We start from the raw sequence: 86,512 nt of genomic DNA, 5'->3' as shown, positions 1-86,512 counted from the left end.
GGCGAGTGGGGAAAGCGTTGACCCCCTCTCTTTCTTCTCCCCCCCCCTTCCCCCTCCCCCCCCCCCCCCCCCCCCCCCCCCCCGCTCCGAGGGCCGGTGACCGGCCCCCGACGGCCTAGGCCGGGTCCACCTGGCGCGGCCGGGCCCTCAGCCGCAGGTCATGGGGACGCAGCGTGATGCCGACGCGGGTCGTGTCGCTGGACCCGGGCACCGCTTCGAAGCGCCACCGGGACGCCAGGGTCGCGGTGACCAGGGAGAGCAGTGCCATCGAGAAATGGTCGCTCGGGCACTTGCGGTTGCCCACGCTGAAGGGGCGCATCGCGTACTTCGGGATGTCCTTGGAACGTTCCGGAAGCCAGCGGTCGGGATCGAAATCCAGATGCTCCTGGTACGACCGGGGGTCGCGCTGGATCGCGTACGGGCTGTAGACGATGTCGGCACCGGCCGGAATCCGATAGCCGCCCAGCTCTGTTTCGGCCACCGCGCGCCGCGTCAATATCCATACGGCGGGGCGTAAACGCATCGCCTCGACGACGACATTGTTCGTGTGCGACAGCTTCCGGACGTCGGCGAATCCGACGGGCCGGTCTCCTGCGACGGACCGGACCTCTGCGGCCACTTTGTCCGCCTGTTCCGGATGTTCCGTCAACACTTGAAGCAACCACATGATCGTGGATGCGATGGTTTCGCTGCCGGGGGTCAGTATCGCGACGACTTGGTCGTGGATCTCCTGTTCGTCTATGGGGTCGCCGTCGTCGTTCTTCGCTTCCAGCAATGCCGTCAGCAAATCGTCCGGCTTTTGACCAGATGCCCGCCGCTCGTCGATGATCTCGTCGACAAGCGCGTGCAGATCGGCCAATGCGCGGTCGAATGCGCGTATCGAGGGGAGCGGGAGCCGGTAGAGCGGTCCCGCGGGTATCACCATGCGGCGGTACATGCCGCGGAACACGGTGGCGAGCGCGACGCTCAGCCGCTCCGCGCGCTCGTCCATGAACTGCCCGCGCAGCAGACAGCGGGCGGCGACACGGACCGCGACACGGAACGACTCGGAGGTGCAGTCGACCGCCGCTCCGCTCTCCCAGCGCTCCGCGAAGGCCTTCGACTCCTCCTCCATGATCGGGCCGTACTCGGGGATGATGTCGGCCCGGAACGCGGGCTGGATGGTCCGGCGCTGGCGCCGGTGCAGCGCCCCGTTGGCCGTGGCGACGCCCTGCTTGCCCAGCAGCCCTTCGAGCGACTCCCACAGGGGGCCGCCTATCTCGTAGTCGGGGCTGAGCGCCAGCGCGCCGGTGAGCGCGGGGGTGGTGACGGCGTACACCGTCTTGGGTCCCATCCTGAGCCGCACGACGTCACCGTGGTCGCGCAGCCGGGCGAGGAAGCCCAGCGGGTCGCGGGCCAGTTTCCAGCCGTGCCCGAGGACGGGCAGCCCACCACCGGCGAGGGGCGGGACGGACGGCTCCCCCACCTCGGGCGCCTCGGGTCGTACCGCGTCGACGGTCATTTCTCACCTGCCGCTTCATTGTTGACGTACGGGGGTGTGGAGCGGTCGTCCCAGTTGTCGACCATGTACCGGCCCGACTCGTGGTGGAACCAGTACACGGAGCTGAACCAGTTCCGCATGTTTCCGAGGCACGCTCTGACGGCGTTGCTCGTCTCTTTTCCCCGGACCGTGCCGTCGTCGAGTAATGCGGCGAGCCGTGAGACGTCCTTCTCGGCGTCGAGGAATTGTTCCACGCATTCCTCGACCCGTCGCCTCACTTCGATGACGGCTTCTTCGAGTGTCAGCCCCTCATGGTGAATGAGACTGATCCCGAGATTGTGGACCTCGTCGCCCGCTATTTCTTTGGGGAGCGAACACAGATCGTTGTACCAGGCGGCGAATTCCTGGCTGAGCAGTGCCGCCCGCCGGAATGCCGGATGCCGCCGCACCTCGGCGGGGAGTTCACATCCCGCGCTCGGTTCCAGAAGGTCGGTCCAGATGCGGTGTGCGAAAGTGAGCCGGCGGAGTTCCAGGTATTCCGAGACCGTGGGAACGGTGCCGGAGGTCCGGTTCCGGAACTCCCGGTCGTACGCGTCGATCACCGCGTGGAAGTGACGTGCGAACCGTTTGTTCCAGTGCTCGCCGAGGAACGAGTACAGCCGCACCATGCTGTCGGCGAACCCCGCCACCAGGGGATCCTGGTGGTGCAGATGGTCTCTGGGGGTGTCGAGGGCCGCGTGGAGCCTGATCCTGAGCTTCCGCCAGGCGTTCGCGCGGCCGTGGACGACGTCACGGTCGTGCCGGTCGTCCCAGACGAAGAACCACGCGCTGTAGTCCGCTATCGCCTGCAGGACCTCGTCGGGGGCGCCTATGTAGTAGCCCGCCATGAGGTCCGTGTAGCACAGGCCGTCGGCATACTCCTCGACCTTGTCCGCCGGCATCAGCCGTTTTTCGAGCAGCCAGGTCCTGGTGTTCTCCTGGAGCCTCGGCCAATACGGGTGCAGTTGACGGGGAAACCCGGACTCGATCACCGGGAGATAGAGCGCCGGTGGCACCGCTAGCGCTGTCGATGGAGAGCCGTATGAGAAAGCACGCACGAACAAACCCCTCTCAGCCGCCTGTTGACGTCACGCCCCCTCCCGCTGTGCCGGGCGCGCGCGCCGTTGCGTATCCCCGCACTTCCTATTCAGCACCACAACTGACCGTTCTGGGAACGGATTTGGCCCACTGACTACGCGACCATGCCGAGAATCTCCCCTTGTGTGACTGAATCTGGATCACTGAAGGAGCACAAGGGATCGAACATGCGACGTACATGCGAACGGTGCCTGGTCAGGAGGATCACCTGTCCAGGCACCGTTCGAGTGGACCCACGAGAGTCCGCGCGTCACGCCGGTCAATTTATGTCACAGGGGCGCGGGGCGCCCGCCGAGCCGAGGCTCAGTCGTTCGCCACGGTCGCGTAGCGCGGCTCGTTCTCGGCCATCTGCCGCAGCGCGTCCTTGCGGTCGCGCTTGGAGAGGCGGTCGATGTACAGGTAGCCGTACAGGTGGTCCGTCTCGTGCTGGAGGCAGCGCGCGAAGTAGCCCGTACCGCGCACCCGGATCGGGTTGCCCTTCTCGTCCTGCCCGGTGACCTCGGCGTAGTCCGGGCGGGCGAGCGGCGCGTAGGCGGTCGGCACGGACAGGCAGCCCTCGTTGCTCTCGTCGAGCTGGCGCTGGTCGGCCGGCAGGTCGACGAGCTTCGGGTTGCAGACCACGCCGACGTGCCGCACACCCTGGTCGTCCTGGCAGTCGTAGACGAAGACCTTCAGGTCGACGCCGATCTGATTGGCGGCCAGGCCCACGCCCTCGGCGGTGCGCTGGCTCGCGAACATGTCGGCGACCAACTGGTCCAGATCGTCCCCGAACTCGGTGACGTCCTTGCACTCCTTGTGCAGCACCGGGTTCCCGACCACCGTGATCGGACGCGAGGTGCCGCGCTCGCGGTGGGCGGTCTCGCGCTCCTCGGCGTCCTCGGTGTCGATGACGAAGCCGTCGTCGTCCACGGGGAGCACGCCCACGTGCTGCTGATCGGTGTCCTGCTGCGCCATGACGACGTACGCCTTCCTCAGACCTTGGGATTTTCTGCGACTAAGCCTAAAGGTGCGCTCAGCAGACCTCTTCCAGATCCCGCCAGTCGCGGGAGTCCGGACTGTCGGCGACCCAGCCGTCGAGCAGGCCGCGCACCAGCGAGGCCGGTGCCGCGAGACCGCACTCCCGCTCGGGCACCCAGAGCTGGCCGTCGGTGCGATGGCCGAGCGGACCGGGATGCCCCGGCTCGCTGTGGTCGTGCGGGTCGAGGTGTTCCTCGTCGCCCTCGTCGGAGGGCATGCGGGACTCGGAGCACATCCGGCACAGCAGCCGTACGGACGAGGACCAGTCCTCCGCGGCGAAGCCGGCGTCGGCGGCGAGCCGCTCCAGCGCGTCCCGGTCCTCCTCGGTGGCCGCCTCCAGGAGGACGACCCAGGTCGGCACCGGCGAGGGCGCCCACAGCTCGATCTCGTCGAAGACCGGGTAGGCGTGCCCGGCGGCGGTGGTCCGCTCGCCGTGCGGAACGCCGTCGTGCAGCACGACCTCGCCCCAGCGGCGTCCGGAGGACGGCAGCGGGATCGACAGCACCTCGACGCGGGCGGGGTCCAGCCGGCGCCCCCACACCACCTCGGCCTCGCCCTCCGGCGACAGCCGCACGGCCGCGCTGCCGAGGTCCATGCCCATGGGTTCGCCGGAGACGGCCGCGCCGCCGGGCACCCGCAGCCCGTACGCCTGCCAGGAGCGCCGGGCCAGCGGCCAGTCCTGCAGGGCGGTGGCCGCGATCCCCACGTTCCACCAGTCGGGTGCGCCGGTCTCCCGGTCGAGCAGGGCGACGGCCCGCAGGCCCGCCGCCCGCGCCTGCTCCCAGTCGTGCCGGAACTTGTGCAGCAGGGCCAGGTTGAACCAGGACTCGGACAGCCAGGGCTCCAGGTCCGCGGCACGTGTCAGCAGCGCCCCCGCGTCCTCGTACCGGCCGTCGCCGATCAGCGTGAACGCACGGTCGGTGGCCTGCCGCCATGAGGCGGAGGGCCGGTGTCGTCCCTTGCCGAAGATCCTCACGATTCCCGCCTGCCAGTTTCTTGCGTTGCCCGCCTGCCGGTGCCTCGAAGAGTCCCTGGGAGGCAGTGCAGCCCCGGGCCGGCCGGCGCCCCCTGACACCCTCTCCCTCGCATCCAACCACGTACCTTCGGACGGCCGCTCATTACCCATGGGTTACCCAGCCCTGGGCAAGGTCAGACCGGCCCGGGACAGGACCCGGGCCAGTGACTCCACGACCTCGGGCTGGTAGTCGCGCGCGGTGGCCAGCCGCAGTTTCTCCAGCGCGGTCAGCGGCCCTGTGGGCCCTGCTGCCCGGGCCATCTCCTCGTATGCGTTCACCGTCCGTACGATGCGCGCGGTGACCGGCTGGTCCCGGTACGGATCCGCCTGCCGCTCCACGACGACGGCGACCTCGGCCTCCACCCCGGTCTGCCGGACGACGGCGCCGCCGAGCAGCGCGATGCGCCGCTGCTCGTCCGCCGGGAGCACGGCCGTGGCACCCGCCGGTACGGGGTCGACCAGGCTGAGCTGCCCGATGTCGTGCATCAGCGCCGCGTACTCCAGGACGGTCAGGTCGGGCTCGGACAGGCCCAGCTCGCGGCCCACGGCCCGGCTGAGGGCCGCGACCCGGCGGGCGTGCCCGGCCGGGGTGTACCCGGCGATCTCGGTCGCACGCGCGAGGGAGGCGATCGTCTGCCGGTAGGTGACCCGCACGGCCGCGTAGCGCCGGAAGGAGAGCTGGGTGAGCAGCAGCGGCAGGCAGAAGACGGGCAGCGCCCACAGTCCGACCACCGCGACCGCGAGCGCCATCACGGCCCCGGTCGCGCACACGGCCGAACCGATCCCGAGGGTGGCCCGCAACTCCTCGCGCAGCAGCGGCCCGAACGGCCACCGGGTCCGGGCGTGGGCCGTCGCCGCCGCGAGCACGGCGTCCCACAGGGTGGTGAGGACCAGCAGCGCGACGAGCAGCAGGGCCTGGGCCGAGCCGCCCCACTCCAGCAATCTGCCCCGGTCGTAGAGGGGTTGGAAGCAGACGGCGGCGAAGGCGACGGTCAGGACGCGGCGGGCGAGATGGTCGGGCGTCGGCGCGTCCCCCCGCGCCACGTGCGGGACGCAGCCGATCAGCGCCGCCGCCACCACGACGGCGACGACCTGGAGGACGCCGTGGTCGGTGCGGTGCCCGGCGTTCTCGCCGAGCAGCGCGTAGGCGAGGGCTCCGGCGGCCCCGAGGGGCGCGGACTCGCGCTGTTCGGCCCCGCTCCAGCGGGCGAGCTCGCCGACGGCTATGAGCAGGCCGAAGGCGAGTGCCGTGCCGCGTTCGTCGATGCCCTCCCAGAGGGTGACGCCGAGGGCGAGCAGGCTGAGGGCGAGGGCGAGCGCGCGCACCGCGGTGAGCAGGGCGGGGGTTCCGCCCGCCGACGAGGGACGGGGGATGCGGGCGGGGGCCTCCTGCCGGGAGGCGGTGGCGCTCACGGCGCGCTCCTCCCGACGGTGTCGGACGGATGCCCCGGCGGCAGGCCGGGCAGGCCCGCCGGGGCGGTGTCCGCGGTCACCGCGGGATGCCAGCCGTGCCGGTCGAGGGCCCGTACCAGCGCCGCCACCATCCGGGGGTCGAACTGCGTCCCCGCGCACCGCCCCAGTTCGTCGAGCGCCGCCCCGACCGGGCGGGCCCTGCGGTAGGAGCGGGTCGAGGTCATGGCGTCGAACGCGTCGGCGACGGCCACCACCCGGGCGAACTCCGGGATCTGCGGTCCCGCGAGACCGTACGGATATCCGCTTCCGTCCAGCCGCTCGTGGTGGTGCAGGATCGCCGAGCGGGCCTCGCCGAGGAACCCGATCCCGCGGACCATCTCGTGCCCGTACTCGGGGTGCAGTTCGATGACCTGCCGCTCCTCGGGTGTCAGCGGTCCGTCCTTGCGCAGCAGCCGGGTGGGGACGCCGAGTTTTCCGACGTCGTGCAGGATGCCGGCGAACCGCAGCACCTCGACCCGCTCGTCGTGCATGCCCAGCTCACGGGCGATCATCACGGAGGCCCGGCCGACCCGCTCGCTGTGTCCGCGGGTGTAGCCGTCCTTGATGTCGACGGCCTGGACGAGGGCGCGGATGGTGGCCTGGTGGGCGGCCCGCTCGCGGTGGTACTGGGCGAAGACCCAGCAGGAGACGTACATCGGCAGCAGGACGAGGAGCGCGGCGACGGGTCCGTACGGGCTGCGCCAGAGCACCGCCATCATCAGTCCGGCGAGGCCGTGCACGGCGACCGGGGCCAGTGAGCGCGCGAAGAGTCCGTGCCAGGCCCCGCGCACCGGGGCGCGTTCGGCCAGCGCGAGGATCCCGCCGTCGAGCACGGTGAGCGCGGCGCAGAAGGTGAGCACGGCGGCCCCGGCGGGCACGAGCGCGTACGGGAAGTCGGGCGTGTCGAGCGCGTTCCGGCCGCCGAGCGCCCCGTATGTCCGGGACGCGGCCCAGACGGCGAGGGTGAGCTGCGCGGCGCGCCAGATCCGGCGCGGGCCGCGCGGGCGCTGTTCGATCCGGGCGAGCAGGGCCCCGGGCAGCGCGACGAGGGCGGCGGCGGGCGCGGGCAGCAGGAAGGCGCCGGCCAGCAGCACGGGGAGGAAGGTGCCCATTCCCTGCGTGGTGTCGCCGGGGGCGCCGGCTCCGTGCGGCCGGAGCTGCAGGGTGAGGCGCTCGCAGCCCGCGTACAGGACGGCGAGCAGCGCGACGATCTCCCAGGGCACGCTCACCTGCGGCAGGGGAGCCAGGCAGGCGAGTGCCAGGAGGACGACACCGGCCACGTACGCACGGGCCCACGCCGGAACCGAACCCATCCCCGAAACCTCCCCCGTACCTCCCCCGTTGTCAGGGCGGAGCCTAGGGCGGCAGGAAGAGGACGGGGACGGGTATGTACGAATCCGCGGGCTCCAGGCCCGCGGATTAGCACGTTCGGGTGATAAACGGAGGGCCCGGAGACTTTCGCCGCGGCCGGCGCGACCCTCGCGACGGAGGGCCGCCGGAGGTCAGGACTCCTGGGCCGTCGCGGTCACGTCGTGCTCGGGCACGGCCTGTCCGGAGCGGATCAGATCGATGCGTCCCATGACCTTGGCCCGCAGGTCGGTGGGCACGTCGTCATGGCCGCAGCACCGCTTGACCAGCTTCTTGACGGCCTGCTCCAGGCCGTACTTCTCCAGGCACGGAGAGCACTCCTCGAAGTGGACCTCGAACTTGGTGCAGTCCGCGTCCGGCATCTCATGATCGAGGAACTCGTACAGATGATCGAGTACCTCACTGCAATCCGTCTCGTGCGGCTCTCCGCAGCTCATGAGCCCGAGCCTTTCGCTTCGTTCGACTCTCCGGCGCCGGCGGGGACCAGCCCGCGGTCACGGGCGTAGTCCTCCAGCATGCCGCGCAGTTGGCGACGGCCCCGGTGCAGCCGGGACATCACCGTACCGATGGGTGTCCCCATGATGTCCGCGATCTCCTTGTACGCAAAGCCCTCTACGTCCGCGAGATAGACGGCGATGCGGAATTCCTCGGGGATCGCCTGCAGCGCTTCCTTCACGTCGGAGTCGGGCAGGTGGTCCAGCGCCTGCGACTCGGCGGAACGGAGGCCGGTCGACATGTGCGACTCGGCGCGCGCGAGCTGCCAGTCCTCGATCTCCTCGGCCGCGCTGCGCTGGGGTTCGCGCTGCTTCTTGCGGTACGAGTTGATGAAGGTGTTGGTGAGAATGCGGTACAGCCACGCCTTGAGGTTCGTGCCCTCGCGGAACTGGTGGAACGACGCGTACGCCTTGGCGTACGTCTCCTGCACCAGGTCCTCGGCGTCGGCCGGATTGCGTGTCATACGCAGGGCCGCCGAGTACATCTGGTCGAGGAATTCGAGCGCGTCCCGCTCGAAGCGCGCGGTGCGCTCGGCGGAGGTCTCCGCCGTCGCGTCGCTCGTGCCCTGGCCCTCGGGCTGCTCCGCCTGGCCGTTTTCGGTCCCTGCGTCGGTCCCAGTGACCGGACCCACCTCCTCCAGCGACGTAGCGAGACCGAGACCGGTCCCACTGGAATCGGAGGATAGACGAACATCATGCCCGCCCGCCGCCCGAATCGGGGCGTTCTTGCCCGCGTGCAGCACCGTCCAGTCCAGGTCAGCGCGGCTGCTGCGGCTCGGGCAGAAGGTCGAACCCATGCGGCGGACTTCCTCTCGTACGAACGGTGCAGCACGCTGCGTGCTGTCTGATCCGCACAACAGAAGTCCGTCACCCCGCATTCCCGGCCGTCACCCGAGTGACGCGGCCCACCCCACGACACCGTCCGTGATGATCTTCAGGGCCTCCTCCTCGCCGAGCGGAGCCCGCTTCGGGACGGCGAAGCCGTGATCTCCGTAGGGCACTTCGACCAGCTCGTACGAGCCTTGCGGGAACTCCTCCGGGCGGCCGAACGGGTCGTTGCCGCCCTGGACGACGAGGGTGGGCACCCCGGCGCCGAGCAGTTCGGCGGCGCGGGACTTCTCCGGCCGGCCCGGCGGGTGCAGGGGGAAGCTCAGGGCGAGCACGGCGGCGGCGCCCAGCTCCACCGCGGTCCTGCACGCGACCCGGGCACCCGCGCTGCGGCCTCCGGAGATCACGGGCAGCCCCCGCTCCGCCAGCGCGGGCCACACCCCCCGCCATCCCACGTCCAGCGTCTTCGGCGCGGGGGCCACCTTCTTCCCGGCCACCCGCCAGGGCTGTTCGACGAGCGCCACGCTCACCCCATGAACGGGGAGCACCTCCGCGAGGGCCCGCAGGTCCCGGGCCTCGATGCCGCCGCCCGCGCCATGGCTCGCGGCCAGCACGAGCCGCGCCTTCGCCGCCCCGTGCCAGGTGATCCGGGCCGTACCGGCACCGGTCTCGATGGTCTCGCTGGTCCCGCTCACGTCGCTGATCCTCGCCACGTCAGAAGAGTGTGCCCTCCTCGGGCCCTTCGAGCTCCTTCAGCAGCTCCGCGCCGTTGTTGCGGACGTTGCTGACCGCGGTGGACACGGGGTACGCGCGCATCAGCCCGGTGGGCGGCGGCGCGAGCAGGTCACGGAGCTCGTCCGGGTCCGTACGGGCGGGGTCGAGCCAGTGGTCCCAGCGGTCGGGGGTGAGCATCAGGGGCATCCGGGGGTGGATGTCGGCCAGGGCCCGCGGGCCCTCGGCGGGGCCCACCGCGAGCGGTGCCGTCTCCGCCTCGGTCGTGATGACCGAGCAGGTCACCCACCAGGCCAGCGGGTGCTCGTCCGGCAGGGTCCGGTCGCGCCAGAACTCGTACAGTCCCGCCATCGCGAAGACCGAACCGTCCGCCGGCGTCACGAAGTACGGCTGCTTGCGGGGCCGCTTCTTCCTGCCCTCGACCTCCAGCTCGCGCTCCGCCCCGCCGGTGACCCATTCGTAGTAGCCGTCGGCGGGGATGACGCAGCGCCGGGTGCTGAAAGCGCGGCGGTACGAGGGCTTCTCGTGCACCGTCTCGGCGCGCGCGTTGATCATCCGGGCGGCGCCCTCGGGCGTCTTGGACCACGACGGGACCAGTCCCCACTTGAGCCTGCGGAGCTGGCGAACCGGTCTCGGGCTGTCCGCGTCCTTCACAGGGCGGTCGAGGACGACGTAGACCTCCTTGGTCGGAGCCACGTTGTAGTCGGGCGCCAGGGTCTCCTCGGGGTCCCACTTCTCGACCTCAAAGGTTGCTGCGAGATCCTCGGGTCCACGACTGGCTGCATACCGTCCGCACATACGTGCAACACTGCCAGATTCCGCGCCGCGAAAGGGAGCCACCGCCGACAATGGACAGCACCGCATCCACCTCGCTGGCCTCGCTCAGCTCCCTGTGGGACGAGGTGTTCGGCACCCAGCCGGACCCCGACCTGTGGGTCGTGATCGCCACCATGGTCGCGGCCCTCGCGGCGATCCTCCCGCACGCCGTGTGGCGGGTCTCCCGCAACGCCATCACCATCGCCCACGAGGGCGGCCACGGCCTGGTCGCCCTGCTCACCGGGCGCAGCCTCAGCGGTATCCGGCTGCACTCCGACACCAGCGGCCTCACGGTCAGCCGCGGCAAGCCGACCGGCCTCGGCATGATCCTCACCGCGGCCGCGGGCTACACCGCTCCCCCGCTGCTCGGGCTCGGCGGCGCCGCGCTGCTCGGCGCCGGGCACATCACCCTGCTGCTGTGGGTGGCCACGGCCCTGCTCATAGCCATGCTGGTGATGATCCGCAACGCGTACGGCGCGCTCACCGTGATCCTCACCGGCGGCACCTTCCTGCTGGTGTCCTGGCTCGCCGGACCCCAGGTACAGGCAGCGTTCGCGTACGCCGTGGTGTGGTTCCTGCTCCTCGGCGGCGTCCGCCCGGCCTTCGAACTCCAAGCCAAGCGGAGGCGCGGCGGCGCGGGCGACTCCGACGCCGACCAGCTCTCGCGGCTGACCCACGTGCCGGCCGGGCTGTGGCTCTTCCTCTTCCACGCCGTGTCGCTGTGCTCCCTGATGGGCGGCGGACGCTGGCTGCTGGAACTGTGAGCGGCGGGCCGCGGATCCTCCGGGGGCGCGGGGCCGTTCGAAGGGCCCCGGCCCCGGTCGACATGCCCTGAGCTGTGCCGGGAACCGGCGGGGCCGGTCCCGGGACAGGCCCCGCCCGGCTCCCCCGGGCGGGCGTCACCGGCGGTGACGGACCCGCGGCCCCCCGGCGCCCTGCCACTAAAGTGGGGCGCATGACCGTGAACCCCGCCCACACCGCCCTCTGGCCAGCCCCGCACGCAAGCGGAGCCGTCGACGCGACGGTTCACGTGCCGGGGTCCAAGTCGGTCACCAACCGCGCTCTCGTCCTGGCCGCGCTGGCCTCCGAACCGGGCTGGCTGCGCCGCCCGCTGCGTTCCCGCGACACCCTGCTGATGGCCGGCGCGCTGCGCGCGATGGGCGTCGGCATCGAGGAGACCGTCGCCTCCAGCTCGACCGTCGCGGCCGGTCCGGACGCCTCCGGCGAGGCCTGGCGTGTCATCCCCTCGGGCCTGCGCGGCCCGGCCACGGTCGATGTCGGCAACGCCGGCACCGTCATGCGCTTCCTGCCTCCCGTCGCCGCGCTCGCGGACGGTCCCATCCGCTTCGACGGCGACCCGCGGTCGTACGAGCGTCCGCTGCACGGCGTGATCGACGCGCTGCGTCTGCTCGGCGCCCGGATCGACGACGACGCCCGCGGCGCGCTGCCGCTGACGGTGCACGGCGGTGGCGCCCTGGACGGCGGCCCGGTGGAGATCGACGCGTCGTCGTCCTCCCAGTTCGTGTCCGCCCTGCTGCTCTCCGCCCCGCGCTTCAACCAGGGCGTCGAGGTCCGGCACACCGGCTCGACGCTCCCGTCCATGCCGCACATCCGGATGACCGTGGACATGCTGCGCGCCGTCGGCGCGCAGGTGGACACCCCGGAGTCGGGCGGTGAGCCGAACGTGTGGCGGGTGACGCCGGGGGCGCTGCTCGGCCGCGACCTGATCATCGAGCCGGACCTGTCGAACGCCCAGCCGTTCCTGGCGGCGGCGCTGGTGACCGGCGGCACGGTCGTGATCCCCGACTGGCCCGCCCACACCACCCAGCCCGGCGATCGGCTGCGGGAGATCTTCACCGAGATGGGTGGTTCCTGCGAACTGACCGAGGCCGGACTGCAGTTCACCGGTTCGGGTGCCATCCACGGCATCGACGTGGACCTGGGCGAGGTCGGTGAGCTCACCCCGGGCATCGCCGCGGTCGCGGCGCTCGCCGACTCCCCCTCCACCCTGCGGGGCGTGGCCCATCTGCGGCTGCACGAGACGGACCGGCTGGCCGCGCTCACCAAGGAGATCAACGAACTCGGCGGCGATGTCACCGAGACCGCCGACGGCCTGCACATCCGGCCGCGCCGGCTGCACGGCGGCATCTTCCACACGTACGACGACCACCGCATGGCGACGGCCGGAGCGATCATCGGGCTGGCGGTGGAGGGCGTCCAGATCGAGAACGTGGCGACGACCGCGAAGACCCTGCCCGACTTCCCCGACCTGTGGACCGGGATGCTCGGGAACTGACGGGCGGACCTGGATCATGCGCCGTTACGGCAAGCACACCGACGAGGACGACATCCGCCAGCGGCCGAACCGCAAGGGCAACCGTCCGCGTACGAACATCCGCCCCAAGCACGAGGAGGCCGTCGAGGGCATGGTCCTGACGGTCGACCGCGGCCGGCTGACCTGCCTGGTCGAGGGCCGCGCCGTGACGGCGATGAAGGCACGCGAACTGGGCCGCAAGGCCGCGGTGGTCGGCGACCGGGTGGCCATCGTGGGCGACCTGTCCGGGGAGAAGGACACCCTCGCCCGCATCGTCCGCATCGAGCCCCGCACCTCGGTGCTGCGCCGCACGGCCGACGACGACGACCCGTACGAGCGTGTCGTCGTCGCCAACGCCGACCAGCTCGCCATCGTCACCGCCCTCGCCGACCCCGAGCCGCGTCCCCGTCTGATCGACCGCTGCCTGGTGGCGGCCTTCGACGGCGGCCTGACCCCGCTCCTCGTGCTCACGAAGTCGGACCTGGCCCCGCCGGACAAGTTCCTGGAGCTGTACGGCGCGCTGGACATCCCGTACGTGGTGACCAGCCGCGAGGAACTGCGGACCGAGGCCGCCGCCGACCTGGTGCGCGAGCAACTGGACGGCAGGATCACGGCGTTCGTGGGTCACTCGGGCGTCGGCAAGACCACTCTGGTGAACGCGCTGGTGCCGCCCGAGCAGCGCCGGACGACCGGTCACGTCAACGCGGTCACCGGGCGCGGCCGGCACACGACCACCTCGGCGCTGGCCCTGCCGCTCGCGGGCAGCGGCGGCGGCTGGGTGGTGGACACCCCGGGTGTCCGGTCCTTCGGCCTGAACCACGTCGATCCGTCCCGGGTCATCCATGCCTTCCCGGATCTGGAACCCGGCACCGAGGGCTGCCCCCGCGCGTGCAGTCACGACGAGCCGGACTGCGCGCTCGACCAGTGGGTGGCCGACGGCCACGCGGACCCGCAGCGGCTGTACTCGCTGCGCCGGCTGCTGGCCACGCGGGAGCGCCACGAGGGCGACTGACGTCCCCGTGTTTGCGTACGCCCGCCGTCGGTAAGGGCTTCTCCGGGTCGGTGAATGCATAATCGCACCGAGCCGGTCCGGACCAGCCGAAGCAGTCGACGTGCGATGCGGGAGGACAAGAAATGGCGTGGCTGCTGGTCGTTGTGGCGGGACTGCTCGAAACCGGCTTCGCCGTCTGCCTGAAGCTCTCCCACGGCTTCACCAGATTCTGGCCGACCGTCGCCTTCTGCGTCTTCGCCCTGGGCAGCTTCGGTCTGCTGACCCTCTCCCTGAAGAAGCTCGACGTCGGTCCCGCCTACGCGGTGTGGACCGGCATCGGCGCGGCCGGCACCGCCATCTACGGCATGATCTTCCTCGACGACCTGGTCTCGGTCCTCAAGATCGTCTCGATCAGCCTGGTCATCATCGGCGTCATCGGGCTCCAGTTGTCGGGGTCGGCGCACTGAGCTCGCACCCTCCGGGCGCCGTCGAGCCGGCGGGGCCCGTCCGTCCCTGCGCGTCGGCGCGCTTCAGACCCCCAGCCGGTGGGACGGCGCGAGCGCTGTTCTGACCAGTTCCGTGACACCGCCCCGGGCGGGCGGCGCGACGACACACGACAGCGCGAGCCTGGCCACCAGTTCGCAGGCCCGTGCCGCCTCGGGGGTGTCCGCCCGGGACAGGGCGAGCGCGGCGACCGCGCGGTCGCGGACCAGGGTCACGAAGTCGGCGGGTGAGGGCAGCGGCCCGTCGGCCCGCCGCTGCGCCGGAACCACGGACGACGACGGCACCGGGGACAGCGCGGGCGAGGGCAGCCGCTCGCTCCAGCAACCGGTCAGCATCGCCCGTACCAACGCGTTGCTGCGGGCCGTCGACGTGGTCCACTCGGCGGTCGCGGCCAGCCGGTCCCGCGCGTCCGTGTGCGCGGCCAGGGCCCGGTCGACACCGGCGAGATAGGCGTCGGCCTCCCGTCGTACGAGGGCGCGCGCGAGGCCTTCCTTGCTCCCGAACTCGTTGTAGAGCGTCTGGCGTGACACCCCGGCCACCGCGGCCACGTCCACCATCCGCACTGCGGACCACGGCCTGCGCGCGAGTGCCGTATAGGCGGCGTCCAAGAGCGATTCGCGCGCTGCGGGCATCATCGCCTCCTCGGGGCGAGCGGCTCTGGAGCCAGGTTTGACGCGTGCGGGAGCACTGTCAAGGGGTCGCGGCGGTCCCGAGGGGCGCGCGGCCGACGCCACGCGCGGCCGGACCGGGCACGAGCCCCGGGACCGTGCCCCGAGGGGGCGGCCGTCCCCGTGATCGCCCGGCGGTCCTGTGTAGCCCCGTCCCGACGCGGGCAGATACGGTTCACCCATGCCCGACTACCGCGATGACCTGCGCCTCGCCCATGTCCTGGCGGACGCCGCCGACGCCGCGACGATGGACCGCTTCAAGGCACTCGACCTGAAGGTCGAGACGAAGCCGGACATGACGCCGGTGAGCGAGGCCGACAAGGCCGCCGAGGAACTCATCCGCGGCCACCTCCAGCGGGCCAGGCCGCGTGACGCGGTCCTGGGCGAGGAGTACGGCATCGAGGGCACGGGCCCGCGCCGCTGGGTCGTCGACCCGATCGACGGCACCAAGAACTACGTCCGCGGTGTGCCGGTGTGGGCCACGCTGATCTCCCTGATGGAGGCGGGCGAGGGCGGCTACCAGCCGGTCGTCGGCGTCGTCTCGGCCCCCGCGCTGGGCCGTCGCTGGTGGGCGGCGAAGGGGCACGGCGCGTTCACCGGCCGCAGCCTGTCCTCCGCGACCCGGCTGAAGGTGTCCAGCGTCTCGCGGACGGCCGACGCGTCCTTCGCCTACTCCTCGCTGTCCGGCTGGGAGGACCAGGGCCGTCTGGACGGCTTCCTCGATCTCACGAAGGCGGTCTGGCGCACCCGCGGTTACGGCGACTTCTGGCCGTACATGATGGTCGCCGAGGGTTCGGTCGACATCTGCGCCGAACCCGAGCTGTCGCTCTGGGACATGGCGGCGAACGCGATCATCGTGACCGAGGCGGGCGGCATGTTCACCGGCCTCGACGGACGCCCCGGCCCCCACAGCGGCAACGCGGCGGCGTCGAACGGCCTCCTGCACGACGAGATGCTGGGATATCTGAACCAGCGCTACTGACCGGCGGGCGGTGGGCGTGATGTGACGGTGACTCACATCGCGGTCGCGCGATGCGATGCTGCGGACATGCCTGAGGAATCGCTCGCCGAGCGGCCCGCTCCGCTGCCCACCGTGTCGCCGTCGGCCTCCGGATCCGGGCGAGGGCTCCGGTCGCCTGGAGCCCGGGCGGCGGCTTGGCTGGCCGCCGGGATCGTGATCGGGGCGGGTGCCGTCGCGCTGGCCTGGAATCTGTCCGGGCCCGCCGACGAACCGGCGTTCACGCTGGTGGGACAGGTGCAGGTCGCGGGCGATCCCGGAGCCTCGGGGTCGTGCGCCGGCGATCACGAGTACGGCGACCTCGCGAAGGGCGCCCCGGTGACCGTCTTCGACTCGGCGGGCCGGGTCGTCGCGACCGGGTCGCTGGGAAGCGGCGTCTACGACGCCTTCGCGCGGTGCGTGTTCCCGGTGGCCGTACGGGGGGTGCCGGGCGGCTCGGCCTCGTACTCGGTGCGGATCAGCCTGCACGGGAAGACGGAGATCACGAACGAGGTGGCGCGGACGGGGGGCCTGGTCGTGAAGCTCGGGCTCAAGTGAACGGGGGGGGGCCTGGCGGCGCGTCGGGGCAGGGTGAGCCGGACTCCGGGGCGCGTCGGTGGGTGGAGCCGGACTTTGTGGCACGTCGGGCCACGGTGAGCCGGACTCCGTGACGCGTCGGGCCACGGTGAGCCGTGACCGACCGAGTGCGTACCGAGCCCGTACCGAGCCCGACCGGGCGCGCGGCGGGCGATGCGGGCCGGCCCCGGGGCACGGCACGTGGTCACGGCCCGCTGGACAACTCGTCCGGGGGCCGGACAACTGAACCGCCCCCGCCGGTGTCCACGGGGCGTCTGAGCAGCCCTGTCCGAGTGCGGGACTGATGAGCAACCCCGGGCGCCCCCGAACTCGCGGCACGCGCCCCCTTGTTGACCCTCTCTTTAACTGCGACTCTGAGAGCTCCCCCACTTGTGAACTTGTGAACCGCTTCTCTTTGTGCTCCCCGGAGGAGCCGGAGAGCCCGCGGCTCACCGAGGAGGTGGCTCCAGACCATGCTCGTCCGCGACGCCATGAGCACGGTGGTCCTCACCATCGGCCCGACACACACCCTCCGACAGGCGGCCCGTCTGATGTCCGCACGTCACGTCGGCGCGGCGGTGGTCCTCGACGAGGACTCCTCCGGCCTCGGCATCCTCACCGAGCGCGACATCCTCAACTCCCTCGCCCACGGCCAGAACCCGGACTCGGAGACCGCGGGCAGCCACACCACCACCGACGTCGTCTTCGCGGCGCCCACCTGGACCTTGGAGGAGGCCGCGGCCGCGATGTCGCACGGCGGCTTCCGGCATCTGATCGTGCTCGACGGCAGCGGACCGCTGGGCATCGTCTCGGTCCGCGACATCATCCGCTGCTGGGCCCCCGTCCGGCAGCAGGTACCGGCCTGATCCCCCGGCGGGCCTGAACCCCTTCCGGACCGGAGGGGTTCAGGCCCGCCGTCCGCCGCAGGAACACGGCGCTCGTAGCTCGTGACAGCCGTGGACATTGTCCAAGTCAGGGCAAGATCTAAAATCACACCTGTTCGGGATCTGGTTCACCTGCTGTTACGCTGACCTGTATGAGTGACCTGTTGGAACGACTGCGCGGACGCGGATGGCGCCTGACCGCGCAGCGACGTGTCGTGGCCGAGGTCCTCGACGGCGACCACGTCCACCTGACGGCCGACGAGGTGCACGCCCGCGCCGTCGCCAAGCTGCCCGAGATCTCCCGGGCGACCGTCTACAACACGCTGGGTGAGCTGGTCTCGCTCGGCGAGGTGCTGGAAGTCGCCACGGACAAGCGCGCCAAGCGGTACGACCCGAACGCGCACCGTCCGCACCACCACCTGGTGTGCGCGCGATGCGGGGCGATCCGCGACGTCCACCCGATCGGCAACCCGCTCGGCGACCTCCCCGACTCGGAACGTTTCGGCTTCACCGTCTCGGACGTCGAGGTGACGTACCGGGGCGTCTGCCCCGACTGCGCGGCCGTCGCTGCCTAGGGCCTGTCGGCACACCGAGGTCCACACGGCCGGCCCCTCAGGGGAGCCGGCCTCCGCTGTCCCCTGATGCTTCGCTCCGGCGGTTCACTGTCTGCTGCCGCATTGGCTTCCGCGGTTCGCCGCTCGCCGTCGCGTTCGCTGCTCGCCTCCGCGGTTCACTGTTCGCTCCCGCGTTTCCGCACAACTCTGCAAACGAACCGAGGGCCGGAACCCTTTCGGATTCCGGCCCTCGGCCTTCAGTAGCGGGGACAGGATTTGAACCTGCGACCTCTGGGTTATGAGCCCAGCGAGCTACCGAGCTGCTCCACCCCGCGTCGATGAACTGAACAGTACGTCAAGAACGTGGCCCGCGCAAATCCATTAACAGGGGGTCCGGATGGCCACTCCGCAGCCGGTCGACGTCAGGCTCGACCGGCCGCCGAGCGTCCCGTCCTCACGCCGACAGTTCCTCGCGCAAGGCGTCCCGCAGCCGTGCCGCCCGCTCCGCGACCTCCGGCGGGCCCAGCGACACGGCCCGGTCGGCCCAGCGCTGGCCCTCGGCCAGCTCCCCGCGCCGCGCGTACACGAGCGCCAGCCGGAGCGCCGCCCGTCCGTGGCCCGCGTCGGCCGCACGGGTCCACCACAGCGCCGCCTCCGGCTCACTGCCCTCGCGGGCCAGCAGCAGCCCGAGGTTGAAGGCGCCGTTGCGCGACCCGGCCTCGGCGGCCTCGCGGTACCAGCGCGCCGCCTCCACCACGTCGCCCCGCGCCGCGGCCAGCATCCCGACCCGCACCTGCGCACGCCGGTGCCCCTGGGACGCGGCCCGCTCGTACCACTCCTCGCACTCGCTCTTCTCCTGCGCGGGCTCCCCGAGTTCGTGCGCGGGCACCGGGGGCCGCCGGGCGTCGAGCACGGTGGCGAGCCGGTAGGCGGCCTCGGCGCTGCCCCCTCCCGCGGCGCACCGCAGATGCCGCTCGGCGGCGGGCTCGTCGCCCTCCCGCAGCCGTGCGATACCGACCTGGAGAGCCGCCTCCGTGTGACCGGCCGCGGCCGCGCGCTCGTACCACCGCAGGGCCGCGGCGTCGTCGCTCTCGGTGGCGCGCCCGGCGTGCAGGATGCCGAGGTTGAACGCGGCGTCCACGCTGCCGGCCTCCGCGGCCTTGGAGAACCAGGGCTCGGCCCCGGCCGCGTCACCGACCTGGAGCAGCAGGATCGCCAGGGCGTTGGCGGCCTCGCGGTGACCGGCGTACGCGGCCCTGCGGTACCACTGCTCGGCCTGCGCGGTCCGCCCCTGCTCGGCGCAGAGCAGCCCGAGGTTGTACGCGCCGTTCACGTCGCCCGCGTCCATCGCGGCGCGGTACCACCGCTCGGCGGTCTGGGTCTCACCACGCTCGGCGTGCAGCGCGCCCAGCGCGTTGGCGGCGTTCCCGTCCCCGTCCTGGGCGGCCCGCAGCCACCAGACGGCGGCACTGTCGGGGTCGCCCGCGTCGCGCAGCAGGAACCCGAGGGCGCAGGCGGCACGCGCCTCGCCGTCCTTGGCGGAGGTCAGGTACCAGCGCCCGGCCTCCTTGAGGTCGCCGCGCTTCTCCAGGATGGCCCCGAGGTGCAGCGCGGCCCTGCGGTGCCCGCGCGCGGCGGCCTGCCGGTACCACTGCTCGGCGGCCTGTCCCGCGGCGCCGATGACACCGTTGTCGCCCACGGCCTCGCCCGAATCCAGGGCTTTGCGGTCGAGCGTGCGCGCCAGCCGGTACGCGGCCTCGCGGTGCCCGCGCTCGGCGGCGGCCCGCATCCACTGCTCGGCACCCACGTCGCTACGATGCTCCAGCAGATCGGCGAGAGCGTACGCGCCCAGGGCGTGGCCCTGTTCGGCGGACTGGCGCAGCCAGTACTCGGCGGCGGGCTCGTCACCGCGCTCGCGGTGGTGCCGGCCGAGCGCGTGCGCGGCGGCGGCGCTGCCGGCGACGGCGGCGATCCGCCACCATCCGGCGGCCTCGTCGGCGTATCCGCGCTGGTAGAGGAGGACACCCAGATTGTTGGCGGCGGCACGGTCCCCCGCGGCGGTGGCCGCGCGCAACTGCGGTTCGGCCGCGTCGAGATCGCCGCGGCGCAACAGCATGGCCCCGAGGACGCTCTGCGCCTCGACGTCGCCGGCCTCCGCGGCCGACCACTGGCGCGCCTCCTCGGCAGCCTCGCCGGTCTCGTCCCGGTCGGAAGGCTGCGTGAGATCCGCAGGCTGCTCAAAGTCGGCAGGCTGCGCAAACCGCCCTGTATCCAACAGAGTTGCCTTGTCCCCCATAACGTCCATCGTCGCACCACCTGCTACCTGGGTACACCTGGTATACCGCAGCCAGTGAGGTCACTTCAGCGTTTTGTCGACATGCCCACAGAGAGACAAGTCAAACACAGAACGCTCAACTCCCCTCGCATGTCGTAGCACTTGATACGAGTCGGCAGGTCACCGGCGCACCCCGGCGTGGCGTCACACGTCGAAGGCCCGGATCCATGAACTGGATCCGGGCCTTCGACTTGAGTAGCGGGGACAGGATTTGAACCTGCGACCTCTGGGTTATGAGCCCAGCGAGCTACCGAGCTGCTCCACCCCGCGCCGTTGTGACTCAACCGTACCACGGCGCGGGACGGCCTCTGATCAGCCGCTTCCCGGGCTCTTCTCACTGCTCGGGCTGCCGCTCGGACTGGGGCCGGCGCTGGGACTGCCGGCCTTGTCCGTGCTCTTGTCCGTGCTCTTGTCGGCCGACTTGTCGGCACCGGAACCGCCGGCGGTCTTGTCCGCCTTGGTCTGTGCGTCCTCGGCCCGCTTCAGCGCGTCCTCGAGGTCCTTCTGCGCCTCGCCGTACGCCTTCCAGTCGCCCTTCTTGAGGGCTTCCTGGCCCTTGTCGAAGGCCTTCTGGGCGTCGGCGAGCGCGGCCTGGACCGTCGGGTTGCTCGACGTCGGCGGTTTCGTGGTGCTCTCGTCCGGCGGCGAGGTCGAACTCTCCGCCCCGAACACCTTGTTGAGCGCCTGTCCCAGGGTGTCCTCGAAGGCGGTGCTGCCTCCGTAGGTCACCAACACCTTGCGCAGCAGCGGGTACTTGAGGTCGCCACCGCGGACGTAGACCGGTTCCACGTAGAGCAGTCCGCCGTCGAGCGGCACGGTCAGCAGGTTGCCGTACTCGACCTCCGAGTCGCCGCCTCTGAGGAGCCTGATGGACTCGGCGATGGACGGCTCGGAGTTGAACTGGCTCTGCACCCGCTTGGGCCCGTCGACCGTTCTGCCGGTCGGCAGTTTCAGAACGCTGATCTTTCCGTAACCCGGCGTCCCCGCCTCGGCGTTGACCGACACGAACGCGCTGAGGTTGTCCCGGCCGTTCGGTGTCATCGTCGTCGTCAGCGAGAACGCCTGCGACGACTGCCCCGGCAGCTTCATGCTCAGGTAGTACGGAGGCACCGCGCTGCCCGACTTGTTGGTCGGGTCGTCCGGGACCTGCCACACCTCGCTGCCGCTCAGGAACGTCTGGGCGTCCTTCACGTGGTAGCGGGTGAGCAGCTCGCGCTGGACCTTGAACAGGTCCTGCGGATACCGCAGATGGGCCATCAGCTCCGGCGAGATCGACTTCTTCGTCTCCACCGTGTCCGGGAACGCCTTCATCCAGGTCTTCAGGACCGGGTCCTTGGTGTCCCACTGGTAGAGCTTGACCGCTCCGGTGTACGCGTCGACGGTCGCCTTCACCGAGTTGCGGATGTAGTTGACCTGGTTCTGCTGGGCCACCACCGCGCGCTGGTTGTTGGCCGCCGTCAGCGAGTCCGCCGTGGTGTCGCCGAGCGTGGTGCGCGAGGCGTACGGATAGCCGTTGGTGGTGGTGTACGCGTCGACGATCCACTGGATCTTCCCGTCGACGACCGCCGGGTAGGCGTCGCCGTCGATGGTCAGCCAGGGGGCGACCGCCTCGACCCGCTCCTTGGGCGTGCGGTTGTACAGGATCCGCGAACCCTCGCCGATCGCGCCCGAGTACAGGATCTGCGGTTCGCCGAACGCCACCGCGTACGCGGCACGGTTGACCGGGCTGGCGAGGCTGACCCCGCTCTTGCCCTTGTAGCTGGTGGTCTTCTCACCGCTGTCGTCGGAGTAGTCGATCTCCTTCTGGGGACCGCCGACGATCGAGTACTGGCTGGTCTTCTCGCCGTAGTAGATCTGCTGCTTGTACGAGCCGAGGTCGCCCTTGGACGGCAGGTTGTACTCGGTGAAGACCGGGCGCCCCTCGCTGTCGGCCGTGGTGCCCTTGGCCGCGACGACGCCGTATCCGTGTGTATAACGGAAGTGGTCGTTGATCCAGTTGTTCTTCGGGATGCCCGCCAGGTTCAGCTCACGCAGACCGAGGACGGTGTCCTGCTCCTTGCCGTCCTTGCTGTACCGGTCGACGTCCAGGTTCGACGGGAAGCCGTAGTAGTTCCGCACCTGCTGGAGCTGCTGGAACGTCGGCGACACGATGTTCGGGTCCATCAGGCGGATGCTCGCGACGGTGTCGGCGTCGTCACGCAGTTCGGCCTTGTCCTTGGTGTCGCTCGCCCCGGCGTAGTCCTGCACGACCGTGCCGTCGATCCCGTACGCCTCGCGGGTCGCCTTGAGGTTCTTCTCGACGTACGGCGCTTCCTTGGCCTGCTCGTTGGGCTCGACCTGGAACTTCTGGACTATCGCGGGGTACAGACCGCCGATGAGGACGGCCGACAGCACCATGAGGCCGAAGCCGATCACCGGGAGCTGCCAGGTGCGCCGCCACAGCGTCGCGAAGAAGAGCAGCGCGCAGATGACCGCGATGCAGAACAGGATCGTCTTGGCGGGCAGGTACGCGTTCGCGTCGACGTACCGCAGACCCGTCCAGTTGCCGGTCGCCTTGAAGTCGCTGGACTTCACCGCGAGTCCGTACCGGTCGAGCCAGTAGGCGACCGCCTTCAGGGCGACGAAGACACCGAGGAGCACCGAGAGGTGTCCGGTGGCCGCGGCCGTGGCACGCGCTCCGGGGCTGGTGATCCGCAGACCGCCGTACAGGTAGTGCGTGAGCGCCGCGGCGATCAGCGAGAGCACGGCGGCGGCGAAGCCGAAGCCGAGCAGGAAGCGGTACCAGGGCAGGTCGAAGGCGTAGAACGAGACGTCGAGGTGGAACTGGGGGTCCTTCTGGTGGAAGGGGACTCCGTTCACCCACATCAGCCACGTGCGCCACTGGCCCGAGGCGGACGCGCCGGCGATCAGCCCCACCAGGGACGTGATCGCGAGCAGCAGCCAGCGCTTGTAGGGCGCGATGCCCATGCGGTACCGGTCGAGGCTCTGCTGCTCCATCGACATGGCGCTCAGCGGCGGGCGCAGCCGGTGCGCCAGCCAGATGTTGAAGCCCACCGCGGCCGCCATCAGCAGACCGAAGACGAAGAAGAGCCCGATCTTCGTCCACAGGGTGGTCGTGAAGACCGACGAATAGTGGACCGAGCGGTACCAGAGCCAGTCCGTCCAGAACCCCGCGAACATGACGAACGCCATGGCCAGGACGGCCAGCACGCCCAGTGTCATGAGCAGGGTCCGGACACGCCGGGACGGCCGGCCCACTCTGATCCGTGACCCCGTCGGGCCTCCGCCGCGGTCCGGCATCTGGAAAGCCAAGGTGCGCACCTCGAAGTCGCTGTCGTTTCCGTCAGGCCCCCATGTCGGTGGACCGTCAGCAAGGCTCCGTGATCGGGGAGCCTCATCTATGCAACTTACTCACGCTTTACTCGGTTCCCGATTCAGGTCACGAACGAGGCAGGATTGTGACCATGTCCAACACTCCCATGGCAGCGAGCCCCCTGACCCGGGCCGTACTCGAGATCGACGAGTACGCATCCGGCCTCGGCTGGGACCAGCCCGCCCGCCTCTTCGCCCTCGTAGACACCGCACGGCTGCGGTCCCAGGAACCCGGCCTGGCCGCTCAGCTCGGCCTGGAGCACGAACAGGAGACCATCGGTCTCACCCCCGTCGAGCAGGAGGAGATCCCCGCCGGCAAGCCGCTGGACGAGTTCCTCGGCACCATCGCCTGGCCCGACGCCGTCGTCGGCTGCGCGCTCACCGTCGAGCGGCTGATGCTGCCGCCGTCCGCCGAGGGTTCGGTCCCGGAGGGTCTGAGCGGCAAGAAGCTCACCCAGTGGGTCGCCTCGCACCCGGACCGGCAGGAGGTGCGCATGACGGTCGGTGTCCTGCGCGACGGCACCCGCGACTCGGCGCTGCGGCTGCGCGAGAAGGACGCGGCGACCGAGGTACTCACGGGCGCGGGTCTCGTCCCGGGCCTCGCGGAGGCGCTGTCGGCGACGTTCGCGGACTGATCGGCGCACGGACGTGGCCGGGGGCGCCCCGCGTGTCGCGGAGCGCCCCCGGTCACGGACGAGCGGTGTCCTTCGGCCCTCGATCGGCGGCCCTCGGGCCCCGGGCGGTGTTCCTCAGCCCTTGGTGGAGCACTTGGGCAGGTCGGAGGTCCGGCCCGCGCTGATGTCCTTGAGGGCCTTCATCGCGTCGTCGAGGGTGTCGACCTTGACGAGCCTGAGTCCGCCGGGGGTGTCCTTGGCGGCCTCGGCGCAGTTGTCCTTGGGCGTCAGGAAGTACCGGGCGCCCTTGTTGCGCGCGCCGACCGTCTTCATGTCGATGCCGCCGATCGGGCCGACCTTGCCGTTGTCGTCGATCGTGCCGGTGCCGGCCACGAACTTGCCTCCGGTGAGGTTCCCCGGAGTGAGCTTGTCGACGATGCCCAGCGAGAACATCAGACCCGCGCTCGGACCGCCGACGTCGGCGAGCTTGATGTCGATCGTGAACGGGAACGTGTGGTCGGTCCCGGCCGAGATCCCGACGATGGCACGGTCGGTGCCGTCGTCGTCGGACTTGGCCGTGGTGATCGCCACGTCCTTGGTCGCGGTCGCCGTCGTGTGCTCCTTCGTGGCGGCGGCCTGCTCCTTGGCGGGCACGATCGTGAACACGACCTTCTCGCCCGGCTTGTGCTTGGTGACGAGCTTCGCGACGTCGTCGGGCGCCTTCACGACCGTCCCGTCGACGGCCTTGATGACGTCACCGGCGTGCAGCCGTCCCTCGGACGGGGAGTCCTTGACGACGGTGGAGACGATCACCCAGGACTTCACCGGGATGCCCAGCTCCTTCAGGGCGGACACCTTGGCGCTCTCCTGGGACTGGCTGAACTCCTCGGCGTTCTCCTGCGTCGACTGCTGCTCGGTCTTGCCGTCCGGGTACAGCGTGTCGTGCGGCACGATCTTGCTGTCGTGCGCCAGCCATCCGTACACGGCCTCGACGAGGTTCATGTTGTAGTCGGCGCTCGTGACCCGGACCGTGGTCATGTTCAGGTGCCCGGTCGTCGGGTACGTCTTGCGGCCGGAGATCTGCAGCACCGGCTCGCCGTCGTGATCACCCAGTGTGTTCACCGTGGGACCCGGTGACATCTCCGAGTACGGCACTTTGATGAACACTCCCGCGCACAGGAGCGCGATCAGGATCAGAGTGGAGGCGAGCATCGTCGCGGTGCGGCGTGGCATGGAACGACAGTACGGGACGGTGGTGTAAGCGCACCGTCGGGGCCGTCCGTACGTGGTGGCCCCGGAACACGTCCGAACGGCGCGAATGCCGTGTTCCGGGCGTTGCCGTGCCGTGTTCCGCAGGGTTCCCGACCGCCCGGAGCGTGGTCCCGGCGGACCGGGTCCGCGGTACGGCCCCTCGAACGCCTGGACACGTCGTGTCCACGCGCGAGGGACGGACCGTCGACCTCAGACCGCGTCGGAGTGGGACTTCTCCCGTACGTCCGTCCGCTCCATGGCCTCACGGAAGCGCGTGTATCCGGCGAGCTCGACACCGTCTCCCGCGGCCTTGCGATTCCGACCGGCCCAACTGCCCCACAGACCGGCACCGATCGCGGCCACCAGCGGAATCAGCAACCAGGCAAGCGCCGCCATGTCGACCTCCCAACCCCATGAGCGACCGCAACTGACTGATCAGCAGATTAACCATCCGCAGTGTCAACGCTCACGGCAGGGCCCCGGTTACGCAACCGGACGGCGGTATCGGTTCGTCCGGGCCCCCACGGGTTCCGGGGCCCGGGCATTCCGGGCGCGTCTCAGCAGGCGCCGACCCATTCGTCCGTGCCGTCGGAGAACCTCTGGTGCTTCCAGATCGGCACCTCGTGCTTGAGGTCGTCGATGAACATGCGGCAGGCCTCGAAGGCCTCGCCGCGGTGCGGGCACGACACGGCGACGATCACGGCCAGGTCCCCGACCCGCAGGTCGCCCACCCGGTGCACGGCGGCCATGGCCCGCACCGGATAGGCGGCGGCCACCTTCTCCGCGACGCGGCGCATCTCCGCCTCGGCGGTGGGGTGGGACGAGTAGCCGAGCGCGTCGACGTCGGCGCCCCCGTCGTGATTCCGCACGGTTCCCACGAACAACGCGGTGCCCCCGGCGGCCTCGTCCCCCACCGCCTTGAAGACCTCGTCCAGGGAGAGCGGTTCGTCGCGGATCGCGAGCAGCCGGATCGGGTCCTGCGCGGCCCGCTCACCGGGGTGGTCATTGGTAGGTGCCATGCCCCCCATCGTGCCGCACCCCGCCGACCCCGAGGAATACACCTTTCCCCCGGCACACACGCTCCCCACTTGGAGCCTCCTCCAGTAGGCGCGCGCCCGTCCGGACCCCCGGCGGGCGGCTCGATCCGCGCCCCGAGGGGGGCCGGTTCAGACCGGCGCGGCGGAGCGAGGGGGGCGATCCCGCTCGGACCCGGCGGAGCTCGGTTCAGCGCGGCACGGCACGGGACGGCGGCACAGCACGGCCCGCCCCCGGCCCCGTACGCCCCGCCGGGGACCCGCCCCCCGGCGGCTTTCACCCGGTTGCCGCAATGGTGCCGCGCCGGTGTCAGAACCTGCGCCGGGCCTTCCGGGCCCGGCGGACCACCGCGGCGGCGCCGAGCAGGGCCACCGTCGCGCCGGCCGCGCCCGCCGCGGTCGCGTCCTTGCGGCCCAGCCGCCGGCCGGCCACCGTGTGCCGCCCCGCGACCTCCTCCAGCAGCTCCGCCAGGACCTCCTCGTTGGTCCAGCGCGGCCGCCACCCTGCGTCGTGCAGACGGCTCCCGCTCACCACCCAGGGGTACATCGTGTAGGCGAGGTCCCCGGCGGGCGAAGGGGTGAGCCCGATCCGGTGGAGCCGCGCGGCGGCGCCCAGCGCGACCGCGGACGGCAGCTCCATCCGCCGGATCCCGCTCAGCTCCTCCACCTCCTCCTGCTCCAGCCAGCCGTCGCACCCGACGGCCAGCTCGCCCTCGACCTTCTCGACGACCGCGTACTCCAGCGCGGCGCACAGGTCCTCGACGTGACAGAACTGCCAGGCGGGCCTCGACCCCGCCACCACGAGCAGCCGGGGAGACTCGAAGTACCTGGTCAGGGCGGTGTCCGTACCGCCGCCGACGAGGACCGCGGGCCGTACGACGGTCACGTTCAGGCCTGGGTGCGCCCGCGGCGCGCGGCGCGCGAGCCGCTCGATCTCCAGCAGGTCGCCGACACCCGTCGCCTCGGCCGTCGCCCGCAGCTCGGCGTCCTCCGAGAGGGGCAGCTCGTTGTCGGGCAGCGCCCCGTAGACCATCGCGGAGGTGCACAGCACGACCCGGTGGACCCCGGCGGCCGCGGCGGCGGTGAGCACGGTCTGCGTCCCGCGGACGTTGTACGCCGTCCGGGCGGCCGCGTCCGTCTCCAGATCGAGGTCGAGCGCCAGATGGACCACGACGTCCGCCCCGCGCAGTTTCTCGGCGATCGCGGGATCCCGGACGTCCAGGATGTGCCACTCGGCGTCGGCGCACTCGCCGCGCCGCTCGTCGATGGCGACGACCCGCTTGATCTCCTCGCTGGCGGCCAGCCGCTCGGTGAGCAGCGCGCCCACACCGGCCGCCGCGCCGGTGACCGCGACGACGGGGCCGCGCGAGGCTGGGCTGGTTGAGTGGTTTCGCGCTGCGCGAACCTGCGGATCTGGGGAACTCACCGGGCGTCTCCAGCGGTTGTCTTCAGTAATGGACGCGTGTGACGCGTCCCTACCAGGTGGCATCCATCCTGCCGCAGGCGACGAGTCGGCGAAGCACCGAGGCCCGATCGGGTTCAGGTGTCTACGCTGGGTGGTGTTGTGGGCAGCCGCCGTCGGAACGAACCGGCGGCCTTACCAGCCGAGGAATCCCGTGAGTGACACCCCATTCGGATTCGGCCTTCCGCCGGAGGAGCCGGACAACGGCGACGAGGGCAAGAAGAAGGACCAGCAGAGCGGCGGTGGTCAGGGACCGTTCGGTTTCGGGCTGCCCGGAGCCGGCGGCCCCGGAGCCGACAATCCGCTCGCAGCGATGTTCGGCTCGATGAACCCGAACGACCTGGGCGCCGCGTTCCAGCAACTGGGCCAGATGCTCTCGTACGAGGGCGGACCGGTGAACTGGGACATGGCCAAGCAGATCGCCCGGCAGACGGTCGCCCAGGGCACCTCCGACGGCACCAAGGACGCGAGCGTCGGCCCCGCCGAGAAGCTCGCGGTCGAGGAGGCCGTCCGTCTGGCCGATCTGTGGCTGGACGACGCGACGTCCCTGCCGTCCGGCGCGGCCTCCGCGCTGGCCTGGAGCCGGGCGGAGTGGGTCGAGGCGACCCTGCCGGTGTGGAAGGAGCTCGTCGACCCGGTCGCCGAGCGGGTCGGCGCGGCCATGGGCGATGTGCTGCCCGAGGAGATGCAGGCCATGGCGGGCCCGCTGATCGGCATGATGCGCTCGATGGGCGGCGCCATGTTCGGCACGCAGATCGGCCAGGCCGTCGGCGTGCTCGCGGGCGAGGTCGTCGGCTCGACCGACATCGGTCTGCCGCTCGGCCCGGTCGGCAAGGCGGCGCTGCTGCCGCTGAACATCGAGTCGTTCGGCAAGGACCTGAGCGTCCCGCAGGAAGAGGTGCGGCTCTACCTCGCCCTGCGCGAGGCCGCCCACCAGCGCCTCTTCGCGCACGTGCCGTGGCTGCGCTCGCACCTGTTCGGCGCCGTCGAGGGATACGCGCGCGGGATCAAGGTCGACACCGCGAAGCTGGAGGACGTGGTCGGCCAGTTCGACCCGCAGAACCCCGAGGAGCTGCAGCAGGCGCTCCAGCAGGGCATGTTCCAGCCGGAGGACACGCCGGAGCAGAAGGCGGCACTGGCCCGCCTGGAGACGGCGCTCGCGCTGGTCGAGGGCTGGGTCGACGCGGTCGTCCACTCGGCGGCCAAGCCGCGGCTCTCCTCGGCCGACGCGCTGCGCGAGACGCTGCGCCGCCGCCGCGCCACGGGCGGTCCCGCCGAGCAGACGTTCGCCACGCTGATCGGTCTGGAGCTGCGCCCGCGCCGGCTGCGCGACGCCTCGCGGCTGTGGGCCTCGCTCACCGACGCGCGCGGTGTGGACGGCCGGGACGGTCTGTGGGCCCACCCGGACATGCTGCCGACGGCGTCCGACCTGGACGACCCGGACGGCTTCGTGCACCGCGAGCACATGGACTTCTCGGAGCTCGACAAGATGCTCGGCGAGGCCGCGAGCGGCAAGGCCGAGAAGCCTGACCTGACGAAGCACAGCGACTCCGACGACTCGGACGAGGACTCCGGCAAGGGCGACGGCACCGAGTGAGCCTGCACGACGACGCGGTCCTCGTACTGAAGGGCTACGAGGGCCAGGAAGAGCTGCGCGAGGTCTATCTGGACCACCTGTCGGCGCACCCGGACGGGATGTGGAAGTCCTGCCACGCCGGTCACCTCACGGCGAGCGCCCTGGTGATCGATCCCTCGCGCGGCCGTGTCCTGCTGACGCTGCACCGCAAGCTGCGGATGTGGCTGCAGATGGGCGGCCACTGCGAGCCGGGCGATCCGACGCTGGCGGAGGCCGCGCTGCGCGAGGCGGCCGAGGAGTCGGGCATCGAGGGTCTGACCCTGCTGCCGGGCGGCCCCGTGAGGCTCGACCGGCACCCCATCCCGGCGCCGTGCCACTGGCATCTGGACGTCCAGTACGCCGCCCTCGCCCCGGCCGACGCGGTCGCGGCGATCAGCGACGAGTCCCTCGACCTGCGGTGGTTCGCGTACGACGAGGTCGCCGAGGCGGCCGACGATTCGGTCGTACGACTCGTGGAGGCGACCCGCGCCCGGCTGTGACCGGCGCGGGGGCCCTCCGCGTGCAGACGTGTGAGCGGCTCGTCGGCATGTGAGTGGACCAGCGACAGGTAAGGGGCGACCGCCCATGGCGATCGCCCCTTACCTCTGTCCACCCGACCGTCGTCACCCGAAGGGCGGAACGGTCAGCTCCAGACGTTGCCCTGGTTCTGCGCGTGGACGCCCTGCTGCCCCATGCCGTACTGGGCGCGCAGCCCCTGGCCGATCACCGCGTTCTGCGGCGGCAGCAGCTCGCTGGGCTGCACGAGCGCGTAACCGCTGCCCATGAAGCTCAGCTCCCAGCCCTCACCGGTGTTGCCCCGGCGCCGCCACACACCCGAGGAGTGCGTCTGGGCCTGCATCTGCACCCGCAGACCGGTGGACCACGCGACGATCGCGTCGGCGTCACAGTTGACGTACTTGTCCGGGGTGACCTGCATCATCAGCGGCACACCGGAGGTCACCAGCGCGACCTTGCCGCGGCCGGTGATGTTGAGCTGGTACTTGCCGGAGCCGGAGATGCCGTACTGGCTGTCCACGGCGATGACCTCGTGGTGCAGCCCGGAGTCCATCGCCAGCACGTAGCTGCTGTCGACGGTCAGGCCGTCCTGGTCGACGTCCAGGATGTGCACGTGCTGGCCGAGGTTGGCGAGGTAGACCGTGCCCTGCCCGTGGCAGCGCATCAGGTCGAGTCCCTCACCGGTGTACGCACGCGCGCGGTGCTGGCTGCTGTTCTGGTACTCGGCGTCGAACTCGACGAGACCCTGGTACGCGACCATGGTGCCCTTGCGGGCGAGGATGTCGTCGTGACCTTCCAGGACGATGCGCAGCATCTGCGAGTTCTGCAGGCTGTAGCGGTCCTGGGTCTGCTGCTCGTTGTAGCCGAAAAGCGGGCTCTGCATGATGTCCTGCTCCCCCTCAGCCCCGGACTCGGAGGCGGTCGGTGCTGTCCTCGCTGGGCTGGACGACGACGATGCCCTGCCCGGAGAACGCCATCTGGAACGCCTCGCCGCTGCCGCGTCCGATGAGCGACTGTGCCTTGAAGCTGCGCTTGCCCTTCACCTTGAGGTTCGGGGACCAGGCGACGAGCGCGTCCGGGTCGACGTAGGTCTCGTCCTCACCGCCGCCGCAGTCGACGACGATCGGCTTGCCGCGGGAGGTCAGGGCCACCCAGCCCTGGCCGGAGATCTTGGTGTTCCACAGACCCTGTCCGGCGAACTTGGCGAGCCCCTTGACCCGCTCGACGCCCCAGGTGAGGTGGGCGTCGAAGGCGAGCAGATTGGTCGCGTTGACGGAGATCGCGTCACCGTTGAGGTTGATGACGACGACGTTCGCCCCGTAGTCGGCGAGATAGAGCAGCCCGTCGCCGGAGCACTTCATGAGGGGCGCGCCCTCGCCGGTCATCCAGTCGCGGGCGATCTGGCGGACGGCGGGCGGGTTGGGCTCGTACTGGACGAACCCTTCGTAGGCGACCATCGACCCCACGCGCGCGAGGAGGTCGTTTCCGGTCTGCATGGCGACCTTCAGCATGTGATTGCCGTGGTTCTCCATGCGCGCGGTGACGGGTGCAGGGGCGAAGCCCGCGAGTGGCTGGTTCATGACGGGCTCCCTCAGACCTCGTACGGCTGGACGACGACGAAATTGCCGGGCGCGGCACGGAACTGGAGGTTCACGCTCTCCCCGGTGTCACCGGCGTAGGCGTTCCGGCGCATCCTCACCTGGCTGGAGACGATCACCTGCGCGGCGGCGGACCAGGCGACGACGGCGTTGCAGTCGGCGAACGTCGTGGGCGTCACCGGCAGGACGACGGGAGCGCCGTGCGTCTTGACGACGATGGTGCCCGTCCCCTGGAACTGCATCGTGAACAGGGCACCCCCGGGGATGCCGTGGCCCTCGATGCGGCGGACCTCGTACTGGAGGGACTCGTCGAAGGCGAGGACGTTCTCCGCGGAGACGCAGATCGCGTCGCCCTGGAGCTCGATGGGGTGCACGTGGGTGGCGTTCTCGGCGAAGAACACCTGGCCCTGGCCGGTGCAGCGCATGAGCTGCATCTCCTGGCCGGTGGCGTTGCCCACGATGCGGCCGGCGAACCCGGCGCCCTTGTAGCTGAAGTCGACCTTGCCCTGGTACAGCACCATGCTGCCCTGGCGGGCCAGTACGGGCTGACCGCCGATACCGAGGTCGACGCGGATGAGCTTCTTGTTCTGCGGAGTCCACCGCTGGCCGGTGGGCGTCTCCTTGAAGGCGCTCAGCGCGGCGGTCACACCGGCCCCGCCCTGCGGAGCGCCCTGGGGTGCGCCGTAGGGGGACGGGGCGCCGGGCTGACCCGGGTACTGCCCCGGTGCCTGGCCGGGGATCTGGCCGTAGGGCGGCTGCTGACCGTATCCGGGGGGCGCCGTCGGGGGCTGCTGACCGTATCCGGGAGGCGCGGTCGGTGCCTGCTGGCCGTAGCCGGGCGGCATCTGGGCCGTCTGGCCGGGCTGCTGACCGTACCCGGGCGGCGGACCGGGCGGCTGCCCGTAGGGCGCGGGGCCCGGCGGCGGAACGGTGCCGCCCGGCGGGGTGTGCAGCGGCGCCACGATCGTCGGCGCGCCGTGCATCGAGGGCGCGGGGGCGGGCGTGGGAGCGTGCGGTGCACCGCCGGGGGGCGGCGCGAAGCCCTGCGCGGGCGCCGGAGCGGGAGGCGCGGGAGCGGGCGCCGGCGGCGCGCCGAACGCGGGCGGGGCGAAGGACGGAGCGGCGCCGGGCTGCGGCTGCGGGGCGGCGGCCGGCTCCTCCTCGGCGACCTCGCCGCCGAAGTTCTTCAGCAGCGCGTCGAGGCCGCCGTCGAAGCCCTGTCCCACGGCGGCGAAGCGCCAGACGTCCTTGAGGTAGAAGTCGCCCAGCATCACGGCACGTTCGGTGGAGAACTCGGCACCGCTGAACGCGTACCGGGCCACCTCCTCGCCGCCCGCGACGACGCGCAGGTATCCGGGTGCGATCTGCGACATCTGTCCGGCGCCGTCGATCGTCGCCGTGAACGACAGCTTCTGGATCTTCGCCGGGATCCGGTCGAGGGTGACCCGGAAGGACTCCGTGTCGCCCGACTGCGCGCCGAGGAGCTGGATCGACTCCTCGGGGGACTTCGGCTGGTTGAAGAAGACGAAGTACCGGTCGTCCGACAGCCGTTCCTCGGCGTCCAGGCCGAAGCAGCTGATGTCGAAGGTGAGTCCGGGGCCGGTGATCTGCACACCTACGTACAGATCCGTGCCCGCGGTGAGGTCACTGATCTTGGCCTTGTGGCCGCGTTGGAATTCCCTGGCCATGCGTAACGACCGTCCCCCATCCCGAATACGAGTGCGTCGCGTCAGGCTAACGGCAAAGTCCGGAAGTGGACGAAGCCGGTGCAGACCCGGTACACAATCGCACTCCGGGCGGGACGATCGGGCCGCCCCTACTCCTCGCGTGCCGCCGGGAGGTGGGGCAGCCGGTCCGCGGCGACGACGCCCTCGAGGTAGCCGCGGGCGCGCTCGGTGCGCGGATAGGCCTCCAGGAGCCGCCAGAAACGGGGTCCGTGGCCGGGCACGAGCAGATGGGCGAGCTCGTGGAGGAGGACGTAGTCGACGACGTACTCGGGCATGCCCTGCAGCCGGTGCGACAGACGGATGCTGCCCTCGGCGGGGGTGCAGGAGCCCCAGCGGGTGTTCTGGTTGGTGACCCAGCGCACCGACGACGGCCGCGCCCGGCCGTCGAAGTAATGGGCCGACAGCCGCTCGGCGCGTTCGGCCAGCTCGCTGTCGCCGAGCACACGCCTGCTCTCCTGGGCGGCCAGTTTGTCGAGCATGACCGACACCCAGCGTTTCTCCTCCGCCTCGGACATCCGGGCGGGGATGAGCACGACGGTGCGGTCGCCCTCGCGGTACGCGGAGACCGTTCTGCGCCGTCGGGCGCTCCTGCGGACCTCGATCGCGCGCGCCCCCGAACCGCTCGGCGGCGGGCTCGTCGTGCTGCGCTGAGATGTCGCGACGCTGTGCGGTGGGTCGGCGGGCACGGCCCCGACGTTACCTGCTGCACATGGCGAAAGTCCCGCCCCCGGGACGGTTCGATGCCGATCCGCGCCCTGCCCGATTGATTCGTACGACGAACGGTGCCATCTGTGGACAACTTTCGGCGGCGTCCGGCGGGCCCGGGCATGCTGGCACTCGGTCCGCGCCGCGGGAGTGCGCCGCGGACATACGGGGACGTACTACGGGTCTACGGGGGTAGGTCATGCATCCGATCGTGAAGCCCGCTCTGCGGCGCGGCTGGCGGGATCTCAACACCGTGCAGTTCGGGATGACACCGGCGCACGCAATGGTGCTGGGCCCGATGGACACGGCGACCGGCAGCTTCCTGGAACTGCTCGACGGGACACGCGGCATGCCGCTGTTGCGTCGGCAGGGGCGCGGGATGGGGCTGCCCGCCGGCCATGTGGACGGACTGGTGGACCGACTGGCCGAGTCCGGTCTCCTGGACGACGCGTCCGCGGGCGGCCCGGCCACGGACGCGCTACGCGAGAAGAAGGAGGTCATGGACCGGCTGCGGTCGGACCTCGCCTCCCTGTCCCTGGTCGCCCGCGAGCCGGGGGGCGCCGTCGAGCGTCTGGCCGCCCGTCGCCGGCTGCGCGTACGGGTGCTGGGCGCCGGCCGGGTGGGAGTCGTGCTGGCCGCGCTGCTCGCGGGAGCGGGGGTGGGCGAGGTCGACGCGCGTGACCTCGGTCACGTGGAGCCGTGGGACGTGGCGCCCGGCGGGCTGCCCGTCGAGTCCATCGGCGAGCGCCGGGAGGACGCCGCGCGGCGGGCGGTGCGCCGGGCGGCCCCCGACCGACCGCCCCGCGCCGTCGCCAGGAACGGAAGAGGAGAGGAGACACGCGGACTGTCCCTCGTGATCCTCGCCCCCAGGGACGGACTCGCCGTCCACGCGCCGGACCCCGCGCAGACCGAGGGGCTGATCGCCTCGGGGACACCCCATCTCTACGCGGGGGTCGTCGAGGCGACCGGAGTCGTCGGGCCCCTGGTCCTGCCCGGCGACACCGGCTGCGCGGGCTGCCTCGACCGGCGGCGCACCGACCTGGATCCGGCCTGGCCGCGCCTGGTCGCGCAGTGGCGCTCCGGTCGTCAGCGGCGGGTGGCCGCGTGCGATCTCGCCCTGGCCGCCGCGGTCGCCGGACTCGCGGCGAGCCACGCGCTCGCCTTCCTGGACGGCGATCCGCCCGGCTGCGCCGGGGCCCGCTGGGAGGCGTCACTGCCGGGCTGCGCGTGGCGGGCGACACCGGTCCCGGCGCACGCGGACTGTCCGTGCGGCACCGCGAGGAAAACAAATGGAGAGCGAACCCCCGAGGACGGCGAAGCACACGAGAGAATGGCAGGGCTACAGCCGCACGCGGCACAGCTTGCTGGGACCTGGAGGGCGCATGTCTGATCTTCCCCGGAAGGCAGTCACACGGACTGCCAAACTGGCCGCGCTGCCAATCGGCTTCGCCGGGCGGGCGACCTGGGGGCTCGGGAAGCGGATCGGCGGCAAGTCGGCGGAGATCGTGGGCCGCGAGCTCCAGCAGCGCACGGCCGAGCAGCTCTTCAAGGTCCTCGGGGAACTGAAGGGCGGTGCGATGAAGTTCGGGCAGGCACTGTCCGTGTTCGAATCGGCACTGCCCGAGGAGATCGCGGGCCCCTATCGCGCGGCGCTGACGAAACTCCAGGACGCGGCACCTCCCATGCCGACGCGCACGGTCCACTCCGTGCTGGAGGAGCGGCTCGGTGCGGACTGGGCCGACCTGTTCGTGGAGTTCGAGGACAAGCCGTCGGCGGCGGCCTCGATCGGCCAGGTGCACCGGGCGGTGTGGCACGACGGCCGGGACGTCGCCGTCAAGGTGCAGTATCCGGGGGCCGGCGAGGCACTGCTGTCCGATCTGACCCAACTCAGCCGCTTCGCCCGGCTTCTGGGGCCCCTGATCCCCGGCATGGACATCAAGCCGCTCATCGCGGAGCTGCGCGACCGCGTCTCCGAGGAGCTCGACTACGGCCTGGAGGCGCAGGCCCAGGCGGTGCACGCCGCGGAGTTCGCGGACGATCCCGACGTGCTGGTGCCCGCGGTGGTCCACCAGTGCGAGCAGGTGCTGGTGACGGAGTGGATCGACGGGGTGCCGCTGTCGGAGGTGATCAACGACGGCACGCCGGAACAGCGGGACCGTGCCGGGCAGTTGCTGGCCCGTTTCCTCTTCTCGGGCCCCGCCCGCACCGGCCTGCTGCACGCCGATCCGCACCCCGGCAACTTCCGCCTCCTGCCGGACGGGGAGAACGGCTGGCGGCTGGGCGTCCTGGACTTCGGCACGGTGGACCGGCTGCCCGGCGGACTGCCCCAGCCGATCGGCGATTCCCTGCGGATGACCCTGGACGGCGACGCCGAGTCGGTCTACGAACTGCTCTGTGAGGAAGGCTTCGTCAAGGAGTCGATAGACCTCGAACCCGACGCGGTCCTGGACTATCTCCTGCCGATCATCGAACCGGCCGAGGCGGACGAGTTCACCTTCACCCGGAGCTGGATGCGCAACCAGGCCGCCCGGATCGCCGACCCGCGCTCCCCCGCCCACCAGTTGGGCAGGCAGTTGAACCTGCCGCCCTCCTATCTCCTTATACACCGGGTGACCCTCAGCACCATAGGCGTCCTGTGTCAGCTCGGCGCGACGGTCCGGCTGCGCGACGAACTGGAGGAGTGGCTCCCGGGGTTCGTGCCCGAGGAGGAGCTGGAGGACGAGGAGTTGGACGAAGAGGTGTCGGCCGTCGAGGCGTGAGAGCGCGCCCCGGGCCCGGCCGACGGGGCCGGGTACTCGTCGGGCGGGCTACCACCAGGCCGAGTCGAGACGGCCCTCAATCGCTCTGAGATGGCTGCGGGCGCAGGTGTCGCAGAAGTAGAGGCGGGTGCCGTTCTCGACGGAACAGGTCCACGTCGACCGGGGGCCCTCGGCCGTGGTGCCGCACTCGGCGCACACGATCTTCTCGGCCTCGTCCGCGTCGGACTCCGGTGCGGGGCCGGTGGACTCCGGTGCGGGGCCGGTGTTGTCACTGTCTTCGGGAAGACTCGTCACTCGGGCGACGATAGCGCCGTGGCCCGCGGTTCGCGCGGTGCAACGCGACGCACCGCGGGGGCCGGTCCGAACGGACCGGCCCCCGCCACTTCCTGCGTGGATGTGCTGCGACTGCAACGGCTGCTACGACGCTGGGCGTCGATTACTGCATGACCGCCATGGCCAGCGCGCGCCGGGCTCGCATCGAAGCGCGCTCGGCCCGGCGCTGCATGCGGCGAGCGGCCGCCAGGCGCACGGCCTGACGTTCCCGCTCGGCCTGATGCAGTCGCTCGTGCATATGCGCACGAGCCAGGGCTTCTGGGATGAGTTGCATCTCTCGGGTCCTGTTCTGACGCGAGTCGTTCGCGCCGGTGGTGGCGAAGTCTGTGGTCGCGGAGCCTGCGGGCTCGCTCGTGGACGGCTTCATCGGGGCCTGTTTCTTGGGGTCGTGCGTCAGGGGGCGGTCGATCGTTCCTCGGATGTTCATGCCGCGACCGGGTTCTTGCGCGGGCGGCCACGCGGCCGCTTGCGGGCCACGACGACACCCTGGACGAAGAGCTCGCCACCCCAGACGCCCCAGGGCTCACGCCGCTCCTTGGCGCCGGCGAGGCAGGCCTCCATCAGCGGGCAGGTGCGGCAGAGAGACTTGGCGTACTCGACGTCGGCCGGCGACTCGGCGAAGAAGACCTCCGGGTCGTAGGAACGGCAGGGGACGGGTACGCCGAGGTTCTCGATGGCGTCGTCGAGCGCGGTGAGCGCGGTGAGGGGGATCAAGGTGGAGTCCTCCGTGAGGCCGGGCGGGGGGATCGTTTCGGAAGGCGGTACGGACGGGGCGTGCGCTTCGAGTTGCACGGTTCGTCTTCCTCGTCTGGTCGTGCCGGCCGGGGTCGGCCGGTTGGCGGCTGGTACCGGGTTCTTTTCTTGTCCCGAGGCCCCTTCGCTCTGTCGTCCCTGGTCGGGGACAAACAGAAGGGCCGCGGATCCCGGGTGGGGTTCCGCGGCCCTGAAGGCGCCGGCCTGATGGTGAATCAGGCTGGATCACTCCAGGGTTCAGGCCCACGGAAGGCCCACATCGTGTGGTGCTGCTGCGTCTGCTTCAGGGATCCGGCACCGGCTGCCGCAAAGGCATAGGCGTGCGCCTCTGCCACTACTGCCGCTTCCAGTGCCTGCGTCGGTCGCTCATTGCGCTCACGAATGGGAAGACCCACGAGAGACACGGAGGACGCCGGCCGGACGGCGCTGATGCCGGACAGACCGGTGCCCAGGTTCGAGACGCCGAGCGAGCACATGGAGACGACGACCGAGGGATCGGTCATTTTCACGGTGTTGATGGAGCTGGTGTCGATGCTGATCACTGGAATCGCCTCCTCTCGGCGTCTTGGGGGACCGGCGCGAACCGGTCCGACGGTTATTAAGTACAGCACGGAACCAGGGCCTTCGAGAAGGCCGCTGCTGCCGTGGTTAAGAACCTATGGGGATTGCTGGGGCATGCGCAAACTATTTTCTCGACGAGTTTCAATCAGTTGCCCGCACCGTGCCCCGTGACCTCCCGACCTGCACAGATGGCCAGAACGTCGGCTCCGAAGCGGTTGAGTTTGCGGACACCGACCCCGGGGATCCGGGCGAGCTCGCCCTCCTCGTCCGGCGCGGTCTCCGCGATCGCCATCAGCGTCCTGTCGGTGAAGACGCAGAACGCGGGCTGCCCGCTGCGCTCCGCCTGCACCGCGCGCCACTCGCGCAACCGCTCGTAGAGACCCTCGTCCATGTCGGAGGGGCAGTCGTCGCAGCGCATCAGTTTCATCTCGCCGGCGTCGGTGAGGGTGCGGCCGCAGACCCGGCAGCGCGCGGGGCTGCGGCTCGTACGCCGTTCGGCGGTGACGCCGGAGCGCGCGGCGCCGCGCTCGATGCCGCCCGGGCCGCCGCCGGCGCGACCGCCCGCGGTGGCGACGGAGCCGGGGCGCAGCCCGTCCAGGAACCGGCTGGGGCGCCGGCCCGCGCGGCCGCCGGGCGAGCGGGCGAGCGCCCAGGAGACGAACAGGTGCTCTCTGGCGCGGGTGACACCGACGTAGAGCAGGCGGCGCTCCTCCTCGACCTGCTCGTCGGTCTTTGCGTAGGTGATCGGCATCATGCCCTCGGCGACCCCCACCAGGAAGACGACGTCCCACTCCAGTCCCTTGGCGGAGTGGAGAGAGGCGAGGGTGACGCCCTGGACCGTCGGGGCGTGCTGGGCGCTCGCGCGTTCGTCGAGCTCGGCCACCAGGTCGCCGAGCGTCGCGCCGGGCTTGGCGGCCGCGAAGTCGTGCGCCAGATTCACCAGGGCGGCCAGCGACTCCCAGCGCTCCCTGACCGCCCCGGAGCCCGCCGGGGGGTTGGTCGTCCAGCCCTCGCCCGAGAGCACCGCCCGGACCTGCGAGGGCAGGTCGACGGCGTCGTCGAGCAGTGAGTCGTTGCCGCCGAAACGGGCCGCCGCGCGCAGCGCCGCACCGGCCTTGCGCACTTCGGGGCGGTCGAAGAACCGCTCGGCGCCGCGGAGCTGGTAGGGCACACCGGCGTCGGCGAGGGCCTGCTCGTAGGTCTCGGACTGGGAGTTCGTGCGGAACAGAATCGCGATCTCGCCGGCGGGGACGCCCGAGGCGATGAGGTCGCGGATGCGGCGGGCGGCGCCCTCGGCCTCGGCGGGCTCGTCCGTGTACTCGGCGTAGACGGGTTCGGCGCCGGCGGGCCGCTGGGAGATCAGTTCGAGCCGGTGCTCGGCGGCCCGGCCGCGGGCCTGGGAGAGCAGTCCGTTGGCCAGGTGGACGACCTGGGGCGAGGAGCGGTAGTCGCGGACGAGCTTGACGACGGTGGCTCCGGGATGGCGGGTGCGGAAGTCGAGAAGGTGGTCCGGGGTTGCACCGGTGAACGAGTAGATCGTCTGGCTGGCGTCGCCCACCACGCAGAGGTTGTCGCGTTCACCGAGCCACAGCTCCAGGAGGCGCTGCTGGAGGGGGCTGACGTCCTGGTACTCGTCGACCACGAAGTGCTGGTACTGGGAGCGGACCTGCTCGGCGATGTCGTGCCGGTCCTGGAGGATGGCGACCGTGAGCAGCAGGACGTCCTCGAAGTCGATGACCGCGCGGTCGCGCTTGAGGTCCTCGTACGCCGCGTAGATCTTGGCGGTCTCGGCCGGGTCCCGGGGCGCTTCACGGCCGGCCTTGGCGGCGGCAGCGGCGTAGTCGGCGGGGATGGTCTGGGTGACCTTGCACCACTCGATCTCGCCGGTGACGTCCCGCAGCTCTCCCCGGTCGAGGCGGATGCGGCAGGCGGCCGCCGCGTCCGCGACGAGCTGGATCTTGCGGTCCACCAGCCGGGGCAGTGAGCCACCGACGGCTTTCGGCCAGAAGTACTGGAGCTGGCGCAGCGCCGCGGAGTGGAAGGTGCGGGCCTGGACACCTCCCGCGCCGAGCTGCCGCAGCCGTCCGCGCATCTCTCCGGCGGCCCGGTTGGTGAAGGTGACCGCGAGCACGCTGGAGGGCTGGAGGATCCCCGCGCGCACCCCGAAGGCGATGCGGTGGGTGATCGCCCGGGTCTTGCCCGTGCCGGCTCCCGCCAGCACGCACACCGGACCGTGCAGGGCGGTGGCGACCGCGCGCTGCTCGGGGTCGAGCCCGTCGAGCACCGCGTCGGCCGTGTCCGGAACCTGCGGGAAGAGGGGGGAGTGCGTTGCTGCTGTCACACAGCCATGCTGCCAGGTCGGCGGAGACCGGTGAGCCGGTTGTCCACAGGGAGACGGCTGCGGTCGTACGAATGCGGTGAGCGTCACCTCGGCCGTCGGTGCCGAGGTGACGTTTTCGGCCATGTCGCCGGTGTCACGCCCCCGCTCCATCCGGCGCTCCCACCTGCGGTGCGGCACAGGGTGCGGCGAGCGTCACGTCGCGATGGGCGTCCCCGATACCCCCCACGGGAATGGTGACCGGGTGACCTGCGTTCCACTTGCAGCGACCACGCACCCAAGCCGTGAAGGAGCGCATGAGACATGCAGGGCACTGTGACGATGTACAGCACCACGTGGTGCGGCTACTGCCGTCGGCTCAAGAGCCAGATGGACCGTGAGGGCATCGCGTACACCGAGATCAACATCGAGCAGGACCCGCAGTCCGCGGCGTTCGTCGAGAAGGCGAACGGCGGCAACCAGACGGTTCCGACGGTCCGGATCGTCTCCGGCGCCGGTGGCGCCGAGGTCGTCATGACGAACCCGAGTCTCGCCCAGGTGAAGCAGGCCCTCACGGCCTGACCTCCCGCGCGCACGGCAATGCCCCTCCGCCGAGCTCGTCGGAGGGGCACCGTCATGTCCGGGGCACGCTCAGGGGGCGTTGCGGGTCGGTCATACCCGGGCCACGCTCAAGGGGCGTTCCGGGTCGGCAGGGGCTTGCCGTACCAGAGCTCGATCAGGCGCGCGGCGATCGAGATCCCGTAGGGAGGCATGACCTCCCCGGACTCGAAGGCGGCGCGCAGGTCGTCCCGGGAGAACCAGCGGGCCTCCTCGATCTCCTCGCCGTCGACGTCGATCTCCGACGAGGTGGCGCGGGCCCGGAAGCCCAGCATCAGGCTGGAGGGGAACGGCCAGGGCTGGCTGGCGACGTACTCGACCTCGCCGACCGTGACCCCGGCCTCCTCGAAGACCTCGCGGCGCACGGACTGCTCGATCGACTCACCGGGCTCGACGAAGCCGGCGAGGGTGGAGAAGCGGCCTTCGGGCCAGTGCACCTGGCGGCCGAGCAGGATGCGGTCGTCGTCGTCCGTCACGGCCATGATCACGGCCGGGTCGGTGCGCGGGTAGTGCTCGGCGCCGCACGCGGGGCAGCGGCGGATGTGTCCGGCGGCGGCGATGACGGTGCGCTCGCCGCAGCGGGAGCAGAAGCGGTGGGTGCGCTGCCAGTTCTCCAGGCCGACGGCGTGCACCATCAGGCCCGCGTCACGCGGTGACAGCAGAAGGCCCGCCTCACGCAGTCCGGCCGGGCGGGCGGACTGGTCGATCCGGCCGGGAAGCGCGTCCTTCTGGAGCGCGAAGTAGCTCACCCCGTCCTCGTCCGTGCCCAGGAAGTAGCGGTGCGCTTCGGTGAGCGGGGCCTCGAAGGAGGGCGTCATCAGCAGTTCGGTGGTGCCGTCGGCCGTCTCGTCGATGAGCACCTGGCCGCCGGAGACCACGAAGACACGGGTCGTGGGGTGGCTCCAGGCGGCCGCGAGCCAGGCCTCGTCGAGCCGGTGATGGGCCGCCCGGTCGATGCCGCTCGGAGCGGTGAGCGAGATGGGACGGTCGGCGCTGTGGTCGGTCCAGGTGGTCACGGATGCTTCCAACTCCCCCGGTGGAACGGTTGTCTCGACGGGCGGTTCAGCAGGACGGGCGTGCGGTGGTGCGCTGTCGGGGCTGTGGTTCGGCTTGTTCAGTTTGTCTCGCGCCAGTTCTCGGCCAGGTCGCCCCACAGGTAGGCGGTCGTCTCGACGCCCTTCATGAGGAGGTCGAGTTCGACCTTCTCGTTGGGGGCGTGCCAGCCGTCGGAGGGGACGGAGATGCCGAGGAAGAGCACCGGGGCGCCGAGGACCTCCTGGAGGTCCGCCGCCGGTCCCGAGCCGCCCTCGCGGGTGTAGCGGACCGGCTGCTCGAAGGCGCGGCCCATGGCGCGTACGACGGACTGCAGGGCCGGGTGGTCGAGCGGGGTCAGGCAGGGGCGGGTGGACGGGCTGAACGTGATCTCGAGCCGGATGCCGTCGGGCACCTGCCCGGCCGCCCAGGCGCGTACGGCCTTCTCGATGTGGTCCGGGTCCTGCCCGGCGACGAGCCGGAAGGAGAGCTTCACCAGCGCCGAGGACGGGATGATCGTCTTGCTGCCCGCGCCCTGGTAGCCGCCGCCGATGCCGTTGACCTCGGCGGTCGGGCGGGCCCAGACGCGCTCCAGGGTGGTGTGGCCGGCCTCTCCGTGGGTGGCCGTCGACCTGGCGGTGCGCAGCCATCGTTCCTCGTCGAAGGGCAGCTCGGCGAAGAGCTCCCGCTCGCGGTCGGTGAGTTCGGTGACCCCGTCGTAGAAGCCCGGCACGGCCACGCGCGCGTGCTCGTCGTGCAGGGCCGCGACCAGGCGGGCGACCGCGGTGGCGGGGTTGGGCACGGCGCCGCCGAAGGATCCGGAGTGGATGTCCTGCCCGGGTCCGTGGAGGACGATCTCGCACTCGGCGAGGCCCCGCATGCCCGTGCAGACGGTGGGGGTGTCCTCGGACCACATGCCGGTGTCGGAGACGATCACGGCGTCGGCGGCGAGCCGCCGCGCGTGCTTCTCGACGAGCTCGCGGAAGTGCGGGGACCCGGACTCCTCCTCGCCCTCGATCAGCAGCTTGAGGTGCACCGCGGGGGTGGTGCGCCCGGTGGCGGCGAGGTGGGCCCGGACGCCGAGTGTGTGGAAGAACACCTGGCCCTTGTCGTCCGCGGCCCCCCGCGCGTGGAGGCGGTTGCCCACGATCACCGGCTCGAAGGGGTCGGTGTCCCAGCCGTCCTCGCGGGCGGCGGGCTGCACGTCGTGGTGTCCGTAGACGAGGACCGTGGGTGCGTCGGGGTCCTCGGAGGGCCATTCGGCGAAGACGGCCGGGGCGCCCGCGGTCGGCCAGACCTCGCAGGTCGGGAAGCCGGTCTTCCGGAGTTCGGCGGCGAGCCAGTCGGCGCTGCGTGCCACGTCCGCGGCGTGCTCGGGCTGAGCCGAGACCGAGGGGATGCGCAGCCACCGACCGAGGTCGTCGAGGAAGGCGGCGCGGTGCGTCTCGATGTACGTACGGACGGTGCTGACGGCGTTGTCAACGGGCTTGCTCATGTTCCTGAGCCTATCCGCCCACAGCGGCGTGTTCGTCCGGCGGTTCCCCGGGGACCTCGTCGCGCGCGCCCGCCGGGTCCTCGGTGAGCAGCCGCTCCAGCGCGGCACGGTCCGGGAGGCCCTCCGGTCGTACGGCCTCGCCGTCGCGGACGTACAGGAACGTGGCCGTGACGGATTCCAGGGGCACGCCCTGCCGCTCGGCCCAGCCCAGGCGGTACAGCGCGAGCTGGAGCGGGTCGGCCGTGCGGCCGTGGCCGGTCTTCCAGTCGACGATCTCGTACGTCGTCTCCTCGCCCTCGCCTTCCCTGTAGACGGCGTCGATCCGGCCGCGGACGACCCGGCCGGCGATCGCGAGCTGGAAGGGCACCTCGACGCGGTACGGGGTGCGGTGCGCGTAGGGACTGCGTTCGAAGGCGTCTTTCAGGGCTTCCAGGTCGTGCTCGTCGGCGATCTCCGCCTCGCTGCCGGGCAGGTCCTCGGGGTCGAGCATCGGAAGCCGCAGTTCCTCGAAACGGGACTCCACCCAGGCGTGGAAGCGCGTGCCCCGGCGCGCGGCGGGCTGCGGGGGGCGCGGCATGGGGCGGGCGAGCTCCTGGGCGAAGCCGTCCGGGTCGGCGGCCAGACGCACGAGCTGCGAGGCGGTGAGCGAGGCCGGCAGGGGGACGTGGGTGACGGTCGCGCGGGCGCGCAGGAGCTCTCCGGTGAGCGCGTCCAGGTCGCGGTCCCAGGACGCGAGGGTGCGGGCCTCCTCGGGCGTGAGGCGCTCGCTCGCGGTCTCCCGGGGGTGCGGGCGGGCGGCGGGGCCCTGGGCCTGGTGCGGCACCGTGGGGCGTGCGTTCCCGCGGCCGGCCGTGCGGTCTCCCGGCCGTTCGGCCGTCCAGGAGTCCCAGTCCGAGTCGTCGCCCTCGGGCGGAGCGCTCCCGGCGGAACGGCCGTGCGGAAAGCGGTCCTCGGGCGGGGCGCCGTCGGGGAAGTCGTCTTCGGGGAGGCCGTACTCGTCGTACTCGTCGTAGGGCGGGATGTCGTCCTCGGGCGGGGGCGGCCATTCGGGATCGTCGTACGAGCCGGGGTCGTGGGCGGCGGCCGGATACGGGTGTGCGTCGGCGCCCGGGTGGGTCTCGTCGTGGGACGCCACCCGCTCCAGGTGGGCGAGCACGGTCTCCGCCGCCGCGCGCCGGCGGGCGAGGGCCTCGTCGTCGAGCGGGAGCGGCCAGGCGTGGTCGGCCGCCGCCTCGCGCAGGGCCGGATTCTCCTCGTCCTCGGCCGGTTCGTCCGCCCAGACCTCGATCTCGCCGTGTCCGGCGACGCAGTGGTCGTGGAGGGCGTGCAGGAAGTCCGAGGGGCCGCGCGTCCTCTTCTGGGAGGGCCCCCACCAGTGGCCCGAGCCGAGCAGGAGCGAACGGGGCCGGGTGAACGTGACGTAGCCGAGGCGCAGTTCCTCGGTGTGCTGGTGGGCCTTCATGGCCTCGTGGAAGGCCTTGATGCCCTTGGCGTCCCAGGTGTCGACGTCGGGCAGCGTGTCGGCGTCGCCGCGCAGCCGGTGGGGCAGGACCTTGCCCTGGGCGGTCCACTTGTCACGGCCCTGACCGCTGGGGAAGGTGCCGTCGACGAGGCCGGGGACGGCCACCACGTCCCACTCCAGGCCCTTGGACTTGTGCGCGGTGAGCACCTTGACGGTGTTCTCGCCGCCGGGCAGCGCGTTGTCCAGTCCCTTCTCGTACTGCGCGGCGGTGCGCAGGAAGCCGAGGAAGGCCAGCAGGCTCGCCTCGCCGTCGCCGGCCGCGAAGGAGGCGGCGACGTCCAGGAAGTTGGACAGGGTCTCGCGGCGGCGGGCCGCCAGGGCGTGCGGGGACGCGGAGAGCTCGACCTCCAGACCGGTGACGGCGAGCACCCGGTGCAGGACGTCCATGAGCGGATCGGCCAGCGAGCGGCGCAGGTCGCGCAGTTCGGCGGCGAGCCGTGCGAAGCGCACCCGGGCGTCCGGCGAGAAGGGCAGCCCGTCGTCGTCCCCCGCGGCCTCGATCGGTGTCTCCAGGAACGTGTCGAGGGCGTCGGCGAGCGAGATCACCTCGGCCGGGTCGACCCCCTCGACGGCCGCGGCGAGCCTGCGGTCCGGATCGTCGTCGGCGCCCACGCGCGCGTGGGACACGAGCAGACGGGCGCGGCGCCCCAGGAGGGCGAGGTCGCGCGGACCGATGCGCCAGCGCGGACCGGTGAGCAGCCGCACGAGGGAGGCGTTCGCCCCCGGGTCCTGGAGGACTTCGCAGACGGCCACGAGGTCGGCCACCTCGGGAAGGTGCAGCAGACCGGAAAGGCCCACCACCTCGACGGGGATGTCCCGGGCGACGAGCGCGCCCTGGATCTCGGCGAAGTCGGTGGCGGTGCGGCACAGGACGGCGATCTCCGCGGGTGCCTTTCCGGTGCGCACGAGATGGGCGATCGAGTCCGCGAGCCAGCCGATCTCCTCGGCGTGGGTGGGCAGCAGCGCGCAGCGCACGAGGCCGTCCCGCTCGGCTCCCGGGGCGGGCCGCAGGGCCTCCACGCCCGCGTGCATGGCGCGCAGCGGCTCGGCGAGGCCGTTGGCGAGGTCGAGGAGGCGGCCGCCGCTGCGGCGGTTCTCACTGAGCGACTGGCGGGTGGCGGGGCGGCCGTCGGAGCGGGCGAAGTGCTCGGGGAAGTCGTCGAGGTTGGCGACGGAGGCGCCGCGCCAGCCGTAGATCGCCTGACAGGGGTCGCCGACCGCGGTCACGGGGTGCCCGGTGCCGCCGCCGAACAGTCCGGCGAGCAGGACGCGCTGGGCCACCGACGTGTCCTGGTACTCGTCCAGCAGGACGACGCGGAACTCGTCCCGCAGGATCTCGCCGACCTCGGGGCGGGTGCGGGCCAGGGTGGCCGAGAGGGCGATCTGATCACCGAAGTCGAGGAGGTCGCGCTCTCGTTTCGCCGCTCGGTAGCGGCCCACCAGCTCGGCGAGTTCGCGCCGGGCCGCGGCGGTCTCCGGGACCTTGCGCAGATCCGCGTTCGTGAGCCGCGCGCTCTCCAGGGTGCGCAGCAGCTCGGCGTCGTGGGCGCGCAGGTCCTCGGCCGTCACGAGGTGTTCGGCGAGCTCGGAGTCGAGGGTCAGGAGGTCGCCGACCAGGTCGGGGAAGGAGCGGGTCAGCGCCGGGTACGGGCCCGGCGCCTCGCGCAGCACGCGCGCGGCGAGCTGGTAGCGGGTGGCGTCGGCCAGGAGCCGGGAGGTCGGTTCCAGCCCGATCCGCAGGCCGTGGTCGGTCAGCAGCCGACCCGCGAAGGCGTGGTACGTGGAGATGACCGGCTCGCCCGGCGGGTTGTCGGGGTCGATGACGTCCGGGTCGGTGACTCCCGCCTTGACGAGCGCCTTGCGGACCCGCTCGGCGAGTTCGCCCGCCGCCTTGTTGGTGAACGTCAGTCCGAGGACCTGTTCGGGGGCCACCTGACCGGTGCCGACCAGCCACACCACACGGGCCGCCATCACCGTGGTCTTGCCCGAACCGGCTCCGGCCACGATCACCTGGGGGGCCGGCTCCGCGATGATGCAGGCCGTCTGTTCCGGGGTGAACGGAATACCGAGGAGCTCCTTGAGCTGTTCGGGGTCGGTGATACGGGCGGGCATGTCGCAGAGGCTAGCGGCGTCCACTGACAGCGGTGGCCAGATCGGCGCCAGGGACGAAAGAACTGCAGGTCAGCACATGTGGTGCTCTGCGTCACTCGCTGACGCCGCGCCCCTGGAACGGGCCGGACTCCCGGACGGGCGGCCTGTCGGGGACCGGTGCGGGACCCCGGGACCCGCTCACTCGACGACCTGGCGGCCCTCCGGCCGGGCGCTGCACGATGCCCGGAAGGAGCAGTGGGTGCAGTGCTGTCCCGTCGTCGGCGAGAACCGTTCGTCGAGGACCTTGCCGGCGGCGTTCGCCAACAGGTCACCGACCCACTCGCCCTCCAGCGGCTCCTGCGCCTGCACCTTGGGGAGGGTCTCGCCGCCGTTCTTCTTGGCGGCACCCTGGCGGAGCTGGACGAGTTCGGCACCGCCCGCCTCGGGTCGTACGCCGTCGAACACGTCGTCGACCGCGCCCTCTCCGACGGCGAGCTGGTAGACCGCGAGCTGCGGGTGGTGGGTCACCTCGGCGGCGGTCGGCGCCTGCTTGCCGGTCTTGAAGTCGACCACGTAGGCGCGGCCCTCGGTGTCGGCCTCGACGCGGTCCATGGAGCCGCGGATGCGCACTTCGTAGGAGCCCGCTTCGAGCGTCACGTCGAAGTCGTGCTCGCTGGCCACCGGTGTCCGGCCGGTGCGGTCCATGACGTGCCACTTCAGGAAGCGTTCGAGCGCCACGCGCGCGTGCTCCTTCTCCTGCGCGGACTTCCAGGGCGCGTCGAAGGCGAGCGCGTTCCACACGGAGTCGAGGCGCTCCATGAGCACGTCGAGGTCCGCCGGGGTGCGTCCGGAGGCGACCTCGTCGGCCAGGACGTGCACCACGTTGCCGAAGCCCTGGGCTGCCGTCGCGGGCGCGTCGGCCTTCACCTCCCGCCCGAGGAACCACTGCAGGGCACAGGTGTTGGCGAGCTGGTCGAGCGCGCTGCCGGAGAGCACGACCGGCTGGTCGCGGTCGCGCAGCGGCACCTTGCTCTCCGTCGGCTCGTACATGCCCCACCAGCGGTAGGGGTGCGCGGAGGGCACCAGCGGGCGGCCGTCCTCGTCGGCGAGCGCGGCGAGCCGGGCGAGGCGGCGGGCCGCGGCCTGCCGGAGGTTCTCCGAGACACGCGGGTCGACCGTGGTGGCGCGCAGCTCGGCGACCAGCGGGGCCACGGCCAGCGGGCGGCGCGGGCGGCCGGTCACGTCCTTGGGTTCGACGCCGAGTTCGGTCAGGAAGCGGGAGGGCTGGTCGCCGTCGTCGGCCGGTGCCTTCACCGCCGTCACGACGAGCCGTTCACGCGCGCGCGTGGCGGCGACGTAGAACAGCCGGCGCTCCTCGGACAGGAGCGCCCCGGGGGTGAGGGGTTCGGCGAGTCCGTCCCGCCCGATGCGGTCGGCCTCCAGCAGGGAGCCGCGGCGGCGCAGATCCGGCCACAGGCCTTCCTGGACGCCCGCGACCACGACGAGGCGCCACTCCAGGCCCTTGGAGCGGTGCGCGGTCATCAGGCGTACGGCCTCGGGGCGGACGGCCCTGCGGGTGAGCGTGTCGGCCGCGATGTCCTCGGCGTCGATCTCCTCCAGGAAGTTCAGGGCGCCACGGCCTCCGGTGCGCTCCTCCGCGCGCTCGGCGGTCGCGAACAGCGCGCACACGGCGTCGAGGTCCCGGTCGGCGTTGCGTCCGGCCGCGCCGCCGCGCCGGGCGGCCCGCTCCAGGCGCTGCGGCCAGGGCGTGCCGTCCCACAGGTCCCAGAGCGCCTCCTGGGCTGTTCCGCCGCCCGCGAGACGCTCACGCGCCTTGCGCAGCAGCGCGCCCAGGCGCTGGGCCCCTCGGGCGTACGCGGGATCGTGCGCGACGAGCCGCTCCGGCTCGGCCAGCGCGCGGGCGAGCAGGACGTCGGACGGCGGCGGTACGAGATTTCCGCCGGCCCGCTCCTCCTCGCGCAGGGCACGCCCCAGGCGCCGCAGGTCGGCGGCGTCCATGCTCGCGAGGGGCGAGGCGAGGAGCGTGAGCGCGGTCTCGGTGTCGAGCCAGGACGCGACACGGACCCCGGCCGCGTCCTGTCCCGGCTCGGCGCCGGAGACCTCACCCGAACCGGACGTCCCGTCCGCGCCCGGCGCCGCACCCTCACCGGACGACCCGTCCGTGCTCGTCTCCGACTCCGCGCGGGCCACCGCCCGCAGGGCCGTCAGCAGGGGCGCGACCGCGGGTTCGTGCCGCAGGGGGAGATCGTCGCCGTCGATGTCCAGGGGCACGCCGGCGGAGGTGAGCGCCCGCCGGATCGTGGGGATCGTGCGGGAACCGGCGCGCACGAGGACGGCCATCTCTCCCCAGGGGACGCCGTCCTCCAGGTGGGCGCGGCGCAGGATGTCCGCGATGTTGTCGAGTTCCGTGCCGGCCGTCGGGTACGTGTAGACCTCGACCTGTCCCCCGTCCCGCACCGCGGACAGCTCACGGTGGGCGCGCACCTTCTGCGCGGGCAGCCGGGTCAGCGGCATGCGCTGGGTGAGCCGGCGGGTGGCCTCCAGCAGCTCGGCGCCCGAGCGGCGGGAGGTCCCGAGGACCTCGACCGGAGCCGGACGGCCGTCCACGCGCGGGAAGGCCTCGGGGAAGGCGAGGATGCCGTTCACGTCGGCGCCTCGGAAGGCGTAGATCGACTGGTCGGGATCGCCGAAGGCGACGAGGGTGCGCCCGCCGCCCGCGAGGCCGCGCAGCAGCCGCACCTGCGCGGGGTCGGTGTCCTGGTACTCGTCCACGTAGACGGCGTCGTACTGCGCGGCGAGCCGTTCGGCGACCTCGGGGCGGCGCACGAGCAGCACCGCGCGGTGGACGAGCTCCGCGTAGTCGAGCACTCCCTGCATGTCGAGGACGTCGAGGTACTCGGCGAGGAAGGCGGCCGCCGCGCCCCAGTCCGGGCGGCCGATGCGCCGCGCGAAGGCTTCCAGGGCGTCCGGGCCGAGGCCGAGTTCGCGGCTGCGGGCGAGGACCGCGCGGACCTCGTCCGCGAAGCCGCGCGTGGTCAGGCAGGCGCGCAGTTCGTCCGGCCAGCGCCCATGGGCGAGGCCCAGCCGCTCCAGGTCGGGCTGGCCCGCGAGCAACTCGCGCACGGCCACGTCCTGCTCGGGGCCGGACAGCAGTCGCAGGGGCTCCACGAACAGGTCGCTGTCCTGGTGGGCCCGGATCAGGGCGTAGCAGAAGGAGTGGAAGGTGGTGGCCCGGGGCGCGCGGGCGGCTCCTATGCGCAGCGCCATGCGGTCGCGGAGCTCGACGGCGGCCTTGCGGCTGAAGGTGAGCACCAGGATGCGTTCCGGGTCGCCGCCGCGTTCGATCCGGGCGGCCACGGATTCGACGAGCGTGGTCGTCTTGCCCGTACCGGGACCGGCGAGGACGAGCAGCGGCCCGCTCCCGTGGTCAGCCACCGCGCGCTGTCCCGCGTCAAGACGAGGGGGATCCACCCGGGCCGGGGCGGTGCGCACCAGCCGGTACGCACCCCGGGCCCCCTGGCGCACGGAAGGGTGCGTCAGGCGCCTGGTGGAGGAAGTGGAGCTCACGTGGTTCGCCGGTCCTGGTGGTCGTACGGGTGGGCGGACTGCCGCGTGGAGGGCGGTGACCGCGGGGTGGGAGGGACGCGTGCCGAGGACGCTACGCCGGTGCCGTCGGCGGAAGGGGGGCTTCCGATTCTTCCCTCACGCCCCACCCGTCCCGCGCGTCCCGTGCTGCGTCCCGTGCCCTACGAACGTACGGCATGTCACGGATGTGCCTCGTTTCCCTCGTACGGGCCTCAGTGTCCCCTTCGGCCCCGGGAATACCCGAAGCTGTCAGGTGTGACCTTCCGCGCGTTCGCCGCCGTCCCATCGGGCCCGTCTCATGTCGACGCGTGGCAGATGCCCCGCGGAGGCCCGGCTCGCCTCCTTGAGAGGCGTCCCCTCGTCGCGGTAATGGGCCAGCGCGTCCAGTTCGTGGCCGGGCAGCAGCACGCCGTCGGCGCGCATCACGCGCCACCACGGCACCGCTCCGCCGTACAGGGCCAGCACCCGGCCCACCTGGCGCGGGCCACCCTCCTCCAGCCATTCGGCGATGTCGCCGTACGTCATGACGCGGCCGGGCGGGATCTGCTCGGCGACGTCGAGGACCCGCTCCGCGTACTCCGGCAGCGCGTCCGCCGGAAGGCTCTCCTCGCTCATCCGCCCCATCCTGCCCCACCCCACCGACAACGTGGCCCGGCGGCGACTGTGCATATTCCTTCCCGCCGAGTGACGCTTGTAGCAGATTGCGCGCCCCGCATTTGCACCCTGATGCCCCCGTGTGTCGGTCGGGCATGCCACCATCGTGCGGGCGGTGACTGGTGATACGAGATCAAGAAGAGACCATGAGGCAGCAGGGCGTGCATCCCGAAGACGCGGAGGGCACCTCCGCCGCCTCGTCACGCCCTGAGACGGACGGCGTCGACGAGAAGGCCGCGGATCCGTCCGCCGAGGCCGGCGCGGACTCGTCCCGGGAACCCGGGGACGAGAAGCGGCAGGCCGAGCGCGGCACCGCCTGTGCGGAGGAGGTCCACGCCGACGAGGTCGAGGGCGACGAACCGCTGCTTCCCGCGCGCGTGCACCGCCCCTCGGACCTGATGCGGCTCCTGGTCGGTGTGCTCGCGATCGTGGTGCTGCTCGCCATCGCCGCGTTCGCGCACGGCACCACCTCCGGCCTCGAACAGGACATCAACAAGGGCACGGGACAGGCACCCGATCTGCTGATCAAGATCGCGGGGCTGGCGTCCAGCATCGCGATCCTGCTCGTGCCGGTCGCCTTCGCGATCGAACGGCTGATCAAACGGGACGGGCTGCGCATCGCCGACGGCGTCCTCGCCGCGGTCCTCGCGCACGGAGTGACACTCGCCACGGACCTGTGGGTCGCCAAGGGCGCCCCGCACTCCATCCAGGAAGCGCTCACCCAGCCCTCTCCGGGTGACATCCACGCCCTCACCGACCCGGTGCACGGCTATCTCGCGCCGGTCATCGCCTACATGACGGCCGTCGGCATGTCCCGCAGACCGCGCTGGCGCGGGGTGCTCTGGGTCGTCCTGCTCCTCGACGCCTTCTCCATGCTGGTCACGGGCTACACGACGCCGTTCTCGATCATCCTGACGGTGCTGATCGGCTGGACCGTCGCCTACGGAACGCTGTACGCCGTCGGCTCCCCGAACGTACGGCCGACCGGACGGACGCTGATGGCGGGCCTTCGGCACGTCGGCTTCCACCCGGTCAGCGCGGCGCGTGAGGAGATGCCCGAGAGCACGGAGAGCGGCGACCGCGGCCGGCGCTACTTCGTCACCCTGGAGGACGGCCCACCGCTCGACGTCACGGTCGTCGACCGCGAACAGCAGGCGCAGGGCTTCTTCTACCGCGTCTGGCGCCGGCTGACGCTGCGCGGCATCACCACGCGCCGCAGCCTCCAGTCCCTGCGCCAGGCCCTGGAGCAGGAGGCCCTCCTCGCCTACGCGGCCATCGCGGCCGGCGCCAACGCGCCCAAGCTGATCGCGACCTCCGAGCTGGGCCCGGACGCCGTGATGCTCGTCTACGAGCACACCGGCGCGCACACCCTGGACTCCCTGCCCGACGAGGTGATCACCGACGGGCTGCTGCGCGACACCTGGCACCAGGTGCAGGCGCTGCAGTCCCGGCGCATCGCGCACCGCCGGCTCGCGGGCGACGCGATTCTGGTGGATCGTTCCGGCACCGTGATCCTCACGGATCTGCGTGGCGGAGAGATCGCGGCCGGCGATCTGGTGCTGCGCATGGACATCGCCCAGCTCGTGACCACCCTCGCGCTGCGCGTGGGCGCCGAGCGCGCGGTGGCGTCGGCGGTGGGCGTGCTCGGTCCGGACGCGGTCGCGGACTGTCTGCCCATGCTCCAGCCGATCGCGTTGACGCGCTCCACGCGCGCGACGCTGCGCAGACTCGGCCGGGAGCGCGCGCAGCGCGAACGCGAGGCGGTCCTGGAGGCCTCGCGGCAGGCCAAGCTCGCCCGTGCCGCGGAAGCGGCCGAGGGAGGCGGCGAAGCGATCCCGCCCGTGTCGGAGAAGGCCGAGAAGAAGGCCGTACGCGCCGAGCAGCGCGCCGAGAAGCGGGCGATCGACGAGGCACTGGACGAGGCGCGCGAGGAGGATCTGCTCACCCAGATCCGCCATCAGGTACTGCTGATCCGGCCCCAGGCTCCCGTGGAGCCGGCCCGGCTGGAGCGGGTCAAGCCCCGCACGCTGATCAGTGTCATCGCCGGGGCGATCGGCGCGTACTTCCTGCTCACGCAGCTCACCCACATCGAGTTCGGGACTCTCTTCGACAACGCCGAATGGGGCTGGGTCGCGGCGGCCGCGCTGTTCTCCGCCCTCAGCTACTTCGCGGCGGCGATGAGCCTCCTCGGCTTCGTGCCGGAGCGGGTGCCGTTCCTGCGGACGGCGGCGGCCCAGGTCGCCGGCTCGTTCGTGAAGATCGTGGCGCCCGCCGCGGTCGGCGGCGTCGCCCTCAACACGCGTTTCCTCCAGCGGGCCGGGGTGCGGCCGGGGCTCGCGGTGGCGAGTGTCGGCGCCTCGCAGCTCTTCGGGCTCGGCTGCCACATCCTGATGCTGCTGTCCTTCGGCTATCTGACAGGTACGGAGAAGACGCCGTCCCTGTCGCCGTCCCGCACGGTCATCGCGGGCCTGCTGACGGTGGCGGTGTTCATCCTCGTGGTGACGTCGGTTCCGCTGCTGCGCAAGTTCGTCTCCACGCGCGTGAGGTCGCTGTTCGCGGGCGTCGTGCCGCGCATGCTGGACGTGCTGCAGCGACCGCAGAAGCTCGTCACCGGCATCGGCGGCATGCTGCTGCTGACGGCCTGCTTCGTGATGTGCCTGGACGCCTCGATCCGCGCGTTCGGCCACGAGGAGACGACCACGCTCAGCCTCGCCAGCGTCGCCGTCGTCTTCCTCGCCGGCAACGCCCTGGGCTCGGCGGCCCCGACCCCGGGCGGTGTGGGCGCCGTCGAGGCGACCCTCACGGTCGGTCTGATCGCCGTCGGCCTGCCCAAGGAGGTCGCGGCGCCCGCGGTGCTGCTGTACCGGCTGCTGACCCTGTGGCTCCCGGTGCTGCCCGGCTGGCTGTTCTTCAACCACCTGACCCGCAAGGGCGCGCTCTAGGGCTCGCGCCCGGGTCGGCGCTCGCCCGGGTCGGCGCTCGCCCGGGGCAGGCCGAGCCCCGGCCGACGCTCGCCCAGGCCCGGCATGAGGCACGGCCGCCCACTCGCCTTCGCCCGGCCAAAGGCATGGCCGGCGTTCGCCGTCGCCCGGCCGAGGGCACGGCGGACACCCGGCCGTGCCCTCACCCGCACGGCTCGTGCCCCGAGCGCCCCGCCCCGCACGCCCGCAGGATGGGGAGCATGCCGAAGCCGTCCCCGCCACGCGCCGTCGTCGCGGCCGTCGCCGCCGTCCTGCTGACCTCGTGGGTGTCCGGCTGCGGCGACGACTCCAAGGACGAGGACCTGACGGCGCAGAAGCTGGACTGGAAGACGTGCCCGGCACCGTCCGAGGCCCAGGGCGGCGGCAGCGCCCCCTCGCCCCTGCCCGGTGGCGCGGAGTGGCAGTGCGCCACCTTGAAGGTGCCCCTCGACTGGTCCGACCCCAAGGGCGACACGATCGGGATCGCGCTGATCCGGGCGAAGGCGAGCGGCGACCCCGCCCGGCGCATCGGCTCGCTCATCTTCAACTTCGGCGGCCCCGGCGGCTCGGGTGTCGCCACCCTGCCCGCCTTCGGGGAGGACTACGCCGCCCTGCGCACCCGCTACGACCTGGTGAGCTTCGACCCGCGCGGCGTCGGCCGCAGCGCCGGCGTGAAGTGCGAGAACGACCAGCAGCTCGACAAGTTCTTCCAGCAGGACGCCACGCCGGAGGACACCGCCGAGCAGCGGACGCTCCTGCGGAACACGAAGTCGTTCAACGCGGCGTGCGAGAAGAACTCCGGGAAGGTCCTCCCCCATGTGCGCACGACGGACGCCGCTCGCGACATGGATCTGATGCGCCAGGTTCTGGGCGACGACAAACTGCACTACTTCGGCATCTCCTACGGCACCGAGCTGGGCGGCGTCTACGCCCACCTGTTCCCCAAGAACGTGGGCCGGGCCGTCTTCGACGGCGTCGTCGACCCGACCCAGAACGTGGAACAGAGCTCACTCGGCCAGGCCAAGGGCTTCCAGCTCGCGCTGGACAACTTCGCGAAGGACTGCACCTCGAAGGTCGAGGACTGCCCCATCGGCGACACCCCGCAGGACGTCAAGGACCGTATCGCCCGGCTGCTGAAGGATCTCGACACCAAGCCGATTCCCGGTGTCTTCCCGCGCGTGCTCACCCAGACCGCCGCGACCAGCGGCATCGCGCAGTCGCTGTACTCCAAGGACTTCTGGGAGTACCTGACGGAGGGACTCCAGCAGGCCTACGACGGCGACGGCAAGGTGCTGATGCTGCTGTCGGACTCGATGAACGGACGCAGCGAGAACGGCCAGTACAGCAACATCACCCCGGCGAACATCTCCATCAACTGCGCCGACGACAAGCCGCGTTACACCGCGGACTACGTGAACTCCAAGGTTCCGGAGTTCCGGGCCGCCTCGCCGCTGTTCGGCGACTATCTCGCCTGGGGCATGGTCAGTTGCACCGACTGGGCCGTGCCGGGAGCCGCCGAGCACCCGGACGTCAGCGCCCCCGGCGCGGCACCGATCCTCGTGGTGGGCAACACCGGCGACCCCGCGACGCCGTACGAGGGTGCTCGGGCGATGGTGAACGCGCTCGGCAAGGGCGTCGGGGTCGAGCTGACGTACAAGGGCCAGGGGCACGGGGCGTACGACAGCAAGAACAAGTGCGTGCAGGGCGCGGTGAACGGCTATCTGCTGCAGGGCACCGTGCCGCGGGCCGGCACCGTCTGCTCCTAGAAAACAGCAGGTCAGAGCGTTATCCACAGGCCTCGACGGCGAGCGGCGGCCGCCGCCTACTATGGCCTGCATGTGATCCGCGAACTCGTGCGGACCACAGGCGAGGGGGACTCTCATGACACGTTTCGCACGGTGGACGGCCGCTGCCGCCGCCATGTTGCTGCTGGCCGGCTGCGGTGGGGGCTCGTCGGCCGACGGCGAGGGGAAGGGGAAGAACGGCGACACGGCGCCGGCCACCGCACCGCCCTCCGGCGGGTCGCCGGGGCTGCCCGCCTCGCTCATCTCGCAGAAGCTCGACTGGGGCCGCTGCAAAGGCACTTCGGACTCCCCCGCGCCCGGGAGCGGCTGGCAGTGCGCCACGCTCAAGGCTCCGCTGGACTACGCGAAGCCGCGTGGCACGACGATCGGTCTGGCGCTCATCCGCTCCAAGGCGACCGGCGGCCAGAGCAAGCGCATCGGCTCGCTCCTGTTCAACTTCGGCGGCCCCGGCGGCTCCGGCGTCTCCACGATGCCGTGGTACGAGACCGTCGTCGGCCCCCTGCACGAGCGCTACGACCTGGTGAGCTGGGACCCGCGCGGGGTGGCCGCCAGCGAAGGGGTGCGCTGCCGCGGGGACAAGGCGATCCAGGCCTCCGAATCGGTGGACGCGACACCGGACGACGCGGCCGAGGAAGCGGCGTATCTGAAGGACGCCCAGGACTTCGGGAAGGGCTGCGCCAAGGCCGCGGGCAGGCTGCTGTCCCACGTCTCGACGACGGACACGGCCCGCGACATGGACCTGATGCGCCAGGTCCTGGGCGACCGCCGCATGCACTACTTCGGCATCTCGTACGGGACCGAACTGGGCGGCGTGTACGCCCACTTGTTCCCGAAGAACGTGGGACGCCTGGTGCTGGACGCGGTCGTCGACCCGAGCGCCGACACCGTGGGCCACGCCAAGAACCAGACGCTGGGCTTCCAGCGCGCCCTGGACGACTACCTCAAGTCCACCGGGCAGGATCCGAAGCAGGGCTCCCGGAAGATCGCGGACCTGCTGAAGCGGATCGACGCGAACCCCCTGCCCACCTCCGGCGGGCGCAAGCTCGGCCAGACCCTGGCCCTCACCGGCATCGTGCTGCCCCTCTACAGCGAGGCGGGCTGGCCGCGCCTGACGAAGGCCCTGAAGGACGCCGAGGGCGGGGACGGTTCGGCTCTGCTGGCGCTCGCCGACGAGTACAACGACCGTGACTCCTCGGGGCACTACGGCACGACGACCCACTCCCAGCGGGTCATATCGTGCTTGGACGACAAGGAGCGGCCGACTCCCGAGGAGACGAAGAAGCGGCTGCCCGAGTTCGAGAAGATCTCGCCCGTCTTCGGGGACTTCATGGGCTGGGACACGGCGGGCTGGTGCCACGACTGGCCGGTGGCGGGTCAGCACGACAACCCCGAGGTCAGCGCCCCGGGAGCCGCGCCCGTGCTGATCGTCGGCAACACCGGGGACCCCGCGACACCGTACGAGGGCGCGCGCAGGATGGCGGACGAGCTCGGCAAGGGCGTGGGCGTGGAGCTCACCTGGAAGGGCGAGGGCCATGGCGCCTACGGGAGCGGGAGCGACTGTGTCGACTCGACCGTGAACAGCTATCTGCTGAACGGGACGGTGCCGAAGGACGGCAAGGTCTGTTCATGACGACGGCGGGGGTTTCACGGACACCCGGTCCGCGAAACCCCCGCCGCCGAAAGAGCGGGCCGGTCCGCCGGTCAGTACACCGGCTTCTCGGGCTCGATCTGGTTGACCCAGCCGATCACGCCGCCGCCGACGTGCACCGCGTCGGAGAATCCGGCGGACTTCAGGACGGCGAGGACCTCCGCACTGCGGACACCCGTCTTGCAGTGCAGGACGATCTTCTTGTCCTGCGGCAGGGTCTCCAGGGCGGTGCCCATGAGGAACTCGTTCTTCGGGATCAGCTTGGCGCCCGGGATCGAGACGATCTCGTACTCGTTGACCTCACGGACGTCGATGATCTCGATGTTCTCGCCGTCGTCGATCCACTCCTTGAGCTGCTTGGGAGTGATCGTCGAGCCGGCGGCCGCCTCCTGGGCCTCCTCGGACACGACGCCGCAGAAGGCCTCGTAGTCGATGAGCTCGGTGACGGTGGGGTTCTCGGAGCAGACGGCGCAGTTCGGGTCCTTGCGGACCTTGACCTGGCGGTACTGCATCTCCAGGGCGTCGTAGATCATCAGGCGGCCGACCAGCGGCTCACCGATGCCGGCGAGGAGCTTGATCGCCTCGTTGACCTGGATGGAGCCGATGGACGCGCACAGCACGCCGAGGACGCCGCCCTCGGCGCAGGAGGGGACCATGCCCGGCGGCGGGGGCTCCGGGTAGAGGCAGCGGTAGCAGGGACCGTGCTCGGACCAGAAGACGGAGGCCTGGCCGTCGAAGCGGTAGATCGAGCCCCACACGTACGGCTTGTTGAGCAGCACGCAGGCGTCGTTGACGAGATACCGGGTCGCGAAGTTGTCGGTGCCGTCGACGATCAGGTCGTACTGGCTGAAGATGTCCATCACGTTCTCGGCCTCGAGCCGCTCTTCGTGAAGGACCACGTTCACGTACGGGTTGATGCCCAGTACGGAATCGCGCGCGGACGCGGCCTTGGAACGGCCGATGTCCGCCTGGCTGTGGATGATCTGGCGCTGCAGGTTCGACTCGTCGACCTCGTCGAACTCCACGATGCCGAGCGTGCCGACGCCCGCCGCGGCCAGGTACATCAGCGCCGGCGATCCGAGGCCGCCCGCGCCCACACAGAGCACCTTGGCGTTCTTCAGCCGCTTCTGCCCGTCCATGCCCACATCGGGGATGATCAGGTGGCGGGAGTACCTGCGGACCTCGTCTACGGTGAGCTCAGAGGCTGGCTCGACCAGGGGTGGCAGCGACACGGGGACTCCGTTGGTCGGTCTATCACTACGGTTGTTCTCCCCGTAACACTGCCACGCCCTTCTTCATTCCGAGACACCCGTTCCGATCCGCGAGACGATCTCGTCCCAGTAGCCGGGCATCGCCTCCCAGGGGTCGGCCGTCCCGCCGTGGTCGGAGCGGTCGGTGAAGTAGATCGTCGAGGCTCCCTGCCAGCGGGCGATGCGCAGCGCCTCCTCCAGGTGGCCGCGCGGCACGCCGTGGACGAAGTGGCAGAAGCGCTCGGGGGGATAGTCGGCGGTCCACTCGGCGACCTGCGACCAGCGGTAGTCGGTCCAGGGGCCCGAGAAGGTGACGAGCTGGTCGGCGCTCTCGGCATAGCCCGGGTGCGGGTGGGTGCCGTGACCGAACACGATGTGGGCGCCGTCCCTCAGGCGGCGCAGCTCGTCGGCCGTCCGGCGGGTGTCGGGCAGCGCGGCGCGTTCGGTGGGGCAGCGGTCGAGGATGAACCCGTCGGCCTGGTACCAGTCGAGATGGCGGCGCGCGTCGGCGATCAGTTCGCCGAAGGGGCGTACTCCATGGGCGGCGTCGAGGAGTCCCAGTACCCGGACTCCCGCGTTGCGCAGCCGTCCCGTGGCCTCCAGGCAGCGCGGGTCGGGCCGCTCCCCGGGGCCGTCGTCCACGTTCAGGACGACCCAGTGCAAGGGGGTGCCGGGGCGGGTGAGTTCGTCCCATTCCAGGGGAGCGACGAGGGGGTGCGCATATCCGGGGACACCGAAGCCGAGCCCGAGGTCGGTGCTCGCGCTGCCGGTCGCGGTCCTGGTCAGATACGACATGCCGCCTCCATCCAGATGTCGGCCAGGGATTCCTCGAGGTTGATCCGGGGCCGCCAGCCGAGCCGGTCGCGCGCGGTGCGCACGTCGGCCTGCTGCCAGCTTCCGCAGCCGTCGGGGTAGGGGTACGACACCGGGGCCACGTGGTCGGGTTCGGGGCGGGGGTGGCCGATGGACGGCCTCATGGACGGGCCGGGCGGGCCGTCGAGTTCGTGCAGGCTGCCGTTGTAGCCGGCCACGCGCGCGAGGACGGCGGCGGCGTCGCGGAGACGTACGGCGCGGCCGGAGCCGATGTTGATCACGCCCTGCGCGGCCGACAGGGAGGCGGCGTGCACGGCGCGGGCGACGTCTCGGACGTCGATGAAGTCGCGCTGGACACCGAGGCCGCCGAGTTTGAGTTCGCCGTCGCTGGCCTGCATGGCGCGGCGCAGGGCTTCGGCGAGCCGGCCGAGCGGGGATCCGGCGGGCGTGCCCGGTCCTGCGGGGGAGAAGACGCGGAGCACCACGGCGTCCAGGCCGGAGCCGAGGACGAGTTCGGTGGCGGCGAGTTTGCTCACTCCGTACGGACCGCCCGGGCGCGGGACGGCGTCCTCGGCGGTGGAGGAGCCGGGCTGGCTGGGCCCGTACTCGGCGCCGCAGCCGATCTGGACCAGCCGGGCGCCGCAGCCGCTGCGGCGCAGGGCCTCGCAGACGGTGGCGACGGCGACGGTGTTGTGCCGGGTCAGTTCCCGGGCGCCGCCGCGGGTGGCGCCCGCGCAGTTGATGACGACTCCGGGATGGACCGCGTCCAGGAAGCGGGTGAGCGCGCCGGGGCTGCCCGAGGCGAGGTCGAACCGTACGTCGGCGTCGTCGCCCCGGCCCAGCGCGGTGAGCTGCACGGCCGGATCGGCGAGCAGTCTGTCGGCGACGAATCGGCCGAGGTAACCGTTGGCTCCGATCAGCAGGACCCTCATCGGGCGGCTCCCGGGGCGGATTCTCCGGTTCGGGAGGTGATCATCTGGCTGTCTCCTTCAAGGTGATGCCGTAGGTCGGGGAGAGGGCCCGCGGTGTCGGCCCCGCGGGAGTCGAGGGCCCGGATCCGGGCGGCCGCGAGGCTGCCGGGGCTCCGGGGAGGGCTCACGGCGGCGGGAAGGGCCGGGCGTGGGCCGAGGCGCGGGTGAGCGTGCGGGTCGCCTGGACGAGGAGGACGAGAGCGCCCGCCCCGCAGGCCAGGGCCGGCACGGCCCCGGCGCCCGCGGCGTCGACCAGGCCGTCGACGGGGGTGGCCAGGAACGAGCAGCCGGGCAGCCGCGCGGCGAAGACGGTGGCCAGGGCGGTGGCCTCCACCGCGGCCGCGCCGGCGAGCGCGCGGCCCGCGACCTGGGGGAAGCCGCGTGCAGTGAGCAGCCGGGCGAGGAGGAGCAGTGCGCCGAGGGCACCGGCCCCGGCGTAGGCGGGGGGCTCGTCCAGTGCCGTCCCGCAGAGGGCGAGCAGCCCGCACAGTGCGGCCGTGAACAGGGCGAACGCCCCGAGGAGCAGGGGCCGTACGGAGGCGGCGAACTCCTCCAGGCCGCGGCTCGCGCTCAGCCGGCGGCGGGCGCGGGCGGCGAAGAGGTGGGCGCACCAGGCTGCCGGGGCGCAGGCCAGGCAGAGGGCGAGCACGGGTGCGGTGGCCAGGGGCCAGGGTCCGTGCGGGCCGCCGTCCCGGGCGGCGCCGATCAGTCCGTCGCCGACGAGGGCGTACGCGAGGAGCCAGCAGGTCCACGCGCGGGCAGCGCCCGTCGTGCGGTGCGGGGTGCTCAGGGGGCCGCGCCGGAGGGCGATGTGCAGGCCCGCGGCGATGACGAGGGCGCCGAACGCGGCGACGGCCAGCCGTGGTTGCCCCTCGGTGAGCCGCAGTCCGGCGACGACGGCCGCGCCGAGGGCGCCCGGCACCAGGGCGAGCGCCGCCCAGTAGGCGCGCGGGCCGGAAGGGCCGGGTGGGTCGGTGCGGGGGGCCGTCTCCCCGTCGCGGGCCGCGCGGGCGTACATCTCCTCGGCGAGCGAGAAGACGTCCCGGTGCCGCAGCCGGGCGGCGGTCCGGTCGGTGACCCCGTGCGCCTCGAGACCCGCCGCGATCTCCAGCGGGTCCACCGCGCGCTCGCACAGCTCGCGGTGCCGGTGCATGAGCGCCTTCACGGGGTCCACCGCGCCACGGCGCACGGCGGGCCCGCGCGTGCCGTGCAGGCCCTCACGGGCGGAGTCGCCGTCGTTGAGGGGGGCGGTGCCGCGTCCCGCGCTGTCGATGGTCACGTGCCCTCCCCGACGGAGACGGGCACCGGCGGGGGCACGGTGGCGCGGACCGGTGCGCCCTCGGCCCAGCGCGGCCGGCGTTCGGTCGTGAAGCGGGTCTCGGTCCAGCACCCGGGCACGTGGGCCTCGGCGGGGGCGCCGAAGGGCAGCGGCTCCCCCTCTTCGTCCACGACGACCCGGCGCACCGGGGAGTGCGAGACGATCTCCAGGTAAATGCCGTGAAATGCCGTGATGTTCTGCTCGACGGTGAACAGTTCGAGGGCGCGTGCGCGGGCGGCCGCGCCGAGCCGCTCGCCGCGCTCGGGGTCGCGCAGCAGTGCCACGCAGGCCTCCGCGAGCGCCCGCGGATTGCGCGGGGGAACCACGAGACCCGTACCGCCGATGACCTCGACGACCGCGCCCACGTCCGTGGAGACGGTGGCCCGGCCGCAGAGCATGGCCTCGACGAGGCTGACCGGGAAGCCCTCGACGACGCTGGACAGGACGACCACGGCGCCACAGGCGTAGGCGTCGGCGAGGCTCGGGATCTCGGGGCCGCCGATCTCCTCGAAGGAGACGGGGTTGTCGCCGACGGCGTGCACGCCGTCCGCCTCGTCGGGGAAGAGCTGCGCGGCCAGCGCCTTGCAGTGGGTCAGATACGTGGCGGCTTCGGGGTCCTCCGCGGGGGCGCCGACGATCCGCAGCCGGGTGTCCGGCTCGGCCTTGCGGATCTCGGCGAAGGAGTGCAGCAGGGAGATCAGGTCCTTGGCCGGTTCGATGCGGCCGACCCACACCAGTGTGCCGGGGTCCGCGGAGCGGCTGCCCCGCACTCCCTCCCCCACGTCGGCGAAGCGCGCCGCCTCCATGCCGGGGTGGACGGTGCGCAGTTTGGCGCGGTCGGCGCCGCAGCGCTCCTGCCAGCGGCGGGCGTGCGCGTTGCCGGGGGTGATGAGCGCGGCCGCGCGGTAGACCTCGGTGGCCAGGCGGCCGTGGAACGCGGCGAGCAGCGCGCGGACGGCGGGGCCCTCTTCGAGGGTCGAGGCGGCGAGGTAGTGCGCCCGCAGGTGCACGCCGTACTCGGTGACCAGCAGCGGGACGCCGAGGAAGTGCCGGGCCAGCAGGCCGGGCAGGGCCGCCGCCCCACCGGCCGCGGCGTGGCAGAGGTCCGCCGAGCCGAGCGCGTCGTCCTCGTACCAGTCCAGGGAGAGGGGGCGCAGCGCGCGCTCGATGTGGGCGGTGACGGTGAGGAGGTCGGGGACGCGGGCGGTGCGGGCCGTGCGGAGTGCGCCGGGTGCGCGACAGGCGTCCTCGAGGACGCGCACCGCGCTCTCGGAGCGCAGGGCGCCGGCCAGTCCTCCCTCGTCCCGGGCGAGTTCGGCCAGCTCGTACAGCGCGCTGGCGAAACGGTCCGCCTCGACGCCGGCGTGATCCGCCGAACCGCCGGGGGCTTCGGGGCCCGCGGCGCGGGGACCCCCGCACACCGCCGCCACCAGCTCGCCGTACGCCTCGGCGAAGCGGCGCCGGAGCCGGCGTCCGTAGACCACGCCGTCGTCGTGCGCCGTCCACAGCGGTGCCGTGCGGACGCGGCCGACCTGGGGCGGCAGCCGGACCCAGCCCTGGTCCTCCTGGCGCTCGGTGCGGCTGAGCGCGTAGAGGTCGAACTCGTGCTGCCCGAGCCCGCGCACGAGCCGGTCGCACCAGAGTCCGGCGTCACCGCTCACATACGGATAGCCACCCTCCGTAAGCAGTCCGATGCGCACGAGCACACCCCCGATCTCCCGTATGAGGAGCCGCCGTTGACCGGCGGCTCGCAGCGGGACGAAGGTATGCGGACAAGGCGGTGGTGCGACGGACGGTTGTCCATCGCACCACCAAAAGGGGTGAACGGTCGTAACTTTCCCGCGCAGGCCGCGTTTCGTAGCGCTACGCGTTCACGCGGGCACGTGCCCGCGGGCCCCGCGCGTACGGATCACGCCGGGGACAGTTCCGCGCGCTCCGCGCGGCGGCGTGCCGCGACCTCCGGGTCGAGTGCCGGTACGGCGGCCAGCAGTTGCCGGGTGTACGGGTCGCGGGGGCGCTCGTAGACCTCGTCGGCGGGACCGTGCTCGACGATCCGGCCGCGCCGCATCACCGCGACGTGGTCGCTGACCTGGCGTACGACCGCGAGGTCGTGGGCCACGAACACCAGCGCCAGTCCGAGCTCCCGCTGCAGTTCACCGAGCAGGGCGACGACCTGGGCCTGGGTGGTGACGTCGAGCGCGGAGACCGGTTCGTCGCACACGATGACCCGGGGTTCCGCGGCCAGCGCCCGTGCGATGCCCACACGCTGGCGCTGTCCGCCGCTGAACTCGTGCGGGTAGCGGTCGTAGTGCGCCCCGTCGAGCCCCACGCGCTCCAGCAGTTCCCGTACGCGTCCCCGGACGCGCGCCTCGTCCCGGTCGCCGCGCGCCCGCAACGGGTCGGCGATGGACTCGCCCACGCTGCGCCGGGGGTTGAGGGACGACACGGGGTCCTGGAAGACCATCTGCACCGAGGGGCGGACGCCGGACTGTTCGCGCCCCTCGTGGCGGACCACGCCGGCGGTGGGCTCCAGGAGCCCGACCAGCATCCGTCCCAGGGTCGTCTTCCCGCTGCCGCTCTCGCCGACGATGCCGAGGGTCTCGCCCCGGCGGACGCTCAGGGACACGTCGTCCACGGCGGCGAACCGCCGCTTCCCGCGCCCGAACTCCCTGCGGAGCCCGGCCGCTTCGAGGACGACGTCGCCCGGACCGGTGGCGTCGCCCGGTCTTGTGGCATCGCCCGGCCCCTCGACGTCGTCCGGCCCCTCGATGTCGCCCGGCCGCACGAGGCCGCCGGACCGCGGGGTGTCCACGCGCGGGACGGCGCCGAGGAGTTCGCGGGTGTACGGCTCCCGGGGCGCGCCGAGGACCTCACGCACCGGGCCGTGCTCCACCGCGCGTCCGTGCCGCATGACCAGGATGTCGTCGACGCTCTCGGCCGCGACCCCGACGTCATGGGTGACCAGCAGTAGTCCGGTCCCGGTCTCGCGGCGCAGGGTGTGCAGGAGGTCGAGGATCTGCGCCTGGACGGTCACGTCGAGCGCGGTGGTGGGCTCGTCGGCGATCAGGAGCTCGGGTTCGCAGGCCAGCGCCATGGCGATGAGGGCGCGCTGGCGCATACCGCCGCTGAACTCGTGCGGGCGCGAGCGGGACCGGCGGGCCGCGTCGGGGATGCCGACGCGGTCCAGTACCCGCACCGCACGCGCGCGTGCCGCCCGCCGGGACGCCTTGGCGTGCACCCGGTACACCTCGGCGATCTGGTCGCCGATCGCGTAGTACGGGTCGAGGGAGGACAGCGGGTCCTGGAAGACCATGGCGGCCTTCCCGCCGCGCAGCCCGCGCAGTTCGTCGTCGGACGCCCGTTGGACGTCGATGCCGGCCACGCGGACCGTGCCGTCGACGTGCGCTCCGGTGCCCCGGTGCAGCGCCAGCAGGGCCGACGCCACGGTGGACTTGCCCGAGCCGGACTCGCCGACCAGGCCGAGGGCGGCGCCCTTCTCCAGCCGGAAGGAGATCCCGTCGACGGCGCGCAGCCCCCCGAAGTCGACGACGAGGTCACGCACGTCGACCAGCGGGGCGGCGGATACGGCCGGGGCGGAGGTCGCGGAGGGGTCCGTGGAGGTGCCGGGCGAGGAGCCCGCCTCCGCCCGGTCGACCGCGGACAGGGTCGGGGAAGAGTCGCTCATGCCAGCACCACCCGTCGGTCGGCCACCGCGTAGAGCACGTCCGCGACGGCGTTGGCGATGACCACGAAGAAGCCGATGACCAGGACCATGCCGACGACCACGGGAAGGTCGACGACGTTCACCGCGTGCACCAGTTCCTGGCCGATGCCGGGCAGTCCGAACAGGGTCTCGGTGAGCACGGCGCCGCCGACCGCCGACCCGAAGGTGTTGGCGTTCAGCGCGATGATCGAGGCGAGCGCTCCCCGGACGGCGTGCCGCCCGATGATCGACCGCTCCCCCACGCCGTACGCGCGGAAGGTCCTGATGTGGTCCTCGGCCAGCGTCTCCAGCATCGAGGCCCGGGTCAGCCGGGCGAACGCGGCGGCTTCGACGAGGGCGAGCGAGAGCCAGGGGAGCACCAGGTTCCACGCCCACTGTTCGGGGTCGTCGGAGAAGTTCACGTACTGCGGGAAGGGCAGCAGTTCGAGCTGGCCGCAGACGACGATCATCAGGATCAGACCGATGACGAAGACGGGCGTGGCCTGGCCGGCGAGGGTGAGTCCGGTCAGCACCCGCTCGCTGAGCCGGCCGCGCCGCCACGCGGAGAGGACGCCGGTGCCGACTCCGAGCACGAGCCATACGAGCATGGCGCCGAACACCAGCGACAGGCTGACCGGCAGCTTCGCCAGGATCAGCCGGGTGACCTGCTGGTCCGTCTGGTACGACAGCCCGAGGCAGGGCGCCGGGCAGTGCTGGACCGAGGTGCCGGTCGAGTAGTCCTGACCGGCGAGGAGTCCCTGGAGGAAGTGCCAGTAGCGCACGTACAACGGGTCGTCGAGGTGCAACTGCTGGGCGACCTGGTGCACTTGGACGGGCGAGCAGCGCGGGCCGCAGGTGATCTGGGCGACGTTGCCCGGGGTGGCGTAGAAGACGACGTAGACGATCACCGATATGGCGAGAAGGGTGACCGCGGTCGCGATGGTCCGGCGCAGGACGAACCCGGTGAAGCCGTTCATGCCGTGGCCTCCTTCGACCCGTCGGCGGACACCCCGGACGCACCGGGCAGATCCGTGCCGGCCGCACCCGACCCGGGCACGCCCGTGCCGGCCACGTCGGCCACGGTCAGATCCGCGCCGGGGGTGCCCTGGTGGGGCACGGTCGGGTCGCCGTCGCTCCGCGGGTTCCCGCTCGCGTCGGCCCTGGCCTCCGCCTTGCGGCCCGTGCCGACGCGCAGGCGGGAGGCCGCGCGGGGGTCGAGGGCCGTGCGCACGCCGTCGCCGAGGACGGTCAGGGCGAGGACGGTGACGAAGAGCGCGCCCGCGGGCAGCAGCAGGTACTGGGGCGCCGCCTGGTACCAGACGTCGGCGGAGGTCAGCATCTGTCCCCAGGACGGAGTCGGCGGCTTCACGCCGACACCGAGGAAGGACAGCGCGGCCTCGACGCCGATGTTCGCCGGCACGAGGAGCGCGGAGTAGGTGATGAGCGGGGCGGCGAGGCCCGGCAGCAGGTCGCGGCGGGCGATCCGCCAGGTGCCCCAGCCGCTGAGCCGCGCGGCGGCGACGTAGTCGAGCTGCTTGAGCGTGAGCGTCTGCGCGCGCACGATCTTCGCGAGGGTGCCCCAGGCGATCAGACCGATGACGAGGGCGACCAGGACGGGGCGCGGGAAGCTGCCGGGCACGATCGCCAGCAGCGCCAAGGACATGATCATCAGCGGCAGCGCGACGATGATCTCGGTGATCCGGCTCAGCACCTGATCGACCCAGCGGTTCCCGAGGGCCGCCGAGACACCGACGACGACGGCGATGAGGACCTGCACCACGGTCGCGGCGAGCGCGACGCCGAGGGAGACCCTGGCCCCGTAGACGAGGCGGGCGAACAGGTCGCGGCCGGTCTGGGGTTCGACGCCGAGCCAGTGGTCCGCGCCGATGCCGCCGAGCGGGCCGACGGGAACGCCGCCGCGCGCGGAGTCCACCAGCGAGGGGTGGTAGGTGGTGGGGTCCTGGCCCTCGATCGCCGTGAGCAGCGGCGCGGCGAGCGCGATCAGGACGAGCAGCGCGACGACGGCCGCCGCGACGAGGGCGGCGCGCTGCGCACGCAGCCGCCGCCAGAACTGACGGGCCCCCGAGGCCCCCGCGGCGGACGGATCCGCCGCGGGGGCCGGGGAGGCGACAAGTGCCTCGCTCACGGCGCTACTTCACCGCGACCTGGGAGATGTCCAGAACGCCGGTCCAGTCGCTGATCACGATGTTCTTGACGCCCTCGCCGTACAGGCGCTTGTAGACGGGGTGGAACAGCGGCACGGTCAGGGCCTGCTCGCCGATCTTCTTGTCCAGCGCGCCCCAGCGCTTGGCGGCCTCGTCGAGATCGGTCAGCTTGTTGATCGCGTCGATCTCGTCGTTGACCGACTTGTCGTCGAGGAAGCCGGAGTTGAAGTTGGCTCCGTCCTTCACGATCTGCCGGCCGTCGAAGATGGGGGCCAGGAAGGGGCCGCCGGAGGGCCAGTCGGCACCCCAGTGGGCGAGGAAGAGGCCCGGCTCGTCCTTCGCGCTGTGGATCTTGTCGCTGTAGTCGTTCTCCTCCAGACCCTGGAGCTTGACCGTGATGCCGGCCTTCTTGAGCGCGTCCTGGATCGCGGTCGCGATCTCGGGGCTGGTCTCGAAGTCCTTGCTGTTGGAATGCGTGAGCGTGATGCTCAGGCCGTTCTTGTAGCCGGCCTGCGCGAGCAGTTCCTTGGCCTTGGCCGCGTTGCCGGAGGCACCCGCCGGGAACAGGTCGTAGGGCGTGTAGCCGAAGGACTTCTGGTTCGGCAGGTACGTCGTGGCCGGCTCGGCGAGGGACGAGCCGCCCGCCGCGTTGATCACCGAGGTGCGGTCGATGGCGTACGAGATCGCCTGGCGCACCTTCGGGTTGTCGAACGGCTTCACCTTCGGGTTGAAGGCGAGGTAGTTCGTGTAGCCGAAGTGCCCGGTGCCGACGCGCGAGGCCAGCTCCTTGTCCCCGGTCACCTTGGCGAGCTCGGCCGGGCCGAGGTTGGTGTCCGTGGTGACGGCGGCGGCGTCGGCGCCCTGGGAGGAGGACAGCCGCTGGTTGATCACGGAGGAGTCCAGACCGGACCGTACGTCGATCGTGTCCGGGTACGCCTTGCGCTCGGCGTCGGTCGAGGCGGACCAGTGGGTGTTGCGCTCCAGGGTGAGGCGCTCACCGTCGTTCTCGTTCTTGACGACCTTGTACGGGCCCGAGGAGACCGGGTGCTCCTCGTACTTGGTGCCGGTGTCCTTGGCCTTGGGGACGGGCGTGAACTGCGTCTGCGTGGCCAGGTAGGGGAACTCGCCCTCGGGCTTGTTCAGGTGGAAGACGATGGTCAGCGCGTCCGGCGTCTCGATCGAGTCGAGGCCCTTCTTGTCCTTGTAGGGACCCTGGTAGTCGGCGCCGCCGATCAGCCAGTCCCTCAGGTAGGGCGCGCCGCCGGAGAGTTCCGCGGCGAAGGAGCGCTCGATGCCGTACTTGATGTCGGCGGAGGTGATCGGCGTGCCGTCCTCGAACTTGAGTCCTTTCTTCAGGGTGTACGTCCACACGGTCGCGTTCTCGCTCGGGCGGCCGGTGTCCGTGGCGAGGTCGGGGACGACCTGGGCACCCGCGGCCCCGTTCTCACGGTTGCGGGTGGTGAGCGTGCGGAAGACGAGCGAGGGCACGTTGCCGCCGCCGGAGGTGTAGAGCCGCGCGGGGTCGAAGTCCGACTGCGGGTTGGAGTTCAGGACGGTGAGCGTGCCGCCCTTGTGGGGCTGGGAGTCGCCTCCGGAGCTCTTGGCATCGTTGTCCTTCGGCCCGCAGGCGGCGGCGCCCGCTGCCACGATCAGGCTGACGGATGCCGCGGCCACGCGGCGCGCTGTGACGGACGGTTGACGCATCGGAAGACGACCTCTCGGATGACTCGAATACTGAGACGGAATGACACGGAGTGAGACGGCGGAGCGCGGAGCTCGCCCAGGGCGTCAGGCGTCGGAGTCCGACCGGGCCGAAAGGGGCACGGGCGCGCGGAACCGCGGAGGTTCAGGGGCGCACGGGAACAAGACGGGAAGGAAAGCGACGCACTCGCCTGGGGCGGGCGTCAGCAACAGTGGATGTCGGCCACGCAGAGCGCGGTCACGCCGATGAGCGCCAGCTCGATGGCGGCGCGAACGGAGGCGTGACGGGAGGACATGCGGAAAATATGAACGATCTTTTTCCGCATGTCAAAGCGGTGCGCGCGCTTTCCGTCAACTCGTGGGATAGGGCCAGGGGTTGGGCCGGCAGTGGATTCCGTCGTGGTCGAGGAACTTGGTCTGCTGCTGCATGACCGGGGCGAGCTCGCCGTCCTTCTCGCAGCTGACGTGGCCGTATCCGAGCCGGTGGCCGACCTCGTGATTGATCAGCATCTGCCGGTAGGCGTGAATCTCGTCACCGAAGCCGTAGGTCTTGGAGCCCTGGGCCCAGCGGTATGCGTTGATCATGACGCGCTCGGTGGACGCCGAGTCGCACGAGACGTTGTCCTCCGTGGTGTCGAGCCCCGACTTGGCGCACCACTCGGCGGTGGTGCCGGGGCTCGCCAGCGTGATGACGAAGTCCGGTGTGCCGGAGTCGATCCGCTCGAAGGTCCGGGCGCCGCCGTGCGCCCAGCTCCGCTTGTCGTTCAGGGTCTTCTGCACGGCGTCCGCGAAGAGCGCGCCGTCGAGGTCGAGGCCCTGCTCGATGTCGACGCGGTAGGTGTACTTGCGTCCCTTGCCGGGCGCCTTGACGAATCCGGGCACCGCGGCGAACTTCCCCGACGCCTTGAGCTTCTCCCCCAGCGGGTACGTCCTGGCCATCTGCTGGTCGTACGTCAGGGGCGCCGCGGCCACCTGCGGCTGCCCCGACTGGGTCGGCCGGTCGTCGCCCCGCGAGGCGGAGTCCTGGGTCGTCCGGCCGCCGCTGTCCGCGGTCTGCGCCCGCGCGTCGGCGTCGTGCCCTCCCGTGGCGATCTGTCCGGCCACGACGACGGCCAGCACCGTGGTGACGGCTGCCGCGGCGATCCCGGTGAACGCCCACCCCTTACGGGCCTTGGCCTCACCCTGCTCGCCGGTCTCCGGCAGCGGGCGGTCGTCGGTGACGGCGGACCGGGCGTTCCGGCCGGCGGAGTCGTCGAGCCCGGCGGCGCGAGACGCTGCCGTCCGCCCCGCCGTGCCGCCGTCCTGCCCCTCGTCGAGGTCGAACGCGTCGACGTACGCCTGCCGGGGTCCGGCCCCGGCCTGATGACGCTGCCGGGGCACCCGCGCTCCGGCGGGCGCGCCCTGAGAAGCCGCGCCGGCCCCGGACTCCCCCCAGCCGCCGCCCTGCTCACGCTGCTCGGGATGCCCACCGCGCACCTGCGGCATTCCATGGGCGGGGGTCCCGTCGGGAAGACGCGGGGTCCCGTGGGCCGGGGTCCCTTCCGGGAGACGCGGGGATCCATGAGCCGGAGTCCCGTCGCCGTGACGCGGCACCCCACGCGCGGGAGTGCCGTCCGCCACCCGCGGAAAACCGTGCGCCGGAGTCCCGTCGGGAAGACGCGGCCCGCCCTGCGCCGGGGCGCCGGCCTGGAAACGCGGTGCGCCCTGACCCGGGGCTCCGCCCTGGAAGCGGGGAACGCCGTGCGCGGGAGTCCCGTCGGGAAGACGTGGCCCGCCCTGGCCCGGGGCTCCGCCCTGGAAGCGGGGAACGCCGTGCGCCGGGGTCCCGTCCGCGTACCGCGGCACCCCACGCGCGGGAGTGCCGTCCGCCACCCGCGGAAAACCGTGCGCGGGGGTCCCGTCGGGAAGACGTGGCCCGCCCTGCGACGGGGTGCCGCCCTGGAAGCGGGGGACGCCGTGCGCCGGGGTCCCGTCGGGGAAGCGTGGTGCGCCGTGCTGCGGGGTGCCGCTCGCCGGCGGGTAGGGACCCAGGGAGCCCGGCGGACGGGTCGTCGCGCGGCGGGCGCCGTCCGGGCCCGTTGCCGGAGCGGGTGCCGCTTCCTCCGCCGGAACCGCCCGCGTCTGCGCGGTGTCCGTCTTGCCGGCCCGCCCCCGACGACTGTGTCGTCCCACTTCCCGCCTCAGCTCTCCGCGCCGATTGCCACCGAAGAGGTCAACTCCCCCTGGTCCGCCAGGAGTTCACGGAAGGCGGTGGCGACCGTCTCCGGATACTCCATCATGGCGACGTGCCCCGCCTCCGGCAGGGACAGCAGCCGGGAGTCGCGGAAGGCACGGGCCGCGCGCTGCGCCATACGGTAGCCGACAAGTTGGTCCCGGCCGCCGTAGACCAGGAGCGTCGGGGCGAGCACCCGTTCGGCCTGACGCCACAATCCGTGCTGCCCGCCGAGCGTGTAGGCGTTCACGACCCCGCGCGCCGAACGTGCCATGGCGTCCCAGAAATAGGGCAGGGCGAGCCGCCGCTCCATCTCCTCGACCGCGTGACGGAAACCCTCGGGAGTGACGATGCCGGGGTCGCCGTAACAGAGGGCCAGCACACCCCGTACGCGCTGCTCAGCGCTCCATTCCTTGGTGAGTCTCGTGAACAGTCCCGCCACCCCGGGCAGGGCGAGCAGAGCGGTCGGCCAGGCGGTGCGCTGGGCCCGGATCTCGGGCAGCGCGGGAGACACCAGCGTGAGCGTCCGGACGAGGTCGGGCCGCACCGCCGCGACGCGCGTGGTGACGGCTCCACCGAGGGAATTGCCGAAAAGATGTACTGGCCCGCGTCCGGACGCGTCGAGATGGCGGATGACCGCGCGCGCGTGTCCGGTGACCGAGTAGTCGCCGTCGTCCGGCGGCGGCGAGTCCCCGAAGCCCGGCAGATCGAGGGCCTCGCTGTCCACGACCCCGTCGAGCTCGGACATCAGCGCCGACCAGTTCTGCGAGGAGCCGCCCAGACCGTGCACGTACAGCGCGGGCGGAAGTCCCTCGCGGGCCGGCGGTCTCGACCGGATCGTCAGGGTCATGCCGGGCAGCCCGACCGATCGCAGCCGCTCCCCCTCGGCGACCCTGACGGCGCCGACCCGCGGCGTGAGACTCGCGGCCGGCGCGGAAGGAAGTTCGGTCGAAGACATGCCGCAATGTTACGAGACGATCACGCCGGGGCTCATGTGTTCGCCGTCACAGATCGCGGCCGGATCGCATAGCGTCCGGATCGCGTGTCTCCTAGGCTTCGAACGAGGGCACTCGTCCGGCACACAGGAGCGCACTCGTACCGTTCGGGAAGAGGAACCATGACAGTCGACCCGACAGACCCCGGAACGTTCGACGACCAGTTCCGGGAGATCCCCGACGCGGAGGCCCCGGAGGCCGACGCCGCCGAGCAGTCCGCGGAGCTGGACCCCGCGGACGACGTCGACCCGGAACCCCCGGGCGACCGCCTCAACGCCGACGACGGGGATCTGGCCGAGCAGGCCCGGGTCGTCCGTCTGAACGAGGACGACTACAGGTGACCCGGCGGCCACGAAGGCGGCCCGGCATCCACCCGCGAGCCGACGTCCGCGGGTGATCGGACATCGCTGATCAGGGCCGCCACGGCCGCACGATGCCCAGCTCGTCCCCTTCGGCACACTGTGCGCCGTCCCGGTCGGGGTCCGGTCCGTGAAATTCTGCGCTCGCACCGCACACAGCAGGGTTACCGAAAAGTACGATGGCGGCGCGGCGCACACCGCACGTGGACAACATTGGGAGGCGGCGTGACAGCCATCGAGCAGACAGAGGCAGCACGCCCGCGGGGCACTCGCCTGCCGCGCCGTGCCCGGCGCAACCAGCTCCTCGGCGCCGCCCAGGAAGTTTTCGTTGCGCAGGGATATCACTCGGCCGCCATGGACGACATCGCCGAACGCGCGGGAGTCAGCAAGCCGGTTCTCTACCAGCACTTCCCGGGAAAGCTCGATCTGTACCTCGCCCTGCTCGACCAGCACTGCGAGTCCCTGCTTCTGGCCGTACGGGCGGCGCTCGCGTCGACCACGGACAACAAGCTGCGCGTCCGCGCCACGATGGACGCCTACTTCGCGTACGTGGAGGACGACGGCGGCGCGTTCCGGCTGGTCTTCGAGTCCGACCTGACCAACGAGCCGGCGGTGCGCGAGCGCGTCGACAAGGTGACGCACGAATGCGCCGAGGCGATCTGTGACGTCATCGCGGAGGACACGGGTCTCTCGCGCGCGGAGTCGATGCTCCTGGCCTCGGGCCTCGGCGGTCTGGCCCAGGTGGTGGCCCGTTCCTGGCTGCACAGCGACCGCAGCGTCCCGCGCGACCAGGCGGTGCAGCTTCTGACCTCGCTCGCCTGGCGGGGCATCGCGGGATTCCCGCTGCACGGCACCGACCACCACTGATCCGACGGACCGCCGGTCCACCGGACCTCCGGATCTCCGGATCTCCGGATCTCCGGATCTCCGGATCTCCGGAACACCGACGCGGAGGAAGCGGCCGGGGCTCGCCCCCGGCCGCTTCTTTGTTCCCGTCGGCTGTTCGCTCCTGGCGTTCCCGGGCGGAGCGTGCGCGTCCCCTCGCCGGGCTAATGTGTGCTGCGTACGGCGCGTACGAACGCGCACATGACTGACCGTCGGAGGGACAAAGCCGTGGAGGTCAAGATCGGCGTGCAGCACGCGCCCCGCGAGATCGTTCTGGAGAGCGGTCAGACCCCGGAAGAGGTCGAGCGCGCGGTGTCCGAGGCGCTGGCCGGCAAGTCGCAGCTCCTGAGCCTCGTGGACGACCACGGCCGCAAGGTCCTGGTTCCGGCCGACCGGCTGGCGTACGTGGAGCTCGGCGAGCCCACGCAGCGCAAGGTCGGATTCAGCGCCCTGTAAGGCGACTGAACCACGCAGCAGTACGGGAAGGGCCCGGTGACGATGTCACCGGGCCCTTCCCGTGCGCACGCCCGTCTCCGCTCCCTCACCTCCGCAGATGGAGCACATGCCGGGCGGCGGGGAGGGTTGCGTTCCGATCGTCAGGGGTAGGACCGGCTACGACCGATTTGCACCGGCCGTGCGGGAGGGACCCCACCATGTTCTTGGAAGCGTTCGGCTCCGCGCTGATCGGTCTCGCGCTGGCATGGGCGGCCTCGTACCGCCTGCCCCACCGGCTGCCGTCCCGCAGTCTGGTCCTGTCGACCGGCGTGGCGGGAGCCCTGTTCGGTGCCTTCCTGACGCACTCGGCACTGGGCTCCGGCCACTTCCTGGCCATTCTTCTCGGCGCGGTGGCGGTCTCGGCGGCGCTGCTGTCCTTGCTGCTGCGCCCCGAGGAGCGTTTTCGACGCCGCTCGGCGACCGCGTAGACCCCTGCGAAGGCCCCGCGACCGCGAACCGCGCGCCTAGACCTCCGGCCCGGCCAAGGCCTCAGGCGGCCAGGCCCAGCGCGGCCATCCGCTTGGTGTGGGCCTCGGTGATCCGGGAGAACATCCGGCCGACCTCGGCGAGGTCGAATCCGTCCGCCACGCCGCCCACGAGCATCGTCGACAGGGCGTCGCGGTCGGCGACCACGCGCTGCGACTGGGACAGGGCCTCGCCCATCAGCCGGCGCGCCCACAGCGCGAGCCGGCCGCCCACGCGCGGGTCGGCGTCGATCGCGGCGCGCACCTTCTCGATGGCGAAACCGGCGTGCCCGGTGTCGTCGAGGACGCCGAGGACGAGCCCGCGGGTGTCCGAGTCGAGGCGGGCCGCGACCTCACGGTAGAAGTCACTGGCGATCGAGTCGCCGACGTACGCCTTGACGAGCCCCTCCAGCCAGTCCGAGGGGGCCGTCTGCCGGTGGAAGCCGTCGAGCGCGGCGACGAAGGGCTCCATCGCCTGCGTCGGCTCGGCGCCGATCGCGGCGAGCCGGTCCCGCAACTGCTCGAAGTGGTGGAACTCGGCGGACGCCATCTTCGCCAGCTCCGCCTTGTCGCTGAGCGTGGGCGCCAGCTTGGCGTCCTCCGCGAGCCGCTCGAACGCCGCGAGCTCGCCGTACGCGAGCGCTCCGAGCAGGTCCACGACCGCGGCGCGGTACTGGGGCTCGGCCGAGGCCGTCTCCCAGTTCTGCGCGGCGACTCCGGTGGCCGCGGGGGCGGTGTCGGCGGGGGCCTCGGCGGGCTTCTCAGCGGCGTTGTCAGGCGTCGTCATGAAGCGCACAATAGCCCGCTCACAGCACGAGGGAAGTCCCTGGTCAACCTGTGTGACGACGACTACGTGACCAAATCGGCCATCGCATGTGCGCGAATCCGGGGTATGGTGGTAATGCGCCCGGCGAGTATTCGACGGGCCGCACGAATGAGGATGCCCGGTCGGTGGCCCGATCGGCTCCGACCCGACAGCCCTCCACGTCGGTACGGCACATTGCGTACGACATCCGGAGGGAACCCTCAGCGGCACGAGAGCTCGAGCGTCGGCAGTGGTCCCATGCCACCCGGCCCGCCCGTCAAGAGCGGCCGACGTCCCCGGCACGGTCCCGACACGACCCCCGCGTTCGCCTCGCACCGCGTACACAGAAGAGGCAGCACCCTGACTACGACTTTCCGAGAGCTCGGAATCCTTCCTGAGACCGCCGAGGCCCTTGAGGCCGTCGGAATCGTCAACCCCTTCCCCATCCAGGAGATGACCCTCCCGGTCGCCCTCTCCGGCACCGACGTCATCGGCCAGGCCAAGACCGGCACCGGCAAGACGCTGGGCTTCGGCCTCCCCCTGCTGGAGCGCGTCACCGTCCCCGCGGACGTCGAGGCGGGCCGGGCCAAGCCCGAGCAGCTCACCGACGCCCCGCAGGCCCTCGTCGTCGTCCCGACGCGCGAGCTGTGCACCCAGGTGACCAACGACCTGCTGACCGCGGGCAAGGTCCGCAACGTACGCGTCCTGGCCATCTACGGCGGCCGTGCGTACGAGCCCCAGGTGGAGGCCCTGAAGAAGGGCGTCGACGTCATCGTCGGCACCCCGGGCCGACTGCTGGACCTCGCGGGCCAGAAGAAGCTCAACCTCAAGCACATCAAGGCGCTCGTCCTCGACGAGGCCGACGAGATGCTCGACCTGGGCTTCCTGCCCGACGTCGAGAAGATCATGAACATGCTGCCGGCCCGCCGTCAGACGATGCTGTTCTCGGCGACCATGCCGGGCGCGGTCATCGGTCTCGCGCGCCGCTACATGTCGCAGCCCACCCACATCCGCGCCGCCGCGCCGGACGACTCGGGCGCGACGGTCGCGAACACGAAGCAGTTCGTGTACCGCGCCCACAACATGGACAAGCCGGAGATGGTCTCGCGCATACTGCAGGCCGACGGCCGCGGTCTCGCGATGGTCTTCTGCCGCACCAAGCGGACGGCGGCGGACCTCGCCGACCAGCTCCAGCAGCGCGGCTTCGCCTCCGGCGCGGTCCACGGCGACCTCGGCCAGGGTGCCCGCGAGCAGGCGCTGCGCGCCTTCCGCAACGGCAAGGTCGACGTCCTCGTCTGCACCGACGTCGCCGCCCGCGGTATCGACGTCGAGGGTGTCACCCACGTCATCAACTACCAGTCCCCCGAGGACGAGAAGACGTACCTGCACCGCATCGGCCGCACCGGCCGCGCGGGTGCCAAGGGCATCGCGATCACCCTCGTCGACTGGGACGACATCCCGCGCTGGCAGCTCATCAACAAGGCGCTGGACCTCGGTTTCCCGGCCCCGCCGGAGACGTACTCGACCTCTCCTCACTTCTTCGAGGAGCTCAGCATCCCGGCCGGCACCAAGGGTGTCCTGCCGCGTTCCGAGCGCACCCGCGCCGGGCTCGCGGCCGAGGAGGTCGAGGACCTGGGCGAGACCGGTGGCCGTGGCGGCCCGCGTGGCCGCGGTGGCCGTTCGGCCGCGCCGGCGACCACCGAGCGTGAGCGCGCTCCGCGTACGCCCCGCCAGCGCCGTCGTACGCGCAACGGAGCGCCCGCGGAGGAGACGTCCGCGTCCACGGCCGCTCCGGCGTCCTCGGAGTCGCCCGCGTCCGTCGAGAGCAACGAGCCCCGCACGCCGCGCCGCCGTCGGCGCACGCGCGGTGGAGCGGGCGAGGCCGTGGCGGCCGCCGCCCCCGTGACCGAGGCCGCGGAATCCGCCGTGGCGACGGCCGAGGGCGTCACCGACGAGCCGGCCGCGCCGCGCCGTCGCCGGACCCGCAGGAGCGCCGCGACCGCCGTCGAGACGGCGGAGGCCGTGGTGACCGCCGCCGAGGCGGTCGTCGAGAGCGCCGCCGCCGAGATCGTCGCCGAGGCTCCGGCCAAGCCGGCCCGCCGCCGCACCCGCAAGACGGTCGAGACGGCACCCGCCGCCGAGACGGTCACCGAGGCCGTCGAGGTCGTCGAGGCTCCGGCCAAGCCCGCGCGCCGCCGGACCCGCAAGGCCGCGGAGGCCGCCGTCGACACCGTCGAGGCCCCCGCGACCGAGGTCACCGAGACGGTCACCAAGCCTCGGCGCACCCGTGCCAAGGCCGCGACCGCCGAGGTCACCGAGGCCGCCGAGGCGACCGACACCGAGGCCAAGCCCGTGCGCCGACGCACCCGCAAGGCCGTCGCCGACGCCGAGATCCCGGCCCAGGCCGCCGAAGCCGCGGAGGCCAAGCCCGCGCGCCGCCGGACCCGCAAGGCCGCGGAGGCCGCCGTCGACACCGTCGAGGCCCCCGCGACCGAGGTCACCGAGACGGTCACCAAGCCGCGGCGCACCCGCGCCAAGGCCGCGACCACGGACGTCACCGAGGCCGCCGAGGCGACCGACACCGAGGCCAAGCCCGTGCGCCGACGCACCCGCAAGGCCGTCGCCGACGCCGAGATCCCGGCCCAGGCCGCCGAAGCCGCGGAGGCCAAGCCCGCCACGCGCCGCCGCACCCGCAAGGCAGCGGCCACGGAGCCCACGGAGAGCTGATCTCTCGTTCGACGGCCCGGTCCCCCATCCGGTGGGGCCGGGCCGTCGGCGTTTCCCGGCCCCGCCTCCGCCGCCGGACCGCGGCGGACTTCACCGGGGAACGGCCCGGGGGCAACGCACCCGTCGAGCGGCCGTCGCCGACGCCCGATAGCCTCCTCGGCATGAGCAGGCCCTACACGTTCGTTCCGCCCGCCGGTGTCCGCGCGTACCGGTTGTCCACCGCGCGCGGCGAGTTCGCCGTGCTCGACGCCTCGCCACAAGGGCGGCCCAAGGGGACCGCCCTGTTGCTGCCCGGATTCACCGGCAGCAAGGAGGACTTCATCGCGCTGCACGTGCCGTTGGCTGCGGCGGGCTACCGGACGGTGGCCGTGGACGGGCGCGGACAGTTCGAGACCGACGGACCTCGTGACGACGAATCGGCTTACGCGCAGAGCGAGTTGGCGCAGGACGTGCTCGCGCAGGCCGCGGCCGTCGGCACTCCGCTGCACCTCGTGGGGCACTCGCTCGGCGGACAGATAGCCCGTGCCGCGGTGCTGCTCGACGCGTCGCCGTTCGTGTCCCTGACGCTCATGGCCTCCGGCCCCGCGCAGATCTCCTCGACGCAGCAGCAGCGCGTCAAGCTGCTGCGGGACGCGCTGGCCGTGATGAGCATGGCCGAGGTGTGGGAGGCCATCCAGGCGATGGAGTCCCCCGAGGAGACCGACACGGGCGGGCTGGACGCGGGGCTCGACGACCTCGCCGACCTGCGCCGCCGCTGGCTCGGCAACAGTCCCGCCCAGCTCGTCGCCACGGGCCGCCAGCTCTGCCAGGAGCCGGACCGGGTCGCCGAACTGGCCGCCGTCCCGCTCCCGAAGCATGTGCTGTCGGGCGAGCACGACGACACCTGGCCGGTCGCCCTGCTGGATGCGATGGCCGTACGGCTGGACGCGCGCCGCACGGTCGTGGAGGGCGCGGAACACTCCCCCAACGCCGACCAGCCGCTGGAGACCGCCCACGCCCTGGCCGCGTTCTGGGACGGCACACGGCCCACGAGCGCTCCCGACGGCTCGGGCTGACGCGACTCCCGGCTGCCCCGACCGCCACCGCCACGGACGCCGACAGCGGGCCTTCGGCGGCGTCGGCTAGTACTGCCCCTGAAGGTGCTCCCAGAAGCCGTCCCGCAGGGCGCGGCGCAGGTCCGACTGGCCGCGCAGCGAGTACTGGAGCAGGCCCTCCGCCTCGACCAGCAGGTCCTGGTCGACCGAGCCGGGCAGATAGGGGTGCCCCGGCAGCAGCTCGGCCAGGGACTCGCGGCCGCGGGCGGCCAGCCACTTCGCGGCGATCTGGGCGCCCACGAAGCGCACGTCCTCCCGGGTGGGCCGGACCGCCGCCGCCGGATCGTACGACTGGGCGGTCCGCCGGGCCACATACGGCTTGAAGAAGTCGAGGTCGAGCGTGCGCTGGCTGTCGACCTCCCAGAGCAGCGGCTCGGCCTGGTTGCCGCCCTCCGGCGCCTCGATGCCCCAGAGGTGGACCCGGGCGCCGTAGCCCTGCGCCGCCTCGACCGCCGAGACGAGGTCCTCGTCGCCGCCGAGCAGGGCCGCGTCGCTGATGGCGCGGTGCCGGGCGAGGGACTCCAGGTCCGAGCGGATGAGTGAATCGACGCCCTTCTGCTGGTTGTTGGCGTTCAGGTTGCCCAACCGGACCTTCACGTCCGGGAGTTCGGCGATGGACTGCTGTTCCGCCGTGTGGATGCGGCGCCGTGCTCCGTCGTACCAGTAGACGCGCAGCAGCCGGCTGTCGGCGAAGATCGTGCGGGCACGGTCGATGAGTGCCTCGATGAGGCCCTCGGTGTCCAGGTCGAACGAACGGCGGTCCTCCGTGCCGGCGACGAGGCGCCCCGCGGCCGCGTACAGATATCCGGCGTCGACGAAGATCGCGTGGGTGGAGGGGGTCTTCGCGACCTCGGCGAGCATGCGCTGCAGGAGCTCGTTCGTACGGTCTATGCGGGCGGCCAGGGCCGCGTGGTCGTCGTTCATCGCTGCCCATTGTCCCGGCGGTCACGCTGCGAACACAACCGGCGCCGTTCGGTCTCCGCCACCCGGGCTACCCGCGGGTAATTAGGTTCTCGAAAAATTTCCTTAGCGTAGGGAATGTTTGTAACACGCACCCCGTTGACTCCCTGTGTGAGCGAGTGCAGAGATGCCTCGCTCGCCACACACTCAAGTAGTTCTCCTCAGGAGGATGACCAGACGAAGGGAGAAGCCCATGCGCTTCGAAATCATGCGACTCGACGATGTCGACGGCACGCCCGTGGACAGCACTGTCGTGGACGCCGCCTCCGTCAACCGGATCGTTCAGCAGGCCGCCGCCATCGGGCAGCGACTGTGGATCCGCCCGGCCGACACCACCGCCTCGTAACGACGACGACCGTCCGCTCCGCCGTACGAGGACGCGCCGAAAGCGCCTCGTGGACGCGAAGGGCGTAGCGGACAGCAGACGCTTCACAGACTTCGGAGCCCCGCACGGCGACATGCCGTGCGGGGCTCCGTTCGTATACGCGACGTGGACGCCACGCCGGGCCGTCAGCTCCCGTGGATCACCTGGGTGACGCCGTTGATGATCTGCTGCACCGCGATGGCGGAGAGCATCATGCCCGCGAGCCGGGTCACCAGGACCACTCCGCCGTCCTTGATGACGCGGATGATCAGCAGCGAGTACCGCATCACGACCCACAGCACGACGTGGATCGCGAGGATCGCGGTCCACACGGAGACCTGGGTGGCGACCGAGTCGGCCTTCTGCACCGCGAGGATCACGGACACGATCGCGCCGGGCCCGGCCAGCAGCGGCATGCCGAGGGGCACGAGGGCGACGTTGACGTCCTTGGTCTGCTTCGGCTCGTCCGTCTTGCCGGTGAGCAGGTCGAGCGCGATGAGCAGGAGCAGCAGTCCGCCCGCGATCATCAGCGCGGGCACGGAGACGTGCAGGTAGTCCAGGATCTGGTGTCCGAGGAGCCCGAAGACGGTGATGACGCCGCCAGCGACGCAGACCGCCTGGACGGCCATCCGCCGCTGCACCCGGGCGGGGCGGCCGGCGGTGAGCGCCAGGAAGATCGGGGTGATCCCGGGGGGATCCATGATGACGAAGAGCGTGAGGAACAGGGAGCCGAAGACGGCGACGTCGAACATGGTGAGGGAAGCCTTGCGAGGTGGTGGGAGGAGGTGGGCGGGTCTTCCGGCCACCGTTTCGGGCAGTTCGTCCCGCGGCGCGGAACGGGGGGCATAAGCGGTCCCGGGACACGGACCGGCCGGTGCGACCGGTCCCGCGGCACGGAACGAGCCGCACACGACCGGTGCGCCGACACGCAACAGACGGCACGACCGCGGTCCGACGGCACGCACCGGGCGCCACGTCCGATTCCGCGAGGCGGAACGGGCGGCATGACCTTTCGGGGCCGGCGGCCCCGAGAGGACCGGGTCACCGGGAACGTGACCCGGCGGCGCACCAGGACGCACGTGACATCCCGCCGGACCGGACGCGGGCGCGGGAGCGCGCGCGATCCGGAGGAGGCGGCAGAGGGCGTACCAGGAGGGTTACGGCACCGGGCAGGTCCGTACGGGCCTCACGTACCGGTCCCGACGCGTACCGGCCCGCCGGTGCGACCTCGGCAGAAGACGCGCGGCGGTCAGGGGCGGCTCAGCGGGACCCGCGTGGCGCGGAACGTCCGGGGAGTCAGACGGCTCCACCCGCGCCCGGTACCGGGAACGCCCCGGTGGCACGGCGGGTGATCTCCCCGTAGACCTCGGGGTCGGTCGTGAACTCCCCGAGCACACAGGTCTTGCGGCTGCCGTGGTAGTCGGACGAGCCGGTGGTCAGCAGCCCCAGTTCGGAGGCCAGACCGCGCAGCCGTGCCCGGGTGGCCGGCTCGTGGTCCATGTGGTCGACCTCGATGCCGTCGAGACCCGCGCCGGCCAGTTCCGCGACGACCGATTCCGGCACGGTCCGGCCCCGCTTGGCGGCGGCGGGGTGCGCGAAGACGGTGACGCCTCCGGCCCCCTTGACCAGCCGGATCGCCTCGAAGGGGTCGGTCTCGTGCTTGGGGACGTAGGCGCGGCCCCCGTCGGCCAGCCACTGCTCGGTGAAGGCGTCGGAGACGCTGTCGACGACGCCCAGCTCGACCAGCGCGGAGGCGACGTGCGGGCGGCCGACCGAGCCGTCGCCCGCGATGCGCGCCACTTGCTCCCAGGTGATCGGCACGCCGAGTTCCCGGAGTCTGGCGATCATCCCCTGGGCCCGCGGCACCCGGTCGTCCCGGATCAGTTCGCGCTCGGCGAGCAGGGCCGCGTCCTCGGGGTCGAAGAGGTAGGCCAGCATGTGCATGCTGATGCCGTCGATCCGGCAGGAGAGTTCGGCGCCGGTGACGAGGGTGAGCCCCTCGGGCAGTGCGGCGATCGCCTCGGCGTGGCCGCGCGTGGTGTCGTGGTCGGTCAGCGCCACGACGTCCAGACCGGCGGCGGCCGCGTTGCGCACCAGCTCGGCGGGGGTGTCCGTACCGTCGGAAGCGGTGGAGTGGGCGTGCAGGTCGATACGCACTACGCGGACTCCAGGCGGTGACGGGACGGTCGGGACGCTCAAGGATAGCGGGAATCGACCCCCCTCTGTCACACCCGCACCAGGGGAGCACCCCCTACACCACCGCGCCACCCGGACACCCTTGAACCAAATCGAGGGCCCGCGACGCTCCCCGCCTCAGGGCGCACGGCACACGCCGTCCGGGCCCCCGAGGGCCCGGGCTACGGCTCCAGGATGCGCGGCGACAACGCTCCGCACGGCAGCAGGTCGACCTCGGCGCCCGCGTCGCGCAGATCCGTCAGGACCAGTTCGTCGTACATCAGCAGCCCGGTCTGCTCGGGCCACACGACCGCCCACAGCCACAGCCCCCGCGCCTCGCCCGCGAACACGGCGCGGTCGTCGGGTGAGCCGGTGACATGCCAGAGCGGGGTGGGCCGGCCGGCCGCGAGGACCTTCGCCTGAGGCGGTTTCTCGACGCTCATGTACGGGCCGGGGTCGGGGCCGTCCATGCCCGCGTACCGCGCGCCGAGGCCGACGCCCAGCTCCTCGGCGACGAGGATCAGCTCACCCATGCCGCCCAGCGGTCCGGGCCCCGAGCAGGCGATGGCGGTAGCCCTGCCCCCGCTGCGGTCGTCCCCCGCGAACGCCGCTCCGGTGAACAGCCAGCCGACCGGCAGCGGCCACGGCATCCACACCGGTACCCGGGCGCGGTGCACGACCACACCGAGGGCCTCGACGCTGGGCGGGATCACGGGCTGCAGCGGATGCACCGTGCCGTGCACATCGCACTGCCAGGAATCGGCAAAGAGGCCGGGAGCCCTGACCCGGCCACCACACTTCGGGCAACTGGGTTCGCCCCTCATAGGGCTCAACGGTCCTCCCCGTCCTTGCCCGCGTCAAGGACGATCACCCGTCCGGCATGGACCGGCCACGCCAAAAACTACATGCATCTTGCATTTATTAGCTCACCTAACTTATTGTGTGTATAGGCCAACGATCCAGTCGGCGCACAGTGAGGGAGCGGGCATGATCAACAGCACGGAAGGCCCCGCGGAGGGCGACACGTTCGACGCGGGCGCGGGTGGCCTCCTGCGTCAGCCGAGGGCCGTCTGGGCGACCGCCGGAGCGTCCGTCGTCGCCTTCATGGGCATCGGACTCGTCGACCCGATCCTGCCGTCCATCGCCCAGGGACTGGACGCCACCGCCGGCCAGGTGTCCCTGCTCTTCACCTCGTACTTCCTGATCACCGCGTTCGCGATGCTGCTGACCGGCTTCGTCTCCAGCCGGATCGGCGGGCGGCGGACCCTGCTGCTCGGCCTCGCCCTCGTCGTGGTCTTCGCCGGTCTCGCCGGCACCTCGGGGTCGGTCGGCGAGCTCGTCGGCTTCCGGGCCGGCTGGGGACTCGGCAACGCGCTGTTCGTCTCCACCGCCCTCGCCGTCATCGTCGGCGCGGCGGCCGGCGGCAGCGCGGCCGCGATCCTGCTGTACGAGTCCGCGCTGGGCCTCGGCATGGCCTGCGGGCCGCTGCTGGGCGCCCTGCTCGGCAACGCGAGCTGGCGCTACCCGTTCTTCGGCACCGCCTTCCTGATGGCGATCGGCTTCCTGTGCATCACGGCGTTCCTCAAGGAGCAGCCGAAGCCCGCGCGCAGGACCTCGCTGCTCGACCCGCTGCGCGCGCTCGGCCACGGCGGTCTGGCCTCGGCCGCGGCCTCCGCGTTCTTCTACAACTACACGTTCTTCACCGTGCTGGCCTTCACCCCGTTCGTGCTGAACATGACGCCGTACAAATCCGGCGCGGTGTTCTTCTGCTGGGGTCTGCTGCTCGCGGTCTTCTCGGTGATCGTGGCGCCCCGGATGCAGGCGCGGTTCGGCTCGCTGAAGGTGCTGGGCGGCTCCCTGGTCCTGCTCGCCGCCGACGTGCTCGCCCTCGGCTACGGCGACCACACCACCGCGATCGTCTGCACGATCCTGTCCGGCGCCTTCATCGGCGTGAACAACACCGTCTACACGGAACTGGCCCTCGGGGTCTCCGACGCCCCGCGCCCGGTGGCGAGCGCCGGCTACAACTTCGTGCGCTGGTTCGCGGCCGCGGCGGCGCCGTACTTCGCCCCGAAGATCGAGGAGTGGAGCAACATCCGCGTCCCGTTCGTCGTCGCCGCGGTCACCGCGCTGCTGGGCGCGGCCGTGGTCTACGTACGGCGTACGGCGCTCACCGAGAAGGCCGAGGAGCTGGAACCGGTCCACGCCACCGAGGACGGCGTCACGGTCTTCGCCAACTGAGCCGTCGAGAGCGGTACGTGACGGACCGGCACAAGGCTCGACCACCGGAGAGCGGACCTGGGCACCGCCTGACGGAACTCGACGCCGAGGAACGGGACTCGGCGCCGGAGCAAGAGACCTGACGGCTCACCACATACGGCGTCCCGTGACCCGTCAGTCCAGGGAGACGGACCTGCGCAGCGGATCGCGCAGGTCCGTTCCGCCGTTCAGCCAGCGCTCCTGGAGGGCGCCGGCGCCGTGGACGCGCTTCCAGGCGGCCTCGTTGGGCGTCATGGGGAGCAGCGGCAGGAAACGTACGGGGTCGGCGGGAGCGTCCAGCTCCAGGTCCTCCACGAGACCGCCGGCCTCGGCGACCAGGACGGAGGTGAACGGCGCGCCGGGCCAGAGGGGTTCACCCACGTCGAGCGAGGCGCCCGGGGCCACGATCAGACCCTCGACCTGGGGCGAGGCGGCGAGCACGGCCAGCGGGCGCAGCACCTTGTCGGTGTCGGTCCCGGCCGGACGCACCGAGAGGACCAGCTCGGCGCGCGGGCCCTTCACCGGATCCGCGAGCACGGCGGTCGGGTCCGCCATCGGCTGGGCGGACATGCCGAGGGTGGCGTAGC

Annotated in this window: 74 protein-coding genes and 2 tRNA genes (1 of these 76 only partly in view); 25 read left to right on the top strand and 51 right to left on the bottom strand. The window is 71.8% G+C overall.

Annotated features, from left to right (window positions below; translation table 11 throughout):
* Positions 1–115: 115 nt before the first annotated feature.
* The 10 genes from ACZ4TO_RS22670 to ACZ4TO_RS22625 form a co-directional block, all read right to left on the bottom strand.
* On the bottom strand, positions 116–1,501 hold the full coding sequence (locus tag ACZ4TO_RS22670; protein ID WP_382787583.1) for a bifunctional albaflavenone monooxygenase/terpene synthase: 1,386 nt from the start codon (positions 1,499–1,501) through the stop codon (positions 116–118).
* Complete coding sequence (gene cyc1 / locus ACZ4TO_RS22665) at positions 1,498–2,577, bottom strand: epi-isozizaene synthase (RefSeq protein WP_468025068.1); 1,080 nt, start codon at positions 2,575–2,577, stop codon at positions 1,498–1,500. The genes ACZ4TO_RS22670 and cyc1 overlap by 4 nt, the downstream gene beginning before the upstream one ends.
* 343 nt (positions 2,578–2,920) lie before the next feature.
* The gene (gene def, locus ACZ4TO_RS22660) at positions 2,921–3,571 is read right to left on the bottom strand and encodes a peptide deformylase (protein WP_382787587.1); all 651 of its coding nucleotides are present in this window, start codon (positions 3,569–3,571) and stop codon (positions 2,921–2,923) included.
* A 58-nt stretch (positions 3,572–3,629) separates the two neighbouring features.
* Positions 3,630–4,610, bottom strand: a complete 981-nt coding sequence (locus ACZ4TO_RS22655) for a tetratricopeptide repeat protein (RefSeq protein ID WP_382787589.1) — start codon at positions 4,608–4,610, stop codon at positions 3,630–3,632.
* Positions 4,611–4,763: 153 nt separating this feature from the next.
* Positions 4,764–5,975 carry an HD-GYP domain-containing protein gene (locus ACZ4TO_RS22650; RefSeq protein WP_468025067.1) on the bottom strand — a complete coding sequence of 404 codons (1,212 nt, stop codon included), beginning with the start codon at positions 5,973–5,975 and terminating at the stop codon, positions 4,764–4,766.
* An 83-nt stretch (positions 5,976–6,058) separates the two neighbouring features.
* Positions 6,059–7,414, bottom strand: coding sequence for an HD-GYP domain-containing protein (locus ACZ4TO_RS22645; RefSeq protein WP_468025049.1), 1,356 nt, complete (start codon positions 7,412–7,414; stop codon positions 6,059–6,061).
* Between the two features lie 189 nt (positions 7,415–7,603).
* Positions 7,604–7,906, bottom strand: a complete 303-nt coding sequence (rsrA, locus tag ACZ4TO_RS22640; RefSeq protein ID WP_328448430.1) for a mycothiol system anti-sigma-R factor — start codon at positions 7,904–7,906, stop codon at positions 7,604–7,606.
* Positions 7,903–8,595, bottom strand: coding sequence for an RNA polymerase sigma factor SigR (sigR, locus tag ACZ4TO_RS22635; RefSeq protein WP_326790805.1), 693 nt, complete (start codon positions 8,593–8,595; stop codon positions 7,903–7,905). The genes rsrA and sigR overlap by 4 nt, the downstream gene beginning before the upstream one ends.
* 255 nt (positions 8,596–8,850) lie before the next feature.
* Positions 8,851–9,486: an alpha/beta hydrolase family protein gene (locus tag ACZ4TO_RS22630; RefSeq protein WP_468025048.1), complete on the bottom strand. Its 636-nt coding sequence runs from the start codon at positions 9,484–9,486 to the stop codon at positions 8,851–8,853.
* A 19-nt stretch (positions 9,487–9,505) separates the two neighbouring features.
* Positions 9,506–10,321 carry an SOS response-associated peptidase gene (locus tag ACZ4TO_RS22625; RefSeq protein ID WP_382787596.1) on the bottom strand — a complete coding sequence of 272 codons (816 nt, stop codon included), beginning with the start codon at positions 10,319–10,321 and terminating at the stop codon, positions 9,506–9,508.
* 50 nt (positions 10,322–10,371) lie between these two features.
* Here ACZ4TO_RS22625 and ACZ4TO_RS22620 point away from each other — a divergent pair, with 50 nt between their 5' ends.
* The 4 genes from ACZ4TO_RS22620 (at position 10,372) to ACZ4TO_RS22605 (ending at position 14,111) form a co-directional block, all read left to right on the top strand.
* Positions 10,372–11,103: a M50 family metallopeptidase gene (locus ACZ4TO_RS22620; protein WP_382787598.1), complete on the top strand. Its 732-nt coding sequence runs from the start codon at positions 10,372–10,374 to the stop codon at positions 11,101–11,103.
* Positions 11,104–11,294: 191 nt separating this feature from the next.
* Entirely contained in the window at positions 11,295–12,635 is a 1,341-nt protein-coding gene (aroA, locus tag ACZ4TO_RS22615) for a 3-phosphoshikimate 1-carboxyvinyltransferase (protein ID WP_355771410.1), read from the top strand.
* A gap of 16 nt (positions 12,636–12,651) precedes the next feature.
* Positions 12,652–13,665 (top strand): ribosome small subunit-dependent GTPase A, encoded by a 1,014-nt coding sequence (gene rsgA / locus ACZ4TO_RS22610; protein WP_382787602.1) that lies wholly within the window; start codon positions 12,652–12,654, stop codon positions 13,663–13,665.
* Positions 13,666–13,787: 122 nt separating this feature from the next.
* Positions 13,788–14,111: a DMT family transporter gene (locus ACZ4TO_RS22605; protein ID WP_382787604.1), complete on the top strand. Its 324-nt coding sequence runs from the start codon at positions 13,788–13,790 to the stop codon at positions 14,109–14,111.
* A gap of 63 nt (positions 14,112–14,174) precedes the next feature.
* Here the strand turns inward: ACZ4TO_RS22605 and ACZ4TO_RS22600 are convergent, their stop codons facing one another.
* Entirely contained in the window at positions 14,175–14,783 is a 609-nt protein-coding gene (locus ACZ4TO_RS22600; RefSeq protein ID WP_382787605.1) for a TetR/AcrR family transcriptional regulator, read from the bottom strand.
* Between the two features lie 214 nt (positions 14,784–14,997).
* Between ACZ4TO_RS22600 and hisN the strand changes: the two genes are divergently transcribed.
* The 4 genes from hisN to ACZ4TO_RS22580 all read left to right on the top strand — a co-directional run bounded on the left by hisN (position 14,998) and on the right by ACZ4TO_RS22580 (position 17,848).
* Positions 14,998–15,798: a histidinol-phosphatase gene (gene hisN, locus ACZ4TO_RS22595; RefSeq protein ID WP_382787607.1), complete on the top strand. Its 801-nt coding sequence runs from the start codon at positions 14,998–15,000 to the stop codon at positions 15,796–15,798.
* Positions 15,799–15,864: 66 nt separating this feature from the next.
* The gene (locus ACZ4TO_RS22590; RefSeq protein ID WP_468025047.1) at positions 15,865–16,371 is read left to right on the top strand and encodes a hypothetical protein; all 507 of its coding nucleotides are present in this window, start codon (positions 15,865–15,867) and stop codon (positions 16,369–16,371) included.
* 491 nt (positions 16,372–16,862) lie between these two features.
* The gene (locus ACZ4TO_RS22585; protein ID WP_382787611.1) at positions 16,863–17,255 is read left to right on the top strand and encodes a CBS domain-containing protein; all 393 of its coding nucleotides are present in this window, start codon (positions 16,863–16,865) and stop codon (positions 17,253–17,255) included.
* A gap of 170 nt (positions 17,256–17,425) precedes the next feature.
* Positions 17,426–17,848: a Fur family transcriptional regulator gene (locus tag ACZ4TO_RS22580; RefSeq protein WP_382787613.1), complete on the top strand. Its 423-nt coding sequence runs from the start codon at positions 17,426–17,428 to the stop codon at positions 17,846–17,848.
* 240 nt (positions 17,849–18,088) lie between these two features.
* Here ACZ4TO_RS22580 and ACZ4TO_RS22575 read toward each other — a convergent pair.
* From ACZ4TO_RS22575 to ACZ4TO_RS22560, 4 genes are all read right to left on the bottom strand, one after another.
* Positions 18,089–18,162 (bottom strand) — tRNA-Met (locus ACZ4TO_RS22575).
* A gap of 119 nt (positions 18,163–18,281) precedes the next feature.
* Entirely contained in the window at positions 18,282–20,132 is a 1,851-nt protein-coding gene (locus ACZ4TO_RS22570; RefSeq protein ID WP_382787615.1) for a tetratricopeptide repeat protein, read from the bottom strand.
* Positions 20,133–20,358: 226 nt separating this feature from the next.
* A tRNA-Met gene (locus tag ACZ4TO_RS22565) sits at positions 20,359–20,432 on the bottom strand.
* A 42-nt stretch (positions 20,433–20,474) separates the two neighbouring features.
* On the bottom strand, positions 20,475–23,462 hold the full coding sequence (locus ACZ4TO_RS22560) for a UPF0182 family membrane protein (protein WP_468025066.1): 2,988 nt from the start codon (positions 23,460–23,462) through the stop codon (positions 20,475–20,477).
* A gap of 164 nt (positions 23,463–23,626) precedes the next feature.
* Here ACZ4TO_RS22560 and ACZ4TO_RS22555 point away from each other — a divergent pair, with 164 nt between their 5' ends.
* Positions 23,627–24,169 carry a PPA1309 family protein gene (locus ACZ4TO_RS22555; protein WP_468025046.1) on the top strand — a complete coding sequence of 181 codons (543 nt, stop codon included), beginning with the start codon at positions 23,627–23,629 and terminating at the stop codon, positions 24,167–24,169.
* Between the two features lie 114 nt (positions 24,170–24,283).
* On the opposite strand, the gene ACZ4TO_RS22550 is transcribed toward ACZ4TO_RS22555, so the two are convergent.
* The 4 genes from ACZ4TO_RS22550 to ACZ4TO_RS22535 all read right to left on the bottom strand — a co-directional run bounded on the left by ACZ4TO_RS22550 (position 24,284) and on the right by ACZ4TO_RS22535 (position 27,859).
* Entirely contained in the window at positions 24,284–25,381 is a 1,098-nt protein-coding gene (locus ACZ4TO_RS22550) for a YlbL family protein (protein WP_382787619.1), read from the bottom strand.
* Between the two features lie 228 nt (positions 25,382–25,609).
* On the bottom strand, positions 25,610–25,795 hold the full coding sequence (locus ACZ4TO_RS22545) for a hypothetical protein (protein ID WP_382787621.1): 186 nt from the start codon (positions 25,793–25,795) through the stop codon (positions 25,610–25,612).
* Positions 25,796–25,956: 161 nt separating this feature from the next.
* Entirely contained in the window at positions 25,957–26,418 is a 462-nt protein-coding gene (locus ACZ4TO_RS22540; protein ID WP_468025045.1) for a molybdenum cofactor biosynthesis protein MoaE, read from the bottom strand.
* Between the two features lie 325 nt (positions 26,419–26,743).
* Entirely contained in the window at positions 26,744–27,859 is a 1,116-nt protein-coding gene (locus tag ACZ4TO_RS22535) for an SDR family oxidoreductase (protein ID WP_328448447.1), read from the bottom strand.
* 190 nt (positions 27,860–28,049) lie between these two features.
* Here ACZ4TO_RS22535 and ACZ4TO_RS22530 point away from each other — a divergent pair, with 190 nt between their 5' ends.
* Complete coding sequence (locus tag ACZ4TO_RS22530; protein ID WP_468025044.1) at positions 28,050–29,492, top strand: zinc-dependent metalloprotease; 1,443 nt, start codon at positions 28,050–28,052, stop codon at positions 29,490–29,492.
* Complete coding sequence (locus ACZ4TO_RS22525; RefSeq protein ID WP_385043248.1) at positions 29,489–30,010, top strand: NUDIX hydrolase; 522 nt, start codon at positions 29,489–29,491, stop codon at positions 30,008–30,010. Before ACZ4TO_RS22530 ends, ACZ4TO_RS22525 begins: the two co-directional genes overlap by 4 nt.
* Positions 30,011–30,153: 143 nt before the next feature.
* Here ACZ4TO_RS22525 and ACZ4TO_RS22520 read toward each other — a convergent pair whose 3' ends face one another.
* From ACZ4TO_RS22520 to ACZ4TO_RS22505, 4 genes are all read right to left on the bottom strand, one after another.
* Complete coding sequence (locus ACZ4TO_RS22520) at positions 30,154–30,909, bottom strand: AIM24 family protein (protein ID WP_382787630.1); 756 nt, start codon at positions 30,907–30,909, stop codon at positions 30,154–30,156.
* 16 nt (positions 30,910–30,925) lie between these two features.
* The gene (locus ACZ4TO_RS22515) at positions 30,926–31,606 is read right to left on the bottom strand and encodes an AIM24 family protein (RefSeq protein WP_103548048.1); all 681 of its coding nucleotides are present in this window, start codon (positions 31,604–31,606) and stop codon (positions 30,926–30,928) included.
* A gap of 11 nt (positions 31,607–31,617) precedes the next feature.
* Positions 31,618–33,312: a TerD family protein gene (locus tag ACZ4TO_RS22510; RefSeq protein WP_385043251.1), complete on the bottom strand. Its 1,695-nt coding sequence runs from the start codon at positions 33,310–33,312 to the stop codon at positions 31,618–31,620.
* A 128-nt stretch (positions 33,313–33,440) separates the two neighbouring features.
* On the bottom strand, positions 33,441–34,037 hold the full coding sequence (locus ACZ4TO_RS22505; protein WP_382787634.1) for a M48 metallopeptidase family protein: 597 nt from the start codon (positions 34,035–34,037) through the stop codon (positions 33,441–33,443).
* 218 nt (positions 34,038–34,255) lie between these two features.
* Between ACZ4TO_RS22505 and ACZ4TO_RS22500 the strand changes: the two genes are divergently transcribed.
* Together ACZ4TO_RS22500 and ACZ4TO_RS22495 are read left to right on the top strand one after the other, a co-directional pair.
* Positions 34,256–35,446: a ThiF family adenylyltransferase gene (locus ACZ4TO_RS22500; protein ID WP_468025043.1), complete on the top strand. Its 1,191-nt coding sequence runs from the start codon at positions 34,256–34,258 to the stop codon at positions 35,444–35,446.
* Complete coding sequence (locus tag ACZ4TO_RS22495) at positions 35,439–36,815, top strand: ABC1 kinase family protein (protein WP_468025042.1); 1,377 nt, start codon at positions 35,439–35,441, stop codon at positions 36,813–36,815. Before ACZ4TO_RS22500 ends, ACZ4TO_RS22495 begins: the two co-directional genes overlap by 8 nt.
* Positions 36,816–36,863: 48 nt before the next feature.
* Here the strand turns inward: ACZ4TO_RS22495 and ACZ4TO_RS22490 are convergent, their stop codons facing one another.
* The 5 genes from ACZ4TO_RS22490 to ACZ4TO_RS22470 all read right to left on the bottom strand — a co-directional run bounded on the left by ACZ4TO_RS22490 (position 36,864) and on the right by ACZ4TO_RS22470 (position 40,803).
* Positions 36,864–37,109: a hypothetical protein gene (locus ACZ4TO_RS22490; RefSeq protein ID WP_468025041.1), complete on the bottom strand. Its 246-nt coding sequence runs from the start codon at positions 37,107–37,109 to the stop codon at positions 36,864–36,866.
* 142 nt (positions 37,110–37,251) lie between these two features.
* A complete protein-coding gene (locus ACZ4TO_RS22485; RefSeq protein ID WP_339131344.1) occupies positions 37,252–37,575 on the bottom strand; it encodes a hypothetical protein in 324 nt (107 codons plus the stop codon).
* Positions 37,572–37,940, bottom strand: coding sequence for a WhiB family transcriptional regulator (locus ACZ4TO_RS22480; RefSeq protein WP_028802016.1), 369 nt, complete (start codon positions 37,938–37,940; stop codon positions 37,572–37,574). The genes ACZ4TO_RS22485 and ACZ4TO_RS22480 overlap by 4 nt, the downstream gene beginning before the upstream one ends.
* 176 nt (positions 37,941–38,116) lie before the next feature.
* Positions 38,117–38,443: a hypothetical protein gene (locus ACZ4TO_RS22475; protein ID WP_382787643.1), complete on the bottom strand. Its 327-nt coding sequence runs from the start codon at positions 38,441–38,443 to the stop codon at positions 38,117–38,119.
* Positions 38,444–38,607: 164 nt separating this feature from the next.
* The gene (locus ACZ4TO_RS22470; protein ID WP_468025040.1) at positions 38,608–40,803 is read right to left on the bottom strand and encodes an ATP-dependent DNA helicase UvrD2; all 2,196 of its coding nucleotides are present in this window, start codon (positions 40,801–40,803) and stop codon (positions 38,608–38,610) included.
* A gap of 300 nt (positions 40,804–41,103) precedes the next feature.
* Here ACZ4TO_RS22470 and ACZ4TO_RS22465 point away from each other — a divergent pair, with 300 nt between their 5' ends.
* The gene (locus ACZ4TO_RS22465) at positions 41,104–41,361 is read left to right on the top strand and encodes a mycoredoxin (protein ID WP_361690229.1); all 258 of its coding nucleotides are present in this window, start codon (positions 41,104–41,106) and stop codon (positions 41,359–41,361) included.
* Positions 41,362–41,468: 107 nt separating this feature from the next.
* Here ACZ4TO_RS22465 and nudC read toward each other — a convergent pair whose 3' ends face one another.
* The 5 genes from nudC to ACZ4TO_RS22440 all read right to left on the bottom strand — a co-directional run bounded on the left by nudC (position 41,469) and on the right by ACZ4TO_RS22440 (position 51,758).
* A complete protein-coding gene (nudC, locus tag ACZ4TO_RS22460; RefSeq protein ID WP_382787647.1) occupies positions 41,469–42,413 on the bottom strand; it encodes an NAD(+) diphosphatase in 945 nt (314 codons plus the stop codon).
* A 98-nt stretch (positions 42,414–42,511) separates the two neighbouring features.
* A complete protein-coding gene (locus ACZ4TO_RS22455; RefSeq protein WP_385043258.1) occupies positions 42,512–43,924 on the bottom strand; it encodes a dipeptidase in 1,413 nt (470 codons plus the stop codon).
* A 10-nt stretch (positions 43,925–43,934) separates the two neighbouring features.
* Positions 43,935–47,558 (bottom strand): UvrD-helicase domain-containing protein, encoded by a 3,624-nt coding sequence (locus ACZ4TO_RS22450; RefSeq protein WP_468025039.1) that lies wholly within the window; start codon positions 47,556–47,558, stop codon positions 43,935–43,937.
* A 177-nt stretch (positions 47,559–47,735) separates the two neighbouring features.
* On the bottom strand, positions 47,736–51,125 hold the full coding sequence (locus ACZ4TO_RS22445) for an ATP-dependent helicase (protein ID WP_468025038.1): 3,390 nt from the start codon (positions 51,123–51,125) through the stop codon (positions 47,736–47,738).
* 267 nt (positions 51,126–51,392) lie between these two features.
* Positions 51,393–51,758: an MGMT family protein gene (locus ACZ4TO_RS22440; protein WP_385043264.1), complete on the bottom strand. Its 366-nt coding sequence runs from the start codon at positions 51,756–51,758 to the stop codon at positions 51,393–51,395.
* A 185-nt stretch (positions 51,759–51,943) separates the two neighbouring features.
* Here ACZ4TO_RS22440 and ACZ4TO_RS22435 point away from each other — a divergent pair, with 185 nt between their 5' ends.
* From ACZ4TO_RS22435 to ACZ4TO_RS22425, 3 genes are all read left to right on the top strand, one after another.
* Positions 51,944–54,739 carry a lysylphosphatidylglycerol synthase transmembrane domain-containing protein gene (locus ACZ4TO_RS22435; RefSeq protein ID WP_468025037.1) on the top strand — a complete coding sequence of 932 codons (2,796 nt, stop codon included), beginning with the start codon at positions 51,944–51,946 and terminating at the stop codon, positions 54,737–54,739.
* A 239-nt stretch (positions 54,740–54,978) separates the two neighbouring features.
* Positions 54,979–56,523, top strand: a complete 1,545-nt coding sequence (locus ACZ4TO_RS22430) for an alpha/beta hydrolase (RefSeq protein WP_468025036.1) — start codon at positions 54,979–54,981, stop codon at positions 56,521–56,523.
* Between the two features lie 115 nt (positions 56,524–56,638).
* Positions 56,639–58,192, top strand: a complete 1,554-nt coding sequence (locus ACZ4TO_RS22425; RefSeq protein WP_468025035.1) for an alpha/beta hydrolase — start codon at positions 56,639–56,641, stop codon at positions 58,190–58,192.
* A gap of 71 nt (positions 58,193–58,263) precedes the next feature.
* On the opposite strand, the gene moeZ is transcribed toward ACZ4TO_RS22425, so the two are convergent.
* From moeZ to ACZ4TO_RS22365, 12 genes are all read right to left on the bottom strand, one after another.
* Positions 58,264–59,442: an adenylyltransferase/sulfurtransferase MoeZ gene (moeZ, locus tag ACZ4TO_RS22420; RefSeq protein WP_382787663.1), complete on the bottom strand. Its 1,179-nt coding sequence runs from the start codon at positions 59,440–59,442 to the stop codon at positions 58,264–58,266.
* 63 nt (positions 59,443–59,505) lie between these two features.
* The gene (locus ACZ4TO_RS22415) at positions 59,506–60,255 is read right to left on the bottom strand and encodes a spherulation-specific family 4 protein (RefSeq protein ID WP_382787665.1); all 750 of its coding nucleotides are present in this window, start codon (positions 60,253–60,255) and stop codon (positions 59,506–59,508) included.
* Complete coding sequence (locus ACZ4TO_RS22410; protein WP_382787667.1) at positions 60,243–61,205, bottom strand: NAD-dependent epimerase/dehydratase family protein; 963 nt, start codon at positions 61,203–61,205, stop codon at positions 60,243–60,245. Before ACZ4TO_RS22410 ends, ACZ4TO_RS22415 begins: the two co-directional genes overlap by 13 nt.
* A 163-nt stretch (positions 61,206–61,368) precedes the next feature.
* Positions 61,369–62,523 carry a hypothetical protein gene (locus ACZ4TO_RS22405; RefSeq protein WP_468025034.1) on the bottom strand — a complete coding sequence of 385 codons (1,155 nt, stop codon included), beginning with the start codon at positions 62,521–62,523 and terminating at the stop codon, positions 61,369–61,371.
* Positions 62,520–64,262, bottom strand: coding sequence for a DUF3492 domain-containing protein (locus ACZ4TO_RS22400; protein ID WP_468025033.1), 1,743 nt, complete (start codon positions 64,260–64,262; stop codon positions 62,520–62,522). The genes ACZ4TO_RS22405 and ACZ4TO_RS22400 overlap by 4 nt, the downstream gene beginning before the upstream one ends.
* A 209-nt stretch (positions 64,263–64,471) precedes the next feature.
* Positions 64,472–66,247: a dipeptide ABC transporter ATP-binding protein gene (locus tag ACZ4TO_RS22395; protein ID WP_468025032.1), complete on the bottom strand. Its 1,776-nt coding sequence runs from the start codon at positions 66,245–66,247 to the stop codon at positions 64,472–64,474.
* On the bottom strand, positions 66,244–67,242 hold the full coding sequence (locus tag ACZ4TO_RS22390) for an ABC transporter permease (protein ID WP_382787673.1): 999 nt from the start codon (positions 67,240–67,242) through the stop codon (positions 66,244–66,246). Before ACZ4TO_RS22390 ends, ACZ4TO_RS22395 begins: the two co-directional genes overlap by 4 nt.
* On the bottom strand, positions 67,239–68,411 hold the full coding sequence (locus tag ACZ4TO_RS22385; RefSeq protein ID WP_468025031.1) for an ABC transporter permease: 1,173 nt from the start codon (positions 68,409–68,411) through the stop codon (positions 67,239–67,241). Before ACZ4TO_RS22385 ends, ACZ4TO_RS22390 begins: the two co-directional genes overlap by 4 nt.
* Positions 68,412–68,415: 4 nt before the next feature.
* Positions 68,416–70,134: an ABC transporter substrate-binding protein gene (locus ACZ4TO_RS22380; RefSeq protein WP_385043281.1), complete on the bottom strand. Its 1,719-nt coding sequence runs from the start codon at positions 70,132–70,134 to the stop codon at positions 68,416–68,418.
* Between the two features lie 200 nt (positions 70,135–70,334).
* On the bottom strand, positions 70,335–70,427 hold the full coding sequence (locus ACZ4TO_RS22375) for an Ms4533A family Cys-rich leader peptide (RefSeq protein WP_318658278.1): 93 nt from the start codon (positions 70,425–70,427) through the stop codon (positions 70,335–70,337).
* 55 nt (positions 70,428–70,482) lie between these two features.
* Entirely contained in the window at positions 70,483–71,751 is a 1,269-nt protein-coding gene (locus tag ACZ4TO_RS22370; protein WP_468025030.1) for a DUF3152 domain-containing protein, read from the bottom strand.
* A 560-nt stretch (positions 71,752–72,311) separates the two neighbouring features.
* Positions 72,312–73,301, bottom strand: a complete 990-nt coding sequence (locus ACZ4TO_RS22365) for an alpha/beta fold hydrolase (RefSeq protein ID WP_382787681.1) — start codon at positions 73,299–73,301, stop codon at positions 72,312–72,314.
* Between the two features lie 159 nt (positions 73,302–73,460).
* Here ACZ4TO_RS22365 and ACZ4TO_RS22360 point away from each other — a divergent pair, with 159 nt between their 5' ends.
* From ACZ4TO_RS22360 to ACZ4TO_RS22345, 4 genes are all read left to right on the top strand, one after another.
* Positions 73,461–73,679: a hypothetical protein gene (locus ACZ4TO_RS22360; protein WP_351859124.1), complete on the top strand. Its 219-nt coding sequence runs from the start codon at positions 73,461–73,463 to the stop codon at positions 73,677–73,679.
* Positions 73,680–73,922: 243 nt separating this feature from the next.
* Positions 73,923–74,564: a TetR/AcrR family transcriptional regulator gene (locus tag ACZ4TO_RS22355; RefSeq protein WP_361688809.1), complete on the top strand. Its 642-nt coding sequence runs from the start codon at positions 73,923–73,925 to the stop codon at positions 74,562–74,564.
* Positions 74,565–74,810: 246 nt separating this feature from the next.
* A complete protein-coding gene (locus tag ACZ4TO_RS22350; RefSeq protein ID WP_028801993.1) occupies positions 74,811–75,038 on the top strand; it encodes a DUF3107 domain-containing protein in 228 nt (75 codons plus the stop codon).
* Between the two features lie 197 nt (positions 75,039–75,235).
* Positions 75,236–75,505, top strand: a complete 270-nt coding sequence (locus tag ACZ4TO_RS22345) for a hypothetical protein (RefSeq protein WP_382787684.1) — start codon at positions 75,236–75,238, stop codon at positions 75,503–75,505.
* A 61-nt stretch (positions 75,506–75,566) separates the two neighbouring features.
* On the opposite strand, the gene ACZ4TO_RS22340 is transcribed toward ACZ4TO_RS22345, so the two are convergent.
* A complete protein-coding gene (locus tag ACZ4TO_RS22340; RefSeq protein ID WP_382787686.1) occupies positions 75,567–76,328 on the bottom strand; it encodes a ferritin-like fold-containing protein in 762 nt (253 codons plus the stop codon).
* A 276-nt stretch (positions 76,329–76,604) separates the two neighbouring features.
* Here ACZ4TO_RS22340 and ACZ4TO_RS22335 point away from each other — a divergent pair, with 276 nt between their 5' ends.
* Both ACZ4TO_RS22335 and ACZ4TO_RS22330 read left to right on the top strand, forming a co-directional pair.
* On the top strand, positions 76,605–79,073 hold the full coding sequence (locus tag ACZ4TO_RS22335; protein WP_468025029.1) for a DEAD/DEAH box helicase: 2,469 nt from the start codon (positions 76,605–76,607) through the stop codon (positions 79,071–79,073).
* Between the two features lie 161 nt (positions 79,074–79,234).
* Entirely contained in the window at positions 79,235–80,128 is an 894-nt protein-coding gene (locus ACZ4TO_RS22330) for an alpha/beta fold hydrolase (RefSeq protein WP_468025028.1), read from the top strand.
* 66 nt (positions 80,129–80,194) lie between these two features.
* Here ACZ4TO_RS22330 and ACZ4TO_RS22325 read toward each other — a convergent pair whose 3' ends face one another.
* On the bottom strand, positions 80,195–81,091 hold the full coding sequence (locus ACZ4TO_RS22325) for an NYN domain-containing protein (protein WP_382787692.1): 897 nt from the start codon (positions 81,089–81,091) through the stop codon (positions 80,195–80,197).
* Between the two features lie 229 nt (positions 81,092–81,320).
* On the opposite strand from ACZ4TO_RS22325, the gene ACZ4TO_RS22320 reads away from it, so the two are divergent.
* Positions 81,321–81,473, top strand: a complete 153-nt coding sequence (locus ACZ4TO_RS22320) for a hypothetical protein (RefSeq protein ID WP_020136747.1) — start codon at positions 81,321–81,323, stop codon at positions 81,471–81,473.
* A gap of 164 nt (positions 81,474–81,637) precedes the next feature.
* Here ACZ4TO_RS22320 and ACZ4TO_RS22315 read toward each other — a convergent pair whose 3' ends face one another.
* The 3 genes from ACZ4TO_RS22315 to ACZ4TO_RS22305 form a co-directional block, all read right to left on the bottom strand.
* Positions 81,638–82,243 (bottom strand): MarC family protein, encoded by a 606-nt coding sequence (locus ACZ4TO_RS22315; protein WP_103548086.1) that lies wholly within the window; start codon positions 82,241–82,243, stop codon positions 81,638–81,640.
* Between the two features lie 544 nt (positions 82,244–82,787).
* Positions 82,788–83,648 (bottom strand): PHP domain-containing protein, encoded by an 861-nt coding sequence (locus ACZ4TO_RS22310; protein ID WP_385043288.1) that lies wholly within the window; start codon positions 83,646–83,648, stop codon positions 82,788–82,790.
* Between the two features lie 200 nt (positions 83,649–83,848).
* Complete coding sequence (locus tag ACZ4TO_RS22305) at positions 83,849–84,490, bottom strand: DUF6758 family protein (protein ID WP_382787697.1); 642 nt, start codon at positions 84,488–84,490, stop codon at positions 83,849–83,851.
* Positions 84,491–84,653: 163 nt separating this feature from the next.
* On the opposite strand from ACZ4TO_RS22305, the gene ACZ4TO_RS22300 reads away from it, so the two are divergent.
* Complete coding sequence (locus tag ACZ4TO_RS22300; protein WP_382787699.1) at positions 84,654–85,907, top strand: MFS transporter; 1,254 nt, start codon at positions 84,654–84,656, stop codon at positions 85,905–85,907.
* Positions 85,908–86,060: 153 nt separating this feature from the next.
* On the opposite strand, the gene ACZ4TO_RS22295 is transcribed toward ACZ4TO_RS22300, so the two are convergent.
* Positions 86,061–86,512, bottom strand: the 3' portion of a protein-coding gene (locus ACZ4TO_RS22295; protein WP_382787701.1) for a suppressor of fused domain protein. It continues 133 nt past the right edge of the window; the window shows 452 of its 585 coding nt (coding positions 134–585); its start codon lies beyond the right edge, outside the window; it ends in the stop codon at positions 86,061–86,063.

The sequence above is a fragment of the Streptomyces sp. NPDC028298 genome, from assembly GCF_055565895.1.
This window is presented reverse-complemented; position numbering and strand designations above follow the sequence as displayed.

Excerpts from the sequence above, each read along its gene's own strand:
- ACZ4TO_RS22670 (WP_382787583.1), bottom strand. The coding sequence starts at position 1,501 with ATGACCGTCGACGCGGTACGACCCGAGGCGCCCGAGGTGGGGGAGCCG.
- def (WP_382787587.1), bottom strand. The coding sequence starts at position 3,571 with ATGGCGCAGCAGGACACCGATCAGCAGCACGTGGGCGTGCTCCCCGTG.
- ACZ4TO_RS22645 (WP_468025049.1), bottom strand. The coding sequence starts at position 7,414 with ATGGGTTCGGTTCCGGCGTGGGCCCGTGCGTACGTGGCCGGTGTCGTC.
- rsrA (WP_328448430.1), bottom strand. The coding sequence starts at position 7,906 with ATGAGCTGCGGAGAGCCGCACGAGACGGATTGCAGTGAGGTACTCGAT.
- ACZ4TO_RS22625 (WP_382787596.1), bottom strand. The coding sequence starts at position 10,321 with ATGTGCGGACGGTATGCAGCCAGTCGTGGACCCGAGGATCTCGCAGCA.
- ACZ4TO_RS22620 (WP_382787598.1), top strand. The coding sequence starts at position 10,372 with ATGGACAGCACCGCATCCACCTCGCTGGCCTCGCTCAGCTCCCTGTGG.
- aroA (WP_355771410.1), top strand. The coding sequence starts at position 11,295 with ATGACCGTGAACCCCGCCCACACCGCCCTCTGGCCAGCCCCGCACGCA.
- rsgA (WP_382787602.1), top strand. The coding sequence starts at position 12,652 with ATGCGCCGTTACGGCAAGCACACCGACGAGGACGACATCCGCCAGCGG.
- ACZ4TO_RS22605 (WP_382787604.1), top strand. The coding sequence starts at position 13,788 with ATGGCGTGGCTGCTGGTCGTTGTGGCGGGACTGCTCGAAACCGGCTTC.
- ACZ4TO_RS22600 (WP_382787605.1), bottom strand. The coding sequence starts at position 14,783 with ATGATGCCCGCAGCGCGCGAATCGCTCTTGGACGCCGCCTATACGGCA.
- hisN (WP_382787607.1), top strand. The coding sequence starts at position 14,998 with ATGCCCGACTACCGCGATGACCTGCGCCTCGCCCATGTCCTGGCGGAC.
- ACZ4TO_RS22590 (WP_468025047.1), top strand. The coding sequence starts at position 15,865 with ATGCCTGAGGAATCGCTCGCCGAGCGGCCCGCTCCGCTGCCCACCGTG.
- ACZ4TO_RS22585 (WP_382787611.1), top strand. The coding sequence starts at position 16,863 with ATGCTCGTCCGCGACGCCATGAGCACGGTGGTCCTCACCATCGGCCCG.
- ACZ4TO_RS22580 (WP_382787613.1), top strand. The coding sequence starts at position 17,426 with ATGAGTGACCTGTTGGAACGACTGCGCGGACGCGGATGGCGCCTGACC.
- ACZ4TO_RS22570 (WP_382787615.1), bottom strand. The coding sequence starts at position 20,132 with ATGGACGTTATGGGGGACAAGGCAACTCTGTTGGATACAGGGCGGTTT.
- ACZ4TO_RS22560 (WP_468025066.1), bottom strand. The coding sequence starts at position 23,462 with ATGCCGGACCGCGGCGGAGGCCCGACGGGGTCACGGATCAGAGTGGGC.
- ACZ4TO_RS22555 (WP_468025046.1), top strand. The coding sequence starts at position 23,627 with ATGTCCAACACTCCCATGGCAGCGAGCCCCCTGACCCGGGCCGTACTC.
- ACZ4TO_RS22550 (WP_382787619.1), bottom strand. The coding sequence starts at position 25,381 with ATGCCACGCCGCACCGCGACGATGCTCGCCTCCACTCTGATCCTGATC.
- ACZ4TO_RS22545 (WP_382787621.1), bottom strand. The coding sequence starts at position 25,795 with ATGGCGGCGCTTGCCTGGTTGCTGATTCCGCTGGTGGCCGCGATCGGT.
- ACZ4TO_RS22540 (WP_468025045.1), bottom strand. The coding sequence starts at position 26,418 with ATGGCACCTACCAATGACCACCCCGGTGAGCGGGCCGCGCAGGACCCG.
- ACZ4TO_RS22520 (WP_382787630.1), bottom strand. The coding sequence starts at position 30,909 with ATGCAGAGCCCGCTTTTCGGCTACAACGAGCAGCAGACCCAGGACCGC.
- ACZ4TO_RS22515 (WP_103548048.1), bottom strand. The coding sequence starts at position 31,606 with ATGAACCAGCCACTCGCGGGCTTCGCCCCTGCACCCGTCACCGCGCGC.
- ACZ4TO_RS22510 (WP_385043251.1), bottom strand. The coding sequence starts at position 33,312 with ATGGCCAGGGAATTCCAACGCGGCCACAAGGCCAAGATCAGTGACCTC.
- ACZ4TO_RS22500 (WP_468025043.1), top strand. The coding sequence starts at position 34,256 with ATGCATCCGATCGTGAAGCCCGCTCTGCGGCGCGGCTGGCGGGATCTC.
- ACZ4TO_RS22495 (WP_468025042.1), top strand. The coding sequence starts at position 35,439 with ATGTCTGATCTTCCCCGGAAGGCAGTCACACGGACTGCCAAACTGGCC.
- ACZ4TO_RS22485 (WP_339131344.1), bottom strand. The coding sequence starts at position 37,575 with ATGAACATCCGAGGAACGATCGACCGCCCCCTGACGCACGACCCCAAG.
- ACZ4TO_RS22465 (WP_361690229.1), top strand. The coding sequence starts at position 41,104 with ATGCAGGGCACTGTGACGATGTACAGCACCACGTGGTGCGGCTACTGC.
- ACZ4TO_RS22455 (WP_385043258.1), bottom strand. The coding sequence starts at position 43,924 with ATGAGCAAGCCCGTTGACAACGCCGTCAGCACCGTCCGTACGTACATC.
- ACZ4TO_RS22450 (WP_468025039.1), bottom strand. The coding sequence starts at position 47,558 with ATGCCCGCCCGTATCACCGACCCCGAACAGCTCAAGGAGCTCCTCGGT.
- ACZ4TO_RS22440 (WP_385043264.1), bottom strand. The coding sequence starts at position 51,758 with ATGAGCGAGGAGAGCCTTCCGGCGGACGCGCTGCCGGAGTACGCGGAG.
- ACZ4TO_RS22435 (WP_468025037.1), top strand. The coding sequence starts at position 51,944 with ATGAGGCAGCAGGGCGTGCATCCCGAAGACGCGGAGGGCACCTCCGCC.
- ACZ4TO_RS22430 (WP_468025036.1), top strand. The coding sequence starts at position 54,979 with ATGCCGAAGCCGTCCCCGCCACGCGCCGTCGTCGCGGCCGTCGCCGCC.
- ACZ4TO_RS22425 (WP_468025035.1), top strand. The coding sequence starts at position 56,639 with ATGACACGTTTCGCACGGTGGACGGCCGCTGCCGCCGCCATGTTGCTG.
- ACZ4TO_RS22415 (WP_382787665.1), bottom strand. The coding sequence starts at position 60,255 with ATGTCGTATCTGACCAGGACCGCGACCGGCAGCGCGAGCACCGACCTC.
- ACZ4TO_RS22410 (WP_382787667.1), bottom strand. The coding sequence starts at position 61,205 with ATGAGGGTCCTGCTGATCGGAGCCAACGGTTACCTCGGCCGATTCGTC.
- ACZ4TO_RS22395 (WP_468025032.1), bottom strand. The coding sequence starts at position 66,247 with ATGAGCGACTCTTCCCCGACCCTGTCCGCGGTCGACCGGGCGGAGGCG.
- ACZ4TO_RS22390 (WP_382787673.1), bottom strand. The coding sequence starts at position 67,242 with ATGAACGGCTTCACCGGGTTCGTCCTGCGCCGGACCATCGCGACCGCG.
- ACZ4TO_RS22380 (WP_385043281.1), bottom strand. The coding sequence starts at position 70,134 with ATGCGTCAACCGTCCGTCACAGCGCGCCGCGTGGCCGCGGCATCCGTC.
- ACZ4TO_RS22375 (WP_318658278.1), bottom strand. The coding sequence starts at position 70,427 with ATGTCCTCCCGTCACGCCTCCGTTCGCGCCGCCATCGAGCTGGCGCTC.
- ACZ4TO_RS22365 (WP_382787681.1), bottom strand. The coding sequence starts at position 73,301 with ATGTCTTCGACCGAACTTCCTTCCGCGCCGGCCGCGAGTCTCACGCCG.
- ACZ4TO_RS22360 (WP_351859124.1), top strand. The coding sequence starts at position 73,461 with ATGACAGTCGACCCGACAGACCCCGGAACGTTCGACGACCAGTTCCGG.
- ACZ4TO_RS22345 (WP_382787684.1), top strand. The coding sequence starts at position 75,236 with ATGTTCTTGGAAGCGTTCGGCTCCGCGCTGATCGGTCTCGCGCTGGCA.
- ACZ4TO_RS22340 (WP_382787686.1), bottom strand. The coding sequence starts at position 76,328 with ATGACGACGCCTGACAACGCCGCTGAGAAGCCCGCCGAGGCCCCCGCC.
- ACZ4TO_RS22335 (WP_468025029.1), top strand. The coding sequence starts at position 76,605 with ATGCCACCCGGCCCGCCCGTCAAGAGCGGCCGACGTCCCCGGCACGGT.
- ACZ4TO_RS22330 (WP_468025028.1), top strand. The coding sequence starts at position 79,235 with ATGAGCAGGCCCTACACGTTCGTTCCGCCCGCCGGTGTCCGCGCGTAC.
- ACZ4TO_RS22325 (WP_382787692.1), bottom strand. The coding sequence starts at position 81,091 with ATGAACGACGACCACGCGGCCCTGGCCGCCCGCATAGACCGTACGAAC.
- ACZ4TO_RS22320 (WP_020136747.1), top strand. The coding sequence starts at position 81,321 with ATGCGCTTCGAAATCATGCGACTCGACGATGTCGACGGCACGCCCGTG.
- ACZ4TO_RS22315 (WP_103548086.1), bottom strand. The coding sequence starts at position 82,243 with ATGTTCGACGTCGCCGTCTTCGGCTCCCTGTTCCTCACGCTCTTCGTC.
- ACZ4TO_RS22305 (WP_382787697.1), bottom strand. The coding sequence starts at position 84,490 with ATGAGGGGCGAACCCAGTTGCCCGAAGTGTGGTGGCCGGGTCAGGGCT.
- ACZ4TO_RS22300 (WP_382787699.1), top strand. The coding sequence starts at position 84,654 with ATGATCAACAGCACGGAAGGCCCCGCGGAGGGCGACACGTTCGACGCG.